Raw genomic sequence first — 115,343 nt, 5'->3', positions numbered from 1 at the left:
TGATTTTGTTTCAATCGTCAATTTTCCACGCAATACTACCTTACCTCTTCCGAAATGATAAGCAGCTTTAATTCCTTCCATGCCATAAATTGTACCGGCAGTTGGAAAGTCAGGAGCTTTTACATGCTTCATCAATTCTTCAATCGTAATCTCTTTATTGTCGATATAGGCAACGCAGCCATCAATTGCTTCGCTGAGGTTATGCGGCATCATGTTGGTAGCCATACCCACGGCAATACCACTTGATCCATTAATCAATAAATTCGGTGTTCTTGCAGGCAGAACAGAAGGTTCTCTTTCAGAATCATCAAAGTTGTTTTGAAAATCGACTGTTTCTTTGTCGATATCATCCATCATTGTTTCTGTTAAGCGTTCCATACGAACTTCCGTATAACGCATGGCAGCTGGGCCATCACCATCCTGGTTACCAAAGTTACCCCTGACCATCAACCATCATATAACGCATGCTCCACTCCTGTGCCATACGTACCATAGCATCGTAAACAGAACTATCGCCATGCGGATGATACTTACCCAACACTTCACCGACAACTCTTGCACTCTTCTTATATGACTTATTGTAATTTAAACCCAGTTCGTTCATTGCATAAAGAATGCGGCGGTGAACAGGTTTCAACCCATCTCTTACATCGGGTAATGCACGGCCTACGATTACCGACATCGAATAATCGATGTACGCCGTTTTCATTTGTTCTTCGATATTTACCGGGATAATTCTCCCGTGATTATGTGGCTCTTTTTCCATTGTATTTTTTGTTTGCCCCGTTGCTTAAAAGAGGCCGCCAAAGATACCGAAAAGCAAAGGGATGAAAGCAGAAAAACAGCCATTATTTTGGCTGTTTTTCAACATATTAATTGCATTTGTGGATAAGAAAAAAAGGGCAGCTTCAAAAAGAGAAAATCCTTACAAAACATTGGTTGGACAACCCATGCTTGAACGTCTTTTTCCGCCACCTCTTCGACCATTATTGTAACGTTTGTCGTTGAATTTATCACCACCTGTGAGGCGGTAACTGAATGTGAGCCCAAAGAAATAATAATTGTCTTTGTATTCAGGGCTTCCTCTTTTTCCAGGTCAACCGGATATGGATCGGTTGTATGATTAGGAAGCTCGGGAGTGCGGTAAGACATTTCAACAGCTTTTGGTCCCGTTGTGCCAACAGCAAAGCCGGATCAATGTAAGAACGGCTCACATCATCCATATAATCCGTAAATGTTTTACGGTAGCCAAATTCGGCACCAATATCAATTCTGTCGTTAACCATCATTCTTACACCCAATCCAAATGGAACGGCCACCTGTATAAGATTATAAGGTTTCCGATCAGGATATCCTGTAATCCCCTGCCCTTCGGTTGAAAGTGGTTTCAGGAAAACTTTGGTTCCGGCTGCATCAAATGCATAAGGATTATAGCGGAATACTGCCACACCCCCAAACACATAAGGTGAAAAAATTCTGCTGTCCATACCGAGAAAATGATACTCAGCAGCTGCCTGTAATTCCCAGATATTCGTTGCAAAGCTGAGGTTACGTATAAGGTTCCTCGGATTTTTCTGATAAACATCCGATGCCTGAACATTTGCATAATGCAGTCCGCCCCGCAGCATAATTTTTGGGTTGAGATCATAACTAACCCATGCTCCTAAAGCATAACGGGCCTGTTGAAATGTAATGGCTTTTGCCTGCAGATCGCCGCTGTAATTAGCCAGTCCACCAAATACGTTGATACGAAAGTCCTGCGAATAAAGTTGACTTGTTGCAGCAACTGCAACTAAAAAGAATGTAAGTTTTTTCAGCATGTTAATCTTTTAACAAAAATAAAGCCAGTATTATAAGGGATGGGAATAGCTGAATAACGTTCAGCAAAGCCGTATAGTATGAAATTTTATTAAACTTGTTCACTCCTTATTCCCACAAACTGCAGTTTACAAAAAAAGTTTTAACCTTGCCGCATAACGATTCAATTATGAACGATAACAATGGCCAATACTACCCTTCTTATTTACGTATTGAAAATATTCTCGACAGTCAGCATCCTTTAAGTTTTGCTGAAGGGCAAACGCCGGCGCACGATGAAATGCTGTTCATTATTATTCACCAGGCATATGAGCTTTGGTTTAAACAGATTTTGTTTGAACTTGCCTTTGTAAAAAAAGTATTCAGTAAAGAAAAGGTAGATGATAACAGCGAAGACTTGAATTTATGCAGGCACCGTTTAAAACGTGTATCAAGGATTCTTGAATTACTGAATCAACAGGTAACAGTGCTTGATACAATGACGCCGCTTGATTTTCTTGAATTCAGAAACCTCCTTACTCCTGCTTCCGGTTTTCAAAGCAAACAGTTTCGGTTAATTGAAGCAACACTTGGTTTGAAAATGGAAAACGTCATCAGCAGGAATATTATAAACGCACCAATGAAGGCGGTTTTGATAAGAGCGATTTTAATGAAATCAATTCCATTGAAAGTTCAGCAACTATTTTACAGCTAATCAATCAATGGCTTGGCCGAATGCCTTTCTTTGATGAAAAATTCTGGACAAGTTATGCAGCACAATATCCATCAACAGGTACACATGCTTTCTGGAACGATTACAGAACTATCTATCAGCAAAGCTTAACAGAAAGAGAACAGCATAAACTGGCCGACTTTGATGCACAATTCATTGAACAGAAAAATGAAGACGGGACTTTCAGTGATGCAGCCATGCGAAGTGCATTGTTCATTATGCTGTACAGGGATTTTCCTGTGTTCCAAACATCGTTTCAAATTTTAGATACATTAATTGAAATTGATCATTGGCTTGCTGGCTGGCGGCATAAACATTATGTAATGGTTCGGCGAATGATTGGCATGCGTGTGGGAACAGGCAATACAACAGGTGCAGGATATTTAGAAGGAGCTGTTCAGCAGCATTATATTTTTAAAGATCTTGCTTCACTATCTACTTACTTAATTGAAAGAAGAAAGTTGCCGAAGCTGCCGGAAGAACTGATTAAGGCATTAGGGTTTAGCTAAGAGATTAAAGGAGTGAAAAGAGTTGAAAAAGAGAAATCACAACAATAGCTGACTACTGTAATACTAAAAATTAAAAAAGAGATGACAGCGTTTGCAAACTGTTATCTCTTTTTCTTTTTCACTCTTTTAAACTCTTAGCTCAATAACTGTACACCAAATAACCCCATGGAGCCAAAGCAAAACTTTGTCCATCAGTTAATTTTTCTGTTTTACCTGCGAAAGCATTCATTGGTTCGCCTGCAATGGTTCCTTTCAATGTAACTGTTTGAGGATTCTTTGACAGGTTTAAAACAACCAGTACTTTTTTACCGCCCTTCTCTTTTGTAAATGCAAACACTGCATCATCGTTGCCTGATTCAAGCTTGGTATAGTTTGCATCAGCAGCCAGTGCAGGAGTTTGTTTGCGCAGCGTTAATAATGTTTTATAGAATGGTGCACGTTGATATTGACCAAATGTGATCGTGTCTTTATAAAAGAAAGAAAGTGAATCAAGGAAAGGTTCTTCCTGTCCGCTGTAGATTAACGGCAATGCATTTCTCCATGTTTGTGTTAACACAGCAAAGGGAGCATGTATTTCACCCGGCATAGTTGCATAATCTGCTTTGTTCCATGTGTTCTCATCATGATTACTGGTGAAATACAACTTAATGGCATCAGGTGGATAAGTATTATCAAAACGCATCATTGCTGAATCAAGAGCTCTTGCATTCGCCTGTCCGTTTGCTACTTTTTTCATGGTTGCAAAAAAGTCCCATGAATAAGATGCATGAAAACCTGCATCGTGCAGCCAGGCAACATCACCTTCACCCAGCATAAAAATATCGGGTTTTATTTTTTTCAGTTCAGCAATTGCATGCTGCCAGAAACTGCGTGGTACCTCGGGAGCAACATCACAACGGAAACCATCAATCTTTGTTTCAGTTAACCAGAACTTCATAGCAGTAAGCATACTGTCTTTCAGGATTGGATTCCAGTAGTTGAGATCTCTTGTATCACTCCAGTCAAATGCAAAAGCAAATTTTCCGTCTTTACCTTTTACAAAAAAATCAGGGTTCGATGTCATCCAGCGGTTATCAGCTCCTGTATGATTGGGCACCCAGTCAGTAATTACTTTAAAGCCGAGATCATGTGCTTTCTGCACCAGTGCTTTCCAGTCATCAATTGTTCCAAACTCAGGATTAACAGCGGTGTAGTCAGCAACTGCATAATAACTTCCCAACACACCTTTACGATCAGCTTTGCTGATAGGTGTAATAGGCATAAACCATAACATATCCACTCCCATTTCTTTTAACCGTGGAAGTGATGCTTCAAACGCTTTGAATGTTCCTTCAGGTGAATACTGGCGGACGTTTACTTCATAAATATTTGACTGTTTAATGTAATCGGGAAAAGAAGATGCAGCTGTTTGTTTTGATTCTTCTTTTGGCATGAGTTTGCAGGAGAACAAAAGCATACTTACAGCTGAAACTGAAAGTACTAAATGGCGAAGTGTCATAATCGTAAATTTTAAAATGGAAAATTATTGAATAATCCGGTTCAGACATCAAAAATTCCTGTTGAGTTATAAACTTTTCATTTACAGAAAATCAATTTCTAATTTTTGCACACTAAAACTGATTTATGAAACAATTTATACTCCTTTTTTCCTTCTTTGTTTTAATGGGCACTCAAGGCAAAGCAGAGAATTTTAATATTACCATTTCAGGGTTTTCCTATTCACCTGCCACTTTAACTGTAAATGTCGGTGATGTTGTAAACATTGAAGCAAGCGGTTTTCATTCTTTAGTTCAAATAAGCCAGGCTTCTTATGATGCAAATGACAATACATTATTATCTGGCGGTTTCAGTTCAACTTCCAATTTCAACTTAACAATAACTGCAGCAATGGCAGGTACTTCTATTTATTATGCCTGCAGCAATCATGGAACAGGTGGTATGAAAGGCCGGATCAACGTTAATGTAGTTGCAAATATTACAGAGAACAGGGCACGTGAATTTAATTTCACAGCTTATCCTAATCCTGTTGTATCAAAAGCATGGATCAATATCAGTGTAAAAAAAGCCGGCATCGTTTCACTTTCTGTTTATGACCAGAGTGGAAAAATAGTTAGCTGTGTTGCAGAAAGAAATCTGCAGCCGGGTGAAATTACACTTCCCTTTGATGCTTCCGGTTTGCAAAAAGGAACTTACATCCTGCAAATGAAAACCTCACAGGGAATCATTCGAAAACGGATTCTTATACAATAATTCTTTTTTAAATACTATCAGCTGCTTCTTCGCCGGTAACAACAGCTCCTTCCATTGACGCCTGCAGATCTGCAATATGTTCACCTGCAAACAATGTATTCATAAATGATTTCTGCAGTATGGGTCTCAGCCTGAACCATTGGCCGGGACGGTAAACAGAATAACCACCTTTTGAAAATTCATCATCGCCCCAATAATAGTTAAACTGCTTTTCAATCATTGGCTTCACAATTCCAAATGCTGGCTGCAGTGCCTGTTGCATTAACAGTGATCTGCCATTATCATTTTGCTTTGCAATCACTTCTGCTTTATCTCCCACTGCATAAGAAATCAAAACTCCTTTTGCAGATGGCTGGCTTTTTGTTCCATGATAAATAAAGTGCGATGTAGTATCGGTAATGATATCGAAACTTTCATCTTTCCAGAAACGTTTGTTATACAACACTGCATTTTTATTTACCCTGCTGTACTGCAGTTCATTGATGGCATCAACTTTTTCAATTGGCAATCTTGGCAACCATTCAATTTTTTTCATTGCCTGCGTTGGTACAGTACAGATAATTTTATCTGCTTCAAACACTTCCCCATTATAGCAGGTTACTTTTACATTAACACCCTGTTCAATTTTTCTTACCCTGTAATTTATTTTGATTTTATCTCTTCCAATCTGATCGGCCAATGCTTCTGCCAAACGTCCGTTGCCTCCAACAATTTTATAGGGAAGTTCTTTTCTTTCTGCAACTGTTGTAAAATGACTTAATGCGGTGTAAGCAGATACCTGGCGGATGCTCTCCCCAAAATCAATACTGTCAATCAGGCTTTGCAAATCAAGATCAGCACCATCACACCCGTTATTTAATAAATAACGCCACCAGTCGAGTTTATCCATCTCCGTTTGCTCTTCAGGGCGCAGATCAGCAAAATCCATTTTTAATTTTGACAGCTTCTTCATCCAATCCTGGCTCATACTCCATTCATTGGGTTTGGAGTATTTATTATTATACAGCAAGTGCGCCTGCAAAAGATTATCCTGTAATGAAAGATTGAGTTCTTTGCAAAGACTGAGTATTCTTTTTTGAGATGCTGATATCCACTCGCCGCCCAATTCAACATTCAGCTTCTGTTTAGCATCCATGTTATATGTAAATACCCTTCCTCCCAAACGGTTTCTTGCTTCAAGAACAAGAACATCAATTCCTCTTTTTTTGAGTTTATAGGCTGCCGCCAATCCGGAAAAGCCTGCACCAATAATAATTACTTTTGATTTTTGTCCAATATGAAATGATGAGAATCCATTGGATACAATAGCAAGGCCTGTTGACGTCAACAAGCTATCTTTCAGAAATTGCCTGCGGGATGACATAACAAATTTTTATCGAAGTTGCTAACTAACGACTGTTAAAAACATGACTATGGTCAGACGAAAGTATGAGAGTTCACATCATATCTTTCAACTTGTCAACAAGGATGTCAACTTCTTCTTTTGTGTTGTATTTGCTGAAAGAAAACCGGACCTGCACCTGATTTGGGTTAGTATTAATTGCTCTTATTACATGCGAGCCCTGCTGTGCACCACTTGTACAGGCACTTCCACCCGATGCACAGATGCCTTCCATATCAAGATTAAACAACAGCATCTCTGTTTTTCTGATTTGGGGAAACTGACGTTTAATACAGTATAATTGCTCAGGCCCATTGAATCACCGTTAAAACCGATTCCTTTTATATTTTTCTTCAGCTCTTCAATTAAGTAATACTTGATACCTTTTATATAAGCACTGTCTTCTTCCTGTGAAGCAGTTGCAATTTCCAATGCTTTTGCAAAACCAACAATACCGTATACATTTTCTGTTCCTGCCCGCATATTTCGTTCCTGCCCTCCGCCATGTATATATGGTTTGATCTGTACATTTTCATTGATATAAAGAAGCCCGGCACCTTTTGGCCCGTGAAATTTATGTGCAGAACCGCTCAGAAAATGAATAGGCGTATTTCTCAAATCAAACGGGAAGTGCCCGATTGTTTGTACCGTATCTGAATGAAAAATAGCATTATACTGTTTGCATAAATTTCCCACGGCATGGAGATCTGTAATGTTGCCGATTTCATTGTTGGCATGCATTAAAGTGACCAGTGTTTTTTCTTCACTTGCAGCCAGCAACTGTTCCAGGTGTTCGAGATCAATATGACCATTCGGTAAAACCTTTACATAACTCACCGTTACTTCATCCCGGTTATCTAAATACTCAACTGTATGAAGTGTTGCATGATGTTCAATGGGTGAAGTGATGATATGTTTACATCCCAAATCACGAACAGATGCCGTGATAGCTGTATTGGAACTTTCAGTACCGCCGCTGGTAAAAAAGATCTCTGCCGGATGTGCATTCAGAATTTTTGCAACTGTCTTTCTTGCATTTTCAATTGCCAGCCTTGTTTCTCTTCCGAATGAATAAATAGAAGAAGGGTTTCCAAAATTGTTTTGAAGATAAGGCAGCATTGCCTCTACTACTTTTGGTTCAATTGCTGTTGTAGCAGCATTGTCAAAATAAATCCGGTTCATTGATTATTGTTTACGAAGCTGCAAAGATACTGAGATCGCTTTTATACGGCGACTCAGCCATTCTTCATCACATCAGTTCCTTAATCTTATTAATTACGTCCAACGCCAGTGCATCCGCTTTTTCAGTTGAATCAGCTTCAGAATAAATGCGGATGATTGGCTCGGTATTACTGGCCCTTAAATGCACCCAGCTTTTTTCAAAGTCAATCTTTACGCCATCCTCTGTATTCACCTGGTAAGAAGTGTATTGATCTTTCACTTTTGCAAGAACAGCTTTCACATCTGTTCCCTGCGGCAGATCAATCTTATTCTTGCTCATGAAATAATCAGGAAATGTTTTGCGCAGCTCAGCAGTTGTTTTACCCGCCTGTGCCAATTGTGTAAGGAATAAAGCAATACCAATCAACGCATCACGACCGTAATGCAAATGAGGATCGATGATACCACCGTTTCCTTCACCACCAATTACGGCGTTTACTTCTTTCATTTTTTTTACCACATTCACCTCTCCTACTGCACTGGCAAAATAAGTGCCTCCATGCTTTTCTGTAACATCACGCAAAGCCCTTGTTGAAGAAAGATTGGAAACAGTATTTCCTTTTTTATTACTGAGAACATAATCTGCAACTGCAACCAGTGTGTATTCTTCGCCGAATAAAGAACCATCATTGCTTACAAAACATAAACGGTCCACATCCGGATCAACAGCTATGCCAAGATCAGCTTTTTGTTTGACCACTTCACTGCACAGTTCCACCAGGTTTTCGGCTAATGGTTCGGGGTTATGTGCAAAGTTGCCATTCATTTCTGCATTCAGCACTGTTATATCTGTTACACCCAATGCATTTAATAATGCAGGAACTGCTTCTGCTCCCGAACTGTTAATGGCATCAACCACCACTTTGAATTTCTTATCTGCAATCTGTTTCTTATTCACTAAAGGATGAACAAGGATCGCATCAATATGTGTTTGTAATAAAGTATCGTCGCATGAATAGGTTCCCAGTTCATCAACCTGTGCAAAATTAAACTGTTCACTTTCTGCAATTGCCAGCATTTGTAATCCAAGCTCTGCACTGATGAACTCCCCTTTTTCATTCAGGAGTTTCAATGCATTCCATTGTTTGGGATTATGTGAAGCAGTAAGAATAATTCCTCCTGCAGCTCCTTCAAACTTAACTGCCATCTCAACAGTAGGTGTGGTACTTAAACCAAGATCAACTACATCTAAGCCCAACCCTATTAACGTATTCACGACCAAACTCCGGACCATTTCTCCGCTCATGCGGCCATCTCTTCCTACAATTACTTTCTTTCCTTTACCGAGAATTGTGCCATAAGCAGCTGTGAATTTTACAATATCAACAGGAGTAAGATTGTCGCCGGGTTTGCCCCCAATAGTGCCACGAATCCCGGAGATCGATTTCATTAAAGCCATAACTGATTTCAGATTTTTGCGAAGTTAATGATGTTGGGCTGATTGTTGTGGTTTGATGCAACCGTATGTTTATACATTACGATTGATTAATTTCTGAACTTTTACATCTCGACTATCGCTCGATATAATTACCCGCCCTTCGACTTCGCTCAGGACTTACATCATCATCTTATAGATCATTTCTTTTAATAAGGAAGCATCTTCCGTACCCGTATCATTTACGCCTACACTTCTTAAATTGTAATGGTGCATCAGCAACAGTGCCGATTGAACTCCATCAAATCCATAAACAGTGGCGCTTGCTTTATAGTCTTTCAAAAACCAGGCATTGATCCCTGTTTGTGCTGCTACAGCTTTATCATCGCCCTGCACACCAAACAACATAAACACTTTGGAAAAATAACTATATAGTGATGGTAAAACCAATTGAATAGGCGCAGCTTTTGGATTGCCTTCAAAATACTGAATGATCTGCATGGCTTTCACCAGGTTCTTCTTCCCCACTGCATTCTGCAGTTCAAATACATTGTATTCCTTGCTGATGCCTACAAAGTTTTCAATATCATCTTCAGTAATGGTTGTGCGTTTACCCAGGTTGAGAATTACTTTATCTACTTCGTTGGCAATACGGCTTAAATCATTGCCAATATGATCAACCAGTAAATGAATTGCTTTTTGAGAAGGCTGATAGCCTTTGCCTTCAATAAACTCCTGCGTCCAGGAAGGAAGTTCATTATCATACATTTTCTTGGTGCTGAGAACTTCTCCTTTTTCTTTCAGCAGTTTGGCCAGCTTACTTCGGCCATCCACTTTCTTTTCCTTATGACCCACTACAAAAATGGTAGAATCAAGAGGCTTATCAATATAGCTTTCAAGTTTATCAAGATCCTTCATCTGCTGAGCTTCTTTCAAAATCACTACCTGCTTTTCAGCAAACATGGGATAACGCATACAGGCATTTACCACATCGGCCCAGCTGGCATCCTTTCCATAAAATACCGAAAGATTAAATCCTGCCTCTGCTTCATTTAAGATTGTATGCTCGGCAGCATCAATCAGCTGATCAATGTAAAAGTCTTCTTCACCTTCAAACCAGTAGATCGGTTTGAATTTTTTCTTTTTCCAGTCGTTTAAAATTTTATCTGTACTCATACCAGGGAGTAAAGGTATGCCATACCTTTTCGTTACTTCAAGATTGTTTCGTTGATAGAAGTATGGCATACCTATATTCTTACTCAGCTATAAAAATATTTTCCTGCGGCAGCAAAGGTAAATTTTGAAAGCGTAGAAAAATCTGTGCTGCTGCAATTACATCCTTCTGGCAATATTCAACAATTCTTGGCAGATTCTTTTCTTTGTAATACACTTCTTTTACCCGGCTACCGTCAATATCATCTTTTGGAGTTGCAATTCCCAAACAGGCAGCCAGCAATTTCAGTGAGGTATAATTTTTATAATCACCAAATTTCCATAATTGCATGGTATCAACAAGGTTGGTTTCCCAGGGTTTCTTTCCGCTAAACTGCAAAAAAGAAGGTAATGCCAGTTGATGAATGAGCATCCGGCGGCTGATATACGGAATATCAAACTCTTTAATGTTATGTCCGGCAAAGTTGAAATCAGGTACCGCTTTGTAAAAACTATCCACTTTCTCCGAAAATTCGGTAAGCAGTTTTTTTTCATCATCATGTGCATAAGATTTCAACCGGAAACACAGACGACCAGCCTTATCTTTATAAAAATAACCTGTACTGATACAAATTATTTTGCCAAATTCAGCCTGAATTCCAGCCCTTTGCTCATACATTTCTGGTGCCGGAAAATTTTCTGGCATGGTTTTGGAAATTTTGTCACTCCAGAGAACCTTCCATGGTTCCGGCAGCTCTTCAAATGATGAATATTGTGGTACAGTTTCGATATCGAGTACCAGCAGATGTTCAGGTTTGTATGATTGTTGGTTAGCCATGAACTAAAATAAAAATTTTAAATCTAAAAACAAACATTATGTCTTATTCAAATTATCCTTCCGCAACACCACAGGACACTCCTCCTTCAGCTCCAAAGCGTGACAGCCGTGGACTGATTTACGGGTTACTGATTGCAGCTTTACTTGGTACATGGGGTTATATCATTTGGGATAAATCAAAAGCCAAAGAAATGACAACCAAGCTACAGGCGCAACTGAGTACCAGCGACAGCAGCAAGAATGCCGTACAGACTGAGTACAACGCAGCTTTACAGCGTTTAGATGAATTAACAACCATGAATGCAAGCATGGACAGCCTGGTAAAAACAAAGAATTCTGAAGTTTCAAACCTGAAGAACAGAATCCAGACTTTACTGAACAAACAGAACAAAACTGCAGCTGATCTGGCTGAAGCAAAACGCCTGATCACTGAACTGAATGAAAAAGTTACGGGTTATGTTCAGGAAATTGAAGTGCTGAAAGGTGAAAACCTCCAGTTAAAAACTGAAAAAGCTGAACTGACAACTCAGAAAGAAGCTTTACAGGTTGAGTACGATCAAACAAAAGAGCAGAAGAAAGTAGTGGAAGAAAAATTAGATGTTGCTTCTACTCTCAATGCTTCTAACATTAATATCGTTACTATTGATGAAAGAAAAAATGGTAAAGAGAAAGAAAAAGATGTTGCAAAACGTGTTGATAAAATCCGTTTAACATTCAACGTATCAAACCGTGTTGGTGAAGATGCTACAAAAGATGTATTTGTTGTAATTACCGATCCAACAGGACAGGTTATCAGCAACGAAGCTTTGGGAAGCGGCCGTTTCACTACAAGAGATGAAGGTGAAAGAGTGTTTACAAAGAAAACAAGTGTAAACTTCAGTGCAGGTAAATCAGCTCCCCTTTCAATTGAGTGGAAGCCCGGAACTAAATTCGCTGAAGGTGTTTATAAAGTTGAAGTATATAACAATGGCTTCAAAATTGGCGAAGGTTCAAAAACATTACGTAAAGGTGGCTTATTCAGTTAAGCACAACTGTTGATAGGTTCAGAAGAAGCGGTGAATATTTATTCACCGCTTCTTTCTTTTTAAAACAATGCTCTTACACTTGCCCTGCCGGTATGAATGGCTTTTGCCTCACCGGGTTTCCTTCCCTCATACTGAAAATTTATTTCCATATTGTTGGAGAGGCGGCGGGTGAGATCAAGGTTCCATAAAAAATTACGCCCGGGTAACAATGCATCCAGCATAATAAAAGCAACCGTAGTATTGGTTGCGCCGTTAAACTTGATATTGCTGAACTGAAATTTTCCATTAATAGTGCTGCTCGACAAAACATTGTACCGCATTTCAGTAATAATGGAATTGATCGTTGCTTTTTCTTTTAATCCCTGCTGGTTTTGTTTCTCTTCAAACTTATAGTTGAGTGAAACCCTGTACTTGGTTCCGTTCTGATAACTGAGTGAGGGTTCTGTCATCCATTGCTTCAGATCGAAATTCCTGTTTCCAAACTTGGGTGTTTCCAATTGATTGCTGATTGACTTTACTGTTACAACAGCAGCAAAATGTTTATTCAGGTTCCAGCGAAAACGTGACGATAGATCCCTGAGTGTTCTTGTTTCCAGGCCGTAGGTTAAAATGGAACGGTTCACATTCTGAATATGCGTTAAATCAAACCCCCACACACTGCTGGTGCGGTTAAAGAAAAAGGTATTGGTGATGATTGAATTTAAAGAGATGAGACTTGTATCAGCCGCTGGTTTTGAAAATGGATTTAAGTTGATATTCTTCTGTGAGATCTCTTTCTTGAAGATTTGCATACTTGATTGTAAAGAAACTCTTGTGAGAAATTTCTTTACACCCTTTGCTTTGTTGATATCAATTAATGCTCTCGGATTTAAATTCATGCTGTAGTTAAACTGATTGTAGTTGGCACGGATGAAATCAAGTGTTGGTGTAAACACACGGATATATCTTGCCTGGTCCTGGTACAGGGCCACTTCAAATTCATTGATTTGCGGAATACCATCAGCATTATAATCATTCCACACATACTCCCCCTGACCGGCTGGTACTTCAAGAAAAGAATAATCCCGGCGTTGCTCCTGTCCGCTTCCTACTTCATACAATACATTACCTGTCATCATTCCCTTCCATTCATTCACAAAATATTCAGCACGGCCCAGTACGGTTCGTTCAGCTTTTTGCCCCGTCAACTGTGAATTGAAAACTTTTAGTTCTCTGATTGTTGCATTCAAACGAAACTGGTGATGTTCATTATTCATCAATTCAACGTAGCCGTTATAGTTAAAGCTTCTGTCAACCTGCTCTAAGTTTTTTCCTAATGGTAATTTGTCTCTGCGTGTAAAGAAATTTACACCCCATTTATTAGCAGCTTCTTTTGAACGGAGAAACAGGGTCCATGTATCCCACATAAACGTAAGACCGCCCAGTGAATCTGTTCTGCGGTTCCGGATCTCACTATGTTCAAGATAATATTGCCCGCCGATTTCCATTTGATCGAGTTTATCTAAACGCTTTTTTAGATCAACAGTCGGACGGAGAAAGAAACCTTTGTTACTGCCACTGTCGGTTGTTGCATAATTCACCGATCCATTCCATGTCCATCCTTTCTGTGCAAATGAATGCTGCACCACATTCTTCAACCCTGTAAATAAACTTCCACGCTGGTAACTCTGAATGGCATAACTGAACTTATGTTCTCTTCCACGGTTTAATTCTAACCCTGCATTAATGATCTGTTCTTTTTCCTGCTGCAGAAAAATGGGCAGGCCCCACTCTCTTGTAAATTCAACAGGACGCAAACGTTCCAGTGCACGGAAACGATCCTGCACAAATTCATATCCACCCGTTACTTTATACTCAAGAGGTTTCTTCGGATTGCCTTTGAATTGATTGTTGTATTGAAAGAGCATTCTTCCTGCAATACCATCATCATTGCTTTTATCTTTCCCTGAGAAGGTATTTACATCGAGCCGGCTGATGGCCAGTTCTGATTTCAAAAGAAGATGTTTATTTACCTGGTAATCGCCTCCCACAGTGATCATCTGCTGGGTTCTTGGTGCAATTAAACGAACGGCAGGAACAAATCTTCCCTTCCTGATTCCATTTTCAGGTGCAACCCATTTAAAGGTTCTTCCATTGGCGCCTGATACTTCCTGCACATAATCACCATTGCCTTCACCCACATCAATAAATCCTGCACTAAATACCTGTGGCTGATCAGTTGTGGTATACACAAGAACAGAATCATACGTAATACTGTTCACAACAGAATCCACCATGCGGTAAACAATCCGATTGACTGCAAACGTATCTTTCGATATAGATGGATACAAAGCTGTTTCCACTTTATCACCCACATCAAATAAAAATTGTTTTTGTTCTGTACTCAGCACCTGGTTCACAGATGTGTTTTTTGAATCAGAATTGGAAAAAGCATTCACACGGACAGTAAACTTTTCATTCACCTTTAATTCATTGCCAACTATAAATTGTGAGTTGAGAAAATTTCTGTCGGCATATTCAAACTCCACCTGTATACGACGATCTTTTGTAATCATGCGTCTTGGAGTAAACGTAATTTCAGCCGTATTATAATTGATAACATAATCCTGGTCCTCACCACGCTGCATCAGTTCTCCATCAATAAAAACACGTTCCGTTCCTGCAAGAACGATAAAAAACAATTCACCGTTTGGTCCCTGCAAACGGTATGGTCCCTGGTTTCCTTCCAGTCCCTGGAACACATGCCGGTTAAACTTCCCCTTTGCAATTGCTCCTGTTACCAACGATGAATTCTTTCCATTCTTAAACACATTACTTTCGTTCTGAAAAGAAATTCCCTGCATGCGTTTAAAGAAACTGAGAAAATAAGAATCGTTTCTTCTTACATCAATATCTCCAAGATTCAGCTGCCATCCTTTTTTCTTCAGTTGAATCCATACACGGTCGAATTCATTTAACTGCTGTGTATTGCCTTCGGCCTGTATGGGAATATTATTATCGGTTAAGGCAGCAGAAAGCATCATACTGTCGCCAATCATTCCATTGATCTGCAGGTTCAGCACTCCGTTCACTACTGCATCCTGGTTATTGCCAAAAGATATTCCCCCGGCCAAAGCTTCCGTTATAATTCACATTGCCAAAATCAAACATGCCTTTGCCATTGCCTTCGTTATCAATGGTCATGGGTTTGGTCATGAAATTGTTTTTGATATCATCAAACTTCATCCGGTTTACCTGCGCATTCAGTTTATACGGAAACACCCTGTAAGTAATGCTGATTGAATCAAGTGATGATGGTGCATTGATCCAGAAGAGTTGTGCATTCACCGCATCAATCCTGTAATCCTGTTTAGTTAAGCCAGCAATAAACACTGAATTGGGAACAATACTCAACGAATCAATCTTAACCGGGCTCTTCTTGGTGCTGATCTTTTTTGTACGGAGATTGGATAATGAGGGAGTTTGCTGCGCATGTGCCAGCAGGGAAGAAAGCAAAACAACTATTAAAAGGATGCAATTTCTGATAAGACAGTGGTTTTCAGGATAAGAATGTGTAAAAATAGAATTTATTGTGTGAGAAAGCGGTTTCAGTCAGATTAACCCTGAGTTTCAAGTCAGGCAGCTAAAAGCATGGCTGTTGATTTCAGCTACGGAACAATCAAGGCTAAAGCCAAATCCTTTTTATACTGTTGCCCCGACTTGAAAGTCGGGGTTATAAATTCAGTCCTCAATGTTACAATTCGTTCTGTACAGCACTCATCAAATTCAGAATAACCCTGACTTTTAAGTCAGGGATGTAATAATTGAAGTTAACGGCTTTAGGCATGACTTTCAAGTCCAAATCTTGCCTATTCATGATTCTAACTTCACTGTATTCTATTTCAGGTTCCGTTCAATCCGGAGATCAGGGATAAACCAGATCATGGCAAAATAATATAGCAGGCATATCCAAACCAGGGATGAATAAAGATGCTTAAAAGAATGCCTGTCATGTAGAAGAGCAGGGAAATAAAACCTTTCGCATCATTCCCTATTGATTTTGCCAGTACAGAATCCTTCCCTTCCACTTTCACTAATGCACGAACGAGGAATGTATAAGCGATTGCGGCCATAAACAACACAACACCATACAGTGCAACAGGAAATGCTTTCATCTGCTGTTCTCCTATCCATCCGGTTACAAAAGGTACAAGCGACAGCCAGAAAAGCAAGTGCATATTATGCCACAACACATTTCCTTTAATCTGTTTTACCGATTGAAATAAATGATGATGATTGTTCCAGTAAATACCGATATAAATAAAACTGAGCACATAACTGACCAATGTATGCAGCAGGGGCTTTAGTGCTTCAAATGTATATCCTTCCGGAATCTTCAGTTCCAATACCATAATGGTGATGATGATGGCGAGTACTCCATCGCTGAAAGCTTCTAATCTTCCTTTAGTCATAGTTATTATTTCAAATTGAAAATAATGATTTTTTCTGCGAAACTAACTTCTCTTTCATCTCTTCTTTCTCACCCTAGGCGAGTTTACACTTCTGTTTTCCAGCATTGGATATGAAGTTAATTCTTAGCTTCGTAATACACAACGTCCCGAGGCGGAGACGTTGTTGGGAAAGAATGGCAAGCAGTCAAATATTAAACGATAACTTTAAATATGATTATTAATAGCAAATATATTTACAAACCCTTCTGTCGCCCCGGGGTCTGGCTTGTCAAATCTCAATACCCGGGAAGCCGCCTCTGCCGACCCCGGGATTTCACCAGTTACATTACTTCTTCAATCCTCAGCAATTTACTGTATCCGCTTTTACCATCCTTATAAAATGCCTCACTTGAATGTTCATATTGTAAGGAATCTGCTGCCAGCATCCATTTGCCACTTATTGGATTATGATGTATATAATCCAGCTTCTGATAAATAAAATCTGTTGATACACATTGTTTGGCATCAAAACTGTCTTCAAACACTTTATGCAATTGTCCTTTTTACGTTCCCTGTCTTTTACAACTTCGGCTAATTGAGTTAGCATGGCTTCATCATTAACAGCCATCAACCGTTTGATGATTTCATAGGCCATAAAACGTTTTCCGTTACCAATAATGGTATTTAATGATGTTGGCATTTGCAGAAAGTACAGCAGTGCATGTACATGATTAGGCATAAAAACATAGCCTGCGATGCGGATGTTTTGCGTATACAGATAATCAAACCATTTGTAAACAGTATCGTAGGCATTGGTGAGTTGAAACAGAGGAAGCCAGTTATAACAGGTGAAGGTTATAAAGTAAATGCTGTTAGGTTATTGTTCATGTTGTGAGCGGACAGGCATAGATAAAAATACTAAATCATCTGCAGGGTTTTAACTCCCGGGGTCGGAGGCCAGACCCCGGGCTGACGTGACTTCATTCCTAATTCCGGTAAAGCGACTACACAGTTTAGTGAAGCAAAAAAATCAAGACATAAAAAAACCTCCTTAAAGGAGGTTTGTATTTGAGAGTACTCTTTTCCTATTTGCTTGCTGTAAGACTTGCCAATGCATAATCAGCATTCAGTCTTGCAATGTTGGTGATCGAAATTTCTTTCGGACAAACTGCTTCGCATGCACCGGTATTTGTACAGGCACCAAAACCTTCTTTGTCCATTTGTGCCACCATATTCAACACCCTTGTATTACGCTCAGGATGCCCCTGTGGTAATTGATTGAGGTGAGCCGCTTTTGCACTTACAAACAGCATAGCTGAAGAATTTTTACAGGCAGCTACGCATGCTCCGCAACCAATACAGGATGCAGCAGCAAAGGAAGCATCTGCTTTTGCTTTGTCAATCGGCAACGAGTTTGCATCAACAGCGTTACCGGTATTTACACTGATGAAACCACCAGCCTGGATAATACGGTCAAATGCTGAACGGTCAACCATCAGATCCTTAATCACCGGAAATGCATTGGCTCTCCATGGTTCAATGACAATGGTTTCACCATCATTGAAAGCACGCATGTGTAATTGGCAAACAGTATTTGCTTCCCATGGTCCGTGCGGACGGCCATTGATAAACAAACTGCACATACCGCAAATACCCTCACGGCAGTCATGATCAAAGGCAATGGGGTCTTTACTTTCTACGATCAGCTTTTCATTCAGCACATCCAGCATTTCAAGGAAACTCATTTCCTGTGAAATATCCGTTGCGTCGTAGGTTTCAAATCCACCTTTCTCTTTGCCATTCTTCTGACGCCAAACTTTCAGTTTTAAATTGATATTCTTATGTTCCATATTAACCCCTATCCCAAACGAGGGATTTTAAGTTAATAATTATTTATAAAGAACTTTCTTATTAAGTCGTATGCCTTACTCCCCTTTAGGCCTGCCCGACAACCGGCGGGGGCTGGGGCATTATTTGTAAGAACGTTGACTTGGTTTCACCACATCATAAACCAGATCTTCTTTGTGCAGTTCCCAGTTATGTTCACTTTTCATTTCCCAACTGGCAACATACATAAACTGATCATCATGACGTAATGCTTCACCTTCTTCTGTCTGGTGTTCTTCACGGAAGTGGCCACCACAGCTTTCTTCACGGTTCAGGGCATCAATACACATCAGCTCGCCCAGTTCACTAAAGTCGACCACACGGTTTGCCTTATCCAGTTCAGGATTCATTTCATTGATTTCACCGGGAATACGCACATCACTCCAGAAGTCCTGTTTTAACTGCTGAATTTCTTTGATCGCCTGTTTGAGTCCTTCAGCATTACGGGCCATACCGCATTTATCCCACATGATCTTTCCCAACTGCTTATGGAAACTTTCTACTGTTCTTTTTCCTTTAATGCCCATGAGCATATGAATGCGGTCACGAACCTTGCTTTCTGCATCAGCAAAAGCAGGATGATCAGTTGGGATAGACTTGGTTCTGATTTCATCAGCCAGGTAGTTACCAATGGTATAAGGAATTACAAAATATCCATCAGCTAATCCCTGCATCAAAGCGCTTGCTCCAAGGCGGTTTGCACCATGATCGCTGAAGTTGGCTTCACCTAAACAATATAAACCGGGAATATTTGTCATCAGTTCATAATCAACCCATAAGCCACCCATTGTATAGTGCACAGCAGGATAAATTCTCATCGGTACTTCGTATGGATTTTCACCTGTGATCTTTTCATACATGTCAAACAGGTTACCATATTTTTCCTTCACTACTTCCTTACCCATTTTGGTAATGGTATCAGCATCAGCTTCAATAGCTCTTTTACCTGCTTCAATTTTTCCATAACGCTGAATAGCTGCAGCAAAGTCAAGAAACACGGCCTGCTTACTTGTACCAACACCATAACCTGCATCACAACGTTCTTTCGCTGCACGGCTTGCTACGTCACGGGGAACGAGGTTACCAAATGCAGGATATCTTCTTTCTAAGTAATAATCTCTTTCTTCTTCAGGAATATCAATTGACTTTCTTGTATCAGCCAGTTTCTTTGGTACCCAGATGCGGCCATCATTACGTAATGATTCACTCATCAACGTCAGCTTACTCTGGTGATCACCACTTACAGGAATACAGGTTGGATGAATTTGTGTAAAACATGGGTTGCTGAAATAAGCACCTTTCCGATGTGCCTTCCAGATGGCGGTCGTATTACTGCCCATTGCATTGGTCGACAGATAGAATACGTTTCCGTAACCACCTGTGCATAATAAAACCGCATGACCGAAATGGCGTTCAAGTTCACCTGTAACTAAATTACGTGCAATGATTCCACGGGCTTTGCCATCTATCATTACAACTTCCAGCATTTCATGGCGTGAATACTGGGTTACAGTACCCAATGCCACCTGGCGTTCTAATGCCTGGTAAGCTCCTATTAATAACTGCTGACCAGTTTGCCCGGCAGCATAAAATGTACGTTGTACCTGTGTACCGCCAAATGAACGGTTACTGAGCAAGCCACCATATTCTCTTGCAAAAGGAACACCCTGTGCCACACACTGGTCAATAATGCTTGAACTTACTTCTGCCAAACGGTGAACGTTGCCTTCTCTTGCACGGTAGTCTCCACCTTTAATGGTATCATAAAACAAACGGTAAGTTGAGTCACCATCGTTCTGATAATTCTTGGCAGCATTAATACCACCCTGTGCTGCAATAGAGTGAGCACGGCGTGGACTGTCCTGGAAGCAGAATGTTTTTACTTTATAACCCAGCTCACCTAACGAAGCTGCAGCTGATGCACCGGCCAAACCGGTTCCGATCACAATAATTTCAAGACTGCGTTTGTTGGAAGGGTTTACCAGTTTACAGGTAGACTTGTATGTATTCCATTTGGAATCTAACGGTCCTGCAGGGATTTTTGAATTCAACATAATTCAATTTGAAAATTTGAAAGTGTGCAAATTTGATAATGAAACCTGCACTATTCGAAATTATAAATACAATTTTTGTTTATTAACTGTTGTTTATCGATTATGCTTTTGTTGCCACGCTCGCTTGTACAACATCAACAATATTCAACACATCGTACTTCGTACCTCTTACCTCTTACATTTCCTTACTCAACCCACTTTAGATACACGGCAATTGGCATCAATGCAAACAGTACACTTACTACAACTGAAAATCCAATACCGATTGTATTCAGTAATAATAAATAACGGTTATTGCTTACACCAACAGTGCGGAAGGCACTCTGAAAACCATGCATTAAATGCCAGCATAAAGAAATACATCCCAGCACATATACAATTACCACCCACAATTCACTGAAGGTTGTTTTCATTAAGCCAAACATATCATGCATCAGTACTCCATTGTATTCAACCGGTATATCCAGACCTGCTTCTGTAAAACGTGCAGGTACCCAGAAATGACTGAAGTGTAAAACAAGGAATAACAAAATCAAAGTACCCAGCAAACCCATACTGCGGCTGTACCATTTACTGCCGGTGGTCATTGGTGTATCGTAACCAATACTCCTGCTCTTGCGGTTCTGCGCCACAAGCATAAAACCCTGAACAATGTGCAGCAGAATTCCTGCCATCAAACCAATTTCCAGAATGCGGATCAACACCATTGAAGCCATGAAATGTGCTCCTTTGTTGAACATCTGGCCATTATCCTCGGGGTTAAACAAATCTGCAAATATGCAGGCATTGAGACTTACATGTACAATTAAAAAACTAATCAGGAATAAGCCGGTAAGACCCATTACTAATTTTTTCCGATAGAAGAAGTAAACATCTGCTTAAACGTCATAACAAATAGTTTTGTGAGAGCCGCTGCAAATTTAGGGTATGATCGAACAAAAAGTTCAATCAAAACAGATTATTAAACGAAAAGCTGCCCGAAAGCAGCTCCACGTAAAAAAATAATTATCTACCTATGATTACTATCAGCCGGTTAAAATCTGAATCCCAATGTTAAACCACCACGAATACCTGCCCATGGTCCGCTTAGATTAACGGTTGCTCCATTGGCATTTACCGTTGATGTGATTGTTCCAACAGGCAGAGATATATCATCAAGTGTTTGTTTAATATTATCCTGCTCTTCTAAAGTTAACGGAGTACTTGAGGTGCCGGTGAATAATCCTTTATTGGTACCGTAATGAACACCCAGAATCCACCAATCAAGTGTTATAGCTTTACCCAGGAACCACTGTGATCCAAACAGCAAACCGCCATTATTTGTTTTAATATCACCTTTTAATAACATCGTACTGGATTGATCATTGGAATTGGTATAATCAACAGGTAATTCATCCGATTTGAAACTGGAAAAACGGTAATACGGTGCAATATAAAAGCCTCTTCCATATCCCTTCTTACCTAAATAAAAGCGGACTTCCGGTGTAATAGAAAAACTGCTCATTTTGAAATTATTGATGGAGTTTATTGCATCCGGGTCGGTTATATCAGCAATACTGATAAGTCTGTCTTTATAAGGTATTCCTGAATTAGGCATAAACCCGGAACCTAAAGCAATAGAAAAATGCTTTGAAACAATCCTTTCATACTGGAAACTGAAGTTCTTTATGAACAGTGCTGGAAGAATATTCACCTTCACAATATTCATTTTCCGTTTTTCTGTGTCGCCTTTTGAAGAACTCTTGCCTTCTTTATCAAGCGAAGATTGTGCATAGCTGAATGCAGATAAAAGCATGCAGAAACTGAATGAAGTAATAGCAGATTTTGGGTTCATACTTGTATATTTTGTACTAAAGTATACTTCGTTCGGGTGAATAAAGAAATCATCAGCATTTATTTACAAAAAATACCCACTTCTACGTAGGAAAAATTATACGGGAAGGCGGAGATTGAGTTCTCCATCAATTTTTTTAAACAGGTGATAGGGCTTGTAAATACGCCAGTTATCCAGCTGCATTAATTCGAGGTAACGGTTCAGTTTTAATTTTTTGAAATCATGCTGGGTTTGCTCAGGCATATTCAGGATAATGGTCCAGCCATTTTCATCGGCACAGTTTTCATACCATTCTTCATAGTAATCTTTATCACTGCTGTGAAAGTTGAGTACATTTTCAGCAATCAGGATAAACTTGTAAATACCTTCTTTCATTAACTTGTCAATCACTTCACGCTTCAGTTCCATGATATCATTTTCAATGGCATCATTCCACTCACCCAGCAGTTCAATAATCGCATACTGTTCAGTATAGTCAACCATCAGCAGCTTCAGGTAAAGTGTGCGGCTGCCAAACTCATCCCATTGCGGATGGATATAAAAATTATAAACTGTCTGTGAAAACTCAAACTCAGAGTACTCTCTTCCAAAGAAAGGAGAACGCTCATCTTCTTCACTTACGTAAATGTGGCGCCAATTGTAGAAAGGTTCAATATCATGCATAAGAAAAAAGCCAGCCAACGGATGGTTGTGCAAATTTCAAGATTGAACTGTAGAAATAAAAAATAAAATTTAACCGGTAACCCCTATTCTCAGTTGTTTTTCTCCTCTTCAAAAAAACCAAGGGAAGAAAGAACAATACAGGGTGCTGTGTAATTCAGTAAAGAGCCTTTGAGAATATCAGTTAAATCTGCCTTACTCATGCAATAAGCCTCTTTGTTTAAGGAAAGTTTAAATGAATTGATTTTGTGAGAGGCAAAACGGGCAGTTTGAGCAGTGTAGTCATCTTCCAGACAGAACTGTTCGGCGATATAGGCCTTGTCATCAAAGAATAGATTACTCATGGATATTGGTTTGAATTACAAATATAACGCCAGAAAATTATAATAATTATGACGGTAGACAACTTTTTGCCTACTGCTGGGCAGCTTCCATGGCCAATTGCTCTGCGGTAACGGTTGATTCAGTCACCATCATTTGTACATCATTCACCTCTTCAAATACCTGCCCGTCTTCGTAACCTACAGAAACATAAACAGATAGAGTTTGTTTTGCAATTCCTTTGAAGGTTCCTTTCATGGGAGTACAATCGTTGAAATTTCTGCCTGCCGCCAGTTTTACATGGTGTGTTGTTGCCCACACATTATTGGTTGGGTCAATACCCGTCCACCCAAGTTTTGGAATCCATGCTTCTACCCAGGCGTGGGTTGCACCTTCGCCCCTCATTCCATTTTTTATTCGGACAGATATATCCGCTTACATACCTGGAAGGAATTCCCATTGTACGCAGCAACTGCAAAAGCACATGTGCAAAATCCTGACAAACACCACTGCGGTGTTCCAGTATTTCATCAACCGTTGTTTCAATAGTGGTGATGCCCTTGATGTATTTGAATTCGTTGAATATATAGCCTGAACATGCTTCCACTATCTGCATGATGGTTTTTTCTTTGTGTTGAAAGGAATCAATGATTTCCTGCAGAGCTGCATTTACTTTAACCTCATCGGGCCTGGTTAATTCGAGCAGATAAAAATTTTCCTGCACATTTTCTGCCAATTCATCCCAATTACTGTCTACCAGCGTTATGAAATCCTGTCCCGTTGTTCGCACAATCATCCGGCTGTCAATTGTCAGCTCCCTGTGTGATTGCAGTAAGCTGAAATCGGCACATCTGTTGCCCCAGTAATCAATAAAAAAAAACAGTTCGGGCTCGGTAGTACTATTCACTTCATGCTTTAATATTTCCTGCATCTCAGAAGCAATTGGATAAATCCTGATCTGGTTCACACTCTCTTTTACCGGGCGGTTGTAACTGTATTTTGTAACGTGTTGTATTTTAAAAACAGGCATTGTGGTTACTTACTAAGCGTACGAGAAAAATTGTTGACCTAACATATGTGAAAATTTCAGCAGGTCTTGTTTAGTTTCCTGTAGAAAGCGCTGTAAAGTAATTTGTTTAATGGAGCTTTCATCAGCATATTTTACACGGCTGTAAATACGGCCAAATTCACGGTAAAGCATATCTTTTTCAGGTGGATCATTTTCTTCGAGGATATCTTTTAAATATTTCTCTAAGCGTGCAAGTGAATACATCACTGAACGTGGAAAATGAGAATTAAAAACAGCCTGGTTTAATACATTACTGTTGATATCACTGCTTCTGTAATTCTTTAAATGCAATTCATAACCGGATAAGGAAAGTAACAGGTTTCTCCAGAAAAGAATATCCTTATTGTCATCCAGATCAAAGTTTACCTGCTCATAATGTTTGCAGGTAATATCAGCTGTTAACACACCTCTTTCAATAAAACGGCCAATGCTCATAAAATTCCAGCCCATTCCACGGGGCATGGTTGTATCGGTAACACCCACATAGGTTAAGCAGGATTTTAATAATTGATCCAGTGTTGACAATGCATCGGCACCTGCCAGTTTCTTTTCAAGCCCGGGGTGATTAACGGTATGATAAATAAGATTCACTTCTTCCCAAACTTCTTTTGTAATATGATCCTGCATACCCCTTGCATTCTCCCTTGCTTTATTAATTAAACTCCGGAGTGAATTAATGTTTTTTTGATTGGTAACAATAAATTGCAGGGTTTCTGCTGTGTTGTATTCCAACAGTTTTATCTCTTCTTCTTTCAACGTAGTGAACATTTCCAGCACAGGTTTCCAGGAGTGAACACCATAGGGTCCTTTATCAAACGATAGTACATAGTTTGTATACAGTACACGCAGTAAACCTTCAGCCCGTTCCATATAACGGTTTAACCAAAACATTGAATCGGCAATTCTACTTAGCATAAATATAAATGAGGCCCCCTTCCGACTTCCCCCAAAGGGTGAAGCCATCAAAGCACAGCCCAAGCTTTTTTAAGTTAATAATATATTTCAAACAGATTTTTTTTAAAGCACATTGTAATAACAACTATCTGCTAAAGACTGACGACTAATGGCTTTCTAGTCTATCACCCAAGTATCCTTACTTCCACCACCCTGCGATGAATTTACAACAATAGAACCTTCTCTAAGGGCAACCCTTGTTAATCCACCGGGAACAATCTTCACTCCATCCGGTCCGCATAAAGCATAAGGGCGCAGATCAACATGACGAGGTTTAAACTGTCCATCAATAAAACAGGGAACAGTTGACAGTTGAATAATAGGCTGGGCAATAAATTCTCTTGGTGTTTTTAAAATCTCTTCTTTAAACTTGTTGATTTCTTCATCACTTGCTTTATTACCCATCAGCATTCCATAACCGCCACTCTGGTTGGTTCGCTTCACTACCATCTTATGCATATTCTCAAACGTATATTTCCGTTCATCTTCATTACTCATCTGGTACGTTGGAACATTTGGAAGGATAGGTTCTTCGTTGAGATAATATTTGATCATATCGGGAACATAAGCATACACCGCTTTATCATCTGCCACTCCATTGCCTACTGCATTTGCTAAAGCAACTGTTCCTTTTCTGTATGCACCCATAATACCGGGTACACCCAGAACACTGTCAGGACGGAATATCAACGGATCGATGAATTCATCATCAATACGCCGATAGATCACATCTACCTGCTGCAAACCACTGGTTGTTTTCATAAACACTTTGTGATTGTCAATCACCAGATCTTTTCCTTCCACCAGTTCAACACCCATCTGCCGTGCAAGGAATGTATGTTCATAATACGCAGAGTTGTAAATACCAGGTGTTAAAATAACAACAGTTAGGCTGGATATTTGCCTTGGCGACAACGCCATTAAATTCTGATGCAGCAGCAGTGGATAATTATTCACCATCCGAACATTTGCACTCGATAATAAATCAGGGAATAAGCGTTTGGTTACTTCCCTGTTCTCCAGCATATAAGAAACACCGGAAGGAGTACGCAGGTTATCTTCCAGAATATAAAAAGTTCCATCCTGTCCCCGAATCAAATCAATCCCTGATATATGTACATAGATATCATGCGGAACTTTAATACCCGATACTTCACGCAGGTAATGCGGACAGGATGTAATCAGTTCACCGGGAACAATTTTGTCTTTGATGATTTGCTGTTCATTGTAAATGTCTTTGAGAAAAAGGTTCAACGCCTTTAACCGTTGTTCAATTCCTTTCTCCACATGATCCCATTCTGCTGCGGTAATAATGCGGGGAAGAATATCAAACGGAAAAATCCTTTCAATACCGGCATCATCGCTGTACACAGTGAAAGTGATACCCTGGTTCATGAATAATTCGCCAGCCAGTTTATCTTTCAGGTGCAGTTCCTCAATATTGTGGTTGAGGATGGTTTCGACCAGTTTTTGATAAGGTACACGTACCCCATCAGCGTTCTGCATTTCGTCAAATAATGCAGAGCTGGTCTGGTAGTTTTGTATCAGGGCTTCGCTGTTCATATTAGATTTAAGTGTTATTAAAGCAAAAAGAGTTGTTACGCACAGTATTATTATGTACGGCAAACAACTCTCGTTCTAAAAATAAGGAAAAAGAAGCTATGAAGATTAAATTAACAGTACAGAGTTTAAAAAAAATACATATTTAATTTAATACCATACTTTGATGCTAATAGCGGAAATGTGCTGACTGAAATGCCTGCCTATAAAATTGACTTTAAATATTCTTTGAGCTGATTATATGATACATCAACCACAGTTGATTTCTTTGGCAACTCAATAATCTCTTTCACAGCTTCAGGCAATTCAATTGTTTGATTTAATACAGGCTCCACCACATCATAAAACTTAACCGGGTGTGCTGTTTCAAGAAACATTCCTTTCAGTGCAGGATGTTCATGGAGATATCTTTCCAGTGCGAGGTAACCAACGGCACCATGCGGATCAAGAACATAACCCGTTTCATCAAACACACGTTTCATGGTTGTTCTTGTTTCATCATCACTGATACTTACACTGCTCAATTTTTCTTTTAGTTGCGGGAATTGGTGATGGAATAATTCAAGAACACGAATAAAATTGCTTGGGCTTCCAACATCCATTGCATTGGAAATAGTAGCTATTGCAGGAAGAGGCTGATAATTTTCTGTCTGCATAAATCTTGTCACCACATCATTGGCATTGCAGGCGGCAATAAAATGTTTTACCGGCAGTCCGCTGATATGCGCCAGTATTCCTGCGCAGATATTGCCGAAGTTGCCGCTGGGTACAGAAATAACCGGAGCTTGATCTTTTCTTTCCATTGTTTATAGGCAAAGAAATAATAGAACTGTTGCGGCAGCCATCTTGCAATGTTGATGGAATTAGCTGAGGTAAGAAATAATTCCTTGGTAAGTTCTTCATCTGCAAAAGCCTGTTTCACCAGTTGCTGACAATCATCAAAGGTTCCGTTTACTTCCAGGGCATGAATATTTTTTCCGAGAGTTGTTAATTGCTTCTCCTGTACACTGCTCACTTTACCACTTGGGTAAAGAATTACCACCTCTACCCCATCCACATTATAAAAACCATTGGCAACGGCACCACCTGTATCTCCACTTGTAGCAACAAGGACAATGATCTTTCCAGTCTGGCCGCTTGGAGCGGCCTGACCGCTATTCACAAAATATCCCAGACAACGACTCATAAATCTTGCGCCAACATCTTTAAAGGCAAGCGTTGGTCCGTGAAATAATTCTAAGGATGAAATTCTTTCATTCACCTTCACCAACGGAATAGAAAAGTTTACAGTTTCTGAAACAATACGATAGAGTTCCTCTTCAGTAATTTCTGTTCCGATATAGGGTTGAATAACCCGAAAAGCAATTTCTTCATTGCTGATGGATTCAATATTTGCAATCAGTTCTTTATCTACATGCGGAATTGTTTCAGGAAAATACAATCCTTTATCCGGTGCCTGTCCAAGTATAGTTGCCTCTTTGAATGAAGCAATAGGAGACTGTTTATTTAAACTGTAGTATTTAAATTTGGAAAATATTTAAAGTTTATATTCCCCGTCAGAGGCTTTTAGCCCTGACGGCGGATGATAGAAAAGCCATTTGAACCGCCGTCAGGGTTTGCAACCGCTGACGGGGTGCTTCTTATTTCTTAACACTTTCTTCTTACATCATTTCACCACTTCCACACCACTCTTATTAATCGTTGTAACGTATGTTTTATACTCAATGCCAAGTCTTGTGAATATTTCCTGCATAATCAGTTCCACTTTCTTTGCAGTTGCTTCTTCTTTACTCAGCATAAAAATGGATGGACCGCTTCCTGAAATACCACCACCCAATGCGCCTGCTTCTTTGCTCTTGATTTTAATTTCATCAAAGCCCGGAATTAAAATACTGCGTACAGGTTCAATGATCACATCCTCGAGGCTTCTGCCAATTAAATCTGTATCGCCTTTTTCAAAACCGGCAACAAGTCCTGCAATATTTCCCCATTGCTTGATGGCATCTTTCAGTAATACTTCTTTGCGGAGAATTTGTCTTGCATCACTGGTCTTTACTTCAATTTGCGGATGAACAACGGTTACAAACAATGCCGGTGAATTCAATTGCACAATATCCAACGGATGAATGGAACGGATAAGCGTTACACCACCTGTAATGCAGGGAGTAATATTGTCAGCATGCTTAACACCACTTGCCAGTTTTTCTCCAAACATGGCAAACTGTACAAGATCATCAGTTGAAAAAACATTTCCCAATAACTCATTGGCAGCAACAGCTGCACCTGCAGCACTGGCTGCACTGGAACCTAAACCACTTCCCGGTTTGATATGCTTTTCAATCTCCACTTCAAAACCAAACTGGTTGCCCATTTTTTCCATGATCTCCAGTAACACAACACCGGCTACATTTTTTTCCGGTTCTGTTGGAAGATTGTATAAATCCTTATTGATGATAATGATCTTTGGTTCATCAATCAATTTCAGTTTCATGATATCATAAGGCTCGGTTAATGCCATGCCAAGGATATCAAAACCACAAACAAGATTGGCCACAGTTGCCGGGCATTTAACAGAAACAAAGCGGCCCCCTCTAACTCCCCCAGGGGGGGAGGATTGAGAACCCTCCTTAGTTTTTAATTCGTTTATATTTTCTTCGCTCATGTAAATATTTTAAAGTATCAGAAAAATCAGGGTCTTAAACAAGTCCCCCTTTGGGGGATTTAGGGGGCGGTTCTCATGATATCTGCAAACACACCACTTGCTGTTACTTCAGCACCGGCACCGGCACCTTTTACAACCATTGGTTGTTCTTTATATCTATCTGTATAAAATAAAACCACATTATCTTTCCCATACAAATGATACAGATCATGCTGCGGTGGAATATGCTGTAAACCAACTGATGCAACACCGTTATTATAACTGGCTACAAATTTCAGTTTGCAATTGTCTGCTTTTGCTTTTTCAAAGATGGAATTGAAATGTGCTTCTTCTTTTTCATAGCTTCATAAAATCGGCTACTGATCCTTTCATACAACTATCTGGTAAGAACCCATTGCATGCAATCTGATCCATTTCCATTTGCTCGCCTGCTTCCCTTGCAAGAATCAAAATCTTGCGCATTACATCTGTACCGCTGAGATCCAAACGTGGATCAGGTTCAGTGTAACCTTCATCCTGTGCCTGTTTTACCACATCAGCAAATGGTTTTGTTCCATCATAATTATTAAACACAAAATTGAGTGTACCACTCAATACTGCTTCCATGCGATGAATGGTATCACCACTTCGCATGAGATCATTCAATGTTCCAATAATGGGCAAACCTGCACCAACATTTGTTTCAAACAAAAAAGGTGCATTATATTCAGCAGAAAGATGTTTGAGCTTTTTATAATTGCTGAGCTTTGATGAGGCAGCTACTTTATTACATGCAACAACAGCAATACTTTTTTCCAGTACGGATGCATATACATCAGCAATGACTGCATTGGCAGTAATGTCTACAAAAACAGAGTTACGTAAATTTTTATGCAGAATAGCATCAACAAATTGTTCGAGATTGGCTGCTTCGCCATTCTGCAATAACTCTTCCCATTTATTCAGATCAATTCCATTTTCATTGATGAGCATTTTTCTGCTGTTACTCAGCCCGGCAATATTTACCTGCAAACGCAGATGCTCTTCGAGGAATGATTGCTGCTGTTTTAACTGTGCCAGTAATTTCTTACCCACATTACCTGTACCAACAATATATAAGTTAACCTGCTTCTTTGTTGTTTCAAAAAACTCTTCATGCAAAACGTTTACAGCTTTGCGTACATCTTCAGTTGCAACCACTGCTGAGATATTCCTTTCGGTTGATCCCTGTGCAATAGCACGAATATTAATCCCGTTTCTTCCCAATGCAGAAAACATTCGTCCGCTGATACCTGTGTGATGACGCATCTGATCACCCACCAATGCAACAATCGACAAATCTTTTTCAAGCTGCAATGGTTCAACTTTACTTGTAGCTATTTCATATTCAAAAGTGCGGTCAACAATTTCTTTCGCTTTACCTGCAAGTGATACATCTACACCAACACAAATGGAATGTTCAGATGAACCCTGTGTAATAAGGATCACATTGATCTGCGCATTGGCCAGTGCAGCAAACAAACGGCTGCTGAAACCGGGAATACCGATCATACCACTTCCTTCAAGACTCAGTAATGCTAATGAATTGATACTTGAAATACCGGTAATAATATTTTCAGGTTCTGGTTTGTGTTCGATCACTGTTCCATGATCTGCTGCAGCAAATGTATTCTTGATCCATACCGGAATATTTTTATTCAGTACGGGTTGAATGGTTGGAGGATAGATCACTTTTGCGCCAAAGTGTGAAAGTTCCATTGCTTCCTGGTAAGAAATGGAAGGGATGATTTTTGCATTGGGCACCCAGCGTGGATCAGCAGTCATCATACCGCTTACGTCTGTCCATATTTCTAATGCAGTTGCATCAACAGCAGCAGCAAGAATAGATGCCGTATAATCAGAACCGCCACGGCCAAGTGTTGTTGTAACATTGTTTGCATCACTGGCAATAAAACCGGGAACAACAATTAATTGCTGTGAACTGCTTTTTAGAAAAGTACTTACCTGCACATTGGTAACAGCAAAATCAACAACAGCATTGCTGTAGTTGGAATTTGTACGGATCAATTCTCTTGCATCTTTCCATAAAGAATCAGTGCCGTTTACATTAAAGGCTGCGTTGATGATTGTAGAAGAAAGTAATTCACCATAACTCACCAGCTTATCTTTTGTGCGTGATGAGGATTCTCCCAAAAGGAAAATACCATTACAGATATCTTCAATTTCATTACAGTATCGTTTCACCATACTCAGCACACTGCTTTGCTGCTGAACGGGAATTAATGCTTTTACCGTATCAAGATGCCGGCTTTCGATTTGTTTCAGTAAATCTTTATAAGATTCATCCGTTGCAGAAGCTTTTGTTCCGCAGTTGAGAAGAAGATCGGTTGTACCACTCATGGCACTCACCACAACAAGAACGGGAGAATCTTTCAGTTTTTGTTTAACGATGTCAGCAACCTGTTTAATTGCATCCGCACTTCCCATTGAAGTACCACCAAATTTTAAAACCAGCATATAAATTGAGATAAACGTTTAGTAAAAAGAAGACTTTTCAGTTGAACAGCAGCAATTGCCCGTGGGTTAATATGAAAGTATACAATCCGCTTAGCGGATCGTAGTGGTTGTAGTTGTTGTGTCAGCAGACACAAACGAAGAATGATATGTAGGAACAACCTGTTTCATGAGTGCACAAGATAAATACGATGCTTCATACAACAAGCGTTAGTCAGAAATTATTATTTTCCCAATGCGGTTAAAGCCTTCTTTACACTTCCGTGAGAAAGTAAGAGATCCTTGGCTTTATCATAATCGGTAAGTCCGCTTCTCAACATCAGCATTTTTGCTCCACGATCAACTAATTTTTCATTGCTGAGCTGCATATTCACCATGCGGTTATCTTCCACCCTTCCCAGTTGAATCATAACTGAAGTGGAAATCATATTCAGCACCAGCTTTTGCGCTGTACCACTTTTCATTCTTGTACTGCCGGTTACAAACTCAGGGCCAACAACTACTTCAATGGGAAAATCTGCAGCTGCACTAACCGGTGAATTGGGATTACAACTGATGCTGCCCGTTATAATATTGTTCTTACGGCACTCTTCCAATGCTGCGATTACATAAGGAGTTGTACCACTTGCAGCAATTCCCACCACCACATCTTTATCAGTCACATTATGCTCTTTCAAATCTTTCCATCCCTCTTCCCTGCTGTCTTCTGCAAATTCAACTGCATTGGTAATGGCTTTTTCGCCACCTGCAATAATGCCGATCACCAAACCATAAGGCACTCCGTAAGTGGGCGGGCATTCACTTGCATCCAGTATACCCAAACGGCCGCTTGTTCCTGCACCAATGTAAAATAATCTTCCACCCATCAGCATTTTGTCTGTAATGGTTGAAACCAACGGTTCAATCTGCTGAATGGCCATTTCAACTGCTGCTGGTACAAGACTGTCTTCCAGATTGATATTCTGCAGCAACTCAGCTACACTCATCTGATCTAAATGACGATAGTTTGATTCCTGCTCTGTTATCCGTATAAATTGATCTGACATCTTTTGTTATTTGCTGTGATATTCAATTAAGCCGGGCATGGGATTCTTCAAAACCCGGCCCAACTGTAATTCATAAGTTTGACATAAACTTTTCAATACATCTCTGAATGCATAAGCTACACCGCCTGTAAAATGAATCGGGTATAACCAGCTTTCCCGGTATTTGTAAAGATGTGCAAAGAAAAACTCATTTAACGAATCTTCAATGATATTTTCTATCATATAATGTCCACGGTTCTCACTGAGGAAAAGTGCAAAAGATGCAATATAGCGGTTAGCCAGCGGCATTCGGTATACATGATTCAGAATTTCAGACCTGTCGGTTTTATACCGGGCCTGGAACTTTGCCATTAATTCTTCATCAAACGTATTGTAAAGAAAATGCTGAATTACTTTTCTGCCAAGAAAGGCACCACTGCCTTCATCGCCAAGGATATATCCAATTCCGGGGCTGTTTTTTGCAATCCGTTTGCCGTTATAATAACAGCAAAATGATCCTGTACCAAGATTGACGACCATCCCTTTCTCATCGGCACAAAGTCCTTTTGCTGCAGACATGATGTCATTATCAACATTAACTTTTTTAGCTGTTGAAAAGACCTCTTTCAATGCATTACGGACATTTTTTACATTCTGGGGATTATTACAGCCTGTTCCGTAAAAGTAGATTTCTGTAATGCTTTCTTTTTTCAGTTTCGGCTTCAGCTCCTTCTGGAGCATCTTCACAATTTCCTCTGTGGTCATTAAGTAGGGGCTGATGCCCTGTGTAAACAATGTTTTCTTTTTCTTCCCTTTTAATAAACACCATTCTGCTTTAGTGGCCCCGCTGTCTGCTATTAGTTTAATGGAACTCATACCGTTATCAGGTTTATCTTGCCTTTGCTGTAAATTATTGAAATTGCAGCAAAAGCGACAAGGCAATATGCTTTATTTTCATGAGATTTGCAGCACTTTTTATAAGAACCCATTTGCATGACTCAAAAGAAAGTTCAAGTTTGGCTACCCGTTCTATTGTCCGTATGTCTCATGATCGGGATGTTTTTCGGTTATAAACTCAAAGATAACATGGGACCTTACGGTCCGTCCTTTTTTGGAAAATCCCGGCAAACATCCATCCAGGAAATTCTCGAACTGGTAAAACAGAAATATGTTGATACAGTAAATGTTGACTCTTTGGGTCAGTTTGCTATCCAAGATGTACTGAATCAACTCGATCCACATTCAATTTATCTTCCGCCACAACAGCTTCAGTTAGTAAATGAAGATATGCAGGGTAATTTCCAGGGAGTTGGAATTGAGTTTGGAGTGCTCGATGATACGGTACATGTAATGAACATTCTGGCCAAAGGCCCGGCTGATAAAGCAGGAATACAGATTGGTGACCAGATCATCAGCGCCAATGATTCGATTGTATCAGGCAAAAAGAGAAAAGAAGATGCCATTCGTAAATTTTTCCGTGGGCCGAAAGGAACTGAAGTAAAAGTAAAACTCCTGCGAAGCGGACAGCAAAAGGAAATCACTATACAAAGAGGCATTATTCCAATTAAGAGTGTTGATGCCGCTTATATGATTGAGCCGGAAATTGCTTACATCCGTCTGAATAAATTTTCCAGTACTACTTATGAAGAGTTTATGGAAAATCTTGAGCGGCTGCAAAAAGAAGGCATGAAAAAACTCATTCTTGACTTACGTGGAAATGGTGGAGGTATGCTGGATGATGCGGTACAGATTGCCGATGAGTTTATTGATGGCGAAAAAGAAATCGTTTATACTGAAGGGAAATCTTATCCCCGTCAGAATTATAATGCCCGTCGCCCTGGCTTGTTTGAAAAAGGAAAGCTGATTTTATTGATTGATGAAGGATCAGCTTCTGCAAGTGAAGTGCTGGCAGGTGCTTTACAGGATTGGGACAGGGCAACAATCATGGGTCGGCGTTCATTTGGAAAAGGGCTGGTGCAGGAACAGTTCAGTTTGAGTGATGGCAGTGCTATCCGCTTAACGGTTTCCCGTTACTACACTCCTATTGGCCGCAGTATTCAAAAGCCATATGTGCATGGCGATAATTCAATTTATAAAAATGAAGTAACAGAACGTTTATCAAACGGTGAATTATTTCATGGCGATTCCGCTGCACACAATGGAAAGAAGTATAAAACCAAAGGCGGCAGACCGGTTTTTGGCAGTGGTGGAATTTCTCCTGATATCTATGTAGCAGTTGATTCTTCTGAATTTCTGCCGAAAGAAAATAAACAGCAGATGAGGGAAATCATTGGTGATGCAGCTTACTATTATTTTCTCAGCAACAGAGCCAATCTGCAGAAAATAAAAACCGCTGCCGAATTACAGCAATCTGTATCTGCTGATGCAGCGAGCTGGATGTTTCTGAAAACAAAAGCTATTAAAGACAGCATCAACCTTGATACCTTGCCAGCAAAACAACAGCAGGTCATTCAGCATTATTTTGCTATTATGCTTGGTCGGCAGCTCTGGCGCAGCGAAGGATATGTAAAAATGAAAAACCTTTCTGATCCGTTGATCACAAAAGCACTGGAAGAAATCAGGAAATAAACGGATTAACTAAATAAAAAGAGAAGGCAACAGTAACTGTTGCCTTCTCTTTTTGTGATAAGGTTCATTCATTGGTCAGAAAAAAGTTATTCTTTATCCAGCGTTTGCTTTTTCTCGATCCAGTAGGATGCAATTAAACCCAATCCGCCGCAAATACCAATCAGGGAGAAATACATCACCGGGTTTTCATCATCAATATGCAACACATAAGTATGCATAATGTAAGCGAGGAACAAACCAAGTCCGGCACCAACCAGCAACAAACCCCATTTCAGGTTGCGGTATGGTGCAGGTCTGCTGACAAATTCTTTTGGGTTTATTCCTTTTTCAATCATTGCCATGTTCTCCCGGTTTCTTAAATAAAATAGACCGAACAACAAGACAAAAGCGGCAATAAATACTATGGCAATAAAAAATTCTGGCATAATTCGGTTTTTAAAAGTTTTTAAATTGTGTTCAGCATCTATGACAACGGCAGAAACAAACAGGTTACACCCTTCCTTTAATTTTTTAAAAAATTGCCCGAATACAGATTTCTTTCCATCTTTATACAAGTATTGTAACCTGCTCCAAACAGGCAGCGTCTAAACCCTTAGTTATGCAGGCTGCTCCATCGGATAGAGAAATTATAACCCGTGTATTACAGGGTGAACAAAGGGCTTACGAGGTACTGGTTACCCGTTACCAGTCTTTTGTTTTTTCTGTTGCCCTGCGCTATACAAAGAATAGAGAAGATGCGGAAGAATTGGCACAGAATGCTTTTATAAAAGCCTATCGTTGTTTGAATGATTACAGGGGCGATGCTAAATTCAGCACATGGTTGTATACCATTGTAAGTTCTTTATGCCTCACCTTCCTGCGGAAAAAGAAATTACCGGTACATTCTATAGATCAGGATGGGGTGTTTGAACTTGCCGATTCAATGGATTCCGGCATGCGGGCAAATATTGCAGAAGAGAAATCGAAGGTGAAACTGGTAAATGAAGCCATAGCTTTACTGAACCCTGACGATGCAAAAGTGCTGACCTTATTTTATAAAGCTGATCAAAGCCTGGAAGAGATTGGTTTGATCATGGGAATTGAACCCAATAATGCCAAAGTAAAGCTGCACAGGGCCAGGCAAAGGCTCAAGGAGAAGATGCAGCAATATTTTGCAGTGGAAGTGGAAGAATATATTCAATCTTAAAAGCTAATTTTATGCAGATGCAGCAAATGGAAGAACAAATCTGGAACTATATTGATGGCACAGCCAGTCAAAAAGAGGTTTCCTTTATTGAAAGTATGATCGCTGCAGATATGGAGTGGCAGAAAAAATACAGGGAACTGCTTGAAATAAACCAATTGTTGAAAACAGACATGGAACTGGAACAGCCTTCATTACGTTTCAGTAAAAATGTGATGGAGCAAATCAGCTCACTGCAACCTGCCCGTGCTACAGTTCAGTACATCAACAAAAATATCATTCGTGGCATCGCTGCTTTTTTTATTCTCACCATTTCCGGACTGCTTATATATGGTTTTTCACAGATGAGTTGGGCTTCAACTGCCAGCTCTTCTCCCCTGCCATTTGAATTAAATAACCTGAATCTTGACAGGTTTGATTTCAGCAAACTAATGAGCAGCACATGGATCAATGTTGTACTGATGGTGAATGTTGTTTTAGGGTTACTGTTACTGGACAGCTATCTGAGACGGAAGAAAAAAACCTCAGCTCACAACAGTGTATCACATTAACGGAAAGCTAACTCCATCATTCAATTTCTCCCGTTACAAATCGTAACTTTGTCAGCTCCCGGAAAAACCCGGACGTTTTTTTATGGATATTAAAAACAACATTCTTGAAACCATTGGTAATACGCCAATGATCCGTTTAAATAAGATCACCAAAAACTTTCCCTGCGAAGTGGTGGCCAAGGTTGATTATTTCAACCCCGGCAACTCCATTAAAGACCGTATGGCATTGAAGATGGTGGAAGTGGCGGAAAAGGAAGGTAAATTAAAACCGGGCGGCACTATCATTGAAGGAACCAGCGGAAATACAGGAATGGGTTTAGCACTTGCTGCTATTGTAAAAGGCTATAAATGCATTTTTGTTACCACAGAAAAACAATCGAAGGAAAAAGCAGATGTATTGAAGGCTGTTGGTGCTGAAGTAATTGTTTGCCCGACAAATGTTTTGCCCGAAGATCCCATGAGTTACTACAGTGTGGCAGCAAGACTTGCAAAAGAAGTTCCCAACTCCTATCATATGAATCAATATGATAATCTGGCAAACCGGTTGGCACATTATGAAACAACAGGGCCTGAAATCTGGAAACAGACTGATGGCAAAATAACACATCTTGTTTGCACTGCAGGAACCGGTGGTACTATAACAGGTGTTGCTCAATATCTAAAAGAAAAAAATCCCAACATACAAATCTGGGCAATTGATGTATACGGCTCATTACTTACCAAATACTTCCGTACCGGTGAAACGGATATGAATGAAGTACATCCTTATATCAGTGAAGGTTTTGGTGAAGACTTTGTGCCCAAGAACTATGACATGAGTGTGATCGATCATTTTGAGCAGGTAACTGATAAAGATGGAGCAGTAATGGCACGACGGCTTGCAAAAGAAGAAGGTTTATTTTGCGGTTACAGCGCAGGCAGTTGTATACAGGGATTGATGCAATTAAAAGACCGATTGAAGAAAGACGATTTAGTGGTCTGCATTTTTCATGATCATGGCAGCCGCTATGTTGGCAAAATATACAATGACCAGTGGATGATGGAAAGAGGCTTCCTGGATGTAAAAACATTTAAAGACATTGTATCATCCCGTTCACATAACCGTTTAATCAGCATTGAACCAACACATACTGTTGCTGAAGCAGTAGAACTGATGAAGAAATATGATATAGAACAGATTCCTGTTATTAGAAATGGAGAACCTGTTGGTTCCATTTCTGAAAATGGATTGTTTGCCAAAGTATTTTCGAATGCTGAAATAAAACATGCCAGTGTAGAAGCTGTAATGGAACCTGCCCTGCCTATTGTTGCGTTTGATACAACGATTGAACGCTTAAGTACATTCATTACAAAAGAAAACGGTGCTGTATTAAGTAAGGATGAAGCTGGTAACTTCCATATAGTAACCAAGTATGATATAATACAATCATTGACGAAGTAAGTAAGAACACTTATTAATAATATTTAAGCCGCTTTTAACAGCGGCTTATACATTTAAGGGCAATTATTAACTCATGATAGTCGTTTATACAGCGGCAAAATAAATAAAACACCTGTTTACAAGTAACTCTCCCAACATACTATACGTAGATCTACGAACGATGGAGTAAATACCGATTACTTAAAATAGAGAATAACTGCTCTTGCCCAGCATTTCACCCCGAAGTACATTTGTATCGGAAGTTGATTGACACACAATCAACACTAACATACGAAGAACACTTATTTTGAATTATCCAAATCCATTGAAAGATCAAAAACTAAAATCCAATATCAGTCAACTTCCAAATTTTTTGAACCGTTTTTAATCCAAATACCTGTAAGAAAACTAAGTCCGTCGAAAAATCCATGAATCCTGACTAACTGAAAAACCTTAGAATCTGAATCCGAAAGAAGAACCAAAGAATCTGAATCCAAAGAAAAACCAAAAGAAAAATCCAATTCCTGACTAATGAAAGACATTAAATTTAAATCCTAAGAAAACCAAAGAAAAATCCAAACATCCTAACTAACGAAAAACCCCGAATCCTATCCTGAAGAACCAAAAAAGAAGCCAACCGACTCAGACTCATCTGTAACGGAATACCAAGAGACCAATGAAAGGCTTTTAAAAAAGATCTGGATCCTATTAAAAAACCAAGAAATCCAATTTCATATCCTTTGAAATCCAGATCTTTTTTTCTTTTTATCCACCCGAAAGGGGAATACTTTGAAAAAAAGAAGAATCCGGTTCTAAAATCCTATAATTGAATTCGTACCAAAGAAAACCATCAAACACCAAGGAACCGAAGAATTATTTAAGTTGCCTGTCTGAAAATAAACTGAAATATGTTTACGATCTGACAGGCAATTTTTTTTACTACCCTCCTCCTTCTTCTAAACCATGCTTAAAAAAAGAGAAGAAAGCTTATTTTTAAACAATGAATCCAGTCTACAAACTGCGGCTGTCAATTTCCATTCTTTTTTTTATCGCCTTATTTATTGTTACATGGCCTTTGTACCAATATCATTTCGATGTTGATGGAATTGGCTATGCAGCTGTGGCACATCACTATCTCGAAGGAAATTTTAAACTGGCTGTAAATGGGTTCTGGAATCCACTGCATTCCTGGCTGGCGGTTCCGTTTATGAAAGCCGGGCTCCCGGACTGGGCTGCATTTAAAGTATCGAATGCTATTTTTTCAATCGGATCGTTGGTTGTGCTTTACTCATTACTCAATAAATTTTCATTATCTGACTGGTTAAAAACAAGCATTCAACTGTCTTCAGTTATCCTGTTGCTGTATTATACCTATAGCGAACTGGCAGCTGATGCTTTGCTTGTTTTCCTTTTACTTGCTTATTTCAATCTCATTAAGTCAGGCTCTTTTTTCAGCAGTATTCAAAAAAATTTACTGGCCGGTTTTATTGGTGCCTGTTTGTATTTCGACAAATCATATGGTTTTCCATTTTTCATCTTTCACTTCATTGTGATACATCTGTTTCTGAATCCTGATAAAAAACAGGCAGTTAAACAACTGGCTGCCGGCTTCGGTATCTTCGCCCTGTTTACATTTCCCTGGATATATGCACTGCACTGGAAGTACGGTGAGTGGATGATTGCTTTTGGAAAATTCAATGCTCATTGGGATTTCAGCAAAGGCCCTATGCCCGGCCCGGTTATTCAACCCCCGCCTTATGAAGGTTCAGCAGCCGTTTGGGAAGACCCATGGCATGTACGGAAGAATAATTTATCGAATGTTCCATTCCTGCAAATAGCCCTTCACCAGGTAAGGGTTATACTTTTTAATTTTCAGCAATGGCTCATCAGCATTCATGAACTTTCTTTTTTAGCATCGGCCATTTTACTGATGAGTGCGGTTAATTATTTCATTCAAAAAAATAAGACCTGGCTCTTTCTCATTATCACTTTGATCACTTTGCCCGCAGGTTATATTTTACTTCATGTTGAAACACGTTTCATCTGGGCATTGAGTTTTGTTTTTATGATTGCAGGTGGTATTTTGATGCAACAACTTTTTGCAGCAATCAACATCAACAAATGGCAACGGTTGTTTATCTGGCTTATATTCTTTGGCAGTTTTTTACTTGAACCCATCAACAAACTGAAAGATCAGGCATTTAAGCACAAAGAGTTTTTTGATACGGTTGATATGATGAAGCAGAACTCAATTGCCGGAAAATTTATTTCAAATACAAAAAAAAGCGAATGTATGGTGGTGGCATATTTATCAAAAAGCTCCTACTATACTATTGCCAAACCTTCTTATACAACTGATGAGCTACTGGAAGAACTTGATCATTATCAGATCCGGTATTATTTTTTCTATTATTCATCCTTGCAGGAAAAAGAAGAATTCCTCAGCGGAAAAATAGCTGCTAAAGCAAAACAAATTAGAGAACCCGAAACAGGTCTGCTGGTTCTTGATCTTTACTAATGACTGTTATTCGAAAGTGGAAAAAATTGCCTTCGTCAAAGCAGCTAATGAGTAATTAACTATCTTAGCGCCTCCAAAAAACTGAATTCAATACTGATTTTTAAACCCTTATACCATTTTTTATGAGTAAATACAGAGCCGGCGTACTTTTTGGCGAAGAATTAGAAGCTTTATACAATGATGCAAAACAGAATCAATTCGCACTCCCCGCCGTTAATACAATTGGAACCAATACCATCAATGGTGTTCTTGAGACAGCAGCAAAAGTAAATTCACCCGTTATTATTCAGTTTTCCAACGGCGGTGCACAGTTTATTGCCGGCAAAGGGATGCCAAACGACAAATTACAGGGAAATATCCAGGGCGCTATCTCTGGTGCCTTACATATACATAATGTTGCAAAATATTACGGCGTACCTGTTGTTTTGCATACCGATCATGCATCTAAAAAATGGTTACCATGGATCAGCGGATTAATTGATGCCGGTGTAGAATTCAAAAAAGAAAAAGGACAGCCACTTTTCAGTTCACATATGCTCGATTTAAGTGAAGAGCCGCTGGAAGAAAACATTCAAACTTCTGTTGAGTTTTACAAACGCATGGCTCCATTAGGCATGTCAATTGAAATTGAACTTGGTGTTACCGGTGGAGAAGAAGATGGTGTTGATAACAGCGATGTAGACAACGATAAACTTTATACACAGCCTGAACATGTTGCTTATTCATATACTGAATTAAGCAAGGTTGGTAATTTATTTACTGTAGCCGCCGCATTTGGTAATGTACACGGTGTGTACAAACCCGGCAATGTGGAATTAAGACCCGTGATCTTAAAAAACAGCCAGGACTATATTGAAAAAGAATTGAAAACAGGACCAAAGCCGGTTTACTTTGTATTCCATGGCGGTAGTGGTTCACCTCAGCACCAGATCCGTGAGGCAATTGGTTACGGTGCCATTAAAATGAATCTTGATACTGATCTGCAGTGGGCATTCTGGGAAGGTATTCTCAACAATTACAAAAAGAACGAAGCTTACCTGCAGGGCCAATTAGGAAACCCTGAAGGTCCTGACAGTCCAAATAAAAAGCATTACGACCCAAGAGTTTGGTTGCGTAAAGGTGAAGAAAGTTTTAACAAGCGGCTGGAAATTGCCTTTGAAGATCTGAACTGTATCAACAGAAACGCATAATTGTTTTACTTTTAATTGCTTTCAAACTTACAGCAGATGGCAAAACAAGAAGAGGATATTGAGAAAAACTTAACCGGTGATGATCTTCCCCGGGAAGACTCTCAGAGATCGTCCTGGTTCAAACGTGTACAGAAAGGCATTCTTACTTCTACTTCCGAAAAAAAGGAAATAAGAGAAGGTTTATGGACAAAATGTCCTGAGTGTAAATACACCTGTACATCGCAGGAACTGAGCGACAATAAATATGTTTGTCCTAAATGTAATTATCATCACCGTATCGGAAGTTCGGAGTATTTTGATCTTCTGTTTGACGGAGATTCATACACTGAATTGTTTGATAATATCCGATCGAAGGATTACCTCAATTTTACAGATCTGAAACCTTACCAGAAACGTTTGGAAGATATCTGGAAAAAAACAGACCTGCACGATTCTATTCGTGTGGCAAGTGGAAAAATTGATGGCTTCGATGCGGTTGTATGCTGCATGGACTTTGATTTCATTGGCGGATCACTGGGAAGTGTAATGGGTGAAAAAATTGCACGTGGTGTTGATTATTGCATTGAGCAGAAAATGCCGATGGTTATGATCTGTAAAAGCGGTGGTGCCAGAATGATGGAAAGTGCTTTTTCGCTGATGCAATTAGCAAAAGTATCGGGTAAACTTTCACAATTGAGTGATGCAAAGCTTCCTTATATCACATGGCTTACTGATCCTACGTTTGGAGGTATTACGGCTTCCTTTGGTATGATTGGTGATTTGAATATAGGTGAACCGGGCGCATTGATTGGTTTTGCCGGTCCACGTGTGATCAAAGAAACCATTAAAAAAGATTTGCCCGAAGGTTTTCAACGCAGTGAATTTCTGTTAGAACATGGATTTCTTGATCTGATTGTTGACCGCAAGGATATGAAGCAGAAGTTTGGTGTACTGTTCAACTTATTCAGGAACTGATTAATCAGAATTATATTTGCAATCAATTAGAGTTGATTCAACTTTAATTGATTGCTTTTTTATTAGTAACAAATGGAATCAAAAAACAGAGCAGCCTTTCACGAATACTATTTTGAAGACAAATTAGTAGCAGGAATGGTATTGGCCGGAACGGAAGTAAAATCGATCCGTGAAGGAAAGGTGAGCTTCAGCGATTCTTATTGTTTCTTTCACAAACATGAACTGTGGATCAAAGGTCTGCATATTGCGGAGTACCGTTTCGGTACAACCAATAACCACATGGCAGTTCATGACAGAAAACTGCTGCTGAATAAAAAAGAAATCCGAAAGTGGGAAAACAAACTAAAAGAAAAAGGATTCACTGTTGTTCCGCTCCGCATCTTTTTTACGGAAAACAATTTAGCCAAACTGGAAATTGGTTTGGGCAAAGGAAAGAAACTTCATGATAAGAGAGAGACCATCAAAAACCGTGATGCTGAACGGGAAATGAAAAAATATATCAAATAAAAAACTATAAGCCCCGGCCACAACCTCCGGGGTTTCTTAAAGAATCACATACATAATTTTGAACAACTTGATTAAAACCCCGGAGGTTTAGAAATATATGACCAAAGAACAGCTGCTCCACGAACTGAAACATGATACCTGGGTAATGATGAAACCCTCACCCATTCATGGTAACGGTGTATTTGCCTTAAGGGATATTCCTGCCGGACAACGTGGTTTGTTCTCAAAAGGCGTTGGTGAATGGATTAAAGTAGAACGCAGTGAAATTGATTCGATACCAAACCACACTAACGACTTGGTTGAAACCTATTGTTTGTTTGATGAAGAATTCTACTACCTGCCCGATTATGGATTTAAGGTGACGGATATTGTAATTTTCTTAAACCATGCAGAAACGCCTAATGTTAAATCCATCAATGATGGAGAAGATTTTGAAACACTTAGAGCAATTGCTGCCGGTGAAGAATTATTTATTGATTATGGTGAGATTGTAGAGAGTGACGAATAAAAAACTTTGGCAAGATTGACTCACTAAATAAAATTAGCATTAGATTTTATTTTAAAATACTCAACCAAGTGACTTATTTCTTTGGGCTTCTTGCTTAAACTACCAATATTAATTCGGTATATTTTTTCTGTTGTATCAATTCGTAATCTTTTTGAGTCTCCTGAATCATACCCTTCTGTAGCAATATATGTTTTGACTATATCACCCCAAAGGATTCTTTGTTTTGCTATCTCCAGATATTGCTTATTGACAACTATTTGAGGCCTGTTGTTGAAAATATAATTCCATCCAGCAATTAATAATAAAAGAAATACTATTGAAACAAAAACCATACTCTTAGATAATAGATATACAGCTAATAAAAGGGCAATACATATTGCTAAATCAAAAGCTTTCTTTTTTTTGCTGAAATAGATTTCAATCGTATCCTGTATTTGAGAATTCACTCCTTCTTTCAACAACTCAGTTTCTTCCAACTTCTCTTTGGTGTGTAACCAGTTTTTAATTCTGCCTTTTATATTCATCTCAAAAGTCGTTTCAAAAAATAAATGAAACTATTCAAATAACTCCGGTTGTGCATGCGGATCTTCCTTCACCCATTCCATTTCAATACTCTTGTTATAGTCTGTAAGCTTTGCTCCCACTGCTTTCCAGCCCATCAGCTCTGCAACCTTGGCTAATTTTATTTTTGCTTTACGTACCTGTGCACCTCTACCGCTTTGCATGGCAAGTACAGGTTCATCATCTGTCGTAACTGCTTCCACATAATTCTTATCTCCTTCTTTGATGAAGAAGAATTTATTCCGAAGTGTGGTTGTTTCAATTTTGAAACGTTTTACATTGTATTGCAACTTATCATTATCAAGGTAAACAGCCGTTACAATTTTCTCCGGTTTAAATAACTCAATCAGTAAAACAGATTCCGGGTCAAATTTTTGTGTGAGTTCCTGGTCGGTGATTTCATAATTACCATCTTTATAAATCACCAGCACTTTATCTTCAGGTTCAAACTTACCTAAGTATTCACCTTTCTCCTCAGTTGTTAAACGGCCAAACTTATCATCAAACCACATTTTCTTTCCACTCAATGTTGATTTACCTTTCTCTTTAAACTTAACGGACTTGATTGGATACTTGGTTACCTGGTTCCCCATGCTGCTTCTGCCTTTGATATCCAGTTCTTCAAAATCAAAATCAAACTCTTTGTTACGGGCAGTACAATTCGGGCTCAACACAATCTTCACTACTTCCGCCTCACCATTGAGGTTTACAGTGAAATAATGCACTTTACTTTTTTCATCACCTCTTGTCAAATCATATTCTTTCTCTCTTGTGATACCTGTTACATTAAAACGCTTGGCATAACTCACACCACCTTTTCCATCAGCATAAATCATGTTGTAAGTCGTGCGTTCATCATTTTTCTGAAATACGGCTGCATGAATAATATCCTTGCCGATATAAGACTTGTCGCTCACCTTCACCACTTTCATAATACCTCGTTTGGTAAACACAATGATATCATCAAAGTCGGAGCAATCACAAACAAACTCATCTTTCTTCAGTGAAGTACCAATGAAACCATCTTCACGATTCATGTACAATTTGGCATTGGCAATAGCCACCTGTTTTACCTGGATGGTTTCAAACGGTTTAATTTCTGTTTTACGTTCTCTTCCCTTACCATACTTCTTCAACAGGTTTTCATAATAAGCCACCGCATAATCAACAAGGTTTGCCAGGTCATACTTCACCTGTTTCATATCTGCTTCCAGTGCCTTGATCTGGTCATTCAATTCATCAATATCCAAACGGTAAATACGACGCACCGGCTTTTCAGTAAGCTTGATAATATCTTCCCGCTTGATTTCCCTTTTCAGTTGTTTTTTAAACGGGACAAAAGCCTGATCAATTGCTATGATTACTTTATCCCAGGTTTCATGTTTCTTCTCCAGTTCCTTATATATCTTTTCTTCAAAGAAGATTTTTTCCAGTGAAGTGTAATGCCATTTCTCCATTAGTTCACCCAACTTGATCTCCAGTTCTTTCTTCAATAACTCTTTGGTTTGATCAGCTGAATATCTCAGCAAATCAGATACAGTCAGGAACTGTGGCTTGTTGTCAACAATTACACATGCATTGGGCGAAATAGATACTTCACAATCAGTGAATGCATACAATGCATCTATTGTTATATCAGGTGAAATACCGGGGGCCAGATCGATCTGCACTTCTACTTCAGCTGCAGTATTATCAGTTACCTTCTTAACTTTTATTTTTCCCTGGTCGTTTGCTTTAACGATGCTGTCCATTAATTGCGTGGTTGTAACACCGTAAGGAACATCTTTAATGAGCAATGTTTTTTTATCCAGCTCTTCAATATGTGCACGCACTCTTACTTTACCACCACGCTTGCCATCATTGTAATTGGCAACATCAATCATTCCTCCTGTTTGAAAATCGGGTAAGATTTCAAAACGCTTTCCACGCAAACATTTAATGGACGCCTCAATTAATTCACAGAAATTATGCGGAAGAATTTTTGTTGACAAACCAACCGCAATACCATCAGCTCCGTGTGCAAGCAGCAACGGAAACTTCATGGGCAATACAACAGGCTCATTCTTTCTTCCATCATAACTCAGCTGCCATTCTGTTGTTTTATTATTGAAGGCAACTTCCAGTGCAAACTTTGAAAGACGGGCTTCAATATAACGTGCTGCAGCCGCATCATCGCCTGTACGCACATCACCCCAGTTACCCTGCGTTTCAATCAATAAATCTTTCTGACCCATATTCACCAATGCATCACCAATACTTGCATCACCATGCGGATGATACTGCATGGCCTGCCCGATGATGTTGGCAACCTTGTTGAAACGCCCATCATCCATTTCTTTCATAGCATGAAGGATTCGACGCTGGACAGGTTTCAGACCATCTTCAATGGCAGGTACCGCACGTTCAAGGATTACATACGATGCATAATCAAGGAACCAGTTTTTATACTGGCCCTGCACCCCGCCTTCATTATCAAAAACATTTTCTTTCTTTTTCGCTGCACTCATAACTTATTTCTTTCCTATTTCACCTAAATGTGTAAACTTAAATCCATTTTCATATTTCAAACCATAACCAAAAAAACGATCCATGGATGAATGACCGAATAAAATAATGCCAAGATTAATCAGCCAGTCTTTATCTGCAATATCACCCGGCAACTGAATCATTAAACCAAGAACAAATACCATGATTGCAATTGCTTTATGATGAAAAAGGTTATAACACAATGCACCAACCTTATCACCTGCTAAATAACCAAGCATACTGATATCAGGTCCCAAAAACAATAACAGATACCACCACCAATTTACCTGCTGTATGTACAAAACTGCAATACATCCAAGAAACATCCCTAACTCTTCCAGCTTTATTATTGTCTTCATCTGTTGAATCGTTTAAATCCTAAAAATCATGGTTCAGACAGTTTCCACAGCCCCGGCTTTTTTCTTCACTTCAAATTCTTTCATGTTCTTTACTTCTCCCTGCACATCAAACAAACCTTCTGCAATCATCAGCTTTAAACGCCACAGCATATAAGCGTCGCCTGTTGTTTCTTTATTCTTACTTAAAAACTGGTTGATGATCTTACTCCCCTTCTGCCAGTCTGCAGAAATGAAATTTTTCAGATCTGCATCATAGTAATCATAATCCTTCTGCATCAGTTTCTTTCCACCTTCCAGTAAACGAACACCTTTTTCTTCAGTGCAGAGTTTTGTCCATTCATCCGGATCAACTTCAAACTCACTTGCCGTAATTAGCCTCGACAGCTTCTTTGCTTTGGTCATTTCTTTTGGCTGAATAGTGTGAATCCACTCCGGGTAAAAAATCAATCCCTTTTCATTAATGAACGGAAGATTGTTCAGGTAAAGAATGGACACTCTTCCCTGGAAATCTTTTAGCTGACTCATTAACCAGTAATATCCGCTTACATCATGTTTGTTCTGTGCGGCCCATATCCAGATTTTTTCTTCATCAGTCACCTGCAACCGTTCAATCAAAAATGCAACAAGCCTGTTGTCATCCAATTCACCTGTATCCACTTTTCCATCATAATCTCCACCAGCGAGTACTTCACGCCACCAGTTCTTTCTTGCTTCAATACCTTCTTGGGTATAAATATCTTTCAGCGGACCAACTGCATAATCATCACTTACCTGCATTACTTCACCCTGCAGGCTTTCATCCAGTTCAATTGCCTGTTGCAGCACCTCAACATCTGCTTCATTAAAAACAATGTGTATCATGTTATCCTGATTCTGTTATTTGCTTTGTATTAAATAATAAACACAACTTGTAAAAAAATTCCGTACAAACGCAATAGCTTTGATTAATCCAAACTGTTCTTTTGGTTTCCAGCCAAACTTATATTCATAAATCGGGTTTACCAGGAAATGTGTTTGGTTGATCAGGTTGTATCCTTTCTCTTTACAGATCCGTTCAAAACGTTCAATTGATATTCCTGTTTCTTTGATCTCCAGCATTTCTTCCCAGTTCTCTCCATTCGATTTCAGCAACCATTTATAAATTGGCGCTGGCAGCAAATGATAATAAGGCAACTTGCTTAACCATTTGCCTTTATTAATCTGCTGATGCCCGCCAAACGGCATATACCATGGCGGGAAACCAAAGAAGATCACTCCACCCGGAGTTAAAAAACTTTTCATCCATTCAATCAGCTTTGGCTGATCATGAATATGTTCAATTACATCCTTCAGTACAATCACATCAAATGCTCCACCTAATTCTGCATAGGTAGTTTGATAAATATCTTTTGAATAGAATTTCATCTGCTGATTCTGCAATTCAGCTGCCATCCATTCCCTTGCATTCACCAAACGGCTTTCATCCAGCTCCACTCCCACACCTATACAACCTTTGTCGACAAATACTTTCAAAACACCGCCTTCACCGCAACCAATTTCCAAAACACGCATCCCTTGTTTTATTGAAAATACTTTCTCAATAAATGGCAGCACATACTTTTCTGTATTCAGAACTTGTATCTCAAAATATCGTTTCCTGTCGGCGTGAAATTCAAACATTCCTTAATTTATTGGCCACGAATTACACGAATCAACACGAATTGATTCAATGAAATTCCTTTTGTTACTTTTTTAATATTTCCCGGCAGCGTATTCATTCGTGCAAATTTGTGTAATTCGTGGTTACACATTTTCTTCTACTATATCCAGTTCTACTTTCAGGTTATCAATAATAAATTCCTGCCTGTCGGGTGTGTTCTTACCCATATAATATTCCAGCACCTGCTGAATATGCGTTTCAGGTAATAACATCACCGGTTCTTTACGCATTTCTGCTCCAATGAACTTGCCAAATTCTTCGGGACTGATTTCACCCAAACCTTTAAATCTTGTGATCTCCGGTTTGTTGCCTAATTTTTTAACCGCTTCCTGTTTGGCAGTTTCATCGTAACAATAAATCGTTTCCTTTTTATCCCGTACACGAAACAACGGAGTTTCAAGAATGTACACATGGCCATTCTTCACCAGGTCAGGAAAGAACTGCAAAAAGAATGTCATCAGCAATAAACGAATATGCATACCATCCACATCAGCATCAGTTGCAATTACAATGTTATTGTAACGGAGATTCTCATAATCATCTTCAATATTCAATGCATGCTGTAACAGGTTGAACTCTTCATTTTCGTACACCACTTTTTTTTAGTGAGACCAAAACAGTTCAATGGTTTACCACGCAAACTGAACACCGCCTGTGTTTCTACATTTCTTGATTTGGTAATACTTCCGCTGGCAGAATCACCTTCGGTAATAAAAATGGTGCTTTCTTTTTGTTTCTCAATTATTTTGATTCGGTCTTTGCCTGTTGCTTCATCGTTGTAATGAAAACGGCAGTCTCTTAATTTTTTATTGTGAAGGTTCGCTTTCTTCGCTCTCTCATTGGCGAGTTTTTTTATACCTGCCAGTTCCTTGCGTTCTTTTCATTTTGTTCAATGCGGCGCTTCAATGCATCGGCAACAGTTGGGTTACGGTGCAAATACAGATCAAGATCTCTTGCCAAAAAATCGCCGATAAAATTCTTCATGCTTGGTCCGCCTTCAGAAACCGTTGTTGAACCAAGTTTAGTTTTGTCTGACTTTCAAATACCGGTTCCTGCACACGCACACTTACTGCTGCACAAATGCTTCCACGTATATCAGCCGCATCATAATCCTTTTTATAAAAATCACGAATCGTTTTTACATACCCTTCACGAAATGCAGCCAAATGTGTTCCACCCTGTGTGGTAAACTGTCCGTTTACAAATGAATAATATTCTTCGCCGTACTGATTTTCATGAGTAAGGGCTACTTCAATATCATCGCCTTTTAAATGAATGATGGGATAACGGATCTCATCCATATTGGTTTTGCGCTGAAGCAGATCAAGCAAACCATTTTTGGAAATGTATTTCTTTCCATTAAAATTGACAACCAAACCTGCATTGAGGTAGCAATAGTTCCAGAACTGGTTATCCATGTACTCATGAATATAACGGTAGTTCTTAAACACTGATTCATCGGGAATGAACGTAACCAATGTTCCGTTTTCTTCGGTACTCTTTTGCTCTTTATGCTCTTTTGTTAAGATGCCTTTTGCAAACTCAGCGGTTTTTTCTTTGCCATCACGAAAAGCCGTTACTTTAAAATAACTGCTCAATGCATTCACCGCTTTTGTACCTACACCATTCAAACCCACACTTTTCTGAAACACTTTGCTGTCGTACTTGGCACCGGTGTTGATCTTACTCACCACATCCACCACTTTCCCCAACGGAATACCACGGCCATAGTCACGGATCGTTACCACACCATTTTCCAGATTTACTTCCACCTGCTTGCCATAACCCATCGTATGTTCATCAATGCAGTTATCAAGCACTTCTTTCATGAGTACATAAATCCCGTCATCCGGGCTGCTGCCGTCGCCTAACTTTCCAATATACATTCCCGGACGAAGACGGATATGTTCCTGCCAATCGAGGGTTTTAATGGAATCTTCGTCGTAATCAAACAAGTTCTTTTTTCTTCAGCCATTGAACAGTTTATAGTTTTATGAGGCCTTCTCAACCCTTCCTTCTCTCCCGTAGAGAGAAGGCGGTACAGCATCAGTTTATTAAACATTTTATCTTCCACACCAGCATCAGTTTTTTACTCTGCAACTATCAACAGGGTCTGCACTTTATTTAACCGGTTGACAAGCGAGGTTTGTGCTTTGAAAGCCTCCCCTTTGGGGAGGTTTGGAGGGGCTTGGCTGGCAAATATAACAAAACCACTTTCGCCCTCCGCTGTAGAATTTGTTCACAGTCCTGTGAATAATTTTTGGCACATAACTGATTATTTCTCAATTTCGCTTCACTAAAATCAAAACATGGACAAAAAGATTTACACTCTCCTTACCATCTTCATCGTATACCTGGTAGTTGCCCTGTCAATGGTTTTATCTGTTGGCGCTCAGAAAGTGCTGACAGCAATCATTTTCGGAGGAGCTGGTATTGGCATCTTCTTCATTGCTTTCCTCATCTGGATGCTCAACCGCAAACACGAAGGATAATACTTTATGGCAAGGGCTATTGACAGCCTCGATTCTTTCTATCCCAAAGACAGGAAAGCCTGGCGCAGCTGGCTGCAAAAAAATCATCAGAAATCGACCGGTATCTGGCTTATATATTATAAGGTTGGAAAAAGCAAACCCCGGCTGCCCTACAATGATATTGTAGAAGAATGCTTATGCTTTGGGTGGATCGACAGTCTTGCCCGCAAATTAGATGATGAACGGGCGATGATACTCATTACGCCCCGTAAACCTAAAAGTGTTTGGAGCGATGTAAACAAACAACGTGTTGAAGTTTTAATAGCCAATGGTCTGATGTTACCGCAGGGACTTGAAAAAATTGAAACTGCTAAAAAGAATGGCAGCTGGGATACATTAACCGCTTCGAACCATGCCGCAAATACCAATCAGCTTCCCAAAGATTTGCTGCAGGCATTTAAAGGAAAAAAAGCAGCACTTAATAATTTCAAAGCTTTTGCTCCTTCTACCCGTAAGCAATTTATGTTCTGGCTCGACAGTGCCAAAACTCCTGAAACAAGAAATAAAAGGCTGCTTCAAACAGTTTTAATGAGCGAAGCAAATAAGAAACCCGGAGTACAGGGTTTTAAGTTGTGAAAATGGCCGCAAGCCTTTCGCTTCACGCTACTCGCAAATACGCAAACTATTTTCACTTACAGCTTATGGCTCGCAGCTTCCGGCGATTTTCTATATTTACCCTATGAAAGCAATCATATCCTTTATCCTTCTCTTCATCTGTTTACAAAGTAATGCCCAGCAACAGGAAATCATCCGTTTAGACAGTTGCAAACAATTCGGCAATAATCCATTGATGATGTTTATATCCGTGTGCAGCAAACCGCACAATGGAACAACAAGAAAACAAGCCTTGATGATCATCTCGATCATTTCTTTAAAGAATATGTACAGAAAAAAGCAGGCGGCAAAATAACCCTCAGCTTATTGATTAATACAGATGGCAAAGCCTGCCTGTATGAAGCAAGACCAAACAGTAATGTTCGCCCGGATTTTTCTGCATTAAAAACATGGATGAGCCAGGGTAACTGGAGTCCTGCCCTGCAAAACGGACAGCCTGTAAGATCGGTCAAAATCCTGCTGGTTAGCTTTGATGGCAAGAAGATCAGCGTAACAGAGCTGGAATAGTTAAGTTCCAACCAATTGGTTTTCAGCAGCCTTGCATTAAATTTCTGTAAAATTAAAACCAGATGCCATTTTTGCATTCCCTAAATCCCGTAAATCGGTCTACATTTGTCGGGTACTGAACCTCTGGAAAACAGGTTGATTTCAACCATCTCCAACTTACCAACACCATTAAGTTCTGCTTGCGGATTGATATTATTGTTAAAGATTAAAATTGTGAACTATGTATTCGTATGAACTAATGGAAACCGGATGCCATTATCTCATCCAGGAAAAAGAAAATGAAGCGCTGAAGCTGATTAAGGTTCACTTTAAAAGTGACTATGCTCTTTGCATTTCCACTTACAATGAAGGAGAGGAAATTGTGGAAGAAAAAGAGCACCCCATTCATGATATTGCTGAATGCTTAGATGATAAAGTAATTGCCAGCTGGGGAGAAACTGTTCTTCGGGCAGGATGCTTATTAGAAGATGAGGAAGAGTAAAATTGGAAACAGTGACTTGAAGATAAGTTGTTGATCAATTTTGATCAGCAACTTTTTATGCCATTGTTAAAACCGATCCTTTACATAAGTGATTTCTGTTTTACCATGCGGCACAGGTTTACCTTCTTCATTTACATTCACAAACACAATTTTCTCAATGGTTAAGATCTGCTCACGGGTCAGTTTATTCCTTACCTCACATTTGAGAGTTAATGACGTATTTCCAAAATGAGTAGCCACAATTCCTATTTCAATAATATCGCCCTGTTTGGGTGATGAAATAAATTGATCTCGAAATAAATTTTGTTACAACATGCTTATTCTCCAGCTGAATGATTGCATAAAGAGCAGCTTCTTCATCAATCCATTGCAGCAGTCTTTCGCCAAATAAAGAATGATTGGGATTCAGATCTTCGGGCTTTACCCATTTACGGGTGTGAAAATTCATACTGTTATCTTCCTGTTGCATATTGTTCTGTTAGAGTATAAAGATAAGTTTCCGTTTGCGAATCAACTCTTTCCAGTTTTCTTCTTCAGCAAATCACTTGCACTTGGCCCCTTCTTTTTCGATGTAGTTGTTTTGTTGAAATTATAACTTAATGTAATGCGGTAGTTTCTTGTTTGTGTACGGCTGTAACTTTCAAGATTAAAATTTGTTCCGTAAGTAAAGATTCTGTTCTGCTGCTGTACAAATGGATCAACTGTATAACCGTTAGAATGATTTTCTTCTTGAATAATTTACGTTGCAGTCCCAAGTTCATATTGATATTGCTCTTTACTGTACCCTGCGGATTGGCAAAACGGTTAAACGTGAACGTGCCTGTTAATGTCCACTTATCATCGGGTAAATAATTACAGCTGAAATTGGAAGTAAAAGAACCACCATCACGGTACTTCCTGATTTGTTTATCGAATGTGCTGTATTGATTATAGATATAACTGGCGCTGATATTGGATCGGATTTTTTTACTGATGGTGAGCCCTCCCCAACTGCTTACTTCATATTCCTGACGACCGCTTACATTATCCCAGGTTACAACTGTTTTACCATCCGGCTGCAATGTTCTGATCTGGCTGATGATGTCTTCAACTATATTATACCCAAGTCCGATATTGGCAAAGCCTTTCGTTTTTGTTTGGCCAAATACTACATCAAAATTATGTGCCTGTGATGGCAGTAAATCAGGATTGCCATAACGAAGATTGTATGGATCACCATAATCAATTGCCGGGTTCAGTTCACCAATGCCCGGACGGCGAATCGTTCTGCGGTAAGCAAACGTAAGATTGGTTTTGTTCTCCCAGCTTCTGTTGAAATTAGCAAAAGGTAAGAGATTGTAAAACCTGCTGTACACATTCTTACCATCTCTGTATAATTCAAACAGGATATTGGTTTGCTCCACTGCAGCACCGGCGCTGATGGAAAAACCCGGTTTAAAAATATGCTTTATGGAAAATCTTGCATTCAGCACATCCTGGTGAAACTCAAAATCATTACTCAGCAAATCAACTTTCTGAAAACTGTTCTCCGGTTTTTTCAGGAATTCTGTTGTTAAAAGTATATGACTGTTGCTGCGGTAGTAAGCAGCACCGGTTGAAAAACTGGTTTTATTATTTTTCAGAATCTTAGCATATGCAACCACTACACTGTAGCCATTGTTGCGGGTATCGTTCGATTGTTTTTGTGTACTGTCGATACCTGTTGGCGTATCATCCGCATTTAAAAACTCCTGAAAAAAATTGCGTACGTTTTTGTTCCATCCAATATTATAAGAGCCAATAACACGCAACTGCTCCCCTGCTGTTTTTCCTTTATGTGTGTAGGTAAAATTTAGCGATGGATTCCTGTTATAACCATCGGTTGCAACAGTCCGTTCGCTCAGTTTCGAAATAGAATCGAACCTGTTGATATTTTTATAACGGTTAAAGCCGCTGTTATCAAATTCGTTCTGGTTATACTGTGCTACAAAATTTACCGTATTCCTTTTATTGAGATCATAATCAAGGTTGAAACGAAAATTGGGGCGTAAGGTTTTGCTGATTGAATTGCTGTTAATCTTTAATTGATTGGATGAATCGGTATAAATATTTGTGCGGTTGCTGTAACCATCTGTTTCATATTGGTTGTACCCCATCCCCACATTCATGTTAACAGCAAAGCCCTGCTTCCGGTAATTGAAATTGCTGCTGAATCCCATTTCACCTCTTGATCCGTAATACAGGTTTACTCTTCCACCAAAACCAACTCTTCCTTTCTTGGTAACAATGTTGATTACGCCACCCTGTTCATTGGCATACTGTGGCGGAGGGTTGGTAAGTACTTCAATTTTTTCAATGGTACTGCCGGGCATACTTTCCAGCAAGTCCTGCAGTTGCTGCATATTCAGCTCAACCGGTTTATCATCAATTAATATCTTGGGCTCTTTACCCCGCACTAAAATCTTTCCATTGGGATCGGTTGTAACCAGCGGTGTTTGTTTTAATAATTCAGTAGCAGTACTTCCATTACTCAATGCACTTTCGCCAACATTGAATGTAATGTTTCCATCTTTTGATTCAATCAAAGGCTTTTCAACATAGATGACTATTTCACCTAACTCTACTGACTGATTACCCATGCCGATATCGTTCAGATTAAAATCTGATCGCTCAGTCCGTAAATGAATACTGTCAATTGTTTTGGTACGAAACCCAATAGCTGTGATCGTTAACCGGTAATATCCAAACTCAAGGTTACTGAAATTAAATGCCCCGTTTTTATCAGTGAGAAATACAGAAAGTTTGGTTGAATCCTTATAAGGAATGATGGAAACCGTTGCCCCCACAATTGCCCGTTGACTTGAGGTATCAAGCACTGACCCTATCACCATTCCATTATCCTTTTTTTGCCCTTGCTGGCTGAAGCAACAAAAGCGAGAAAATGAAAAAGTACAGATAAGAGGAAAAATGGTTTTACTGTCAACGGGTTCAGTTTTTTGAGAGCATAAAGGTAATTTTCAACAGGATACCAGCCCTTTCTTATTCCATCAGTGGTAGTATATATGCTGCCAATCTGTCACCAAATCGCTTATATTTTCCTACCTTTGTCTGCTCAATAAGCTTAAATATGATGGATTTGTTGACAGATACAAAAGTGCATGATGAAAACCGCCAGGGCGAAGCTTATGCTCCTTTTGCAAACGACCCCAACGAGTATAAAAAGAAGTTTTATATCGAAAGCTACGGCTGTGCAATGAATTTCAGCGATAGTGAAATTGTTGCCAGCATTCTCAATACAGCCGGTTTTGGCGCTACAAAAAATGCCGGAGAAGCTGATCTCGTTCTGCTCAATACATGTTCCATTCGTGAAAAGGCTGAGCAAACCATCCGTAAACGTTTAACAGAATTCCGCCAGGCAAAAAGAAAGAAACCGGGTTTACTGGTTGGCGTACTCGGTTGTATGGCAGAACGTTTAAAATCAAATTTACTGGAAGAAGAAAAGCTGGTTGACCTTGTAATTGGTCCGGATGCTTACCGCTCTCTGCCCGGCTTAATAGAAGAAGCAGAAGGTGGACAAAAAGGGGTAAATGTATTGCTGAGCCGTGATGAAACCTATGGAGATATATCACCAATTCGTTTGGAAAGTAATGGGGTGAATGCATTTATTTCCATCATGCGTGGCTGCAATAATATGTGCAGCTTCTGCGTGGTACCCTTTACACGTGGCCGTGAAAGAAGCCGTGATGCAAGATCAATCATCGCTGAAGCACAGGATTTATTCGACAGAGGCTTTAGGGAAGTAACATTACTCGGGCAAAATGTTGACAGTTACCAGTTTGCCCCCCAACCCCCTGAAGGGGGAGTTTCAGAAACTCTCATAACTTTTGCCAATCTTCTTGAAATGGTTGCAAGGTAAGCCCGGAGCTAGAGTTCGTTTTTCCACTTCTCATCCAAAGATATTACAGATGAAGTGCTGTTTACTATGGCGAAATATGAAAACATCTGCAATTATATTCATCTACCGGTGCAAAGTGGAAATACAAGAGTGTTACAGTTAATGAACAGAACTTACACCCGTGAATGGTATATGAAAAAGTGGATCGTATCAGGGAAATTGTTCCTGATTGCGGCATCAGTTCTGATTTTATTGCAGGTTTTTGTACCGAGACTGAAGTGGAACACCAGGATACATTAAGCATCATGGATTATAGCAGGTACGATTACAGCTACATGTATTATTACAGTGAGCGTCCGGGTACACTTGCTGCCAAACGTTATGCAGATGATATTCCCGAAGAAGTAAAGAAAAGACGTTTGCAGGAAATCGTTGACAAACAATATTATTTATCCTTACACAGTAATCAACGGGATATCGGTCAAACCTATAAAGTATTGATTGAAGGTAACAGCAAGAAAGATGAGAGTTCCTGGATGGGTCGTAACTCACAAAACAAAGTGATCGGTTTTTCCGAAAGAAAATTATGATTTGAAGAAAGGCGATTATGTAATGGTAAAGTCAACAGTTGTACCAAAGGCACATTGCTGGGCACAATTGAAAAATAATAACAATGGATTTACAAGTTATAAAAAACAGGTTCGGCATTATCGGTAACTCACCGGCACTGAATCATGCGTTGAATGTGGCAGTACAGGTTTCATCAACCGATCTTACTGTGCTCATCAATGGTGAAAGCGGTGTTGGTAAAGAAGTATTCTCTCAAATTATTCATTCTTTATCTACACGAAAACACAATCCGTTCATTGCTGTGAACTGCGGTGCAATTCCTGAAGGAACGATTGATTCTGAATTATTCGGTCATGAAAAAGGTTCTTTTACCGGAGCATTAGATGCAAGAAAAGGATATTTTGAAACGGTGAATGGCGGTACTATTTTCTTAGATGAAATTGGTGAACTGCCTTTAGGCACACAGGCACGTTTGCTGCGTGTACTGGAAGCAGGCGAATTCATCCGTGTTGGTTCATCTAAAGTACAGAAGACGGATGTACGTGTAATTGCAGCTACCAATAAAGATCTGCTGGAGTTTACTCAAAACAATAAGTTCAGAGAAGATTTATATTACCGTTTGAATACTGTTCCTATCCGTGTACCATCATTAAGAGACCGGAAAGAAGATATCCCTCTCCTGTTCAGAAAATTTTCTGTTGACTTTGCAGAACGTTATAAAACAACTCCAGTGCAACTGGAAGATGATGCAAAAAATCTGTTAATCAGTTATCCGTTTCCCGGTAATGTGCGGGAATTAAAGAATATTGCAGAACAGATTTCTGTTCTATCAACCAACAAAATTGTTACAGGTAAAGATTTAGCTCCCTTCTTGCCCGAAAGAAGTTTTAATCGTTTGCCGGTGCTGGCTCATCAAACTGCTCCGGCAGGAAGTGCTGCTGAGTTTGCCAATGAACGGGAGATTCTGTACAAGCTCTTTTTTGATATGAAGCGTGATGTAACCGAGTTAAAGAAAATGTTCCTTGAAGTATTGCAGAATGGAGGATCACAGGTGCAGATGCCGGGCAACTTTTTTAACGAAACCATGATTGCTGAACCGAAGCCCATGGAAGTGAATCAACAGCCGGTCATCAGTTCATCTACTTCATCGCAGCCAATGATCTTTAACGGAAATGGCAATAGCGATATTCAGGATCATGTGGAAGTGGAAGAAAGCCTCAACATCATGGACAAGGAAAAAGAACTGATCATTAAAGCACTGAAGAAACATAAAAGCAAACGCCGTGATGCTGCACTCGATCTCGGCATCAGCGAAAGAACTTTATACAGAAAACTGAAGGAGTATGATATTGAAGAACTTTAGAAGAAAGTCGTTAGTCGTTAGTTGCAAGTCGATAGTGAAAAGCATGTGGCTGTTAACTATCGGCTATTGGCTATTGGCTTTATCCTCCTGCTATTCCTTTAAAGATGTTTCTATTCCCCCTGAAGTAAAAACAGTGAACGTCCACTTTATTACAAACAGTGCAAGAATCATAAACCCGCAGTTAAGTCAACGCTTAACTGATAAGCTTCGTCAGAAAGTAGTTAATCAAACAAGATTATCACAAACAAATAATGACGATGCCCATTATGATGTAAGTGGACAGATCACAGATTATTATGTTACAACATCGGGTATTTCCAATCAACAGGCAGCTTCCAATAACCTGAACGTAACAGTTCATCTTGTGTTTAAAAACAGGATGGATGATAAAAAAAGTTTTGAAGCCGATCTTACAAGGAATTTTCCTTTCTCAGCAAGTTTATCACTTGCTCAGGCAGAAAGTTCATTGACGGATCTGGTTGTTACAAATATGACCGACGAAATATTTAACCGCATTTTCTCAAACTGGTAATTTTTTCAATTACTTTGCTGCAATGATGAACGCTGATTTATTTAGCAGGCTTATACAGCAACCTTCACTGCTGAAAGAAACTTCAAAAGCGGAGCTGGAACAACTCGTTTACCAATACCCCTGGTTTGGAACAGCTCAATTCCTGTTAGCTGCCAAATTGAAGCAAACAGCTGATACATCAGCTTCACAGCAAACACAAAAGGCAGGTATCTTTTTCAATCAGCCCTTATGGTTCACACTGCAATTAAAGCAATTTGAAACGCAGAAAGAAACTACATCAGTTCTTCAAACTCCGCCTGCATCATTTTTTACAGAAGAAAGAAAGCAAACTGATTTTGAATTAGTGCCCGAAACAGAAGAAGAGAAAATGGCCAATGATACAGATGCTGTAATGGATGCAGAAGCAAATATTGAAGTGGAGATAAGCAGAGAAGAAGAAATTTCACCTGTATCAGACGCCGTTCTGGATGCAGAAGTTATGATAGAAGCGGAAGCAATCAAAGAAGAACAGGTATCACCGGTTAATGATGCTGTGCTGGATGCCGAAGTAATGATAGAAGCAGAGACATTGAAAGAAGAAGATATTTCACCTGTTTCAGACGCTGTTCAGGATGCAGAAGTATTGATTGAAGCAGAAACGTTTAAAGAGGAACCATCAGCTTCAATAAATGATACAGCTTCAAATGCACCGACTCTTATAGCAGCAGAAATCAAAGAGGAAACAGCAAACACCTCTTCAGTACCCGATGATCAACCCGTTTTCACCTTCGAACCTTTTCATACCGTTGATTACTTTGCGTCGCAGGGCATTAAACTCCGGGAAGATAAATCGGGCGATGACAAACTTGGTCAGCAGGTAAAAACCTTTACCCAGTGGCTGCGTTCTATGAAAAAGATCTATGTGGAAGAAAAGAAAGAGCTGAATCCAAACGAAGAAAAAGCTGTGGTAAGCATGGCCACCAAGTAACCAGCAAACCGAAGTGCTTACCGAAACCATGGCAGATGTGCTTATAAAACAGGGGAAACTTTCACAAGCCATTGACTTATACCGCAAATTAAGTTTGCTGCATCCCGAAAAAAGCGTTTATTTTGCATCCCGAATTGAAGAATTAAAATTGTAACAAATGACTTGGTTATTCATCATACTGGTAATATTGGCCAGCGTTATTTTAGGATTTATTGTACTGGTTCAAAACCCAAAAGGTGGCGGACTCAGTGGTTCTGTGGCCGGTTTCAGTAACCAGTTTATGGGCGTTAAACAAACAACCGATGTTCTTGAAAAAGGAACCTGGTTATTTGCAGCCATTATTGGTGTTCTGTGCCTGGTTTCAACTGTATTTATTTCTGATACTGCCGGTACAGGTGGTGGCAGCCTTGAAAAGGTTCCAACCACTCAACAACCGGTTAAACAGGCTCCTGCTAATAACAGCACTCCAACTTTACCGGCAACAACTCCGGCTAAATAAGGATTCTTAAATTATTTATTGAACCCCGACCTTACAGTCGGGGTTTTTTGATTTATTTTGATCTCATCTTTAGAACATGGCCCGACTGTTGTTGTGTCACTCACTTCATCTGCAACAATTCTATTGAACAAACTGTATGAAAAAAATTCTGACTTTTTTATTTACTCTTCTTCTGGTAGTTGTTCTGGTAATAGCCTTGAAATTCTTTGGCTCTGCAACCAATTTCAATGAACCAAAAAAATATTTGTATATCCATACAGGTGCGGCAAGTAAAGAAGCCGTACTTATATCATTAAAAGATTCAGGATTTATCAAGAGTCTTGGTTTATTTGAACTGGCAGCAGGCAAATTAAAAGTATGGCAACGTCTTCGTCCGGGTAAATATGAAATTGCAAATGGCAGCAGCTTATTTACATTGATCAGGAAACTGAGAAATGGTTCTCAAACTCCTGTAAATCTCATCATCACCAAACTCCGTACAAAAAAAGATCTTGCTGCACTGATTGGAAGAAAATTTGAATCGGACTCATCAACCATTATACAATATCTCAACAATAATGATTCGCTGAAAAAATTTGGACTTGATACCAATACAATCATGACGGCTGTATTTCCCAACACCTATTCTTTACTGTGGAATACAAGTCCGCAAAAAATCATCAGTAAACTGAATGAACAACGCAATAAATTCTGGACAGCGGAACGTAAACAAAAAGCAAAAGCATTGGGCTTAACGCCTGAGCAGGATAAGTTTGCTGTTGGCGATTTCACACTTAAACGGATTCTGTTCGGCCATATCAATTCAACTGCATCATCACCTTACAATACTTATAAGAATAAAGGAATACCACCCGGCCCCATCTGCACGCCATCTGAAACAACAATTGATGCAGTCTTAAATCCAAAACAAACAGATTATCTTTTCTTCTGTGCCAAACCAAATGGGAACGGCTATCATGCATTTGCAGCAACCGATGCTGAACACTTAAAGAATGCAAAAGCTTACCAGCAATGGTTAGACAGTTTAAAGATTCAGTAAGTCACTAAAAATATTTACTTTGAGCAAGGATGACTGTTGCACGCTTTATATATCATTTGCCCATTATCCGTTCACTGATCAGGTTCAGTAAACGCTGGCGTCCACCGGGCTTTGAAGGCATTGCATTGTATGATGTGGTTGAATTCTTTTTTGCACAGGTAAAAAAAGTTGGGTTTACAGAAAGGGCTGCAGCTATTTCTTTCAATTTTATCATGGCGCTCCCACCCGCCTGTATCTTTTTGTTTTCATTGGTTCCTTTATTTCCAATTGCAGATCAGTTTTACAATGAAGTGAATTCATTTGTACGTGATCTTACTCCCAACGTTGCCACAAGAAATATTGTAGAAAGTTTTCTGAATGACTTTTTTAAACGTCCGAAAAACAGTTTGCTTTCCATTGGTTTTGTTACATCCATTTATTTTGCTTCCAACGCCGTATTGGGAATTATTCACAGCTTCAACCGGTCAATTCATGAAAAAGAAAGCAGGGTATTTCTTGCGTATCGATGGAAGGCCATTAAATTAACCTTCATCATCATGCTGCTTTTCACTGCCAGCATCATTTTATTAATTACACAGGGTGCTTTATTCAACTGGCTGCTCAAACTGCTGAATATTGATAATGAATTTGTAAAATGGCTGATCATTGTATTGCGGTGGGTTGTGATAGTTGGTTTGTTCTTTTATTCCATCGCATTTATCTACCGGCATGCCCCATCGGTTGAAAAGAAATGGAAGCTTATCTCACCAGGTTCAATCATTGCCAGCTTCCTGATTATTGCCTTCACCTTTTTATTCTCTTTCTGGATCAACAATTTTGCTTCCTACAGTATTTATGGCTCAATAGGTACCATCCTGATTCTCATGATCTTTATCAACTTTATTTCGCTTGTGTTACTGATTGGTTTTGAACTGAACGTAAGCATTAAAGTGCTCAAAAAGCATTCAGATAAAAGGCTTCAGGAAGAGATGAGCGGTATTAAACCAGAGCAGTAATCGATGTAACTTTAAGGAAACACTTTCATCATGAAAAAAATAATTCTTTCATTTGCTGCCATCCTTACTTTGATGGCATTTCGTTTCTTACCTGATGAATTAAGTATTGGAAGCAGCCTTCCTTCACCTTCTGTAAAAATGAAGGATGTTTCAGGTAAAGAGTTTTCATTTAATGATGTGAAAAAGAAAAATGGGCTGCTGGTTGTGTTCAGCTGCAATACCTGTCCATGGGTTGTTAAGAATCAACAGGTAGCCACAGATGGCTACAGTTATGCTTTGTCAAAAGACATTGGAGTGATCGTTCTCAATTCAAATGAAACGCAAAGAAGCGGTGATGATTCAAAGGAACGGATGAAAGAATATGCTAAAGAACAGCAATACAAATGGCCCTATGTAATGGATGATAACTCTGTTATGGCCGATGCTTTTGGTGCGAAAGTTACTCCTGAGTGTTACCTGTTTGATAAGGACATGAAACTGGTGTATCATGGTGCAATTACCGACAATCCAAAGACACCTTCTGAAAGCACAAGAGATCATTTGAAAGTTGCTGTTGATGAACTGGTGACAGGAAAAACAGTGAGCATGACAAAATCAAAAGCAATGGGCTGCAGCATTAAACGAAAATCGTAAAAATCTTAAGCAACAGAATAAAAAAAAGGATGATTAATCATCCTTTTTTAGTTTTTTCTCAATTTCATTGATTGCATCTATACTGCCTTTATAATACTGACCTCCTTTGAAGGAAGGAATTATATATTGATCAATAATTTCTTTGGTTTCTACATCACTCATTTTCCTTTCAATACCATATCCGTTGGATATCCATATTTTTTTCCTATTTCGGCTAACGAGTATAACTATTCCATTTTTAGTTTCAGTTTCACCTATTCTCCAACAACGACCTATGTAAAAAGCATACAAAGATATCGATTCAACAGGGTGATAATCTTCTATGGTAACAAGGACTATCTGTGCAGTTTTTTGCTGATTGATTCGTTCGATTTTTAGAGCAAGTTCTTTTCTTCTGTATCTGTAAATATATCTTCAAAATCATTTACCCATCCGTAATAAGCAGGTAAACTTTCGGGACACTTATGGTTTGTAAGATTTATGACTGATGCTTCAAATCTCTCTGCATTCAATTTTGATTCAGCAAAATGCCTGTATTTCAATTTGGGATTCACAAACAAAGTCGCTGGCATCGCACCACTCCAACTGGTATCAATTTTTGGGCAAAATTCATCTGGCTTACTTTCGTCCAACCAAACAATTTCAGCAGTAAAACCATATTTTTTTGCAAAAGCACTGATCTTTTCAGGATAATTCTCATCAAAATCCAAACTCACCAGCAGCAATTTGGCCTTCTCTCCCTCATACTTTTTTGTAATTGCCTGGAAGTAAGGAATCTCTTCAATACAAGGCCCACAAAATGTTGCCCAGAAATTTACAATCAAAGCAGAATCACTTTGGTCAATATATTTCAGCAAATCTTCCATCTTCCATCTCTTAATGGATTGTGCATTCAACAAACTGAATGAAAAAATAAACAGGATGGAAAACAGGATTCGTTTCATTCTTATAAAATTACTTCAGTTCTTCCTGTATTGCATCCAGATCATCAGCCCGAAATCCCCACTCATCCAATAATGTATTGAATGTTCCGTCGTTGAGCCGTTGCTGCTGGTAATGACCGGCATTTGTTTTCTGCCGTAAGGCTTCATAAATACTCACTGCACAGGCAACAGAAATATTCAGGGACTGAATAATGCCCATCTGCGGAATCAAAAAATTACCATCAGCCATCGCTCTTATTTCTTCACTTACTCCGTTATGCTCATTGCCAAATACCAGTGCCACACTTCCTGTAAAATTTATATCATACAAACTCACGGCATCACTGCTGAGATGGGTGGTATAAATTTTTTCATATTTTTTCCTGATATCAGCAAAGCATTGTTCTGCATCTTCATACTGATGAACTGTTAACCATTTGGCTGCACTGGAAGAACTTCTGGCTCCCCACTTTTTATGCTTTGGAATTTTGTTGGTAAGAACATATACCTCCTGTATGCCAACAGCATCACAGGTACGCATGACAGCTGAAATATTATGCGGATCAAATACATTCTCAAGTACAACCGTTAAATCGGGTTGTCGTTTGCGGAGGACTGATAGTAATCGTTCACGGCGTTCTGGAGTCATAAAACGAAATTAATGGAAAATAGCTCTGCTGCTTAATCAACTCTTTTATATCTCTTCATCGGGCGTAGAAATTTTATTCCATTTGCTGTTTGAAATCTTGTTGCAACCTGACGCCAGCTGCCATTACCCGAACGCCAAACGATAAAGTGCAGATGCGGAAACAGCGTATACCCTGTTTTTCCGCTATAAGCAATCGGCTGTCCCTGTTTTACTGTGTCACCAACATTTACCATTGCACCATTAAATTGCAGGTGCCAGTAACCTGCCCTCGATCCATCATTGTGCTGAATAATAATTACATTACCATAAGGACGGTAATCCCTGTTCCAGCCACCTTTATCTCCATCTTCTTTCACCCGTACTACCACACCTTCTCTTGCTGCACAAACAGTTGTTCCACGTTTCATTTTAAAGTCAAGTGCTGCACGGTTCTTATGTGAGAAATGGCTGAAATATCCCTGTACCAGCATATAAGATTTGTGATTTTCATATGGCAGTTGATACACAAAACTGGTATCATCTTTCAATTTACCTTTCTGCAATTGTTTGATCGTTGCACGTACAGGATCTTTGCTGACAGTGCAGCTGCTAATCATAACCACTATTGAAAATACTGTTATCAGGCACAAGGCTTGTTTAAACATATAATGCAAAAATACGGAGAGATTAGTTGGTATATAGTGGTCAATGGTCATATTATACTTGTAAGATTCGTTTCTGCAATTACTGGCTTTCGTTTACAAAATCATATTAATACGGATACTTGGAATACGAAAAACCTGCTGAGCAAAAAAGAAGAGTAAATTGCTAAAATTAACCGTTCGTATAAAATCGTTCACTGAAAGTAGACAAAACAAAGTTTTTGTATACTTTCCATTTATCAAATAGAGTAAGTCGCTGTAATTGATGAGATATAACTCCACTCAGTATGAGAAAATATTTTATAAATGTAATTTCACTTTTTTTTCCCTGCATAATTTGTCTTCATTATCAATCTGTTGCACAATCTTCCCAAGCCGACACTTTTTTTTATAAGAAAGCAATCGAAAACACAGTTTTACTTTATCATAAGCAAATGGGTAATCAACGTGGTGTATTCAATGGAGTCAGTTATTATGGATATACATTCCCATTTGAAGAAGGTCATCCATATTTTAGTTCAGGCAATCCTGAACAAGGTTCTATTGTTTACGATAGCATTTTCTACCCTGACGTTCTTTTATCTTATGATGAAGTAGCTGGCGTTGTAGTGCTTCATCAAAGCAACCTCCTCATTCAATTATTATCAAATAGAATATCCCGTTTTGAAATTTTAGCACACAACTTTATACATATCACGGAAGATGAGCTCGTTCAGCCTGCTATTAAGCCCGGGTTCTATGAACTTCTATATGAGGGGAAAAGTGCGCTTATTAAAAGGAAACAAAAAAGATCAAAGACTTTTTCAGAACTAAAGGAGAAGGGGTTTTGAAAAATATAGAGACAGAAACAAAATACTATATTCAAATGAATAACCATATCTACACAGTAAAAAATAAACAGTCAATATCCCAAATTTATAATGACAAACGTGATAAAATTGATCTCTTTATACAAATTCAACAATTAAGCTATAAAGAAGACAGAGAGCGTATGTTGATTGAGGTAACTGCATTTTATGACCAGATAACAAAGTAAAATGACAATGCCCCGGAATATACTGTTTACAATTGTTCTTTTCAGTTTCCTGAATACTTATGGTCAAAAAGACACATCAACCGTTCTTGTTACACTAAAAACTGAAAATATTTCAATAACTGACCTTGTTAAACTGTTGGAAAAACAATCAGGTTATTATTTTTATTACGATCTCCAGCAGTTGGATACGCTAAAAGTCACTGTAGATTGCGTGAACCAATCCTTTCTGTCAGTTTTAAACCAGGTGTTTTCGAAAACTCCTTTTGTTTACGAAATAGACAATGAGAAGCATGTGTTTATTAGTAAAGAACGAAAGCCAAATCTTAAATTGTCAGATGATTTTTTTACATCCACAAAAAAAAATAACGTAAAGTCTGAATATGAAGTTACTTATGAAGTGACTGAAAATCGTGAAGCCAACCCTGTCAAACCAACTGAAAAAGCCTTGTTGGAAAACAAATTGTATGAAGTTGGGGACAGATCTTCACCAAATAAGCAAAGTACAGCTACCATTGCCGGTTACGTAAGTGATGCAAAAACAGGAGAGCCAATTGCAGGTGCTTCTGTATACATTGATAAAACAGGTTTTGGAGCAACAACTGATGAATATGGTTACTTTTCACTTTCCTTGCCGAAAGGCAAGCATATACTCAACATCCAAAGCCTTGGCATGAATGATACAAGGCGACAGATCTTCTTACATAGTAATGGCAAATTGAATATTGAATTAGTCTCAAAAGTAATGACGCTGAAGAATATCACTATTTCTGCACAGAAAATTACTAATATAAAAGGTACGCAAATGAGCGTACAGAAAATTGATATTAAAACCATCAAACAGGTTCCGGTTGTTTTTGGTGAAGCTGATCTTTTGCGTGTAGTAACCACTCTTCCGGGTGTTAAAACTGTTGGTGAGGCAAGTACAGGATTAAATGTACGTGGTGGTGCTGCAGATCAAAATCTCATTCTGTTTAATGAAGCCACGATTTATAATCCATCCCATTTTTTTGGGATGTTTTCTGCCTTAAACCCTGAAGTGGTAAAAGATGTTGAATTATTCAAAAGCAGCGTCCCTGTTCGTTACGGTGGTCGACTTTCATCAGTTCTCAACATAAATAGCCGTGAAGGGAATAAGAAAAAAATGGCTGGCTCGGCTGGTGTTGGCTTGTTAACGAGCAGGCTTGAACTGGAAGGTCCTTTAGTAAAGGAAAAATCATCGTTCATTATTGCAGGACGAACCACCTATGCAAACTGGCTGCTGAACCTGTTACCAGATCAATATAAAAACAGTCAGGCTGCATTTTATGATCTTAATCTCAATATTAGTCATGAGATTAATAAAAAGAATACTATTTATATTACCGGATATATGAGCACCGATCGGTTTAATCTCAACAGTGATACGTTGTTTGGCTATGGCAATAAAAACATATCAGTAAAATGGAAACATATTTTTAATAATAAATTCAACAATGTTACTGCAGCAGGTTACGACAGTTATGAGTATTACACATCAAGTAATTATTTGCCCGCTACTGGCTATAAACTGAATTTTGCTATCAACCAAACATATTTCAGAACACACTTCAATTATTACTTAAACAATAAGCATAGTTTCGATTTTGGATTAAATTCTCTTTTTTATAAATTAAACCCTGGGTCGTATCAGCCTTTTGGTGATGAATCATTAGTTATTTCGGATGTAATTGCACCAGAGCAGGCACTGGAAAGCTCCTTATACATAAGCGATAAATATAAGTTCAACTCATTTTCTGTTGATGCAGGAATCCGTTACAGTGTTTTTAATTATCTCGGGCCGAAAAACATAAATCGTTATGCACCAGGACTCCCTGTTACAGAAGCCAATAATATTGGATCAGACAAATTTGGAAATGGAGATTTTATTAAGACTTATGGCGGTCCTGAAATTCGCTTATCATTGGTTTATCTCTTCAACGACAGCTTCTCAATCAAGGCTGCGTTCAATACACAACGCCAGTTTATTCATTCTATTTCAAACACGGCAGCCATGTCGCCAACCGATATCTGGAAGTTGAGTGACCCCAACATTAAGCCACAGTATGGAAGTCAGTTTTCCCTCGGTTTATATAAAAACTTTGCTTCAAATACAATTGAAACTTCAATAGAAGCATATTATAAAAATATAACCAATTATCTTGATTATAAAAGCGGAGCAAAGCTGGTAATGAACCCTAACCTCGAAAGAGATGTATTAGGCACCAAGGGGAAAGCTTATGGTGTTGAGTTGCTGATTAAAAAGACAGCTGGCAAACTAAATGGGTGGATTAGTTATACATGGTCACGTATTCTATTAAAAGTAGATGACCCACTGGCCGGGGAAATGATCAACAATGGTAATTACTATCCGGCAAACTATGATAAGCCGCATGACATTACGCTTATTAGCAACTATCGTTTCAATCACCGTTTTAGTGTATCATTTAACTCTACTTACAGCACAGGACGGCCCATTACTTTGCCAATAGGCTTATTTTATTATGCAGGAGGGCAACGAACACTTTACACAAATCGAAATGCCTATCGAATACCTGATTATTTCCGCTCAGATATTGCAATGACTATTGAAGGCAATCATAAGGTTCACCAAAAATTTCACACTTCATGGACATTTGGTGTGTTTAATTTAACTGGCAGAAAAAATCCCCTATTCAGTTTATTATGTGTCGGAGAATGGAGCAATCAATGGCTATAAACTATCCATTTTTGGAAGTGCTATTCCTTATGCAAACTTTAACATCAAGTTTTAAAAAATGAAAAAACTTTCTATATACCTGTTGCTTTTTTTGCTGCTTGCTGGCTGTAAAGAAAACTACAACTGACCCTTCATATCCCCAATACAGGTTTTCTTGTAGTAGAAGGATCTATTAGCAGTGGTCAGGGAAACACGACCATTAAATTAAGCAGAACACTAAAACTGGAAAATCAATTGCAGAGTATTAAATACGAAAAAGGTGCTTTGGTAAAAGTGGAAGGGAATGATAACAGTTCATATAATCTTACAGAAAGCAGTGAAGGAAATTATACTGCCAGCAACCTGCCCCTGAACTCAACTGTGCAATACAGGTTGCGAATTAAAACAGCAGCAGGAAAAGAATACCTGTCTGATTTTGCTGACGTTCAAGCCTCTCCTCCAATTGACAGTATTACATGGAAATTAGAGAACGGAGGTCTTCAATTATATTTAACTACAAACAATCAGCTTAATAATACCCGTTACTACCAATGGGATTATATTGAAACATGGGAAATAAAATCGCAGTTCGCATCTATGCTGAAATTCCAGGGATTTAAAGACAGGTTTAACAGAGATAGTTTTTCAATAGCTTATCGTGACAGTGTAAACTTTGGTATTGACTCCTCAATATACAGGTGTTGGCAATCCAATACATCCAGCGAATTACTTATTGGTTCTTCAGCAAAACTGGAAAGGGACTTCATTTACATGCCAATTGCATTCGTATCAGGAGGTTCGGAGAAATTGAGTATCCTGTACAGTATCAACATAAAACAATACGGGTTAAGTAAAGAAGGCTATGAATTTCTTGAAAAACTCAAGAAAAATACGGAACAACTGGGAAGTATTTTTGATGCACAGCCGGGTGAATTAAAAGGAAATATTCATTGTGTATCTGATCCGTCCGAGCCAGTGATAGGTTATGTAAATATTTGCAATATTACTGAAAGACGAATTTTCATTTCAGCACAGAATGTGGGAGGGTGGAATTTTTATCCAATTACCTGTTCTTTTTCTTCACTTACAAACGTCAGTGATACTATAATTAAAAAAATGGCAGGAGTAACTCCTACTCTCCCTTCAACATATGCTACTCCTCCAACATTTCCACCTAAAATTTTATCTTTTGATGTTGCATCGAGTGAATGTGTAGACTGTACTGTAAGAGGCTCAAATGTTAAACCATTTTTTTGGCCATAACCCGTGTATAACCGATGAAATATATAATCAATATAAATTTTACAAAACAGAACCCCTTGAAGAGGAAATTAGTGAATAGTTTGATTGGCTTTCTGGTTGCTGTTTTTTTGGCTGTACAGGCTAAAGCACAAAATCAACCGAATGAAGCTGTTTTAAATCAATTTGAAAACTATCGCCAAACTATAATACAGGAAAAAATATACCTGCATACAGATAAAACATTTTACCTGGCTGGAGAGCTTTGCTGGTTTAAAATTTACAATGTTGACGCTGTGGTTCACAATCCTCTTGATTTTAGTAAACTGGCTTATGTAGAAATTCTTGACAGAAATAATCATTCCGTATTGCAAACCAAGATAGCCTTGAAAAATGGTGATGGTAATGGTTCTTTACAATTGCCTGTTACTTTGATTTCAGGCAGGTATAAACTAAGGGCTTATACAAATTGGATGAAAAATTTTAGTGCTGATTATTTTTTTGAAAAAACACTCACCATCGTTAATTCAAAAAAACCAGCAGAAGATACAATTGTACAATCGATAAAAAAATACGATCTCCAGTTCTTTCCAGAAGGTGGTAATCTGGTTAACAATATTGAGAGTAAGGTCGCCGTTCGAATGGTTGATAAAAATGGGAAAGGAATAAATATCAGTGGAGTAATTATTAACGATGCGAATGATACAATTCTTCAGTTTAACACAGTGAAATTTGGTATTGGGCATTTTAATCTGAAACCAGAATCTGGTCAAACCTACAGGGCACTCGTTGCTCTCCCGCATGCAGAAACCGTATCAGAGCAACTGCCCGAAGCATACGAAAATGGTTATGTAATGCAGTTAACGGATCATGATGCAGACCAGCTTAAAGTTACTGTTAAAGCTGCAGGACATGATTTTGATTTCAATCCAGTGTATTTGTTTGCACATACCAGAAATTCAATAAAGCTTGCTTTGTCAGGGAAACTTGAATATGGGGCTCTTGATTTTTTGATTGCTAAAGATAAATTAGGTGAAGGCATAACACATTTCACCCTGTTTGACGCAAGTAATCATCCTGTTTGTGAACGTTTATTTTTTAAATACCCGGAAAAACAACTGCAGGTAATGATGGAAACTGATTCAGCAGATTATGGTGTTCGGAATAAAGTAAATATTAACATATCAGTAAGTGACAGTAATGGAGAACTAAAAAAAGTAAAATGTCAATGGCTGTTTATTTGACTGATTCGCTGCAACCTGCAGATGAAATGAATATAGGAAATTATTTATGGCTAACTTCTGACCTAACAGGAACGATTGAATCACAACAATATTACTTTAGCACAAATACACCGGAAGTTCATGAAGCGATGGATAACCTTATGCTTACACATGGATGGAGAAGATTTAAATGGGAAGATATACAGGAGAGAAATAAACCAGTATTAAAATTTTTACCAGAGTACAATGGCCATATTGTTACAGGAAGAGTGGTAAAAACCGGATCAAACTTACCCGAAAAAGATATTCCCGTGTATTTTTCTGTAGTTGGAAAGCGATTACAGTTGCACACAGCCTTAAGTGATACAAACGGAAAGGTAATGTTCAATAACAAAGATTTTTATAATGAGGGTGAAATTATTGTTCAGGCGAATTCACAAAAAGACAGTTTGTATAGTGTAGAGATTGACAACCCTTTTTCATCTGGTTATGCAAACAGACCATTACCCATTTTCTCTTTGCAGCAGTTGAAGAAACCGGAATTAGAAAAACGTCATGCAGCTCTTCAGATACAGGCTGTTTACAACAATCAAAAATTTAATCAATACAATACACTAATTGATAGCAGTGCCTTTTTCTTTAAGCCGGATATTACATACTTACTGGATAATTATGTAAGATTTACAACAATGGAAGAGGTAATGATTGAATACGTGAGAGAAGTTAAAGTAAAGAAAATAAATGGGAATTATCGATTTTCTGTATACAACATCAATCAACAGCTATTTTTTGACGAAGATCCGCTGCTGCTTCTCAATGGAGTACCTGTTTTTAACGGTAATAAACTAATGTCGTATAACCCATTGAATATAGAAAAGCTGGAGGTCATTGAACGAATGTACCACTTTGAGAACATGCTTTTCAGTGGAATTGTAAATATGGTTACATATGGTGGCAACCTTAGTGAATATGAGTTGGATCCCAATGCTACTGTTATAGACTATGAAGGCCTCCAATTACAACGAAAGTTTTTTTCCCCTGTTTATGAGTCAAAAGAACAGTATGAAACCAGGCTTCCGGATTACAGAAACGTTTTGTATTGGGCTCCCGATATTATAATTAATGAAACGGGGAAAAAGGAAATCAGCTTTTATTGTTCCGATTTGCCCGGTAATTACGTAATTGTATTGCAAGGTCTTTCTGAAAATGGTAAAACTGGCAGTCAAACGCTGCAGTTTCAAGTGAAAAAATGATACCAATACGTTGAATAAAAATTTCAATGCTGATTAATGAGCGTATCTAAATCATTTTGAAAAAGACAGGAAGCCCATTTTATTGAATCAAATGCCAACCTTATATTTGTTTGTAAGTGACAAAAATCAGTACAGTAAAGCGTTGTACAATACTTCAACTGTATGAAACGCTTTTTCTGCGTTCCATCTTTTATCTGGTGACGGCAACTTGTACCCGGAGCAGCAATAATGGTTTCTGCTTCCTGTTTACGGACAGTTGGGAATAACACGAGCTCTCCTATCTGCATCGACACATCATAGTGTTCTTTTTCATATCCAAAAGAACCTGCCATACCACAACATCCTGAAGGGATAGCTTCCACTTTATAATTTTCCGGAAATGATAACAGCTTAACTGAACCTGCAAGCGAACCAACTGCTTTCTGCTGACAATGCCCATGCAGCTGGATTAACTTTGATTCTTTGGTAAACAACTCTTTACTGATCATTCCTTTTTCTATTTCTTTAACAAGAAATTCATCAATGAATAATGCATTTTTCGCCAATGACTTTGCAGCAGCCAGGTTTTCATCTGTTGCCAGGTCAGGATATTCATCACGGAAAGTTAAGATGGCTGATGGCTCAATGCCAATCAATGGTGTTTCCTCAGTAATTAAATCCTTCAGCAATTCAATATTCTTATTGGCGATCAGTTTTGCTTTTCTTACCAACCCTTTCGACAGCCAGGTTCTTCCGCTTTCTTCATGTTGAGGAATCACTACTTCATAACCTAACTTCTCCAATAACTGAACAGCAGTGATACCAATATGTGCATCGTTGTAATTGGTAAACTCATCACAGAATAAATATACTTTCCCTTTAACTATTGGCTTTGGGTTGTTGGTTGTTGGTCTTTTCCCAAACCAGTCTTTCAAGGTCACTTTCGATAGTGTCGGCATTGAACGCTTCACAGCAAATCCAACAGTACGTTTTATAATATTACTGGTAAAGTTATTTGTCATGAAGAAATTGTAAACCGATGGTGCAACAGAACCCACTTTTGCACTGGCAGTGAAATTGGCAATCATCCTTGAACGGAAAGGAACACCATTGGCATCATAATAATGCTGCAGGAATTCTGCTTTCAGTTTCGCCATATCCACATTCGATGGACATTCACTCTTACAGGCTTTGCAGCTCAAACACAAACTCATTACATCATAAATTTCTTTATGATCGTAGCGGTTCAGTTTATTGGAATGAGTTAAGAATTCACGCAGAATATTTGCTCTTGCTCTTGTTGTATCTTTTTCATTGCGTGTTGCCATAAAAGATGGACACATGGTTCCGCCACTCAAATGTGTTTTACGGCAATCACCCGATCCGTTGCATTGTTCTGCATGCTGCAGAATATCCTGCTGATGAAAACGGAAAATGGTTTTGAACTCCGGCGTAAACTGCCCTGGTTCATAACGCAGCATTGTGTTCATCGAAGGTGTATCAACAATCTTATTGGGATTGAAAATATTATTGGGGTCCCAGCTATACTTCACCTGCTTCAGCAATTCATAATTCTTCTCTCCCACCATTTGTTTAATAAACTCTCCACGCAAACGTCCATCACCATGTTCACCACTCAATGAACCTTTGTATTTTTTAACCAGTGTGGCTACTTCTTCAGCAATGCTGCGGAAGAGTTTATTGCCTTCTTTTGTTTTTAAGTTGATGATAGGACGAAGATGTATTTCACCCGAACCTGCATGTGCATAGTGCACCGAATACAATCCATGCTTTTTCAACACAACATTAAACTCACGGATAAATTCAGGCAGATCATTTACATCCACTGCAGTATCTTCTATTACCGCCACAGCCTTTTCGTTGCCGGGAAGATTGGCCAGCAAACCAAGTCCGGCTTTACGAAGCGCCCAGATTTTTTGTATCAGCTCCAAATAAAACAGGAAAATGATAACCCAATCCTGCAGCACGCATTTCTGCTTCTACCTGTTTCGTTATCTCCAGAATTTCTTCTTTGGTTTCTTTTGCGAATTCAATCACAAGAATAGCACCCGGGTCGCCCTGTACAAAAAAACGGTTCTTGCTCTGTTCAATATTTCCCTTGGTGCATTCTAAAATATAATGATCGATCAGTTCACTTGCACTGGGTTTATATTTTAAACCAATTAGGTTGGCTCTTAATGATTCATCAATGGAATTAAAGTGCACACATAACAAACCAATTTCTTTTGGCGGTAATGGAACAACATTTAATTTAATTTCTGTAAGAAAAGCCAGCGTTCCTTCTGAACCTGCAATCAGCTGACAGAAATTAAAATCTTCACCACCTGCAGTAAACGGAGCTGTTTCAACCAGCAAATCAATGGCATAACCTGTATTGCGGCGTTCAACAGATTTTTTTGGAAACTCTTTCCTGATTTCTTCCTGGTTTTCGTAATTACTTAATAAGCTTCTTACGTTTTTATAAATCTTCCCTTCTAAATTATCCAGTTCGCATTTCTGATGAAACTCATCAATCGATAATGTTTTGAACACTGTTTCAGATCCATCACTCAATAACGCTTTTACTTCAAGCAGATGTTCTCTTGTACTTCTGTACACAACAGAATTACTTCCGCAGGAATTATTGCCCACCATTCCGCCCATCATGGCACGGTTGGCTGTAGAAGTTTCAGGGCCAAAGAACAAACCATGCGGTTTCAGAAACATATTTAATTCATCACGGATAACACCCGGTTCCACACGAACCCAGCTCTCTTCTTTATTCAGTTCAAGTATTTGAGCGAAATTTTTTGATACATCAACGATGATCCCATTGCCCACAACCTGTCCTGCCAGTGAAGTACCTGCCGTGCGTGGAATAACGGATGTCTGTTCAGCAGCAGCAAAGGCAATCAGTTTTTTAATGTCATCTTTTGTTTTGGGAATGGCAACAGCCAACGGCATTTCCCGGTAAGCCGATGCATCGGTAGCGTATAAAGTCCTGATTGTATCGTCAAGAAATAAATCCCCTTCTAATTCTGCTTTCAGTTGCTGCAACTTCTCCTTCATCTCAAATAGTTAATGTATGAATGCACTCTTTTCTTGTAGCGAAATTAAGACATGAAGGAGGAATGACTGTTAGTTTCGTTGATTTAAAAGAATTAATCAGCAATTAAGAAGCTATTAAATAAACAATAGCTTCCAACATACAACTTAAAAAAGTCGGGATGACTGGATTCGAACCAGCGACCCCTTCGTCCCGAACGAAGTGCGCTACCGGGCTGCGCTACATCCCGAATACCGGTAATAACAAAAAAACTTCACTCTTCAGTGAAGCCTTTACAAGTCGGGACGACAAGATTCGAACTTGCGACCCCTAGCACCCCATGCTAGTGCGCTACCGGGCTGCGCTACGTCCCGAACTGAAAACCGAAATTCATCACTGAATTTGTGTGGGGGGCAAAAGTAAGATTTAAATGCATTTGATACAAAATCAATCAAAAAAACAACGATCTTAGCGCCGCATTAATATGAACCCGTTACATGACAATTCTCATCAGGCAGGCACGCATTATTGATCCGGCTTCTCCATTTCATGCAACCACGCAGGACGTTTTGATTGAAAACGGACAGATCAAACAAATTGCACAATCTATTTCAGCTTCAACAGACAAGACTATTGATCAGCCAAATCTGCATCTTTCACCGGGCTGGTTTGATTTGTTTACGCATTTCTGCGATCCTGGTTTTGAATATAAAGAAACTTTAGAAACAGGAATTGAAGCTGCTGCTGCTGGCGGATTTACAGAAGTGATGGTACTGCCCAATACACAACCGGTTGTTTCAGGAAAATCGCAGGTTGAATACATTGTGCAAAAATCAAGAAATGCAGCTGTCAGCATTCACCCTTCCGGTTCAGTAACCAAACAAACAGAAGGAAAAGAACTCGCAGAAATGTATGATATGCAATCGGCAGGAGCCATTGCGTTTACTGATGGCATCAACCCTGTTCAATCGGCCGGACTTTTATTGAAAGCCCTTCAATATGTAAAAGCATTTAAAGGAACCATCATTCAGATACCTGATGACAAAACAATCGGCACCTATGGTTTAATGAACGAAGGTATCATCAGCACAAGATTGGGCTTACCGGGCAAACCGATTCTTTCTGAAGAAATACAGGTGGCAAGAGATATTAAACTCACCAGGTATGCAGAATCAAAACTGCATTTAACCGGTATTACTTCGCCCAAAAGTATTGAGTATATTAACAGGGCCAAACAAATAGGAACAGCAGTAAGCTTTTCGGTTACTCCTGCACATTTATATTTCTGTGATGAAGATTTGCAGAGTTATGATACGAACCTGAAATTATATCCGCCTTTAAGAACTGCTACTGAAAGAGAAGCGTTGAAGCAGGCTGTATTGAATGGTTCGGTTGATTGTATTACAACTCATCATGAACCGCATGAATACGATAGTAAGATCTGTGAATTTGAATACGCTAAACCCGGTATGATTGGACTGGAAACATGTTATGGTGTAATGGGTGCCATTTTCGGCGATCAATTAAGTGCTGAAAGATGGGTGGAGCTTATCAGCATCAATCCGAGAAAGATTTTAGGATTAGATGTACCAACGATTAAAGAAGGATCAATGGCCAATGTAACAATCTTTGATCCTCAAACGACTTATACGTTTACAACAGATGCTATACGATCCAAATCAAGAAACTCTGCCTTTATTGGCAAAGAACTGAAAGGAAAAGTAATCGGCATTATCAGTAACAATCAGTTAAAACTCAACTAAAACTTTGTTTATGGAAAAGAATAAAAATATTTCAATTGGGGCAACATATGGAGTTTTGATTGGATTGTTATATGTAATAGTGTTGTTTGCAAGATGGACTTTCAGTTCAAATTTTATTGTTTTTGGGTCAATAGCATTTTTTGGCTACATACTTGTTTTGGGATTCCTTTTTTTCGAGGCTTACCAGCGAAGAAAACTTGAGCCACGCAGAGTAATTGATTTAAAGAATTTGTTTCAAACGCTATTCATTTCGGTTCTAATATTTGAATTGATATATGGGATCTATAATTATCTCCATCTTACAGTAATTGATCCTGATGTTGTAAATAGAATGAAAGCAGGAATGGAGCAAATGTTTGATAAAATGCCAGAGGGTCAGATTTCTGCTAAACAAAGAGAAGATTCACTGAAACAATTTGATGAAATGAAAAAAGCTACAGAAACTTGGTCAGATAGTAAAAAGCTTTTTGATTTCTATTTCAATCAGTGGTTTTTTGCTTTCGTTATTGCTTTAATAATGCGTAAAGAAGATTCCAGGCACTGAAATGCCTCAACATATTTAACTATTTATGAACCTGAGTATTGTTATTCCACTTAAAGATGAAGCTGAATCATTACCCGAACTCTGTTCATGGATTGAACGGGTAGCGAATGAACAGCAATTATCGTACGAAATTATTTTAATGGATGATGGCAGTACCGATGATTCCTGGAAAGTAATTCAGCAATTACGAACAGCGAATGCCAATATCAAAGGCATTCGCTTTCAGCGTAATTATGGTAAATCAGCTGCATTGAACGAAGGCTTTAAAGCTGCACAGGGAACGGTTGTTATTACCATGGATGCTGACCTGCAGGATAGTCCCGATGAAATTCCCGACCTGTACAAAATGATTGTAACAGATGGGTTTGATTTAGTGAGTGGCTGGAAGAAAAAGCGTTACGACAATACGCTCACCAAAAATATTCCTTCAAAATTTTTCAATGCTGCTACAAGAAGAATGAGTGGCATTAAACTCCACGATTTCAATTGCGGATTGAAGGCTTATAATAACAAAGTGATCAAAAGCATTGAAGTATATGGTGAGATGCACCGCTACATTCCGGTGCTGGCCAAATGGGCCGGCTTTCGGAAAATTGGCGAGAAAGTAGTTGAACATCGCAAACGTAAATACGGCATTACCAAGTTTGGCTGGGAACGGTTTGTAAATGGGTTTTTAGATCTGGCTACCATTTCATTTGTCGGCAAGTTTGGAAAGCGTCCCATGCACTTTTTTGGTTTATGGGGAACGCTTTGTTTTTTACTCGGCTTTGGCATCAGTATCTATTTAGCCGTTTCAAAAATAATTGACAGCAGTAATGCCATTACCAACCGTCCAGCATTTTATGTTGCACTTACGGTAATGATCATCGGTTCACAATTATTTCTTGCAGGATTTATTGGTGAACTGATTTCCAGAAGTTCACCTGAGAGAAACACTTATCTTATTGAGGAAAAAGTTGGCGTGTAAGAGATAGATGCACTGATTGAACTGATTATACAGATTTCCACTGATCATAAATTTCGACTGCCTATGTACTTACACGAAGAACTCACTGATAAAATAATTCGTTGTTTTTACAACGTATATAATGGACTTGGATATGGATTTCTTGAGAAGGTTTATGAAAACGCTTTATTGATTGAATTAAGAAATTCCGGTCTTGTTGCCGAAAATCAGGTTTCGATTAAAGTATATAACCTGGGATTGGAAGTCGGTAATTATTACGCAGATATTTTGGTTGGAAATAAAGTTATTTTGGAGTTAAAGGCCGGAGATATGGAACAAACTATTATTAATCATGAGTTACAGTTAACAAATTACCTGAAAGCAACAAATTATGAAGTAGGCTTACTTTTACTGTTTGGAATAAAGCCCCAGGTAAAAAGAAAGATTTTTTCAAACGACATCAAATAAATCTTCTAAATCAGCAGAATCAGTTCAATCAGTGACTCCATTAAATTCATCCCGAAAAATCGTTATCGTTGGCCCGGCACACCCACTGCGTGGCGGTATTGCTGCTTTCAACGAACGGCTTGCAAAACAATTCATGGATGAAGGTCATAGTGTAACCATCTATTCATTCAGCTTACAATACCCTGATTTTTTATTTCCCGGAACAACTCAATATTCATCTGAACCAGCACCGGCAAATCTGAACATTCATACGAGGATCAATTCTATCAATCCACTCAACTGGATTGCTGTTGGTACTGAAATCAAAAAATCTAAACCCTGATTTAGTAGTGGTTCGTTACTGGTTACCATTAATGGGACCTGCATTGGGAACAATTCTGAGAAGAATCAAGAAAAATAAATTCAGCAAAATCATTTGTATTGCTGATAATGTTGTGCCGCATGAAAAAAGAATGGGCGATCACGCATTTACAAAATACTTTATTAAACCGGTAGATGCATTCATTACCATGAGTGATAAGGTGCTGACCGATCTGCGTTCCTTTACACAAACCAAGCCTGCACAATTAGAGCCACATCCATTGTATGATCATTTCGGCAGTATCATCAACAAAGAAGAAGCAAGAAATCATCTGCATATTAATCAAACCGAATTCATCTTCTTATTCTTTGGCTTCATTCGTAAATACAAAGGATTGGACTTGTTACTTGAAGCCTTTGCAAAACTCAAGCGCTCCCAACTACAAACTAAAAACTACAAACTTCTTATAGCCGGTGAATTTTACGAAGACAGAAAATCTTAGGATGATCTGATTGAAAAACTCGGTGTCAAAAACGATCTGATTTTAAAAACAGAATTTATTGCAGACAGTGAAGTAAAATATTATCTCTGTGCAGCAGATGCAGTTGTGCAGCCATACCGCAATGCTACTCAAAGCGGTGTTACTCCCCTCGCCTATCATTTTGAAGTGCCGATGATCGTTACCAATGTAGGTGGGCTCCCTGCAAATGTTCCGCATGGCAAATCAGGTTTGGTTTGTGAACCAACAGTTGATTCCATTGCCGATGCCATGCAGAGTTTTCTGAAAACAGGAACTCAACAGTATCTTCCCCAACTTCGTGAAGAAAAACAAAAATATGCCTGGAGCAAAATGACCAATGCCATTTTTCAACTCGCCTATAAATAATTTACATTTGTATTATGAGTGAGCAAATCAAACAGATCATCAGTGATTCCATTGCAGTAAAACAGCAATTGTTGAATGATAAAGCAACGATCAAACGGTTGAATGAGGTAACCAATATTATCGTTGAAGCTTTTCACCGGGGTAAAAAAGTATTGTTTTGCGGCAATGGCGGCAGTGCTGCCGATGCTCAGCATTTAGCTGCTGAATTCAGCGGTCGTTTTTATTTAGACCGTGATGCTTTGCCTGCTGAAGCATTGCATGTAAACACTTCTTATCTCACCGCCATTGCCAACGATTACAGTTTTGAAGTGGCTTATGCAAGATTAATCAAAGGAATTGCTCATGATGGCGATGTTTTAGTTGGATTATCTACTTCAGGCAACTCAACTAATATTGTTGAAGCTTTTAAAGCCGCCAAAGAAAAAGGAATGATCACGGTTGGCTTTACGGGTGAAACGGGTGGCAAACTGAAAGAGCTGAGTGATCATCTCTTCAATGTACCATCTATTGTTACTCCACGTATCCAGGAAAGTCATATCATGCTGGGTCATATTATTTGTCAACTGGTTGAAGAAAGATATTTTGCAACACATTCATGATCCATTCACCATTTACAAGAAAAATTTCTGCCAATACGGTTTACTATTCACCATTGAACATGACCCCATTACCAAAGATTACAAAAGACTGGACCTTATTTCTCGACCGTGATGGCGTTATCAATGAAGAAGTGGTCGGCGATTATATCCGCAACTGGGATGAATTTCATTTTCGTCCGGGTTCATTAGAAGCCATTGCATTGCTCTATCCTTTTTTTCAACGCACAATTATAGTAACCAACCAGGCTGGTGTTGGGAAAGGTTTAATGACATTGGATGAACTGAATAAAATCAATGAACAGATGCTGCAGGAGATTCATGCTGCAGGTGGACGGATTGATAAAGTGTATTGCTGCACGGCAATTGATAATAAAGACATTAACCGAAAACCCAATCCCGGCATGGCTTTGCAGGCAAAAGCTGAGTTCCCTGAAATTGATCTCAGCAAATCAATCATGGTGGGTAATATGCCCAATGATATGAAGTTTGGCCGCAACTTCGGAGCATATACCGTATATCTCCCTACCCGTGCTGAAGAAACACCTGATCCATTGTCGGTAGATGCACAGTATAAAGATTTGTTATCCTTTGCCAAAGACCTCAGCAGCAATGCCTGAAACACAATAATTTTGCCCCGAATCAGTTAATACGTTGAATGCAAAAAATCTTTACTTTTTTCCTGTTACTTTCTGTTCTTGCTGCATCTGCACAGAAGCTGACTCCTGCTGAACTGAAGCAATTCAAAACAAGACAGGATTCTCTGAAACAGTTTGCATTTGATATTGTGAATGGTAAAGATGCAGCCGTTCGTTTCCGCAGCGACAGCAACTTTACAAGAATACTCGTAAGGGCACTTATCCAGGACAACTCTTTTTATTTCCCGTTTGATTCATTAAGAGCCATTTCAAAATTATATAGTGAAGACAGCAGCTTCCGCATTTTTACCTGGCAGGTAGTGAAAGATGATGACTATTGCCGTCAGCGTGGATTTATACAGATGCGTAAACCAAACGGCAATCAGAAATTTATTCCCCTGCGTGATGTAAGTGAATTTACAGAAGCTGATACAGATACCATTGCTGATCCCGGTGGATGGATTGGTGCAGTTTACTATCGCATCATTGAAAAAGAATATCTCGGTAAAAAATATTACACCTTACTCGGTTATGATGAAAACAATAACCGCTCTACCAAAAAATGGATTGATGTAATGAGGTTTGATGAGAAAGGTGTTCCTGTATTTGGATTGGCTTCTGCTTTCTCCTTTGTAAAAGACAGTATTCCCAAACCTGGTATGAACCGTTTTTTACTGGAGTATAAAAAAGATGGAAGAGCAAGAGTGCAGTATGATGAAGACATGGATATGATTTTGTTTGATCACCTGATCTCCGAAAGCAATGAACCAAATAAAAAATCTACAGTAATCCCCGATGGCGACTATGAAGGTTTTCAATGGACAAACGGGCAATGGCTGCACATTGACAAAGTGTTTAATTTTAAACTGAAAGATGGTGAAGCTCCTGTTCCTGAAGCCCTTGACTTTAATAAGAAGAATAACCCGGATGATATAGAGAAACCGGCTCCAACAACTCCTGCTCCTAAAACACAAAAGAAGCCGGCAGCAAAACCTCCGGTGAAGAAGAAGACTGGTGGTGGGTAAGAAGGATTCCTTTGTGAGCGATTGAATATCTTTTCAACTATCGAATCATTACCTGTCAACATTTCGACAGGCTCAACGTGACAAAACTAATTTCCTCTCCTCCGTTTTGTTGATTTTGATTTATTTCTGTCGTTGATCTTTTGCAGCACAGAATCATCTGCAGGTGCATTTAACTGTTCGTCTTTTTTCTTGACCCAGATAGTAATTGATTTTTTTACAGTTGCATCTTTTTTCAGCTCCACTTCTACTGTAATAAAAGGATACGTAATATTCCAGTCAATCCAGATGCTGTTGCCCTGCAACTTTCCATTACTGGTTTTAATGTGCAGCTGGTCTGCGCCGAGCGGTACATATTTTCCATTACTCAGTCTTGCATCTACATTAATATAATTCCAGGAACCTTTTTTCAAACTGTCTGTGTACAGGTTAAAAAACAGGCTGTCTATTTTCTGAGCCTTCAGAAAACCAGACATCAATACAAACGATAACAGGAGAATATTCTTTTTCAAACGATCTATTTCAAACAAAGATTGGAAAACTATGCCAATGGTTGACAGTAAAATAAACTTTAACAAATCCATGCTTCGGGCGTAATACCGACGAGACATGTTAATTAATCCAATCAATTTCAAAGAAACTCATTGTCTGTCGGTATTATACCGGAAAGATTTGGTGTACTTTATAAATCTATTTGGTCTAACTTGTAACTGTTGTTTCACCTTAAAAAAACAAACATGAAATTAATTGTATTTGGTGCAACCGGCCAGGTTGGCTTACAGTTGGTAAAACAGGCTCTCTGGAAAGGGCATACTGTAAAAGCTTTCGGAAGAAATGTCTTTGATCTCGAAGTAAATAATGAAAATCTTGAAATCATAAAAGGCGCTTTGTTTGATGCAGGTGAAGTGTATGATGCTATTAAGGGTTGTGATGCAGTTTTAAGCAGTATTGGTGGTGCATTTGACGGAACAGATAAAACCCGTTCACTGGGAATGAAAAACATTCTTGCCCAAATGAAGAAGGCTGCTGTAAAGCGCATTGTTGCATTAGGCGGAATGGGCATCTTAAATGCAAAAGAAAACCTGTTGCTCATGGATGAGAAAGATTATCCGCAAGAATATATTCCCGTTGGTAATGAACACCGCAAAGCATATGAATACTTAAAGGCTTCCGGATTGGAATGGACATTTGTGTGCAGTCCGGATATTATCAATGATGGGCCAACAGGAAACTATATCACCAATAAAGATTATCCCCCTGATCCAAACCTGAACCACATTAATGCCGGAGACCTTGCACAGTTTATGCTGAATGAACTGGAGAAGAATGAATATGTGCAGGCAAGGGTTGGTATCAGCGCAACATAGCTGATAGAAATACGAATAAAGCAGATTGTTACGGATAAGATATTATTTCAAAAATCTGTGTCAATCCGTCCCATCTGCGTCATCAGTGTTTCTATCTCAGGAGCGTTTCATCTCCCACAAAAAAATACTCGTGGCAATTGCTGCATTCAACGACTCTGCTTCACCAAAGCGTGGAATCATGAGTTGATGAGTAAGCAAACGCATCACTTCAGTGCTGATGCCATTGGCTTCGTTGCCAATTACCAAAACACCTGATGAAGGAAATTTGAAAGAAGAAAGTTCTTTTCCACCCAGCACTGCACCAACAACAGGAATTTGCTGATCTGCTAAAAATGTATAAAGATCTTTCTCCACCACATTTACACGGATGATGCTGCCCATGGTTGCCTGTACAACTTTGGGATTGTAGATATCAGCACAATCAGGTGAACAGATGATATTGCTGATGCCAAACCAATCGGCAAGGCGAATAATGGTACCCATATTGCCGGGATCACGGATGCCATCCAGTGCCAGATACCATTCATTCTCCAGTTTGCTGATTTCTTTTACAGGAAAGTAGTTGATAATAGCCAGTGCCTGGTTAGGCGTTTGCAGTTGTGAAATGCGTTGAAGTTCTTCTTCTGTGATGATATGCTTTACGGGAATTTTCTCTGCATCAGGATGCGTTTGAAAAAATTCTTCGGTTGCGTATAACCGAAAAACCTGCCCCGGCTTTTCACGGATAAACTCAGCCACCAATTTGTTACCTTCAGCCAGAAAGAGCTTTTCTTCCTCTCTTCTTTTTGTGGCCTAAACTTTGAATATATTTGACTTCGGTTTTACTTAGCATAGATTCACTATTTTATGACATTCACCCGGGCATTGTTTAAATTTCTCCTTATTGGCCTTTCTTCTGCATTTTTTGCCGCCTGCGGCACAAGGAAATATATCAGCATAAAAAACTATCCCAAAGAACGTCCTTTTGTGTATGATAATAAAATTGAAGTAAAATCGCAGGACCTCAGCAAAGATGAAAAATCTGTTCTTAACGACCGCCTGATAACCCAGCTCGACGACAGCATGCATACCACCGTTAAGCAGTCCTATGTTTTCTTCAAAAGGCTCATGAACCCGGCTGTTTTTGATACAAGCTACGCCAAACAGAGTGCCTTGAACATGGAGATCTTTCTCAAAACAATCGGTTTCTATAACGGTAAAGTCACCGATACAACCTATATCGACACAGTAAATGGAGCAAAGCCACAGTACAGAGCTATTACAACCTTCAATGTAACAACCGGCCCGATTTTCAGGATGGACTCTATTGTTATTTTGCCGAATGATTCAAGCCGCAATGAGTTGCTGGTGCTGAAAGAACTCACTTACAGAAATCTTTCCAACAGTCTGCTGAAAAAAGGCGAACCGTTTACTGAAGCAATAGTTGCAGCAGAAATGGACAGGCTGATTGAACTGTACCGGAACAATGGCTATTACAATGCCACAAGAGATTTGTTATATGCCGATGTGGATACTGTTTTTTTAAAATTACTTGATCCGGAACTGGCATTGGATCCGATCCGCCAGTTTGAAGTATTGCTGGAAGCCCAGGAAAGAAGAAAGAATCCACTGGTGAATGTGTACATCCGTACCAAGCCCAATATTGATACATCTGCTTTCAGGGTTTATCACAACCGCAACATCACCGTTTATCCTGAGTTTAAGAACGATGGAATTGATACAGCAACAACCATTCCCGGCACCAATATAGCAGCCTCCCCTTTTCAAACAAATACAAGAAGAGGCATCTCCGTTAAATACAAAAAGGAAAAGTTCAAACCCTATTTCATCAGACAGCATTTGGTATTAAGACCCGACAGCATTTACAGGGCAATTGACGTTTCCTTACTGCCGATGAACTGAACAAACTCAACCTCTGGCAGATCATCAAGATTCAGCCAATGAAGGCCAAAGACGATTCTTCAAAAATTGACTATACCATCTTTTTAACTCCATCCAAACGATATACATTCAGCACCAACCTTGAAAGTGTTTTCAATCAGGTACAATCATCATTAAGTACAGCCGGTAATCTTGTTGGTCTTGGTGTAAATTTTGGTTTAACTGACAGGAATATTGCCAAGCAGGGAATACAAATGAGCCAGACAATCCGGGTGGGTGTAGAACTTGGCCTGCCTCCATTGAATACAGGTTTACAGGCAACTGAATTAACCTATAGTAATACCTTATCTATTCCAAAAATACCCAGCTGGTTTTATAAAAAGAAAAGCAGACAATGGTTGAACAAGAAAACCTTCTTTACCAATACGATTTCTGTTATTGACCGCAACATTAATAAGAACGGATTATTTGCACTTACTTCCATTACTTCCACATTTGGATGGCAGTATCAAACGAAGAGAAATGAAATCTGGCGTTTAAGTCCGCTGAATATTGAGTATGTAAAACTGTATGATATTTCCACCAGGTTCAAGGATCAACTGGACACAACACCTTTCTTACGTAATTCGTTTAACCAGGGCTTTGTATTGGGCACTTTCAATGTCAATTATTCGAAGCCGCAGATCATCATTAAAAATGAACCTAACAATACTGTTATTGCTTCTTACCGCATCACCTTTGGAGACTCAGTGGCCGTTTTTGGCCGTTTAAAAAAAGCCATCCCTCTTTTTGATAAAGAGTTATTTGAGTATGTAAAACTGGATGCTGAATTTAAATACAAGATTACTAAACTGAAAAGAGAATGGGTTTTCAGAGCAGCAGCAGGTGCAGGTTATCTGTATGATAACGATACATCGAGTATGCCTTTCTTTAAACAGTTTGCAGGTGGTGGCCCTTACAGTATGCGTGCATGGCCATTGCGGAGTATTGGTCCCGGTGCAAGTCCCATGGAGCCACGCAGCGGAAGAAACCAGTTCTTCAGCCGTACAGGTGATATATTGTTTGAAGTAAATGCTGAATACCGTTATGATATTTTATCCATCTGGCCCAATTCACTCATTCTGCGTGGTGCATTATTTATGGACGCAGGAAATGTATGGAACATGCGGAACAATGGAAACAGGGAAATGATACAGCCGTATTTCAGTTAAATCATTTTTACCGTGATATGAGTGTAAGTGCAGGTACCGGTTTACGTCTTGATTTTGTTGGTCTGTTTTTGCTGCGTGTAGATTTTGGTTTGCGTGTTAAAAACCCGGCATTCCCATTTGTTGAACAGAATGCAGGCTGGCGTTTTCCTACACCCAACCTGAAGAATTTATTTGGTCGCACCGAAGCCGATCGTAACTGGCGCTACGAAAATTTCAATATTTCTTTAGGAATTGGTTATCCCTTCTGATCCTTTGACTTCTTTAATCCATTCCAGTGTTTCTTCCAGGCTTCTTGCTTCATTGAGTGTAAATTCTCCTATTCTTGTACGACAGAGTTTGCTGAGGTAAGCACCGCAGCCCAATGCTTTTCCGAAATCATAAGCAAGGCTCCTGATATAAGTTCCTGTTCCGCATACCACACGGAAATGAACAACAGGTAATGTAATTTGGGTGATCTCAAATTCTTTAATAACGATGGGTCTTGGTTCCATCACCACATCAATTCCTTTTCTTGCCATTACATAAGCAGCCTGTCCATTCTTCTTAATAGCTGAATGTGTTGGAGGCACCTGCTGTATATCGCCAATGAATTGTTTGGTTGTTGCATGAAGAAGTTCTTCTGTAACAAATGAATAATCTTTGAACTGCTCCGGTTCACTTTCCAAATCATAAGTTGGAGTTACTGCACCCAATGTAAATGTTCCGGTGTATTCTTTTTCACGGGCCTGGTATTCATTGATCTTTTTGGTAAACTTTCCTGTACAGAGTATGAGTAATCCTGTCGCCAACGGATCAAGCGTACCGGCATGACCAACTTTTTTTATTTTGATAGTGTTAAGCACTTTCGCCACTACATCGAATGAGGTCCACTCTAATGGTTTATCAACTAATAACACCTGGCCTTCTGTAAAAATGGTTTGTATCTCCGGTTTCATGTGGGGCAAAGGTAACAAATTCAACTTTGGCAAAGTTCTTTCAAAAAACAGCGCAGGTATCTGCAACTCTAAAAGTTCGGAGACCTGGCGCAAGAATGAGGCGTGGCTTTGTGGCCGGCTTCTTGTGCCTTGCAGTCAACAACCTATTCAATAAACACAATCGAAAACAGTCCGCACTGTTTTCCATAATAATAATCCCTTGCACTGCTGTACAGGTATTCTTCTGCTTTATCAACAAAACCTGCAACTACAGGATTGTTATGAATATAATACAGCTTTTGTCTTAACATTTCTATTGTTGTTAATTCAATCGGTTGGTTATGTTGTTGCCATAGTTGAAACGATTGGTTGTTACTGTTATTCTTTCCTGCCTGTTCCATCATCCATAACATCCATTCCTTTCTGCTTTCACCGGGATGCTGCTGAATTGCTTTCTTTAATTCTAAAGAAGTATGACGTTTCATATCCCTTACTATATCTTCGAGAGGATTTTTATTACTGCCGATAATCATGTGCACATGATTGGTCATAATACACCAGGCATAAACTTCAAGTCCTTTTCTTCACAGCAATGTTGCCAGCTTTTTAAGAGGATGTCTTTATACTCATTTTTTGTGAACAGATCAATCCACTGAACAACTCCATAGGTTATGAAGTAAAGTTGTTGCTGATCACTGAATTTATATTTTCTGCTCATGACAGCTTAAATATAAGCACTCCGTTGCTCAGGCACAAGAAGCCAGCGCTCCTTTCCCCGCCTCATTCTTGCGCCAGACTTACTATTATTTAATCTTGATATACTTGCGCCATTTGTTGAACAACTCCATAGGATATGAAGTAAAGTTATTGCTGATCGCTGAATTTATATTTTTTACTCATGACAGCCTAAATATAAGCACTCCGTTGCTCAGGCACAAGAAGCCAGCGCTCCTTTCCCCGCCTCATTCTTGCGCCAGACTTACTATTATTTAACCTTACATACTTGCACCATTTGGTGCTGTAGATAACGATTTAAGTTAATGAAAACTATGGTTTTATGGGCAAATGAGCAAAAATCAGTATGTCTGTAGTTACAAACTACAGACAGCTTTCATCTTTTTTTCTTTACTCATCGTTTACCAAAACCAGCTTTATGTGCCTGGAATACTAAGGATAGCTGGGGAGCGGCAAACCTTTTGTTGGCTGTTGTGCTTATTATATTATGCCTGAATAACCACTTTTGATCCTTCATTGTATATTCTAGTTTGAGTTTCAGCACCTATTTTATAAGTTATCTCTAATGTCTTTTGACGAGTAGGGTCTGGGTCACCAGCTATATCATTTGAAAGTGTAAACTCAAGTCTGTCATTGCTTAATAATAAACTGAGTTCATTTTTAATATCAAAAGAATTATTTTCAGATCCATAAATTGCTTTTATAATTTCAATTTTTGAATTTTGTCGTTTTTGTTTATTAGTTACGTTATCGCCTTGCTTTTCAACAAAAATACGTAAAAGTTCAGCCTTTAGTAAACGTTCTAAATCTAAATCAGATTTATAAATAATAAAACGTTTTGACTTTATGTCTAGCGGTATATCCTCTACAGATTTAGCGATAAATATTGTTGGTTTATCTAGGGCTTGTGCAATACCTAACTCGTAAAGTACATTAGCATTTCGCCCGTTGATATTTGCAATAATTAAATTGGCTTTAACTATACTTTTTAAAATTTGGCTAAAAATGTCTCCTCGATAAAACTTTTCGTCACCTCTTTCGCATCTCAAGCCAACATTTGAGCAAATGTTCTTTATTGTTTTAAAATCTTCTAAAAAAATTGTTCATGAAATGGGGTAAGTACAAAAACAAATTCTTTTTCGACTTCTAAATCTTTTTCATTTATTCCATTTGATTTTAAAAAATTATTTAGATGAACGGCTTTCTGTGTGTCATTGGTTTTAATATTCTCATCCTCTAATTCTCTTCTCAAGAAAAGGTGGTTAACATCCCGCCATCTGGCTTCATTCATCATTAGCCGATCATTTAACTTGTAAAACTCATGCTCCAGAGAGCTCCTCATTTGCTCCATTTGTATCCTTCGTTCTTTTTCATCGTATTTTGTTTTTCTTAGTGTTCTAAAAATAAAATAGGTGACAGCACTAATAAATACTGTTATTAATGCAGACAGTAGTGCAATGTTAAAGTCTTGACTATTTAAGAAATCCTTCATTTATTTATTGCTTTAGAAGTAAAAAGTTTTCAATTACTTTATATAGAATAAAAATTGTTGTAAAATAATTTATTGCTGTTAAGAAAATAGACCATCCAATAGACCCGCCGTCATACAATTTGATAGATCTCCTCCATATTATTACATTAAGAATTGAAATAATTGTGATCACAAAACAGTAAAACAAAGCATCATTTTTACTTGTAGTCAAAGAAATTGCATGTGCAGCTAAGAACGAAAGGGCTAAAAAAACAATATCAACTGGCAACTCGTATATTGCTTTTAAAAGAATTGGGGCTTCAACACTTCTGTCAATAGCTAGCCTTAATAAAAATGATAGAATAAGAATTGCGATAGGTAAAATCAGCTCAATATGCTCCATAATGGGTATTGCTAAATTTGTAGTAAGGTATAATTTATTTTCAGGTTATTTTAGTTTTGGTCAATTTTAATACTGCCACTGTAGCATAGCAGCCAACACGCTAATTTATGATATAAGATGCAACCTTCAAAAGAAAAAGAACATGAAAATCAATCAATTGAAATTATACTTTTTAGATTGTCGTCAGGACAATCCAATCTTCACATATAATAACGTAGCGAGTATGATTGCTGCCATGAAAACGGAACTGTGAAACGAGCGTGGCAACAGTTGATGCCATGAAATGATGGGCTGGTAACATCATTCTTTCCGTACTTCCTATCTCCCTCCTATATCGCCTGCCTTGTCTTAATCTCAATGTATTTATTAATCGTATTCACCGTTACATTTTCCGGAGCTGTGAGGATACTGAGGATACCGGCGTTCTGTAATTCTTTTACAATCAAACGCTTTTCATGTGCATATTTGCCGGCAATGGTTTTTACATAGAGGTTTTCAATATCATGTACGTTCTGCGTGGTTACTTTTTTCAGTTCGGTATTTTCAAAGAAGACGAGTAAGAGCAAATGATATTTGGCAATGCGTTTCAGGTAAGGCATCTGCCGCTGCATACCGGCCAGTGATTCAAAGTTCGTAAACAGGATAATTAAACTGCGCTGCTTAATGGTTGCACGGATTCTTGTGTAGAGCAATTCAAAATCGGATTCCAAAAAAGCGGTTTGCTGGTTGTAAAGCTGCTGCAATACTTTTTCTAACTGCACCGGTTTCCTGTCGGCTGCCAGCATAGACCCCATCTTATTACTGAAGGTCATCAATCCAAACTTATCCTGCCTGTACAAAGCTACATTACACATAACGAGACTTGCATTGATGGCATAATCAAGCAAGGTGAGATCATTAAACGGCATCTTCATCAACCGTCCCTTATCAATTACACAATACACCTGCTGACTTTTTTCATCGGTGTAGGAATTGATCATGAGTGAACCTTTTCTTGCAGTTGCTTTCCAGTTCAGCTTTCTTACATCATCGCCCTGCACATATTCTTTCACCTGTTCAAACTCCATACTGTGACCAATCTTACGTAATCTTCTGTTACCGGCATCTTTGGTTTGTGCGGCTTCTGCATGCAGTTGATATTTTCTTATCTGCATAAAGGATGGATACACCGGCACCATCTCTTCTTCATCACCTGTAAACCTCCGCTCAATTAAACCAAGCAATGACTGCAGGTACACATTTACTTTTCCAAAATGATATTCGCCTCTTTCAATGGGCCGCAGTTTATACCTGAACTCTTTTTCCTGCCCGGGTTTTAATGTTTCTTTTATGGAAAATGTACGTAACTGAAATTGCGGCGGCAATTCATCAACAATTTCTGTTTTTACAGTAAAGGGATAATTATTCTGCACGGTGATCATTACCGGATTTTCATCTCCGTTGCTTAACCGTTCAGGTAAGTAACGTTCTATAAGAGGTTTACGGTTTAATGCAAAGAGGAAAAACAGATCAGCAGTAAATGCTGCCATCAAAATAAAAAAGATGAGCTTGGCTGCCAGTTCCATTGCAGGAAAAAAGAAGGCGGTTAAAAAAAGCAGCACGCAGATTCCCAGCAATACAAAAAAACGATTGCTGATGTACATGGTCTTCAGTACAAACTGAGCCAGTACATACAATAAGCCGCCGCAAAGTAATAACAGCCAGAACATATTATCTCGGTACTTCTAATGATTTAATGATGCGGTCGATGAGCTCATCGGCTGTAATGCCTTCCATTTCTTTTTCAGGAGTTAAGATGATGCGGTGACGCAGTACATGCGGCGCCACTTCAATAATATCTTCAGGCGTAATGAAATCCCTTCCACGCATTGCTGCAAATGCTTTCGATGCTTTTACAATGGCTAACGATGCTCTTGGTGATGCTCCTAAAAAGAGTGATGGATTATTTCTTGTTTCGTTTACAATTTTTGCAATGAACTCCAGCAGTTTTGGCTCAACCACAATCTGCCGGATGGTTTCACGGTATTGAGCAATTTCACTGGAAGAAAGTACTTTCACAATTTCATTGAGCAAATGCCTGTTATCGGCCTGGTGCTGATTGGTAAGAATAATTACTTCTTCTGCCAGTGTTGGATAACCCACTTCAATTTTAAACAGGAAACGATCGAGCTGTGCTTCTGGTAAACGGTAGGTTCCTTCCTGGTCAATAGGATTTTGTGTTGCCAGTACCATAAAGGGAACGCTCATGGGATAGGTTGTTCCATCAACAGTGATCTGCCGTTCTTCCATTACTTCAAACAAAGCTGATTGTGTTTTTGCAGGTGCACGGTTGATTTCATCAATCAATACAATATTGCTGAACAGCGGACCTTTCCTGAACTGGAAGCTGGCTTCTTTTGGATTGAACACTGATGTACCCAACACATCACTCGGCATCAGATCGGGTGTAAACTGAATGCGTGAAAAATCTGCATCAATCAGTTTGGCCATGAGTTTGGCCGACAATGTTTTTGCCACTCCCGGCACACCTTCAATAAGGATATGACCATCAGCTAATATTCCTGCGATCATCAGTTCTACCATCTGCTCCTGCCCTACAATTACTTTACCCACTGCTTCACGAATGGTGCTGATGGCATTGTTGAGCTGCGTAAGATCGGTGCGTTGCTGAAAAAATTGATTGTCCATGAAGTTTATGATTTAAGAAAAATTTGCATGCGGTTATTTAACTCAAGAATCTGCTGATCGTTGATGTCAGCTGATTCCTGTAAGATACTGATGAATTGAAAAAAGTTTTTCACTTCTGTTTCTTCCACTCCCGTTTTTCTTGCCAGTGAAGAAAAGAATTCTGCATTGAGCTGTGAAGTGTTGAGATAATAATGTGTGCGGATATGTTCCATAAAATAAGTAATCATCTTATGGGCAATATTGTGATTGTCTTTTTTCTGCAGGTATAATCGTCCGATAGTTTCCACAAATGAAATACTGGCATTTGTATTTTTTTGCTTCACCGGAACAGGCCGCTGTCTACGTTTGCTGCCAAAAGCAATATAGAGCAGCATCAATGCAACTGCAATAAGCAGTGCCCATTTCAGCATGGGATATTTCATAAACACTGCAAAGGAAGAAAAGCTTTCGTTGGGAAAATTGCCTATCCGGTAATAATCATCCCAATAAATTGCATAACGGTCGGCGGCTGTATAACTCAATGCTTTTTCAAGGTATTCTTTATTGTTCCTGCTGAGTAAAAAATAATTGCTGAAGGTTTGCGGATGCAGGTGAAAGAAAAACCGACCCTTGCCATATACTACAGAAATATAATTGGGATCACCACTTTCATTTAACCCAAGTGTAGATGCGCCAATACTGTCGGTATGGACAAAGTTGGCATCAAAGGGATAATAGAAAAATCCATACCGCTGTTTACCCAACAGGTTACTGTCGCTAAACTGAACCGTTGAATAACGCATGGGACCTTTGGAAGAAACCTGGCTCTGGAACATACTGCTGAGCGAATAATACTGCACCTGCACACCCAGTGTATCGAGCAATGTTTCATCAATATATTCTGCTGCAATAAATAACTGATTGCCGTTGTCTACATACTGCAGCATTCCATTGAGATCTTTTTCACTCAGCAATACTTTTTTACTTACTACAACATATAAACTCCGTGTACCGCCGATATGATTGATCCAGTTATCATAAAAATTCTTGCTGAAAGTTTCTATGCTGTTCCCTTTATATCTTTCCCTCAGCATCTGGAAAGCAGTAAAGGTTCCAAATGGTTTTTTACTCCGCTTGGAGTAGCTGTGCGTCATATCAGGCAGCTTTACTGCGCTCTTCTTTCCACAGGAAATAATTGCTGAAAGCAATACAAACATCAAACTGTATCGTAAAAGATTTCTCAACTCTGTTTCAGCTTTGCATGAAACTGATCAAATTCCTGCTTCACAGGTTTGAAGACATCTTCTTCAATAGTGAAATCGCCATACCATGCATATTCATAATGCAGGGTAATGCGTGCAAACTCGTTCCTGTATTGCGGCTTGCTCAACTCTCTTACATATTGATAATTCGTTTTATCGGGAGATAATTGCAGCCATCCTTTATCAGCCAACTTCGATAAAGTTTGTAAATAGAGATAACGTATAGCAAGACGGTGATTGCCTGTACGGATAGCTTCTTTCAACTGGCGTTCAAGATATTCTTCATTTGCAACCGGTTCTTCTTCCACCTGCAATGTTTTATTCCTGGTAGGTGCGGCGAATAATCCACGTTCTGATAGAAAGAGCCGGTAAATAATAAACAACACAACTCCAATTGCAATGACCCACAATAAAAATTGAAAGATGGGAAACACATCGCCTCTTGGTGCTGTGTCAACCGGTTCCATTTCCTTTTGATTCTTCAGGTATTCATCCTGTCTTACTTTCAGTAAACTGTCTAAATTTTTTACATACGCAAACTCTTTCTGCCGTTTCAGGTTTCTTAAACTGTCGGCCGGGTACATCCATGTGTTAACCGTTAACGTAGTATCTGTAAACTGTTGTTCAGGTGCATCTTCATCATATTCATCTTCATCATCGTTAGAGTAAACAGTATCTGCAACAGATTGCGGGGCTTCCACAACAACTGTTGTATCGGTTTCCTGTGCATTTACTTTTGCTGCACAAAAAAACAAACTGCAAAACAGTGATAAGAATACAGCAACTGGTTTTAATGTACTCATGCCCTGATCTTAGCTGCCCACTCAGGATCTTTACGCATACGCTTTTCCAGCATAATTGGATAGATAACAAAATACCAGACGATAAAAATAAATGATACAGCCAGTATGCTGATGCTTGCAGCTACGGGAAGAGATGTATTGGTTGTTTTATCAAATGCATTGGAGCTGAGACGTGTAATATAACTTTCCAGGAAGGCGGCCGTAATGGTAATGGGAATAAGACTTACACAAATTTTCATGGCATCCTTCACTCCATGTTTAAATGAATACCATCTTGAATAGGTGCCTGGAAATAAAATGCTCCTGGCTAAAATAAAACCTGCACATGCTTCAATGATCATTCCTGATATTTCCAGTGTACCATGAATCCAGATCACCAGTACACTTTCCCATCCCAGTCCTTTGGCAAAAAACATATACTGGAAACTGCCCAGCATAATGCAGTTCTGAAAAAAGAACAGCATAGTTCCGATGCCGAAAAAGATACCGCTGGCTACAATTAAAAATCCAACCTTGATATTGTTGAAGGCTATCCGTACAAACATGGAAAAGCGGCTGGAGTCGCTGTATACACCAAACGGATCTCCCTTTTCAATATTCTCTTCCGTCATGGATACATAATTTTCGCCCAGCACTCCTTTTACAAACTGGTCGTCTTTCATGGAAGAAAGTACCGCCATTGCGCAAAACACGGCAAAAATGATAAAGGTATAAAGCAGCATGCGGTGATACTTGCGGAACATGAGCGGCAGTTCATATTGCCAAAACGTAAGGATCCTTGAAAACCGTTGCTTTTTATTCTGGTAAATGGTTTGATAAATACTTACCGCCAAACTGTTGATCCACCTGGTTACCCGGCTGTGCGGATAAAATGTTTTGGCATACGATAAATCGTCAAGAAGGGTGATAAACCGGTCGGCCATCTGGTCGGGGTCTTCGGTTTGCAGATACTGGTACTCGTTCCACTTCTGCGCATTTTTTTTGATGAAGAGTGCTTCTCTCATAGTGTGTCAGAAAATTGAAAATAACAAGTAATTTTTAATTCTGGCGAATGAATTTTGTTTTTTCACTGACACGGCTTTGAGGTTGTCTTAAAAGTGAATTCGGAAACAGCGGCCGGAAAGACGGTAAGCCGGAAAGCATCGAAAAGTAATGATCAGTTTCTTCCCTACTTACGCCTTCCCGGCAATTAGATACATTGTGAGCAAATCAAATGTAAATCGAAAATTATTTTAAATACTTTGCTTACAGCCAGCCCACAAGAAAATATTCCTTTATTTTACAAACGCAAATAACCGTATGTCAGACGTACAGATCAGCACACCATTTAATATTTCACTCGACTTTGAAATTGCACCGTTTTATAAGCGTTTGCTGGCTTATTTCCTTGATCTCACCATTCTTGTTCTGTATGCTGTCTTTATGAGGTATTTTCTCTATGATGGTTTACGGCTCGAAGGTGAGTTTGCAATGGGTGTTGATATATTGACTGTTTCACTCCCTCTTCTTCTCTATCATTTAATTTGTGAAATTGCTTTTCACGGTCAGAGTATTGGTAAAAAGGCATTGGGCATACGAGTAATGAGTGTGGAAGGCGGCGATCCAGGCATCAGCCAGTATTTGCTGCGCTGGTTTTTCAGGGTTTGGGAATGGCCGCTGGTGTTTTCGTTTGTTTATCCCGGCTTTTATATCATGCTTCAGCTGGTTGTTGTAGGTTTCTTTGGAATTATTGTAGTGATCATTATTGCCGTTACCGCAAAAAATCAACGCCTTGGTGATTTGGCAGCTAACACAGCCATTGTAAATACAAGGATCAACAGCTCCATTCATGATACCGTGTTTATGGAAATCACTCAAAAAGATTATGAAGTAAAGTTTCCACAGGTATTAAAACTCAGCGACAGGGATATCAATACCATCAAAGCTGTACTGGAGCAAACCTTTAAAAGCAATAAGTATGAAACAGCTCACCGTATTGCTGCCCGCATTAAAAGTGTATTGCAGATAGAAACAGATATGGAAGTGGATATTTTCCTGGAGCGTTTGATTGCTGATTATAATTACCTCGCAACAAAAGAATAAAAAAAGGTCGCTTTAATTAAAGCGACCTTACTGCTGAGTAAACTGAAATTATTTCTGAAACTCCTGCATTCTTCTCATCATTTCATCGGGGTTACCCATTGCATCAAAGCCAAGCATGGCGATAACTGCAACAATAAGGATGAGATACAGTAAAGAAAGAATCATACCGATAATGGCACAAATGCGCCCGGCATTCAGGTTTTTAAAACTTGCTGCTGTATATACTTCAGGAGCCGCTGTAAACAGACTTTTATCCTTGGAAGCAAGAACAAGGGCAATGATTCCCAGTATTAAACCAATAACCCCGTAACAAAAACAGGTTACAATTGATAAAATACCGAGCACCAGTACTGCTGTTGCATTCGGTAAAGGACGTTGTTGTTCTAAAGGATTATTTAACTGATCCATTTTATTAGTTGATTTATTGTTGAATTAATTAAACCCACCTGATGCACAAATTGCTCCTAAAGCAACTACAAAAATGATTATATAAACCAGAACAGCTACGCCCTGCAGCACAATACCAATGATGGCACAGATGCGACCGGTTTTGATATTACTTAAAGATGCCGGCGTATACATACCGGGATTGGCATTGTACAAAGCCATTTCTTTCTTAGCCATCACCAATGCAATGATGCCGGTGATAAAGCATACAACAATTGATAAAATGCCTAATACCAACACAGCAGTTGCATTGGGTAAAGCCCGTTGTTCGGAAGGATTACTAAACTGATCCATATAGAGTTGATTTGGTTAAACTGTTGATTATTTAAAACCTCCGGCTGCACCCATTGCACCAATAAAGACTACAATGAAAATGATATAAACTAAAATTCCAATTCCCTGCAGTATAATACCAATAATAGCACAGATACGTCCTGTTTTGATATTACTCAGAGAAGCAGGACTGTACATACCCGGATTGGCATTGTACAAAGCCAACTCTTTTTTTGCCATTACCAAAGCAATGATGCCGGTAATAAAACATACAACAATTGATAAGATACCTAACACAAGCACAGCAGTAGCATTTGGCAGATTCGGTAATACCTGCTGATTCGATTGAGATAAATAATCTTGTTGCGGATTTTGTTCCATTAAGAGAGGTTTTGGTGAGTTAGAATTTTGTAAATATAATGTACGAGGATAATTATTGCACAAAAAATATACAGCGATGTGAGCAGATAAGCACCGTTTTTAAATTTGAAGATAAGATGAAGGGATAAGAAGGCAACCATGACCAATATGGGAACGGCTGCCGGGTATAAATGGAAGCTTTCTGCAAAGTTGCCTTTGAACAAAGCAATATAGCTCCGCTGCAAACCACAGCCCGGGCAATCCATATGAAACAGCAGCTTGCTGGGACAGGTAAGCATGTGCTTTTCCAGCCACAGAACGGCATCTGAATAAAAGCTATTTAACAGTAAGAATTGCATACATCAAACATACTACAGAAAGGAACATCTTCAAATCAACATAAAAAAAAGCATAGCCATTTACTGACCATGCTTCTCATTATCTTTTGCCTGAGCTTAATATGCCAATGCAAACAACACTCTTTCCTTGGAAGGTTTCCCGGTTAAGATACACTTCCCTTCTTCCTGTTCATTATTCAAGGGAATGCAGCGGATGGTTGCTTTTGATTTGGTCTTGATCTCATCTTCTGTTTCTGCCGTACCATCCCAATGAGCTGATACAAAACCGCCTTTCTTTTCAAGTGTTTCAACAAACTCTTCCCAGGTATCAACTTTGGTTATATGACTGTCACGGTAGGCTTTTGCTTTATTGAACATGTTCTGCTGAATTTCTTCCAGCAAAAGCTGAATATGTTTGGCTAAGCCATCCATGCTTATCGTTGCTTTTGTTTTTTCATCTCTTCTTGCAACTTCAGCTGTATTGTTTTCAAGATCCCTGCCACCAATGGCAAGACGAACAGGTACACCTTTCAATTCATGCTCGGCAAACTTCCAGCCCGGTCTTGCATTATCAGTATCATCGTACTTCACACGAATGCCCATTGCTTTCAATTCTGCTGTAAGCACATTTACTTTATCGCTGATTGCTTTTAACTGATCATCACCTTTGTAAATGGGAACGATCACCACCTGCAAAGGAGCAATTTTCGGAGGAAGAATTAATCCCTGGTCATCGCTGTGTGCCATCACTAATCCACCAATTAATCTTGTGCTCACACCCCAGCTGGTTGCCCATACATATTCCAGTTTGTTTTCTTTATCGCTGAACTTCACATCAAATGCTTTGGCAAAATTCTGCCCCAGGAAATGCGATGTACCTGCCTGCAATGCTTTTCCATCCTGCATCAAAGCTTCAATGCAATAAGTATCTTCTGCTCCCGCAAAACGTTCATTGGGTGATTTTACACCTTTGATTACGGGTACAGCCATCCATTCTTCTGCAAACTCAGCATACACATCCAGCATCTTCCTGGTTTCTTCAATTGCTTCCTGCGAGGTTGCATGAGCGGTATGACCTTCCTGCCATAAGAATTCTGTTGTGCGTAAGAATAAACGTGTACGCATTTCCCAACGCACCACATTGGCCCACTGGTTCACAAGCAGCGGTAAATCTCTGTATGATTTGATCCAGTCCTTATAAGTATGCCAGATGATGGTTTCAGAAGTTGGGCGAACGATCAGTTCTTCTTCCAGTTTTGCGTCAGGATCAACAATTACACCTCCGCCATTAGGATCGTTCTTTAACCGGTAATGCGTTACCACCGCACATTCTTTGGCAAATCCTTCCACATGTGCTGCTTCCTTGCTTAAAAAACTCTTGGGTATGAATAATGGGAAATAAGCATTTACATGTCCTGTTTCTTTAAACATTTTATCTAACTGATCCCTCATGTTCTCCCATAAAGCAAAGCCATAAGGCTTAATAACCATACAGCCACGAACGGCTGAATAATCAGCCAGCCCGCCTTTTAAAATAAGATCGTTATACCATTGCGAATAATCCTTTTCCCTTGTAGTAATTGCCTCTGCCATTGTTGCTTTTCCTTTTTGTAAAATGTTTAGAGTTTATTTAACAGCCCCGGAACAATTAAATCCGCCATATGGCTTGTTCTTTGTGCTATGAAATGTTAGTTTCTTTGAAGTTGCAAAAGTAGTAACTTCACATTACAAACCTCAAACTCAAACATCATGGCAACCAGAATTTTACTCTTTGGTTTGATTCTCGCAGGATTCAGTTCCTGTGCAACCTACAGAACAGGACAAACTCCGGATGACGTTTATTATTCACCGGCAAGAGAAGTGAATTCGTATGTGCAGGTTGACAAAGATGATGATAACAGGTTATCGTATAACGAAAGTAACCTCGAAGATCGCCGTCTGCGTCAGCAGATCCGTGATTCACGTTTCAGGTTTGAAGATGATATTTACTGGAACACTCCACGGTACAATAGCTGGGGATGGAACACATGGAATAATCCTTACAACACATGGGGATGGAATAACAGCTGGAACATGAACAGCGGATGGGGATGGAACAACTATAATTATGGTTACGGTGGATATAAAGGCTGGAACTCAGGTTATGTTTGTATTCCCGGAGGAAATAATTTAATTATCATATCTGGTCCGGGTGCTTCAAGGAACAGTACAGGTATACGTTATTCTGCGCCTATTCAGCGCTTTACCAATTCCGGAGCCAACTATAACGGCAAAGGAATTACTACCGGAAGTGGCAGCCGTTATTTCAGCGGTAACAGTAACAGCAACAACGGTACAAGGCGTTCTTTCTTTGGGAGCGGAAGCAACAATAATTCATCATCAAACTGGAATACGAACTCTTCATCAGGTTCGAGCAATCGCACTTTTAGTTCAGGTGGATCTTCTTCATCTTCTTCTGGAAGCAGCAGTTCTTCATCAGGCAGCAACAGTGGTAGTAAATCTACTGGAAGTTCTGCCGGAGGCAGACGCAACTAAGAGTTTCTGATTTTATTGAAATCCACAAATAACTTTTATGAAAAAAATTTTCATAGCTTCTATTTCTATGTGCTTTCTTCATCAACTTCAGGCACAGGATATTTTTGATGCACTTCGTTTTTCTTATCAGCCCGTTACCACAGGCTCAGCCCGGATTCAGGCTATTGGGGGCGCCAATATATCCCTTGGAGGAGACATCAGTTCAAGTTTCATAAATCCGGCAGGTTTGGCTCAATTCAAAACAAATGAAATTGCGATCAGCCCTGGTTTTAATATGAATACAGATAAAATGCTTTACAACGATAAAACAACTGCTGGCAAGAAAAACAAAATGAGTATTGGCACAAGTGGCATTATTTTCAGCTGGGGAAGTCGTTTTAAAAGCAACCCAAGCAGTACTGCCATTTCTTTTGCTATCAACAGGGCCTCCAATTTTAATTCAGGATTTTCATACGGAGGGAAAAATTTGAACAGCTCCTACTCGTGGAAATGGATTGAAGAAATTGATAACAGCACTGCAACTACTATTGATGATATACGCAAACGATTCCCATTGGGAGCCAGTCAGGGATATGAATCTTATTTGCTCGATCTTGATGCCAACGGACACGTAATTTCAAATGCAAGTATTGATAAAAATCTTGATCAACAATTTTCTTACCAAACCGCTGGCGGTATAACCGAAGCCGCATTTGCAATGGCATGGAACAGAAATAATAAGTTCCTGTATGGTGTAACAATTGGCATTCCTATCATTAACTACGAACGAAAAACAACAGTTACAGAAAAGGATGGAACTGGAAATACCGATAACGATTTTGAAAGTTTTATTTTCAATGAAAGTCTTTCAACAAAAGGAACAGGATTTAATGCAAAACTGGGTGTCATCTTTAAACCTGTTGAATACTTTCGGATTGGGTTTACTTTTCATACACCTTCCCTCATATCATTGAAAGATGTTGCATCTGCAACATTAACAAGTAATATTGAAAACCTTTCAAGGCGATTAAATAACGATCCAAATAAACCAACGTCATACACATATAATACTGCCGATATTAACAGTGTTGCAGGCATTGATGGTGGTGAAAACGTTTACAACTATCAGCTTACAACACCATGGAAATTAGGTGCAAGTTTATCATACGTTTTTCGTGAAATAAGCGACGTAACTAAACAAAAGGCATTCATCACAGGAGATGTCGAGCTGGTTAATTACAAAGCAATGTCTTACAGCAGCAGCGAGAATGTTCCCAACCCGGGTGATGCAGAGTATTTCAAAAGTCTGAACACTTCAATTGATAATACGTTTAAAATGGGTTTTAATGCAAAGATTGGTGGTGAACTGAAGTTCAAAACATTAATGGCTCGTGCTGGCTTCAACTATATGAGCAGTCCTTACAGTAAAGACTTCTTAAAAGATTCAGATATAAAAGGCTGGAGAATGACTCCAAGCCTCGGTGTTGGTTACAGAGATAATGGTGTATTTGTTGATCTTACCTATGCTCACGGGTTTGGGAAGGGCTTTCATGTTCCGTATAGTTTAAGTTCTGCAGATTTTCCTTACGCAAAAGATAATTACTATAATGGCCAGATTACAGCAACTGTTGGATTCAAGTTTTAAAAACAAATAAAATTTCAAAGCCGGAACATACATGTTCCGGCTTTTTATAATGTTTCATTCCTGTTATGTGTTCTTATTCTTTTAAATTCAGAATCCTAACAACAGCATTTACTTCTTTTGTAGAAAACACATACAATCTGTGTACGATGTCACCGGCTGTAACTTTAAGGTAAGCTGTATTAGGTGGAATGTTACCAAGATTATTTGCCGAAACAGTTATATCAATTGATTTTTCACCGGGTTTAAAGGCAAGCTTTAACTCATAAGGAGTAATATCAAGCCTTACATCAGTCGCAACAACAGCACCGTTTACTGAAATAGTAACGGTATCATTATCAACCTCTCCATTATCATAGAAAAAAGGCTCATACTGTCCGTATAAACTTTGATGACCTGGATGTTTGATCCCTTTACTTCTGCGGGAGCATCAACAGGTTTTTGTTCTGCGGCAGGAACTGGAACTGGTGTGGCAATGCTGTCTGGTGGCGGCTGTAAATAATTGAATGTATAAACATAGCGGCTCCAGCTGAGCGGCATTGGTGCAGTGTTTTTATTTGAACGGGAATTGCTGTACGTATCATAGCGGTACATTAAAAAATCGTAACGCAGCATTGCTTTGAGTGTTTCATGATAACGTTCAGGCACATCACTGCTTTTCCGTACATCAACATTTTCATCATGGCTGAAACTGACAGCATTGAGCAGGTTGATCAGGTACACATTCTGCCTGGAGAAATAGGCTGAATCAACTTTATCCTCGAAGCTGCCGGTATAACGGTTTATCTGAACAGCCATCTCCTTTAATGAATTGGAAATGGTTCTATGCACTTCTTCATTTAAGGGAAATACATGATGACCGGGAAGGGCATCATTATTTTTCCGGTAGATATATTCATTTTTCAGGTAAGCCTGGATATGTTCATTTGCCTTGCGCAATGCAAGAATACCGGCTTCATAATTTTCTTCATTATTTGCCGTAAAGTATTGATTCAGGAAAATGGTAACCTGCAGCAAAGATTCAACTGCCTCTGCATAAACCGAGAAAGGATATTTTTTTTCTTTCCGTTTACCTTCATAGTATATAAGTGCTGCTGAAGTAACACTGTCTCTTATCTCTTTTATTGCCTGTATCTGATCATGATAGCTTTTGATGTATGCATGAATTCGGTCCACATTCTTTTTTTCATAAGCAGGCATCAGGTTGTATTGCACAATTAATGTCAGCAGGTCATTTGCAATTCTGTTCTGCGATGCAGCTATTGTATCAGCTCTTTTTATCCAGCCTGCAAACTGCTTCTTTACGGAATCAGGAAGCATGCTTGCTTTTCTGTTATACTTTTTAAAAGAACCTGCATCGTAATTATTTAACAGGGCTGCAGTTATTTTATTCTGTCTTTGACGGTATAAATCAACATCAAACTTTTGATAGTCTGTCCAGCTCTTGCGGACTTTTGAAGTACTGTCATTTTTTTGAAAGTTAATACTGATGTCTCTTACCATGAGTGTTGTTTGCTCATTATAAGATAACAGATGATCGAGGTAGATCAGGTTGTAATTCAGTTCCCTTACAGTGCGGTTATAATTGCTGAACTGAGCATTCCCGTTTAAGGGGATGATATAAAGCGCACATAAAAAAATAATCCCGGCAAAAGAAATCTTCCGGTAACCTGAGTTCGCTTTATACATAGAAAGGGTTTAGAAATTCATCAATCTTCACATATAAGATACAGAATTTTGTCCGTAATTATTTGCACAACAGGCTGGTATATGTTCTCGTCCTGAAATGAGAACTTTATCACGAACGGAATCCCGCCAACTCTAACAAGTTTTGTGCCGAGGTTATATTCCCCTTTAGTTTTGAAGTTCAGCGTGGAACTGCTGTAAAATATAATCCTGTATTTGAGATGTATTTGAAGGATGAAACCATTTCATTTCTTCATCCCGTTTAAACCAGGTTAGCTGCCTTTTTGCATAATGACGGGAATTTTGTTTGATCTTATCAATTGCCTGTTTAAGGGTACTGTTTCCAGCAAAGAAATCAAACAACTCCCTGTAGCCTACTGTTTGCAAAGCATTGAGATGACGCAACGGATACACTGATTTTGCTTCATCCAATAAACCATGCTCCATCATGATATCTACCCGGTGATTGATGCGTTGATACAATTCTTCTCTCGGCAAATCCAGTCCAATTTTAATGATGTTGAAATTTCTTTTCCGCTTCTCCCCTTTCCGGTACTGAAGAATTGATTGCCCGGTTGATAACACAACTTCCAGTGCCCGCAGCATCCGTTGAGGGTTTTGCATTTCACCTTCCTTTGCAAATAATGGATCATTCGTTTGAACTTGTTCCTGTAACCATTCTATTCCCTGTTGCTGATAATTGTTCTGCAATTGTTTTCTGATTGTTTCATCAACTGCAGGAATTTCATCCATGCCTTCGCAAAAGGCTTTGATGTATAAACCTGTACCGCCAACCATTACGGCAATATCATGCTGTTGAAAAATTTCAGCCGCTGCTTCTAATGCATACTCTTCAAATGAAGCAGCATTCAGATTTTCATGAATAGAATGTGAGTTAATAAAATGATGCTTTACTTCCTGCAATTCTTCAGCTGAAGGTTTGGCAACACCAATTGTAATTTCTTTATAACATTGACAGGAATCGGCTGAAATAATTTCTGTATGGAATTGCTTTGCCAGTTGAATAGTCAGTGCGGTTTTGCCAACAGCCGTTGGCCCTGCAATTAAGAGAACAGTTTTTTTCATGTGGTATGATGGGTTTGTAGAGAACCCAGCAAACAGTTTATTAATAACAAATGTTATACTAATTCATCCGTTGCACTGAAGCCTGTTTCTTCTTCATCTCCCTGTGCGGCTTCATCATCATTTACACTATTGGCATCTTCTTCACCTTCTACTCCAAAACCTTCCGCAGCAGAGCTGAGATCATATTTCTCTTCCATTTCTGCAAGTTTATCGCCCACCAATCCTTTTGTTCCATACTGACTTGGTGCAATCCCTTCTGTCCGAACAACAGCCGGGTAAGTGAGTTTTGGATTCATTTCTTTGCTCACATTAATCAGTTCCACAAAGAATGTCCAGTTTTTATTAAAATCGTAGATATAAACAAATTTCTGATTCGGCTCCCTGATTTCACTGCCAACCGTTGTTTCCTCCATCAGCAATGGCTCAGCCTTGTACTCTTTTTCATATTTCTCCAGTGTAATTTCACGGCCCTTCTGCCAGTGATCATTACTGCGGTGAAAAGTTGCCTTGTGTTTACTGTCAAACTCATAGGCCTTTAATATAATTTCATGCAGATCCCTGAAGTTCTGCACATGCTTGATTGCAATGTCACGGTAAACAGCATCATCCTCTTCCCAATAAGCCCTGAAACGTAATACAGCCATAAATCAATTTGAAAATTACTTAATTTGAAAACCTGCCAGCAGCAGGCTGGTTTGAAAATGAATACAAAAGTCCATTTCTATTCATTCATATTTCATTTACAAAAATAGTTTTATTCATTCACAGGAACAAGATTTACTTCTTTTGCTTTTTGCAGCATAAAAGAATAGGCGGATTCATAATTATTCTCTATATCACCATCGAGGATGGCATCCTTAATGGCATCTTTGAGAATACCCACAATCTTAGACGGCGGGACATTGAATGTCTGCATAATAATTTCACCCGTAATTGGCGGCTGCCAGTTGCGCAGATGATCTTTTTCTTCCACTTCTTTACAACGCTGCCGAACCATTTCGAAATTTTGCAGGTAGCGCTGTACTTTCTGCTGATTCTTTGAGGTGATGTCTGCATTGCACAGGGTCATCAGTGCATCAAAATCTTCACCTGCATCAAACAATAAACGACGGATGGCACTGTCGGTAATATTTTCTTTGGTTAAGCTGATGGGACGCAAATGGAGTTCCACCATCTTCCGTACAAATTTCATTTTTTCATTGGCAGGAAGTTTCAGCTGTGCAAAAATTTTAGGTACCATTCTTCCTCCAACAACTTCATGTCCGTGAAAGGTCCAGCCATGCCCCTGTTCAAAACGTTTGGTGGCCGGCTTTGCAATATCATGCAGAATAGCTGCCCAGCGTAACCACAGATCATTTGTATTGACAGAAATATTATCAAGCACCTGCAGTGTATGATAAAAATTATCCTTGTGCCCTTTGCCATCAATATATTCTGCACCGGCAAGATCAACCATCTGCGGAAAAAATAATTTCAGCAAACCACTTTTATATAACAGTTCAAAGCCAACTGAAGGTTTTTCACTCAGTACAATTTTATTGAGTTCATCTGCAATGCGTTCTTTTGAAATGATATGAATCCGTTCCGCATTCTCAATAATACCCAGCCATGTTTCAGGAAAAATTGTAAAGCCTAACTGCGATGCAAAACGGATTGCACGCATCATCCGTAACGGATCATCGCTGAATGTTGTTCCGGGTTCTAACGGAGTACGGATGATTTTCAGTTTTAAATCTTCCACACCATGAAACGGATCAATCAGCTGCCCGAAATCATTTTTGTTTAAACTGATGGCAAGTACATTAATGGTAAAGTCCCTGCGTTTCTGATCATCTTCCAGTGTATCTGGCTCCACTTAAGGCTTACGTGCATGTGAAGCATAACTTTCCTTTCTTGCGCCAACAAATTCTATTTCAAATTCATTGTGCTTAATATTTGCTGTACCAAAATTTTTGAAATAAGATACCGGTGGCTGAGGTTTAAATTGCTTGGCCACTTCATGCGCCAGTGCAATACCATCGCCCACACAAACAAAATCAAGATCCTTACATCCACGCTGTAATAATTTATCTCTCACAAATCCGCCAACAAGATAACAGGGCACATTTAATTTCTGTGCACAGCTGCCAATAATCTGCAGTAACTCTAACTCCTTATCTGAACAATCGATCATCATGTCTGCAAAAATAAGAAAGGGAAAATGAAAGGCTTCATTTGAAATGAATTACATCAACCGTTGATAGACTTTCATCACTTCAGCAGCTGTGTTGGCATTGGTAAACTTCTGTGCATGTTGCCAGCCTTTTTCCACCTGTTGCTGCACAAATGACTGATCAGATAATATCAAATTCATCTGTTCTTCAATTTCTTCCGGTATGGTTGGATCAACATAAAAAGCCCCATCCCCTCCCGCTTCAGGCAAACAGGAAACATTAGAAGTAATAACCGGGATACGGCTCCACAAAGCTTCCAGTACAGGAATACCAAAGCCTTCAAATATGGATGGATAGATCATAGCAATTGCCTGCTGATAAATAGCCGGAAAATCAACAGCCGATTGGAATGTTGGTGAAAATTTTGCAGTTGGCTGATCTGACAGAAAAATAACCTGGTTGCTTAATCCATTTAAGTGGATATAATCTTTTACTTTCTGTTTGTATTCTTTTCCATTGCCAATTACAACCAACGGAATATTCATTTCTTCACCCATCAGCAGCATGGCTTTGCAGATATTCAGCAGGTTCTTCCGTTCAATGACTGAACCAACATATAAAAAGTAACGGTCGGGAAGATTGTAATGCTGTTTGATGCGTTGTTTTACATCTGCTGAAACTTCCAAACCAAAAGCAGGATTACAACTCTGGTAACAGATGCTGATCTTCTCAGCCGGTATTTGATAGAATTCAATAATATCCTGTTTGGTTTGATTGCTGATTGCAATGATTTTATCAGCATGCTCACAGGCATAGCGAAACTTCTTTGCATAAATTTTTCGGTCAATCGTTTTGTATTGTTCAGGATAACGTTCATGAATTAAATCATGCATGGTTACAACTGATTTAATGCCTGTTTGCTGAATGCCGTTTGGTATTTCATGACTCAGACCATGATACAGATCAATCTTACATTTTTGCAGATCTTTTTTCACCCAGTTACTTCTCCAGGCAGATGATAATTTTTGTGAAAGAAAAGATTGCGGCAATATTTCTTTCACATTCGGCAAATCATCAAAGAAAAAAGAGTGGATGGTTTGGGATTGAATAAAAAATACTGATGCTGCTGAAAATTTGCAGCCAGTGAACGGATCAGTGTGCGGCTATAGTGCCCCAGCCCTGTTTGATTATGATAAGCCCGTTTTGCATCAAACCCAATATTCATGTGATTATTTTTATTGCTTTTCTGCCACATAGTATATCCACAAAAATTATCCCTTCCCGACTTTGCCATTCTGGCTGGGGATGGATAATTTTTATGGATATTTCATAGCTGCAAATATAAGCCGGCAAAATTGGAGAAGGAAAGAGAGAATGATAGTAGTTACAACAGAAACATCTTCCTGTCATGAATACTTTCCCCGTTAACTGTTAATTTCGCAGCAAAATTGATACAAGATGAAAGAACTGATCCTCGAGGCATGGGCAAACCGTGACCTGTTGAAAGAAAACAAATATTCAGAAGCAGTAAGAGCAGTGATTGAAGAAGTGGATAAAGGACGTTTACGTACTGCCGCTCCCACTGAACATGGATGGGAAGTAAATGAGTGGGTAAAGCAGGCCATCCTCATGTAGTTTGGTATTCAGCAAATGCAGACATGGGATGTTGCCCCATTTGAGTTTTACGACAAAATGCTGTTGAAAAAGAATTATAAAGAACTCGGTGTACGTGCAGTTCCGCATGCAGTGGCAAGATATGGTGCTTACCTGGCTAAGAATGTTGTACTGATGCCAAGCTATGTAAACATTGGTGCATATGTTGATGAAGGCACTATGGTTGATACATGGGCAACTCTTGGAAGTTGTGCACAGATTGGCAAAGGCGTTCATTTAAGCGGTGGTGTTGGCATTGGCGGTGTATTGGAACCTTTACAGGCAAGCCCGGTAATTATTGAAGATGGTTGTTTTATCGGCAGCCGTTGTATTGTGGTGGAAGGTGTAATTGTAGAGAAAGAAGCAGTTTTAGGAGCAAATGTTGTTTTAACCCAATCGACCAAGATCATTGATGTACGCGGACCAATCCCCTTTGAAATGAAAGGCCGTGTTCCTGCCCGCAGTGTGGTGATTCCCGGTTCTTATACCAAAAAATTCCCTGCGGGAGAGTTTGGTGTTGGCTGTGCATTGATCATCGGTCAGCGCAAAGCTAGCACCGATTTAAAAACAAGTTTAAATGATGCATTAAGAGATTTTAATGTTTCTGCATAGTCCCTTATATTTGCAGCCCTGAATCCCTTTAAGGAGGAAAAAGCTGCCCAAGTGGCGAAATTGGTAGACGCACTGTGTTCAGGTCGCAGCGTTCGCAAGGATGTGCTGGTTCGAATCCAGTCTTGGGCACAAAAAAGGCAATTCAAAATGAATTGCCTTTTTACATTTATAGCCTTCATAGCGTCTGCCTGCGTTCAAACCATCTTTTATTGCAGATTGAATGACCGTTTTGTATGATCCATCATTTGCACTTCCACCAGTTTGTTATTTTCTAACATACTGATTTTACTGAAGGGAAATAATTCCTTATTGCTCCATTGCTCACCCGATTTTTTCCATAACATGAGTGTGATATAAACTTTTGAAGAAGCTATGCCTGCATCAACTGCATCAATCACCTTGCTTTCATTGCTCACAGGATGTAATCCTTTTGCAGGAAGCACTTCCATATTTTTCCAACCGGCAATAGAAACCATGGCAAGCTGGTAAATTCCGTTATCAATGATACGCACATCATATCCATTCACTTTCTTTTTCTGCTCTTTAATAAACCCTTTTACATTGGGCAATGCATAATGACCGAGTCTTACTTCTGTTGCTGCATCAGCAGTAATTTTATCGATCCGTAAAATGCCATTAGGCAGTGGAATATCAATTAAATTCAGTTTTATGTCCAGGTTTGTTTCCAGCACCGCATCTCTGTAAAAAGCCTCGTCTTCAAATTTTTTGAAATCATACAAACGCAAAGGCTCCCATTCATTTTTCTTATTTTTTATAACATAAGCCATAGCAACGGTTCCATTGCTGCTGTCGGCCTGCCAGGGAAATGCACTGTTATAAGATAAGCGGTTATAGTTTTCACTGCTGCGGAAAGGCTCACCTGCACCAATTGATTTTACTTTACACCAGGCACGCAGTTCGGATGCACCGATATTGGGATAATCAGTTACCAGCATTTGCGGACCCGGCAAATATTTATTATACACTTTATTTTTTTCAAATTCTTTTTTCCAGGGACCTTCATTTTCAACAGCAGTCCAGAAAGCATTATCAGCAGGAACAAACAAACCCAAAAATGCTTTGCCCATCCAGAATGCACTGCCCCTGCAACTGTAACTCTGTACTGCCGGTTCAAAGGCACCGTAAAAACCAAGTGTGGGTACTTCTTCTTTTATAAATTCCGGATTTTTCAAAAACTGCAGCATTACACCCGATGATATTCTTCTCATCCATCCGTAATTAACCGCTGCATCTTTTTCATAACCCATTAATGGAAAAGGAATGACGGAACCAAACCGATAGGTCATACTTCTGCCCCACATGATCATTTCACCATTGCGGCTAAACATATAAGGATAACTATTTTTAACCTCGCTGAAATTTGCCTGAAACTTTGCTGCGTATTGCGGATAATATTTTTTTCCAAATACTTCACTCCACATTTCACCATACATTTGAAAGGCCCACATGCTGTAATAATCAAAAGCAGGATTATCGTTATACCAGCCATCACCCCTGTAATGATCCAGTGATTTTTGCAGATATTCTTCCAGCAGTTTTTCATTGATGGGATATCCTTTGTCTTTAAAAAAACTAAGTACAAAAATGTTGAAGAATTTCCAGTTGGAAGGCACTGTTGGCCCGTCGCCATAACTGATCATGGTTGCAGCTAAAGCATCTTTTTCTTTTTGTGTAAGCGGATCCCAAAGTATTTCAGGAATATTAAATAATGAAAAAGACAATGCACCAAACTCTACTAAATTTTGACTTGGCCCTCCATTCGGTGCCCGGTGTTTTATAAAACTGGGGCTTGATGAATCAATCAGGTTTTTGATCTGGTGGAGATAGTAATCAGCTACCTTAATATGATTGATTTCAAGCGATGGATTTTCTTTCAGCAATGGTGCTGCCATAAATAATGTGCGGCACACTCCTTCCAGTTTTTCTGTTGGCACCTGGCTTTCCATTCTGGGATAACTTTTTCCCGGTTGCTTGGGAAACTTCATAGGATCATCCAGGCTATGAATATAACTGAATGCGCCTTCCAGTAAATATTGAGCTGCATCTTTCCAATGCTGCCTCGTCATACCGGTATGTGGGCTGAGTTTAAAATCAGGTTTGGCAATTTTAAAAACAATTTTTCCATTTGCTACTGTAGAAAATGCGGGAGAATGCACATTACTTTTTTGTGCATTTACTGAAACATTCAGCAAACAAAAAAATAACCCGGCAGCAATCGATACTTTATATTTCATATGATTTTTATTATAGAACTCGTTTAATTCTTATTACAGTAAGTGAATAAGCAGGTACTTCATACTGCATTTTGTTATTTACTGTATGGTTTACCTAAAATAATTTTATCGCCACTGTCATCCACTTCAAACAAACGTGGAATGCGGACGTATCTGCCATTTACATTTTTATGGCTGTGCATGGCCATCAGTAATTTCCCTTCAAATGTTCTAAACATCATACCATGACCAAAATTGGGAGGCGTGATTGGTGCTGCCTCATGTATCCAGAGTCCGTCAAGTGTTCCACTTTCAGAATAGGCCACACCCTGTGTGTACACATCATAAATCCAGCTGGTCCATAACATACCAAGCTTACCTGTTTGTGTGGTAAAAAGAAATGGCCCATCTGTTACTTTGTTTGGTTTATCATTTCCCTGTTCATCTTTTTCCTTACTCCATGGTGACTCACTGGCACGGAATAAAATTTTTCCTTCGCCAATGGTTCCACTTAAATCTGGCTTCAACTCAATTTTTTCTACTGTACCATTCCAGTTTTGCAGCCATTCCCAGCAATATACCATGTACGGTTTTTTATCTTTGTCGATCCATAATGTAGCATCCAGCGTTGGTTTGTTTGCAGGAAGGTAAACCAGATCTTTCATTGGTATATAAGGTCCTTCCGGTTGATCACTTACCAATACGTGACAGGCTCTTCGCTCAATCACATTTCCTTTAACAGAATCAATTTTTACATCCCTGTTGGTAAAAGTGGCGAAATAGTAATACCTGTTTTTATATGCATGCAGTTCAGCGGCCCAGATCATCGGTCTTGGTCCCATCCATGAAGTGCTATCGGTTTGTGCAACTCTGTAAGGACCTGTCCATTTTTCAAGATCCTTACTTTTCCATAGCATTCCGCCTGTGCCGGTCATGTAGTACATGGAAGTTTTCTTATCGGCTAAAATAAAAGGATCACTGAGACGAATAGAATCCAGCGGAATATTTTCACGTAAGCGTTGTTCCCGGTTTTGAGAAAGCACAGCAACATTGCAGCACGCAATCAACACGATAAGAAGAAGACTATTTTTCATACAGTATTTGTTTGAACAACTGTTACTGCAATTATTTTAACGGCGCAATGCCTTTGTGAGTTGGCAGAACCCTCTTAATACTTCCATCTGCATTGAATTCTAATTTATCAATACATACTTCACGGTTATAACCTGCTGCCCTGCCCATGTTAATACCATTGGGATAATTGAAACGGTGATAAACAATA

93 protein-coding genes, 3 tRNA genes and 19 pseudogenes (2 of these 115 only partly in view) are annotated in these 115,343 nt (G+C 39.1%); 48 read left to right on the top strand and 67 right to left on the bottom strand.

Translation table 11 applies throughout. The features are described from left to right. A pseudogene (gene gyrA, locus IPK31_16905) lies at positions 1-766 on the bottom strand (DNA gyrase subunit A) (it extends 1,809 nt beyond the left edge of the window). Positions 767-827: 61 nt separating this feature from the next. On the opposite strand from gyrA, the gene IPK31_16900 reads away from it, so the two are divergent. Further along, on the top strand, positions 828-995 hold the full coding sequence (locus IPK31_16900; GenBank protein MBK8089467.1) for a hypothetical protein: 168 nt from the start codon (positions 828-830) through the stop codon (positions 993-995). Positions 996-1,073: 78 nt separating this feature from the next. Here IPK31_16900 and IPK31_16895 read toward each other — a convergent pair whose 3' ends face one another. Continuing rightward, positions 1,074-1,820 carry an outer membrane beta-barrel protein gene (locus IPK31_16895; protein ID MBK8089466.1) on the bottom strand — a complete coding sequence of 249 codons (747 nt, stop codon included), beginning with the start codon at positions 1,818-1,820 and terminating at the stop codon, positions 1,074-1,076. 167 nt (positions 1,821-1,987) lie between these two features. Between IPK31_16895 and IPK31_16890 the strand changes: the two genes are divergently transcribed. Together IPK31_16890 and IPK31_16885 are read left to right on the top strand one after the other, a co-directional pair. Further along, complete coding sequence (locus tag IPK31_16890; GenBank protein ID MBK8089465.1) at positions 1,988-2,512, top strand: hypothetical protein; 525 nt, start codon at positions 1,988-1,990, stop codon at positions 2,510-2,512. After that, a pseudogene (locus tag IPK31_16885) lies at positions 2,410-3,039 on the top strand (tryptophan 2,3-dioxygenase). The gene IPK31_16890 and the pseudogene IPK31_16885 overlap by 103 nt, the downstream one beginning before the upstream one ends. A gap of 139 nt (positions 3,040-3,178) precedes the next feature. On the opposite strand, the gene IPK31_16880 reads toward IPK31_16885, so the two are convergent. Further along, positions 3,179-4,537 carry an alpha-glucosidase C-terminal domain-containing protein gene (locus IPK31_16880; GenBank protein MBK8089464.1) on the bottom strand — a complete coding sequence of 453 codons (1,359 nt, stop codon included), beginning with the start codon at positions 4,535-4,537 and terminating at the stop codon, positions 3,179-3,181. 125 nt (positions 4,538-4,662) lie between these two features. Here IPK31_16880 and IPK31_16875 point away from each other — a divergent pair, with 125 nt between their 5' ends. Continuing rightward, positions 4,663-5,289 (top strand): T9SS type A sorting domain-containing protein, encoded by a 627-nt coding sequence (locus IPK31_16875; protein ID MBK8089463.1) that lies wholly within the window; start codon positions 4,663-4,665, stop codon positions 5,287-5,289. Positions 5,290-5,296: 7 nt separating this feature from the next. Here the strand turns inward: IPK31_16875 and IPK31_16870 are convergent, their stop codons facing one another. From IPK31_16870 to IPK31_16850, 5 genes and pseudogenes are all read right to left on the bottom strand, one after another. Next, positions 5,297-6,652, bottom strand: coding sequence for an FAD-dependent oxidoreductase (locus tag IPK31_16870; protein ID MBK8089462.1), 1,356 nt, complete (start codon positions 6,650-6,652; stop codon positions 5,297-5,299). Positions 6,653-6,725: 73 nt separating this feature from the next. Beyond that, positions 6,726-7,852: pseudogene (locus tag IPK31_16865) on the bottom strand (cysteine desulfurase). A gap of 67 nt (positions 7,853-7,919) precedes the next feature. After that, positions 7,920-9,290: a phosphoglucosamine mutase gene (glmM, locus tag IPK31_16860; protein MBK8089461.1), complete on the bottom strand. Its 1,371-nt coding sequence runs from the start codon at positions 9,288-9,290 to the stop codon at positions 7,920-7,922. A gap of 156 nt (positions 9,291-9,446) precedes the next feature. Then, positions 9,447-10,442 carry a DNA polymerase III subunit delta gene (gene holA / locus IPK31_16855; protein MBK8089460.1) on the bottom strand — a complete coding sequence of 332 codons (996 nt, stop codon included), beginning with the start codon at positions 10,440-10,442 and terminating at the stop codon, positions 9,447-9,449. Positions 10,443-10,521: 79 nt separating this feature from the next. Beyond that, a complete protein-coding gene (locus tag IPK31_16850) occupies positions 10,522-11,256 on the bottom strand; it encodes a 3'-5' exonuclease (GenBank protein MBK8089459.1) in 735 nt (244 codons plus the stop codon). 38 nt (positions 11,257-11,294) lie between these two features. Between IPK31_16850 and IPK31_16845 the strand changes: the two genes are divergently transcribed. Next, positions 11,295-12,281 carry a hypothetical protein gene (locus tag IPK31_16845; protein MBK8089458.1) on the top strand — a complete coding sequence of 329 codons (987 nt, stop codon included), beginning with the start codon at positions 11,295-11,297 and terminating at the stop codon, positions 12,279-12,281. A gap of 59 nt (positions 12,282-12,340) precedes the next feature. Here the strand turns inward: IPK31_16845 and IPK31_16840 are convergent, their stop codons facing one another. The 18 genes and pseudogenes from IPK31_16840 to IPK31_16755 all read right to left on the bottom strand — a co-directional run bounded on the left by IPK31_16840 (position 12,341) and on the right by IPK31_16755 (position 34,106). Then, entirely contained in the window at positions 12,341-15,394 is a 3,054-nt protein-coding gene (locus IPK31_16840; protein MBK8089457.1) for a hypothetical protein, read from the bottom strand. Continuing rightward, a complete protein-coding gene (locus IPK31_16835; GenBank protein ID MBK8089456.1) occupies positions 15,366-15,776 on the bottom strand; it encodes a hypothetical protein in 411 nt (136 codons plus the stop codon). Before IPK31_16835 ends, IPK31_16840 begins: the two co-directional genes overlap by 29 nt. A 381-nt stretch (positions 15,777-16,157) precedes the next feature. Further along, a pseudogene (locus tag IPK31_16830) lies at positions 16,158-16,732 on the bottom strand (DUF1211 domain-containing protein). Between the two features lie 320 nt (positions 16,733-17,052). Then, positions 17,053-17,265, bottom strand: coding sequence for a hypothetical protein (locus tag IPK31_16825; protein MBK8089455.1), 213 nt, complete (start codon positions 17,263-17,265; stop codon positions 17,053-17,055). 531 nt (positions 17,266-17,796) lie between these two features. Continuing rightward, positions 17,797-18,561: a succinate dehydrogenase/fumarate reductase iron-sulfur subunit gene (locus IPK31_16820; GenBank protein MBK8089454.1), complete on the bottom strand. Its 765-nt coding sequence runs from the start codon at positions 18,559-18,561 to the stop codon at positions 17,797-17,799. A 120-nt stretch (positions 18,562-18,681) separates the two neighbouring features. Then, the gene (locus IPK31_16815) at positions 18,682-20,652 is read right to left on the bottom strand and encodes a fumarate reductase/succinate dehydrogenase flavoprotein subunit (GenBank protein ID MBK8089453.1); all 1,971 of its coding nucleotides are present in this window, start codon (positions 20,650-20,652) and stop codon (positions 18,682-18,684) included. Positions 20,653-20,837: 185 nt separating this feature from the next. Continuing rightward, complete coding sequence (locus IPK31_16810) at positions 20,838-21,494, bottom strand: succinate dehydrogenase (GenBank protein MBK8089452.1); 657 nt, start codon at positions 21,492-21,494, stop codon at positions 20,838-20,840. Positions 21,495-21,685: 191 nt separating this feature from the next. Next, complete coding sequence (locus IPK31_16805) at positions 21,686-22,486, bottom strand: DUF3575 domain-containing protein (protein ID MBK8089451.1); 801 nt, start codon at positions 22,484-22,486, stop codon at positions 21,686-21,688. A gap of 96 nt (positions 22,487-22,582) precedes the next feature. Then, entirely contained in the window at positions 22,583-23,149 is a 567-nt protein-coding gene (locus IPK31_16800) for a hypothetical protein (protein ID MBK8089450.1), read from the bottom strand. A gap of 89 nt (positions 23,150-23,238) precedes the next feature. Next, entirely contained in the window at positions 23,239-23,490 is a 252-nt protein-coding gene (locus IPK31_16795) for a hypothetical protein (protein MBK8089449.1), read from the bottom strand. A 70-nt stretch (positions 23,491-23,560) separates the two neighbouring features. Further along, positions 23,561-24,497 (bottom strand): annotated as a pseudogene (locus tag IPK31_16790) (transglutaminase family protein). A 12-nt stretch (positions 24,498-24,509) separates the two neighbouring features. After that, positions 24,510-25,427 carry an alpha-E domain-containing protein gene (locus IPK31_16785; GenBank protein MBK8089448.1) on the bottom strand — a complete coding sequence of 306 codons (918 nt, stop codon included), beginning with the start codon at positions 25,425-25,427 and terminating at the stop codon, positions 24,510-24,512. 180 nt (positions 25,428-25,607) lie between these two features. Next, the gene (locus IPK31_16780; protein ID MBK8089447.1) at positions 25,608-27,053 is read right to left on the bottom strand and encodes a circularly permuted type 2 ATP-grasp protein; all 1,446 of its coding nucleotides are present in this window, start codon (positions 27,051-27,053) and stop codon (positions 25,608-25,610) included. 200 nt (positions 27,054-27,253) lie between these two features. Next, a pseudogene (gene thrC / locus IPK31_16775) lies at positions 27,254-28,587 on the bottom strand (threonine synthase). Between the two features lie 129 nt (positions 28,588-28,716). After that, positions 28,717-29,712 (bottom strand): homoserine kinase, encoded by a 996-nt coding sequence (locus IPK31_16770; protein MBK8089446.1) that lies wholly within the window; start codon positions 29,710-29,712, stop codon positions 28,717-28,719. Between the two features lie 59 nt (positions 29,713-29,771). Continuing rightward, positions 29,772-32,208 (bottom strand): annotated as a pseudogene (gene thrA, locus IPK31_16765) (bifunctional aspartate kinase/homoserine dehydrogenase I). 221 nt (positions 32,209-32,429) lie between these two features. Next, complete coding sequence (gene murQ / locus IPK31_16760; GenBank protein MBK8089445.1) at positions 32,430-33,251, bottom strand: N-acetylmuramic acid 6-phosphate etherase; 822 nt, start codon at positions 33,249-33,251, stop codon at positions 32,430-32,432. Between the two features lie 6 nt (positions 33,252-33,257). Next, positions 33,258-34,106, bottom strand: coding sequence for an N-acetylglucosamine kinase (locus tag IPK31_16755; protein MBK8089444.1), 849 nt, complete (start codon positions 34,104-34,106; stop codon positions 33,258-33,260). A 210-nt stretch (positions 34,107-34,316) separates the two neighbouring features. Between IPK31_16755 and IPK31_16750 the strand changes: the two genes are divergently transcribed. After that, entirely contained in the window at positions 34,317-35,819 is a 1,503-nt protein-coding gene (locus IPK31_16750; protein ID MBK8089443.1) for a S41 family peptidase, read from the top strand. An 86-nt stretch (positions 35,820-35,905) separates the two neighbouring features. Here IPK31_16750 and IPK31_16745 read toward each other — a convergent pair whose 3' ends face one another. Next, positions 35,906-36,244, bottom strand: a complete 339-nt coding sequence (locus IPK31_16745) for a hypothetical protein (protein ID MBK8089442.1) — start codon at positions 36,242-36,244, stop codon at positions 35,906-35,908. Between the two features lie 173 nt (positions 36,245-36,417). Here IPK31_16745 and IPK31_16740 point away from each other — a divergent pair, with 173 nt between their 5' ends. The 8 genes from IPK31_16740 (at position 36,418) to IPK31_16705 (ending at position 44,650) form a co-directional block, all read left to right on the top strand. After that, on the top strand, positions 36,418-37,005 hold the full coding sequence (locus tag IPK31_16740; GenBank protein ID MBK8089441.1) for a sigma-70 family RNA polymerase sigma factor: 588 nt from the start codon (positions 36,418-36,420) through the stop codon (positions 37,003-37,005). An 11-nt stretch (positions 37,006-37,016) separates the two neighbouring features. After that, positions 37,017-37,553: a hypothetical protein gene (locus IPK31_16735; GenBank protein MBK8089440.1), complete on the top strand. Its 537-nt coding sequence runs from the start codon at positions 37,017-37,019 to the stop codon at positions 37,551-37,553. 82 nt (positions 37,554-37,635) lie between these two features. After that, positions 37,636-38,994 carry a pyridoxal-phosphate dependent enzyme gene (locus IPK31_16730; GenBank protein MBK8089439.1) on the top strand — a complete coding sequence of 453 codons (1,359 nt, stop codon included), beginning with the start codon at positions 37,636-37,638 and terminating at the stop codon, positions 38,992-38,994. A 979-nt stretch (positions 38,995-39,973) separates the two neighbouring features. Then, positions 39,974-41,491: a hypothetical protein gene (locus tag IPK31_16725; protein ID MBK8089438.1), complete on the top strand. Its 1,518-nt coding sequence runs from the start codon at positions 39,974-39,976 to the stop codon at positions 41,489-41,491. Positions 41,492-41,613: 122 nt separating this feature from the next. Further along, positions 41,614-42,681: a class II fructose-bisphosphate aldolase gene (fbaA, locus tag IPK31_16720; protein ID MBK8089437.1), complete on the top strand. Its 1,068-nt coding sequence runs from the start codon at positions 41,614-41,616 to the stop codon at positions 42,679-42,681. A gap of 36 nt (positions 42,682-42,717) precedes the next feature. Continuing rightward, positions 42,718-43,635, top strand: coding sequence for an acetyl-CoA carboxylase carboxyltransferase subunit beta (locus IPK31_16715; protein ID MBK8089436.1), 918 nt, complete (start codon positions 42,718-42,720; stop codon positions 43,633-43,635). A gap of 72 nt (positions 43,636-43,707) precedes the next feature. Then, positions 43,708-44,142: an SsrA-binding protein SmpB gene (smpB, locus tag IPK31_16710; protein ID MBK8089435.1), complete on the top strand. Its 435-nt coding sequence runs from the start codon at positions 43,708-43,710 to the stop codon at positions 44,140-44,142. Between the two features lie 97 nt (positions 44,143-44,239). Beyond that, complete coding sequence (locus tag IPK31_16705) at positions 44,240-44,650, top strand: SET domain-containing protein-lysine N-methyltransferase (GenBank protein MBK8089434.1); 411 nt, start codon at positions 44,240-44,242, stop codon at positions 44,648-44,650. Between the two features lie 23 nt (positions 44,651-44,673). On the opposite strand, the gene IPK31_16700 is transcribed toward IPK31_16705, so the two are convergent. The 6 genes and pseudogenes from IPK31_16700 to IPK31_16675 form a co-directional block, all read right to left on the bottom strand. Continuing rightward, positions 44,674-45,174: a hypothetical protein gene (locus IPK31_16700; protein MBK8089433.1), complete on the bottom strand. Its 501-nt coding sequence runs from the start codon at positions 45,172-45,174 to the stop codon at positions 44,674-44,676. Between the two features lie 30 nt (positions 45,175-45,204). Then, on the bottom strand, positions 45,205-47,718 hold the full coding sequence (locus IPK31_16695; GenBank protein MBK8089432.1) for a DNA gyrase/topoisomerase IV subunit A: 2,514 nt from the start codon (positions 47,716-47,718) through the stop codon (positions 45,205-45,207). A 3-nt stretch (positions 47,719-47,721) separates the two neighbouring features. Next, positions 47,722-48,096: a DUF4260 domain-containing protein gene (locus IPK31_16690; protein MBK8089431.1), complete on the bottom strand. Its 375-nt coding sequence runs from the start codon at positions 48,094-48,096 to the stop codon at positions 47,722-47,724. A 33-nt stretch (positions 48,097-48,129) separates the two neighbouring features. Beyond that, positions 48,130-48,957: a DUF1835 domain-containing protein gene (locus IPK31_16685; GenBank protein ID MBK8089430.1), complete on the bottom strand. Its 828-nt coding sequence runs from the start codon at positions 48,955-48,957 to the stop codon at positions 48,130-48,132. A gap of 15 nt (positions 48,958-48,972) precedes the next feature. Continuing rightward, positions 48,973-49,755, bottom strand: coding sequence for a class I SAM-dependent methyltransferase (locus IPK31_16680; GenBank protein ID MBK8089429.1), 783 nt, complete (start codon positions 49,753-49,755; stop codon positions 48,973-48,975). A 123-nt stretch (positions 49,756-49,878) separates the two neighbouring features. After that, positions 49,879-51,681 (bottom strand): annotated as a pseudogene (locus IPK31_16675) (type IIA DNA topoisomerase subunit B). A gap of 423 nt (positions 51,682-52,104) precedes the next feature. Between IPK31_16675 and IPK31_16670 the strand changes: the two are divergent. From IPK31_16670 to IPK31_16655, 4 genes are all read left to right on the top strand, one after another. Then, complete coding sequence (locus tag IPK31_16670; protein ID MBK8089428.1) at positions 52,105-52,287, top strand: hypothetical protein; 183 nt, start codon at positions 52,105-52,107, stop codon at positions 52,285-52,287. Between the two features lie 6 nt (positions 52,288-52,293). After that, a complete protein-coding gene (locus IPK31_16665) occupies positions 52,294-52,902 on the top strand; it encodes a YdeI/OmpD-associated family protein (protein MBK8089427.1) in 609 nt (202 codons plus the stop codon). Between the two features lie 231 nt (positions 52,903-53,133). Beyond that, positions 53,134-53,448: a hypothetical protein gene (locus tag IPK31_16660; GenBank protein ID MBK8089426.1), complete on the top strand. Its 315-nt coding sequence runs from the start codon at positions 53,134-53,136 to the stop codon at positions 53,446-53,448. A gap of 220 nt (positions 53,449-53,668) precedes the next feature. Next, on the top strand, positions 53,669-53,929 hold the full coding sequence (locus IPK31_16655; GenBank protein MBK8089425.1) for a hypothetical protein: 261 nt from the start codon (positions 53,669-53,671) through the stop codon (positions 53,927-53,929). Between the two features lie 66 nt (positions 53,930-53,995). On the opposite strand, the pseudogene IPK31_16650 reads toward IPK31_16655, so the two are convergent. Next, a pseudogene (locus IPK31_16650) lies at positions 53,996-54,377 on the bottom strand (acyl-CoA thioesterase). Between the two features lie 148 nt (positions 54,378-54,525). After that, complete coding sequence (locus IPK31_16645) at positions 54,526-56,799, bottom strand: outer membrane beta-barrel protein (protein MBK8089424.1); 2,274 nt, start codon at positions 56,797-56,799, stop codon at positions 54,526-54,528. A gap of 236 nt (positions 56,800-57,035) precedes the next feature. Here IPK31_16645 and miaB point away from each other — a divergent pair. The 8 genes and pseudogenes from miaB (at position 57,036) to IPK31_16605 (ending at position 64,401) form a co-directional block, all read left to right on the top strand. Further along, a pseudogene (miaB, locus tag IPK31_16640) lies at positions 57,036-58,393 on the top strand (tRNA (N6-isopentenyl adenosine(37)-C2)-methylthiotransferase MiaB). 83 nt (positions 58,394-58,476) lie between these two features. After that, complete coding sequence (locus IPK31_16635; GenBank protein MBK8089423.1) at positions 58,477-59,736, top strand: sigma-54-dependent Fis family transcriptional regulator; 1,260 nt, start codon at positions 58,477-58,479, stop codon at positions 59,734-59,736. Positions 59,737-59,809: 73 nt separating this feature from the next. Next, positions 59,810-60,268: a hypothetical protein gene (locus tag IPK31_16630; GenBank protein MBK8089422.1), complete on the top strand. Its 459-nt coding sequence runs from the start codon at positions 59,810-59,812 to the stop codon at positions 60,266-60,268. 25 nt (positions 60,269-60,293) lie between these two features. Further along, entirely contained in the window at positions 60,294-61,235 is a 942-nt protein-coding gene (locus IPK31_16625; GenBank protein MBK8089421.1) for a hypothetical protein, read from the top strand. A gap of 157 nt (positions 61,236-61,392) precedes the next feature. Further along, entirely contained in the window at positions 61,393-61,734 is a 342-nt protein-coding gene (gene secG / locus IPK31_16620) for a preprotein translocase subunit SecG (protein ID MBK8089420.1), read from the top strand. A gap of 136 nt (positions 61,735-61,870) precedes the next feature. Next, on the top strand, positions 61,871-62,773 hold the full coding sequence (locus IPK31_16615; protein ID MBK8089419.1) for an endolytic transglycosylase MltG: 903 nt from the start codon (positions 61,871-61,873) through the stop codon (positions 62,771-62,773). Between the two features lie 29 nt (positions 62,774-62,802). Then, positions 62,803-63,768 (top strand): YihY/virulence factor BrkB family protein, encoded by a 966-nt coding sequence (locus IPK31_16610; protein ID MBK8089418.1) that lies wholly within the window; start codon positions 62,803-62,805, stop codon positions 63,766-63,768. Between the two features lie 30 nt (positions 63,769-63,798). Then, complete coding sequence (locus IPK31_16605) at positions 63,799-64,401, top strand: redoxin domain-containing protein (protein MBK8089417.1); 603 nt, start codon at positions 63,799-63,801, stop codon at positions 64,399-64,401. 33 nt (positions 64,402-64,434) lie between these two features. On the opposite strand, the gene IPK31_16600 is transcribed toward IPK31_16605, so the two are convergent. The 4 genes from IPK31_16600 to IPK31_16585 are packed head-to-tail and all read right to left on the bottom strand — an operon-like array spanning position 64,435 to position 66,569. After that, positions 64,435-64,809, bottom strand: a complete 375-nt coding sequence (locus tag IPK31_16600) for a TPM domain-containing protein (protein ID MBK8089416.1) — start codon at positions 64,807-64,809, stop codon at positions 64,435-64,437. Continuing rightward, a complete protein-coding gene (locus IPK31_16595) occupies positions 64,776-65,345 on the bottom strand; it encodes a TlpA family protein disulfide reductase (GenBank protein MBK8089415.1) in 570 nt (189 codons plus the stop codon). Before IPK31_16595 ends, IPK31_16600 begins: the two co-directional genes overlap by 34 nt. Before the next feature lie 10 nt (positions 65,346-65,355). Further along, positions 65,356-65,973, bottom strand: a complete 618-nt coding sequence (locus tag IPK31_16590) for an RNA methyltransferase (GenBank protein ID MBK8089414.1) — start codon at positions 65,971-65,973, stop codon at positions 65,356-65,358. Positions 65,974-66,005: 32 nt separating this feature from the next. After that, a complete protein-coding gene (locus tag IPK31_16585) occupies positions 66,006-66,569 on the bottom strand; it encodes a M23 family metallopeptidase (GenBank protein MBK8089413.1) in 564 nt (187 codons plus the stop codon). 332 nt (positions 66,570-66,901) lie between these two features. Between IPK31_16585 and IPK31_16580 the strand changes: the two genes are divergently transcribed. From IPK31_16580 to IPK31_16560, 5 genes and pseudogenes are all read left to right on the top strand, one after another. After that, on the top strand, positions 66,902-67,444 hold the full coding sequence (locus IPK31_16580; GenBank protein MBK8089412.1) for a hypothetical protein: 543 nt from the start codon (positions 66,902-66,904) through the stop codon (positions 67,442-67,444). A 207-nt stretch (positions 67,445-67,651) separates the two neighbouring features. After that, positions 67,652-70,439: pseudogene (locus tag IPK31_16575) on the top strand (TonB-dependent receptor). A 68-nt stretch (positions 70,440-70,507) separates the two neighbouring features. Continuing rightward, positions 70,508-71,626, top strand: a complete 1,119-nt coding sequence (locus tag IPK31_16570) for a DUF4249 domain-containing protein (protein ID MBK8089411.1) — start codon at positions 70,508-70,510, stop codon at positions 71,624-71,626. Positions 71,627-71,682: 56 nt separating this feature from the next. Next, a complete protein-coding gene (locus IPK31_16565) occupies positions 71,683-72,846 on the top strand; it encodes a hypothetical protein (GenBank protein ID MBK8089410.1) in 1,164 nt (387 codons plus the stop codon). Continuing rightward, complete coding sequence (locus IPK31_16560) at positions 72,831-74,078, top strand: hypothetical protein (GenBank protein ID MBK8089409.1); 1,248 nt, start codon at positions 72,831-72,833, stop codon at positions 74,076-74,078. The genes IPK31_16565 and IPK31_16560 overlap by 16 nt, the downstream gene beginning before the upstream one ends. A gap of 126 nt (positions 74,079-74,204) precedes the next feature. On the opposite strand, the pseudogene IPK31_16555 reads toward IPK31_16560, so the two are convergent. The 3 genes and pseudogenes from IPK31_16555 to IPK31_16545 form a co-directional block, all read right to left on the bottom strand. Continuing rightward, positions 74,205-77,126, bottom strand: a pseudogene (locus IPK31_16555) (FAD-binding protein). 153 nt (positions 77,127-77,279) lie between these two features. Then, positions 77,280-77,353 (bottom strand) — tRNA-Pro (locus IPK31_16550). A gap of 50 nt (positions 77,354-77,403) precedes the next feature. Beyond that, positions 77,404-77,477: transfer RNA gene (locus IPK31_16545), tRNA-Pro, on the bottom strand. A 123-nt stretch (positions 77,478-77,600) separates the two neighbouring features. Between IPK31_16545 and IPK31_16540 the strand changes: the two genes are divergently transcribed. The 8 genes and pseudogenes from IPK31_16540 (at position 77,601) to IPK31_16505 (ending at position 84,270) form a co-directional block, all read left to right on the top strand. Beyond that, positions 77,601-78,866, top strand: a complete 1,266-nt coding sequence (locus IPK31_16540; GenBank protein ID MBK8089408.1) for a dihydroorotase — start codon at positions 77,601-77,603, stop codon at positions 78,864-78,866. 10 nt (positions 78,867-78,876) lie between these two features. Next, positions 78,877-79,410, top strand: coding sequence for a DUF4199 domain-containing protein (locus tag IPK31_16535; protein MBK8089407.1), 534 nt, complete (start codon positions 78,877-78,879; stop codon positions 79,408-79,410). 25 nt (positions 79,411-79,435) lie between these two features. Next, complete coding sequence (locus tag IPK31_16530; protein MBK8089406.1) at positions 79,436-80,377, top strand: glycosyltransferase family 2 protein; 942 nt, start codon at positions 79,436-79,438, stop codon at positions 80,375-80,377. A 63-nt stretch (positions 80,378-80,440) separates the two neighbouring features. Next, a complete protein-coding gene (locus IPK31_16525; GenBank protein ID MBK8089405.1) occupies positions 80,441-80,824 on the top strand; it encodes a GxxExxY protein in 384 nt (127 codons plus the stop codon). A 133-nt stretch (positions 80,825-80,957) separates the two neighbouring features. Next, positions 80,958-82,011, top strand: a pseudogene (locus IPK31_16520) (glycosyltransferase). Positions 82,012-82,025: 14 nt separating this feature from the next. Then, the gene (locus tag IPK31_16515) at positions 82,026-82,610 is read left to right on the top strand and encodes a D-sedoheptulose 7-phosphate isomerase (GenBank protein MBK8089404.1); all 585 of its coding nucleotides are present in this window, start codon (positions 82,026-82,028) and stop codon (positions 82,608-82,610) included. Positions 82,611-82,669: 59 nt separating this feature from the next. Continuing rightward, complete coding sequence (locus IPK31_16510) at positions 82,670-83,227, top strand: HAD-IIIA family hydrolase (GenBank protein MBK8089403.1); 558 nt, start codon at positions 82,670-82,672, stop codon at positions 83,225-83,227. Positions 83,228-83,265: 38 nt separating this feature from the next. Beyond that, positions 83,266-84,270: a hypothetical protein gene (locus IPK31_16505; GenBank protein MBK8089402.1), complete on the top strand. Its 1,005-nt coding sequence runs from the start codon at positions 83,266-83,268 to the stop codon at positions 84,268-84,270. An 86-nt stretch (positions 84,271-84,356) separates the two neighbouring features. Here IPK31_16505 and IPK31_16500 read toward each other — a convergent pair whose 3' ends face one another. Next, positions 84,357-84,779, bottom strand: a complete 423-nt coding sequence (locus IPK31_16500; GenBank protein MBK8089401.1) for a hypothetical protein — start codon at positions 84,777-84,779, stop codon at positions 84,357-84,359. 225 nt (positions 84,780-85,004) lie between these two features. On the opposite strand from IPK31_16500, the gene IPK31_16495 reads away from it, so the two are divergent. Beyond that, a complete protein-coding gene (locus tag IPK31_16495; GenBank protein MBK8089400.1) occupies positions 85,005-85,634 on the top strand; it encodes an SDR family oxidoreductase in 630 nt (209 codons plus the stop codon). A gap of 96 nt (positions 85,635-85,730) precedes the next feature. Here IPK31_16495 and IPK31_16490 read toward each other — a convergent pair. After that, a pseudogene (locus tag IPK31_16490) lies at positions 85,731-86,466 on the bottom strand (RNA methyltransferase). A gap of 14 nt (positions 86,467-86,480) precedes the next feature. On the opposite strand from IPK31_16490, the gene IPK31_16485 reads away from it, so the two are divergent. Genes IPK31_16485 through IPK31_16475 form a run of 3 tightly spaced genes read left to right on the top strand, consistent with a single transcriptional unit; the run spans position 86,481 to position 88,974 of the window. Next, positions 86,481-87,536, top strand: a complete 1,056-nt coding sequence (locus tag IPK31_16485) for a hypothetical protein (GenBank protein ID MBK8089399.1) — start codon at positions 86,481-86,483, stop codon at positions 87,534-87,536. A 38-nt stretch (positions 87,537-87,574) separates the two neighbouring features. Next, complete coding sequence (locus IPK31_16480) at positions 87,575-88,726, top strand: BamA/TamA family outer membrane protein (GenBank protein MBK8089398.1); 1,152 nt, start codon at positions 87,575-87,577, stop codon at positions 88,724-88,726. Next, positions 88,672-88,974, top strand: coding sequence for a hypothetical protein (locus IPK31_16475; GenBank protein MBK8089397.1), 303 nt, complete (start codon positions 88,672-88,674; stop codon positions 88,972-88,974). Before IPK31_16480 ends, IPK31_16475 begins: the two co-directional genes overlap by 55 nt. Here IPK31_16475 and truB read toward each other — a convergent pair. The 10 genes and pseudogenes from truB to IPK31_16425 all read right to left on the bottom strand — a co-directional run bounded on the left by truB (position 88,951) and on the right by IPK31_16425 (position 97,985). Further along, the gene (truB, locus tag IPK31_16470; protein MBK8089396.1) at positions 88,951-89,661 is read right to left on the bottom strand and encodes a tRNA pseudouridine(55) synthase TruB; all 711 of its coding nucleotides are present in this window, start codon (positions 89,659-89,661) and stop codon (positions 88,951-88,953) included. The genes IPK31_16475 and truB overlap by 24 nt on opposite strands. A 143-nt stretch (positions 89,662-89,804) precedes the next feature. Then, a pseudogene (locus tag IPK31_16465) lies at positions 89,805-90,358 on the bottom strand (transposase). A 502-nt stretch (positions 90,359-90,860) separates the two neighbouring features. Then, a complete protein-coding gene (locus IPK31_16460; GenBank protein ID MBK8089395.1) occupies positions 90,861-91,424 on the bottom strand; it encodes a hypothetical protein in 564 nt (187 codons plus the stop codon). Between the two features lie 41 nt (positions 91,425-91,465). Further along, the gene (locus tag IPK31_16455) at positions 91,466-91,867 is read right to left on the bottom strand and encodes a hypothetical protein (protein MBK8089394.1); all 402 of its coding nucleotides are present in this window, start codon (positions 91,865-91,867) and stop codon (positions 91,466-91,468) included. Between the two features lie 4 nt (positions 91,868-91,871). Continuing rightward, positions 91,872-92,249, bottom strand: coding sequence for a hypothetical protein (locus tag IPK31_16450; GenBank protein MBK8089393.1), 378 nt, complete (start codon positions 92,247-92,249; stop codon positions 91,872-91,874). 329 nt (positions 92,250-92,578) lie between these two features. Next, on the bottom strand, positions 92,579-93,958 hold the full coding sequence (locus IPK31_16445) for a DUF58 domain-containing protein (GenBank protein ID MBK8089392.1): 1,380 nt from the start codon (positions 93,956-93,958) through the stop codon (positions 92,579-92,581). A gap of 1 nt (position 93,959) precedes the next feature. After that, positions 93,960-94,937 carry a MoxR family ATPase gene (locus tag IPK31_16440; GenBank protein ID MBK8089391.1) on the bottom strand — a complete coding sequence of 326 codons (978 nt, stop codon included), beginning with the start codon at positions 94,935-94,937 and terminating at the stop codon, positions 93,960-93,962. A gap of 5 nt (positions 94,938-94,942) precedes the next feature. Continuing rightward, positions 94,943-96,160, bottom strand: coding sequence for a DUF4350 domain-containing protein (locus tag IPK31_16435; GenBank protein ID MBK8089390.1), 1,218 nt, complete (start codon positions 96,158-96,160; stop codon positions 94,943-94,945). After that, on the bottom strand, positions 96,157-96,981 hold the full coding sequence (locus IPK31_16430; protein MBK8089389.1) for a DUF4129 domain-containing protein: 825 nt from the start codon (positions 96,979-96,981) through the stop codon (positions 96,157-96,159). Before IPK31_16430 ends, IPK31_16435 begins: the two co-directional genes overlap by 4 nt. Then, positions 96,978-97,985, bottom strand: coding sequence for a stage II sporulation protein M (locus IPK31_16425; GenBank protein ID MBK8089388.1), 1,008 nt, complete (start codon positions 97,983-97,985; stop codon positions 96,978-96,980). Before IPK31_16425 ends, IPK31_16430 begins: the two co-directional genes overlap by 4 nt. A 295-nt stretch (positions 97,986-98,280) precedes the next feature. Between IPK31_16425 and IPK31_16420 the strand changes: the two genes are divergently transcribed. Beyond that, positions 98,281-99,063 (top strand): RDD family protein, encoded by a 783-nt coding sequence (locus tag IPK31_16420; protein ID MBK8089387.1) that lies wholly within the window; start codon positions 98,281-98,283, stop codon positions 99,061-99,063. A gap of 48 nt (positions 99,064-99,111) precedes the next feature. On the opposite strand, the gene IPK31_16415 is transcribed toward IPK31_16420, so the two are convergent. The 5 genes from IPK31_16415 to IPK31_16395 form a co-directional block, all read right to left on the bottom strand. Then, complete coding sequence (locus tag IPK31_16415) at positions 99,112-99,471, bottom strand: DUF4190 domain-containing protein (GenBank protein ID MBK8089386.1); 360 nt, start codon at positions 99,469-99,471, stop codon at positions 99,112-99,114. Positions 99,472-99,495: 24 nt separating this feature from the next. Continuing rightward, positions 99,496-99,804, bottom strand: coding sequence for a DUF4190 domain-containing protein (locus IPK31_16410; GenBank protein ID MBK8089385.1), 309 nt, complete (start codon positions 99,802-99,804; stop codon positions 99,496-99,498). A gap of 27 nt (positions 99,805-99,831) precedes the next feature. Further along, on the bottom strand, positions 99,832-100,164 hold the full coding sequence (locus IPK31_16405) for a DUF4190 domain-containing protein (protein MBK8089384.1): 333 nt from the start codon (positions 100,162-100,164) through the stop codon (positions 99,832-99,834). After that, positions 100,164-100,442 (bottom strand): DUF2752 domain-containing protein, encoded by a 279-nt coding sequence (locus tag IPK31_16400; GenBank protein ID MBK8089383.1) that lies wholly within the window; start codon positions 100,440-100,442, stop codon positions 100,164-100,166. Before IPK31_16400 ends, IPK31_16405 begins: the two co-directional genes overlap by 1 nt. A 156-nt stretch (positions 100,443-100,598) precedes the next feature. After that, positions 100,599-102,074, bottom strand: coding sequence for a proline--tRNA ligase (locus tag IPK31_16395; protein ID MBK8089382.1), 1,476 nt, complete (start codon positions 102,072-102,074; stop codon positions 100,599-100,601). Between the two features lie 156 nt (positions 102,075-102,230). On the opposite strand from IPK31_16395, the gene IPK31_16390 reads away from it, so the two are divergent. Together IPK31_16390 and IPK31_16385 are read left to right on the top strand one after the other, a co-directional pair. Continuing rightward, the gene (locus tag IPK31_16390) at positions 102,231-103,016 is read left to right on the top strand and encodes a hypothetical protein (GenBank protein MBK8089381.1); all 786 of its coding nucleotides are present in this window, start codon (positions 102,231-102,233) and stop codon (positions 103,014-103,016) included. 37 nt (positions 103,017-103,053) lie between these two features. Then, the gene (locus tag IPK31_16385) at positions 103,054-104,640 is read left to right on the top strand and encodes a hypothetical protein (protein ID MBK8089380.1); all 1,587 of its coding nucleotides are present in this window, start codon (positions 103,054-103,056) and stop codon (positions 104,638-104,640) included. Between the two features lie 309 nt (positions 104,641-104,949). On the opposite strand, the gene IPK31_16380 is transcribed toward IPK31_16385, so the two are convergent. From IPK31_16380 to IPK31_16360, 5 genes and pseudogenes are all read right to left on the bottom strand, one after another. Continuing rightward, positions 104,950-106,326 carry a hypothetical protein gene (locus IPK31_16380; protein MBK8089379.1) on the bottom strand — a complete coding sequence of 459 codons (1,377 nt, stop codon included), beginning with the start codon at positions 106,324-106,326 and terminating at the stop codon, positions 104,950-104,952. A gap of 165 nt (positions 106,327-106,491) precedes the next feature. Then, positions 106,492-107,409, bottom strand: coding sequence for a tRNA (adenosine(37)-N6)-dimethylallyltransferase MiaA (gene miaA, locus IPK31_16375; protein ID MBK8089378.1), 918 nt, complete (start codon positions 107,407-107,409; stop codon positions 106,492-106,494). A gap of 53 nt (positions 107,410-107,462) precedes the next feature. Beyond that, the gene (locus tag IPK31_16370; GenBank protein ID MBK8089377.1) at positions 107,463-108,053 is read right to left on the bottom strand and encodes a hypothetical protein; all 591 of its coding nucleotides are present in this window, start codon (positions 108,051-108,053) and stop codon (positions 107,463-107,465) included. Between the two features lie 110 nt (positions 108,054-108,163). Then, positions 108,164-109,585, bottom strand: a pseudogene (locus tag IPK31_16365) (HD domain-containing protein). Between the two features lie 48 nt (positions 109,586-109,633). Further along, positions 109,634-110,787 (bottom strand): annotated as a pseudogene (locus tag IPK31_16360) (glycosyltransferase family 4 protein). Positions 110,788-111,020: 233 nt separating this feature from the next. Between IPK31_16360 and IPK31_16355 the strand changes: the two are divergent. Both IPK31_16355 and IPK31_16350 read left to right on the top strand, forming a co-directional pair. Continuing rightward, positions 111,021-111,827 (top strand): annotated as a pseudogene (locus tag IPK31_16355) (2,3,4,5-tetrahydropyridine-2,6-dicarboxylate N-succinyltransferase). A 45-nt stretch (positions 111,828-111,872) separates the two neighbouring features. Further along, positions 111,873-111,956 (top strand) — tRNA-Leu (locus IPK31_16350). A gap of 77 nt (positions 111,957-112,033) precedes the next feature. Here IPK31_16350 and IPK31_16345 read toward each other — a convergent pair. The 3 genes and pseudogenes from IPK31_16345 to IPK31_16335 all read right to left on the bottom strand — a co-directional run. After that, positions 112,034-114,082: a DUF2264 domain-containing protein gene (locus IPK31_16345; GenBank protein ID MBK8089376.1), complete on the bottom strand. Its 2,049-nt coding sequence runs from the start codon at positions 114,080-114,082 to the stop codon at positions 112,034-112,036. Positions 114,083-114,156: 74 nt separating this feature from the next. Beyond that, a complete protein-coding gene (locus tag IPK31_16340; GenBank protein ID MBK8089375.1) occupies positions 114,157-115,155 on the bottom strand; it encodes a family 43 glycosylhydrolase in 999 nt (332 codons plus the stop codon). Between the two features lie 31 nt (positions 115,156-115,186). Next, positions 115,187-115,343: pseudogene (locus IPK31_16335) on the bottom strand (family 43 glycosylhydrolase); it runs 1,937 nt beyond the window's last position.

The organism is Chitinophagaceae bacterium, assembly GCA_016713085.1.
GTDB lineage: Bacteria > Bacteroidota > Bacteroidia > Chitinophagales > Chitinophagaceae > Lacibacter.
This window is presented reverse-complemented; position numbering and strand designations above follow the sequence as displayed.

Coding starts and splice junctions, on each gene's coding strand:
- IPK31_16705 (MBK8089434.1), top strand. CDS start 44,240: ATGACCAAAGAACAGCTGCTCCACGAACTGAAACATGATACCTGGGTA.
- IPK31_16445 (MBK8089392.1), bottom strand. CDS start 93,958: ATGTTCTGGCTGTTATTACTTTGCGGCGGCTTATTGTATGTACTGGCT.
- truB (MBK8089396.1), bottom strand. CDS start 89,661: ATGAAACCGGAGATACAAACCATTTTTACAGAAGGCCAGGTGTTATTA.
- IPK31_16485 (MBK8089399.1), top strand. CDS start 86,481: ATGACATTCACCCGGGCATTGTTTAAATTTCTCCTTATTGGCCTTTCT.
- IPK31_16895 (MBK8089466.1), bottom strand. CDS start 1,820: ATGCTGAAAAAACTTACATTCTTTTTAGTTGCAGTTGCTGCAACAAGT.
- IPK31_16770 (MBK8089446.1), bottom strand. CDS start 29,712: ATGAGCGAAGAAAATATAAACGAATTAAAAACTAAGGAGGGTTCTCAA.
- IPK31_16815 (MBK8089453.1), bottom strand. CDS start 20,652: ATGTTGAATTCAAAAATCCCTGCAGGACCGTTAGATTCCAAATGGAAT.
- IPK31_16795 (MBK8089449.1), bottom strand. CDS start 23,490: ATGAGTAATCTATTCTTTGATGACAAGGCCTATATCGCCGAACAGTTC.
- IPK31_16480 (MBK8089398.1), top strand. CDS start 87,575: ATGAAGGCCAAAGACGATTCTTCAAAAATTGACTATACCATCTTTTTA.
- IPK31_16800 (MBK8089450.1), bottom strand. CDS start 23,149: ATGCATGATATTGAACCTTTCTACAATTGGCGCCACATTTACGTAAGT.
- IPK31_16700 (MBK8089433.1), bottom strand. CDS start 45,174: ATGAATATAAAAGGCAGAATTAAAAACTGGTTACACACCAAAGAGAAG.
- IPK31_16535 (MBK8089407.1), top strand. CDS start 78,877: ATGGAAAAGAATAAAAATATTTCAATTGGGGCAACATATGGAGTTTTG.
- IPK31_16430 (MBK8089389.1), bottom strand. CDS start 96,981: ATGAGTACATTAAAACCAGTTGCTGTATTCTTATCACTGTTTTGCAGT.
- IPK31_16890 (MBK8089465.1), top strand. CDS start 1,988: ATGAACGATAACAATGGCCAATACTACCCTTCTTATTTACGTATTGAA.
- secG (MBK8089420.1), top strand. CDS start 61,393: ATGACTTGGTTATTCATCATACTGGTAATATTGGCCAGCGTTATTTTA.
- IPK31_16875 (MBK8089463.1), top strand. CDS start 4,663: ATGAAACAATTTATACTCCTTTTTTCCTTCTTTGTTTTAATGGGCACT.
- IPK31_16475 (MBK8089397.1), top strand. CDS start 88,672: ATGGAACATGCGGAACAATGGAAACAGGGAAATGATACAGCCGTATTT.
- IPK31_16505 (MBK8089402.1), top strand. CDS start 83,266: ATGCAAAAAATCTTTACTTTTTTCCTGTTACTTTCTGTTCTTGCTGCA.
- IPK31_16525 (MBK8089405.1), top strand. CDS start 80,441: ATGTACTTACACGAAGAACTCACTGATAAAATAATTCGTTGTTTTTAC.
- IPK31_16655 (MBK8089425.1), top strand. CDS start 53,669: ATGTATTCGTATGAACTAATGGAAACCGGATGCCATTATCTCATCCAG.
- IPK31_16695 (MBK8089432.1), bottom strand. CDS start 47,718: ATGAGTGCAGCGAAAAAGAAAGAAAATGTTTTTGATAATGAAGGCGGG.
- IPK31_16635 (MBK8089423.1), top strand. CDS start 58,477: ATGGATTTACAAGTTATAAAAAACAGGTTCGGCATTATCGGTAACTCA.
- IPK31_16395 (MBK8089382.1), bottom strand. CDS start 102,074: ATGGCAGAGGCAATTACTACAAGGGAAAAGGATTATTCGCAATGGTAT.
- IPK31_16850 (MBK8089459.1), bottom strand. CDS start 11,256: ATGGCTAACCAACAATCATACAAACCTGAACATCTGCTGGTACTCGAT.
- IPK31_16625 (MBK8089421.1), top strand. CDS start 60,294: ATGAACGCTGATTTATTTAGCAGGCTTATACAGCAACCTTCACTGCTG.
- IPK31_16585 (MBK8089413.1), bottom strand. CDS start 66,569: ATGATTAGCAGCTGCACTGTCAGCAAAGATCCTGTACGTGCAACGATC.
- IPK31_16510 (MBK8089403.1), top strand. CDS start 82,670: ATGACCCCATTACCAAAGATTACAAAAGACTGGACCTTATTTCTCGAC.
- IPK31_16645 (MBK8089424.1), bottom strand. CDS start 56,799: ATGGTGATAGGGTCAGTGCTTGATACCTCAAGTCAACGGGCAATTGTG.
- IPK31_16735 (MBK8089440.1), top strand. CDS start 37,017: ATGCAGATGCAGCAAATGGAAGAACAAATCTGGAACTATATTGATGGC.
- IPK31_16400 (MBK8089383.1), bottom strand. CDS start 100,442: ATGCTTACCTGTCCCAGCAAGCTGCTGTTTCATATGGATTGCCCGGGC.
- IPK31_16610 (MBK8089418.1), top strand. CDS start 62,803: ATGACTGTTGCACGCTTTATATATCATTTGCCCATTATCCGTTCACTG.
- IPK31_16425 (MBK8089388.1), bottom strand. CDS start 97,985: ATGAGAGAAGCACTCTTCATCAAAAAAAATGCGCAGAAGTGGAACGAG.
- glmM (MBK8089461.1), bottom strand. CDS start 9,290: ATGGCTTTAATGAAATCGATCTCCGGGATTCGTGGCACTATTGGGGGC.
- IPK31_16590 (MBK8089414.1), bottom strand. CDS start 65,973: ATGACTCCAGAACGCCGTGAACGATTACTATCAGTCCTCCGCAAACGA.
- IPK31_16805 (MBK8089451.1), bottom strand. CDS start 22,486: ATGAACCCAAAATCTGCTATTACTTCATTCAGTTTCTGCATGCTTTTA.
- IPK31_16750 (MBK8089443.1), top strand. CDS start 34,317: ATGGGACCTTACGGTCCGTCCTTTTTTGGAAAATCCCGGCAAACATCC.
- IPK31_16390 (MBK8089381.1), top strand. CDS start 102,231: ATGGCAACCAGAATTTTACTCTTTGGTTTGATTCTCGCAGGATTCAGT.
- IPK31_16340 (MBK8089375.1), bottom strand. CDS start 115,155: ATGAAAAATAGTCTTCTTCTTATCGTGTTGATTGCGTGCTGCAATGTT.
- IPK31_16410 (MBK8089385.1), bottom strand. CDS start 99,804: ATGGATCAGTTTAGTAATCCTTCCGAACAACGGGCTTTACCCAATGCA.
- holA (MBK8089460.1), bottom strand. CDS start 10,442: ATGAGTACAGATAAAATTTTAAACGACTGGAAAAAGAAAAAATTCAAA.
- IPK31_16515 (MBK8089404.1), top strand. CDS start 82,026: ATGAGTGAGCAAATCAAACAGATCATCAGTGATTCCATTGCAGTAAAA.
- IPK31_16845 (MBK8089458.1), top strand. CDS start 11,295: ATGTCTTATTCAAATTATCCTTCCGCAACACCACAGGACACTCCTCCT.
- IPK31_16785 (MBK8089448.1), bottom strand. CDS start 25,427: ATGTTTTGGTTAAACCGTTATATGGAACGGGCTGAAGGTTTACTGCGT.
- fbaA (MBK8089437.1), top strand. CDS start 41,614: ATGAGTAAATACAGAGCCGGCGTACTTTTTGGCGAAGAATTAGAAGCT.
- IPK31_16780 (MBK8089447.1), bottom strand. CDS start 27,053: ATGAACAGCGAAGCCCTGATACAAAACTACCAGACCAGCTCTGCATTA.
- IPK31_16685 (MBK8089430.1), bottom strand. CDS start 48,957: ATGATACACATTGTTTTTAATGAAGCAGATGTTGAGGTGCTGCAACAG.
- IPK31_16595 (MBK8089415.1), bottom strand. CDS start 65,345: ATGAAACGAATCCTGTTTTCCATCCTGTTTATTTTTTCATTCAGTTTG.
- IPK31_16560 (MBK8089409.1), top strand. CDS start 72,831: ATGGCTGTTTATTTGACTGATTCGCTGCAACCTGCAGATGAAATGAAT.
- IPK31_16380 (MBK8089379.1), bottom strand. CDS start 106,326: ATGTATAAAGCGAACTCAGGTTACCGGAAGATTTCTTTTGCCGGGATT.
- IPK31_16745 (MBK8089442.1), bottom strand. CDS start 36,244: ATGCCAGAATTTTTTATTGCCATAGTATTTATTGCCGCTTTTGTCTTG.
- IPK31_16665 (MBK8089427.1), top strand. CDS start 52,294: ATGGCAAGGGCTATTGACAGCCTCGATTCTTTCTATCCCAAAGACAGG.
- IPK31_16385 (MBK8089380.1), top strand. CDS start 103,054: ATGAAAAAAATTTTCATAGCTTCTATTTCTATGTGCTTTCTTCATCAA.
- IPK31_16530 (MBK8089406.1), top strand. CDS start 79,436: ATGAACCTGAGTATTGTTATTCCACTTAAAGATGAAGCTGAATCATTA.
- miaA (MBK8089378.1), bottom strand. CDS start 107,409: ATGAAAAAAACTGTTCTCTTAATTGCAGGGCCAACGGCTGTTGGCAAA.
- IPK31_16715 (MBK8089436.1), top strand. CDS start 42,718: ATGGCAAAACAAGAAGAGGATATTGAGAAAAACTTAACCGGTGATGAT.
- IPK31_16820 (MBK8089454.1), bottom strand. CDS start 18,561: ATGGAACATAAGAATATCAATTTAAAACTGAAAGTTTGGCGTCAGAAG.
- IPK31_16345 (MBK8089376.1), bottom strand. CDS start 114,082: ATGAAATATAAAGTATCGATTGCTGCCGGGTTATTTTTTTGTTTGCTG.
- IPK31_16670 (MBK8089428.1), top strand. CDS start 52,105: ATGGACAAAAAGATTTACACTCTCCTTACCATCTTCATCGTATACCTG.
- IPK31_16605 (MBK8089417.1), top strand. CDS start 63,799: ATGAAAAAAATAATTCTTTCATTTGCTGCCATCCTTACTTTGATGGCA.
- IPK31_16370 (MBK8089377.1), bottom strand. CDS start 108,053: ATGGCTGTATTACGTTTCAGGGCTTATTGGGAAGAGGATGATGCTGTT.
- IPK31_16415 (MBK8089386.1), bottom strand. CDS start 99,471: ATGGATCAGTTAAATAATCCTTTAGAACAACAACGTCCTTTACCGAAT.
- IPK31_16420 (MBK8089387.1), top strand. CDS start 98,281: ATGTCAGACGTACAGATCAGCACACCATTTAATATTTCACTCGACTTT.
- IPK31_16725 (MBK8089438.1), top strand. CDS start 39,974: ATGAATCCAGTCTACAAACTGCGGCTGTCAATTTCCATTCTTTTTTTT.
- IPK31_16690 (MBK8089431.1), bottom strand. CDS start 48,096: ATGAAGACAATAATAAAGCTGGAAGAGTTAGGGATGTTTCTTGGATGT.
- IPK31_16540 (MBK8089408.1), top strand. CDS start 77,601: ATGACAATTCTCATCAGGCAGGCACGCATTATTGATCCGGCTTCTCCA.
- IPK31_16680 (MBK8089429.1), bottom strand. CDS start 49,755: ATGTTTGAATTTCACGCCGACAGGAAACGATATTTTGAGATACAAGTT.
- IPK31_16450 (MBK8089393.1), bottom strand. CDS start 92,249: ATGGAGCATATTGAGCTGATTTTACCTATCGCAATTCTTATTCTATCA.
- IPK31_16405 (MBK8089384.1), bottom strand. CDS start 100,164: ATGGAACAAAATCCGCAACAAGATTATTTATCTCAATCGAATCAGCAG.
- smpB (MBK8089435.1), top strand. CDS start 43,708: ATGGAATCAAAAAACAGAGCAGCCTTTCACGAATACTATTTTGAAGAC.
- IPK31_16730 (MBK8089439.1), top strand. CDS start 37,636: ATGGATATTAAAAACAACATTCTTGAAACCATTGGTAATACGCCAATG.
- IPK31_16870 (MBK8089462.1), bottom strand. CDS start 6,652: ATGTCATCCCGCAGGCAATTTCTGAAAGATAGCTTGTTGACGTCAACA.
- IPK31_16440 (MBK8089391.1), bottom strand. CDS start 94,937: ATGGACAATCAATTTTTTCAGCAACGCACCGATCTTACGCAGCTCAAC.
- IPK31_16755 (MBK8089444.1), bottom strand. CDS start 34,106: ATGAGTTCCATTAAACTAATAGCAGACAGCGGGGCCACTAAAGCAGAA.
- IPK31_16615 (MBK8089419.1), top strand. CDS start 61,871: ATGAAAAAAATTCTGACTTTTTTATTTACTCTTCTTCTGGTAGTTGTT.
- IPK31_16580 (MBK8089412.1), top strand. CDS start 66,902: ATGAGAAAATATTTTATAAATGTAATTTCACTTTTTTTTCCCTGCATA.
- IPK31_16740 (MBK8089441.1), top strand. CDS start 36,418: ATGCAGGCTGCTCCATCGGATAGAGAAATTATAACCCGTGTATTACAG.
- IPK31_16900 (MBK8089467.1), top strand. CDS start 828: ATGAAAGCAGAAAAACAGCCATTATTTTGGCTGTTTTTCAACATATTA.
- IPK31_16455 (MBK8089394.1), bottom strand. CDS start 91,867: ATGAAGGATTTCTTAAATAGTCAAGACTTTAACATTGCACTACTGTCT.
- IPK31_16880 (MBK8089464.1), bottom strand. CDS start 4,537: ATGACACTTCGCCATTTAGTACTTTCAGTTTCAGCTGTAAGTATGCTT.
- IPK31_16810 (MBK8089452.1), bottom strand. CDS start 21,494: ATGGGTCTTACCGGCTTATTCCTGATTAGTTTTTTAATTGTACATGTA.
- murQ (MBK8089445.1), bottom strand. CDS start 33,251: ATGTCAGATCAATTTATACGGATAACAGAGCAGGAATCAAACTATCGT.
- IPK31_16495 (MBK8089400.1), top strand. CDS start 85,005: ATGAAATTAATTGTATTTGGTGCAACCGGCCAGGTTGGCTTACAGTTG.